The organism is Kocuria oxytropis (assembly GCF_040981195.1).
GTDB lineage: Bacteria > Actinomycetota > Actinomycetes > Actinomycetales > Micrococcaceae > Kocuria > Kocuria oxytropis.
Map to the genome: position 1 here is coordinate 57,178 of NZ_JAVFXA010000001.1, position 112,781 is coordinate 169,958.

Here is a 112,781-nt window from a genome sequence, read left to right on the forward strand (position 1 = left end):
ACCACGCGCTGGTCCCAGTCGTCGCCGCCGAGCCGGTTGTCACCGGCGGTGGCGCGGACCTGAATGGTGGAGAAGTCGTCCTCGTCCTTGCCGACCTCCAGCAGGGAGACGTCGAAGGTGCCGCCGCCGAGGTCGAAGACGAGGATCAGCTCGTCCTCCTTGCCCTTCTCCAGGCCGTAGGCCAGCGCCGCGGCGGTGGGCTCGTTGACGATGCGCAGCACGTTCATGCCGGCGATCTCACCGGCCTCCTTGGTGGCCTGGCGCTCGGCGTCGTTGAAGTACGCCGGGACGGTGATCACGGCGTCGGTGACCTTGTCGCCCAGGTAGGACTCGGCGTCGGTCTTGAGCTTCATGAGGATGCGCGCCGAGATCTCCTGCGGCGTGTACTTCTTGCCGTCGATGTCGGTGGACCACCCGGTGCCCATGTGGCGCTTGACGGAGGCGATGGTGCGCTCCACGTTGGTGACGGCCTGGCGCTTGGCGATGTCGCCCACCAGGGTCTCGCCGTCCTTCGAGAAGGCGACGACGGAGGGCGTGGTCCGGTTGCCCTCGGCGTTGGCGATGACGGTGGGCTCGCCGCCCTCCAGCACCGACACCACGGAGTTGGTGGTGCCGAGGTCGATTCCTACTGCACGGGACATGGAGTGTTCTCCTTCGGGTCGAGCTGAACCGGGCGGGCCGTGCTGGCCCCGTTGGGTCCCGGAGGTCTCAGGTCTTGAGTTTTCCTGACTCAAGTCTGCCACGTGCACCGTCGATGTCAACTTGAGTTGAGTCTTGTCGACTCAAGCTATCTGCCGCACCGGGTGTGAGACACCACTCCCCCTTCGGCCGCCCGGACCCCGTGCCGTAGACTGGACTGTTGCGCCCGGACTGCCGGGTCCTCATCGACACCTCCGGTCCGCCCCGCACGCCCACTCACGCACGCCGACACGACACCGCACACGCACTCGACACCGCAGGAGCCTCCGTGAGCACCACACCGCCCCATTCGCCGCAACCACAGAGCCCGAACGGGTCCTCGCACCGGCCGAGGCCGCGCGAGGTGCTGCGGGAGATCAACTACCCCCACGGCATCCACCCCGCCCTGGTCCCCGGCATCGCCGTGGAGGACCAGAAGCTGCACTACGGCACGGACAAGGTCGTCTTCCTCGTCACCGCCGCGCTGATCGTGGCGTTCATCGCCTGGGGCGTCCTCTCCACCGAGTCCCTGACCGCGGCCTCCACCGCGGCCCTGGGCTGGGTGACCGGCAACGCGGGCTGGTTCTTCACCGCGCTCTCCACCGCCGCCGTGCTGTTCATGCTCGTCGTCGGCTTCAGCCGCACCGGCCGGATCCCGCTGGGCATGGACGACGAGAAGCCCGAGTACTCCTTCTTCTCGTGGCTGGCCATGCTCTTCGCCGCCGGCATGGGCATCGGCCTCATGTTCTACGGCGCCTCCGAGCCCCTGAGCCACTTCGGCGCGGGTGTGCCCGGCTTCGGCGCGGAGCCCGGCTCCGAGGAGATGACCGTCTACGCCCTGGTCCAGACGGCCTTCCACTGGGGTCTGAACCCCTGGGCCATGTACGCCGTGGTCGGCTCCGCCGTCGCCTACGGCGCCTACCGCCGCGGGCGCCCGCCGCTCATCAGCCGGATCTTCGTCCCGCTGATCGGCCAGCAGCGCGCCGAGGGCGGCCTGGGCCGGCTCATCGACGTGTTCGCCATCTTCGCGACCCTGTTCGGCACCGCGGCCTCGCTGGGGATCGGCGCGCTGCAGATCTCCCGGGGCCTCGAGATCGTGGCCGGCTGGGGGCCGCTCGGCAACGGCGGCCTCATCGCCGTCATCGCCGTGCTCACGGCCGCCTTCGTGGTCTCCGCCGTCTCCGGCGTGGCCCGCGGCATCCGCTACCTCTCCAACACGAACCTGCTGCTGGCCTTCCTGCTGGCGCTGTTCGTGTTCGTGGTCGGCCCCACCGTCCTGATCCTGGACCTCGTCCCCGCCGTGTTCAGCACGTACCTGCAGGAGTACCTGTGGATGACCGGGCAGACCGGCGGCTGGGGCGAGGACGCCACCGCCTTCGCGGGCGGCTGGACCGTCTTCTACTGGGCGTGGTGGCTGTCGTGGTCCCCGTTCGTCGGGATGTTCATCGCCAAGATCTCCCGGGGCCGCACGCTGCGCCAGTTCGTCACCGTGGTGCTCGTGGTCCCCTCCTCGATGTGCGTGCTCTGGTTCGTGGTCATCGGCGGCACCGCCATGTACCTGCAGCGCACCGGGACCGACCTCGCGGCCGCCGGCGGCCAGGAGGCCGTGCTGTTCGGCATGCTCGACGCCCTCCCGCTCGGCGCGATCACCTCGGTGCTCGCGATGATTGTCATCGGCATCTTCTTCGTGACCAGTGCGGACTCCGCGTCCATCGTCATGGGCACCCTGTCCCAGCGCGGGCGGCCGGAGCCCAACCGGTCCATCGTGGTGTTCTGGGGCCTGTGCCTCGGCGGCATCGCGGCGGTCATGATGCTCGTGGGCGGGGACGACGCCCTGACCGGCATGCAGAACCTCGTGACCGTCTCGGCCCTGCCGTTCGCGGTGATCGTCGCCTTCCTGATGGTCGCGTTCTACAAGGACCTGCGCAGCGACCCGGCCACCATCCGGCACGCGTTCGCCCTCACCGCCGTGCGCAAGGCCGTGATCCACGGCATCGAGGAGCACGGCGACGACTTCGCCCTGCAGGTGGAGCACGCCCCGGGTGCCCGAGCGGCCGGTGAGACGTTCGACTCGCACGATCCTGCCGTGACCGACTGGTACCGGAGGGTCGACGAGGACGGCGAGGAGATCGACCTCGCCGCGGAGACCGGCTCCCGTGCGGCCCCGGACGGATCGGTCCTGAACCCGGACGGATCGCGTCAGACGCCCGACGGTTCGCATCAGACCCCGGACGACTCGCACCTGGACCCCGACGAGGACCTCGCTCTCCGTCAGGACCACGACCGGGCCTGATCCGACGAGCACGAGTGCGGCCGCCGTCCCCCGGGACGGCGGCCGCACTTCTCGTGCCGGGACCGGACGGCCTAGACTGCCCGCTATGTATTCGATCGTGGCCGTGTGCACCGGCAACATCTGCCGCTCGCCCATGGCCGAGCTCGCGCTGCGCCGCGCCGTCGAGACCGCCGGCCTGGCCGAGCACGTCCGGATCGACTCGGCGGGCGTCAGCGACGAGGAGCTCGGCAATCCCGTGGATCCCCGCGCCGACGAGCTGCTGCGCCGCGAGGGGCTCGACGCCTCCCGGCACGCCGCCCGCGTCTTCGACCCCGTCCGCTTCGACGACCGCGACCTCGTGCTCGCCCTGGACGTCGGCCACTGGCGGCGCCTGCGAGCACTCGCTCCGGACGGGACCACAGCCGCCAAGGTGCGGCTGCTGCGGGAGTTCGACCCGGCCGTCGCGCACCTCGAGCCCGAGGAGCTGGGGATCTACGACCCCTGGTACGGAGGTCCGGAGGATTTCGAGACCACCTACGCCATGATCGCGGCCGCCGTGCCGGGCGTGGTCCGTGCCGTCGCCCGGGAGCTCCGCGCCGGACAGCAGTCCCCGGAGGACACGGCGCAGGACGCCGGGCCGGGATCCGGACAGGGGACCGTGCCCCGACCGGCGCAGGACTCCGGATGGGAGGCCCCGCAGGACGCCGGGCGGGATCCCGCGCAGGACTCGGGACCGGAAGCCCGGCAGGACGCCGGACAGGACGCCGTCCAGGATGCCGGGCGGGAAGCCCCGCAGAACGCCGGGCGGGATGCCGCACAGGACGCCGGACGCACGTGATCGACATCGAGCTCGAGCTGGACCCTGCGCTCGCCGCCGCCAACCCCGCCGGCACCAACCTGGCGCGGCTGCTTCCGTGCCCCACGCGCCGCCCCTACCTCATCGGCGTCGACGGCCGCTCGGGCGCGGGCAAGACCAGCCTCGCCGAGCAGCTGGTGACGGTGCTGCGCCTGGTGCGGGACGTGACGCTGTTCCACCTCGAAGACCTCTACCCGGGCTGGGACGGGCTCGGCCCCGGCCGGCGCACGTACGTGGACGAGGTCCTGACGCCCCTGCGCGAGGGCCGGGACGCGGAGTGGAGCGCCTGGGACTGGGTCACCGACTCCCCGGGCACGCCCCGGCTGACCCGGGTGGCGGAGGTCGTCGTGCTGGAGGGCGTCGGCGCCTGCAGCGCCGAGGCCCGCCGGCTGCTGGACCTCTCCGTGTGGGTCGAGCTGCCCACCGCCCTGCGCTACGACCGCGCCCTGAGCCGCGACGGGTCCTACTACGCCGAGCACTGGGACCGCTGGGCCGCCCAGGAGGACGCCTACCTCGCGGAGGACCACGTGTGGGAACAGGTGGACATCCTGCACCCCGGACCGGTCTGCTGACGCCGGAAGGCACCCGATGGACCGGACGCACCAGAGGACCCGGGCACACCTGAGGAACCGGGCACACCGGAGGACCCGGGGGCGACCGACGCTCCGGACGCACCCGACAGGCCCGGCACACCCGACGTACCCGACGCACCAGTGGAACCGGGTGCGCCCGACGGTCCGGACGCACCCGACGGGCCAGGCACACCTGACGCACCCGCGGAACCGGGCGCACCCGGCGGACCGGACGCGCCGGATGGAGGAGCCGTGACCAGCACCGTCGTCGTCCTCGACGCCGCCCACCCGGAGGGCGTCCTCGCCGATCCCTCCGTCCCGCTCGTGCGCATCGACGACCAGGGGCTCACCCGCGGGGACGGCGTTTTCGAGACGATGCGCGCCGTCGACGGGCGCGTGCAGAAGTTCGAGGCCCACCACCAGCGGCTCTCGGCCTCCGCGCGGCTGGCGCAGCTGCCCGTGCCCTCGGCTCGGGACGTGCGCGGAGCGGTGGAGCTCGCGCTCGCCCACGCCGCGCCCGGCGGGGAGGGCGGCCTGGGTGCCGAGCACAGCGTCAAGGTCGTGATCAGCCGCGGCAGCCCGGAGGGCGGCCCGTGGTCCTGGATCACGGTGAGTCCCGTCCCCGAGTCCACGTTCCGGCAGCGGCGGGAGGGCGTGACCGCGGTGCTGCTGCCGCGCGGCCACGATCCCGCCCAGGACGCCGGCTACCCGTGGCTGCTGCCGGGGGCCAAGACGCTCTCCTACGCGATCAACATGGCGGCCCTGCGTCACGCCCGCTCCCTCGGAGCGGACGAGGCCGTCTTCACCACGGAGGGCCGCAGGGTCCTGGAGGGCGCGACGTCCTCCGTGGTCTGCGCCCGCGTGCGGGCCGGCCGCCGCACCCTCGTGACCCCGGAGCCCTCGCACGGCATCCTGCCCGGCACCACGCAGGCCAAGATCTTCGCTGCCGCCCGCCGGGACGGCTGGGAGCTCGGCTACGGACCGCTGTACCCCGCGGACCTCATGGAGGCGGACGCCGTGTGGCTGGTCTCCAGCGTCCGGCTCGCGGTGCCGGTGCGCCGGCTCGACCACCAGCCGCTGCCGGTGGACCCGGAGCTGACCCGGCTCGTCACCCACTGGGTCCAGCAGGTCTGACCCGGGCTCAGCCCCAGATGAACCGGTGCGTGCCCAGCAGCACGGACACCGCCGGGCCCGCCACGGCCGCCGCCGCGCAGCCCCCGAGCACCACGGCGTCCCGCCACGAGTGGCCGGGGACGCGGGCCCACGTGCGCGGACCCGCCCCGAAGCCGCGCGCCTCCATGGTGACCGACAGCCGGGTGGCCCGGCGCAGGGACTGCACCAGCAGCGTGAAGGCCTGGCCGCCGAACTCCCGCAGCGCGCCCACCGGCCCGTGCCCCGACCCCGCACCGCGGGCTCGACGCGCCATGGCGAGCGTGGCCCATTCGGAGGCCATCACGCCCACGAGCCGCAGCGCGGCCAGCGAGGCGAGCACGAAGCGGGCCGGCAGGCGCAGCGTCTGGGCGAGGCCGTCCGCGAGGTCCGTGGGGTCGGTGGTGAGCACCAGCATCAGCCCGGGCAGGGCCAGGGCCAGCCCGCGCAGGGCGATCGCCGCGCCCGCGGCCAGCGAGCCGACCGAGACGCCGGTGACCCCCAGGTCGAGCAGCACGGGCCCGGAGTCCTCCGCGAGCAGGGCGGTGCCCCACCCGCTCACGAGGGCCGCCACGACCACCGGCCACGCCCTGCGCAGCAGCGCGACCGGGTGCTGGCCCGCGAGCGCCAGGAGGACCACCTCGCCCAGCAGCACGGTCCCCGACGTCACGGGGTCCGCGCTGAGCACGAGCACCACGGTCAGCAGCAGCGCCCCGGCCAGCTTGGCCAGCGCGTTCGTCCGCCCCAGGAGGGAGAGCCGCGCCGACGGCGCGAGGGCGGGGGCGCTCACCGGACCGGCTCCGGGGCCGGCCGCAGCGGGACGCGGGGGCCGGCCGGACCGAGCTCGAGCACCTCGGCGCCGAGGGCGCGCACGAAGTCCTCGTCGTGCGTCACGGCCAGCACCGACGTGCCGGCGTCGAGCAGCTCCACGAGCAGCTCCACGAGCTCCGCCCAGGTCAGCGCGTCCTGGCCGAACGTGGGCTCGTCGAGCACCAGCACGTCGGGGTCCGTGGCGAGCACGGTGGCCACGGACAGCCGCCGCTTCTCGCCGCCGGAGAGGGTGAACGGGTTGGCGTCGGCCAGGTGGGAGAGCCGCAGCCGGCGCAGCAGCTCGTCCGTGCGCCGCTCCCGCTCGGCCGCCGGCGTGCCCGCCACCCGGGGGCCGTGCTCCAGCTCGGCGCGCACGGTGGCGCGCAGGAACTGGTGCTCGGGCTCCTGGAAGACCGTCCCGATCCGGGCCACGAGCTCCCTGCCGCTCCACTCCAGGGGGTCGGGACCCGCGCCGCGGTCGAGGTCCGGGTGGGCGGTCACGGTGCCGCGCACGGGGGCCAGCAGACCCGCGAGCGTCAGGGCGAGCGTGGACTTGCCGGCGCCGTTGGGCCCGGTCAGTGCCAGCGCGCGGCCACGGCGCAGCCCCAGGTCCACGTCGCTCACCGCCGCGGGGAGGTCACGGCCGGCCGCGGCGTCGGACAGGGGCCGGCCGCGGCGGGCCGCCCGGCGGCGGGCGCGCAGCCGGCGCGCCGAGGGCTGGGTGCGCGAGACGGCCAGGCCGGCGGCGGTCAGCAGGCGGTCCGCCGGATCGGCGCTCACGGGGCCGGACGGGCGGGCGGGCGCGCGCGTGGACGGCACCCGGCCGGGGACCCACACCCCCGCCCGGGCGAGCTCGTCGGCTGCCGCGCCGAGCACCTCCCCGGGCGACCCGTCGTGGGTGATCCCGCCGTCGCGGCCGAGCACGACGACACGGTCCACCACCTCGGCCCACACGGCCACGCGGTGCTCCACGACCACGAGCGTGGCGCCGCTGCGGTCGAGGCAGGAGACCACCGCGTCGCGGACCTGCCGCACGCCGGCGGGGTCCAGGTTGGCGGTCGGCTCGTCGAGCAGCAGCAGCCCGGGGCTCATGGCCACGGCACCCGCGAGCGCCAGGCGCTGCTTCTGCCCTCCGGACAGGGCCGAGGTGGAGTGCTCGAGCGGGAGGTCGAGGCCCACGGCCCCGAGGGCCTCGCGCACCCGCGGCCAGATCTGCTCCCGGGGCACGGCGAGGTTCTCGAGGCCGAACGCGGTGTCGTCACCGATCCGGGACAGCACCACCTGGGACTCGGGATCCTGCTGCACGAGGCCGGCGCGGCCGCGGGCGCGGTCCGGCGGGAGTCCGTCGAGCAGCAGCTCGCCGGCGCCGGACCGGCCGTCGTCGTCGTGGAGGACCCCCGCCAGGGCGTGCAGGAGGGTGGACTTGCCGGCCCCGCTGGGACCCAGCAGGAGCACCCGCTCCCCCGGCTCCAGCACGAGGTCGAGACCGTGCAGGGCCGCGGTGTCCCGTCCGGGGTGGTGCCACCCGAACCCGCGGGCCTCCACGCGCGCGCCGCGGGCGGCGGGCACCGCCCGGCGCCGGGTGGTGGGCGCCGTCATCGCCGCACGGCCCGCCCGGAGGCCAGTCCCTGCAGGACGCCGGTGCCCGCGAGGGCCCGCACCACGGCGTGCATCAGCAGACCCGCCAGCACCGCCCCCGAGACGGCGGCGAGGACCACGTAGACCGCCTGGTGGCCGAGGGTCCACTCGTAGTTGTAGACGATGTTCTCGTGGACGCCGAGGAAGATCCCGCTCACGGCGCCCGCGACGGCCGCCGCGAGGGCGTCGAAGCGGCGGTACCGGAAGGCGGCGAAGGCCAGCTCGGCGCCGATGCCCTGGACGAGACCGGACAGGACGACCAGCAGGCCGAAGTGGGTGCCCAGGAAGCTCTCGATCACGGCGGCGAGCAGCTCGCAGAACAGGGCCGCGCCGGGCTTGCGGATGATCAGCCCGCCGAGCACGCCGGCCACGAGCCAGCCGCCGGCGATCAGGCCCACGGCGGGCGGATAGGCCACCGCGGCCGTGCCGACCACGGGATAGAGCAGGTTCGACCACGCCCAGAAGACCACCGCGCACACGGCGGCGAGGACGGCGGCCACGACGATGTCGACCACGCGCCAGGACGGGGCGCGGGACGTGCCGGGGCGGCGGGCGGGACGGTGGGTGGTGCTGTTCACGGTGCGTTCCTCCTGGGCTCAGCGAGCCGTCGGTGCCAGGAGGGGACGGGGTTCTTCCGGGTCCGCGCCGGTGGCGCCCCCGGGGAACACCCCTGAGATGCTCGACTCCCTTCGCCGGTGCTAACCGGAGCAGGTTCGAGGGTCTGCGGCGATCCGCACTCTCAGCGCCACACCGGCGTCACCGGTGGGGCGCTCCCCTGTCGTTCAGTGGCACCGATTCTACCCCGTCGCCCGCCCGTCCGCGCGCACCCGCACGACGAGGGGCCCTTCCCGCCGGCCGCCGGTGCGGTGTGCGGCGGGAGGGGCCCCTGCGCGAGCGTGTTCGCCGGGTCTCAGACCTCGGCCTGGCTCGAGACCTTCGGGCTCTCCCGGGGGCGGTTCTCCAGCTTCGCGACCTGACGGGAGATGCCGACCTTGATGACGGTGCCCACGAGGCCGGTGATGAGCGCCCAGATGATGATCCCGGCCCAGGCCTCGTCCGGGTCCGGGTTCTTGGCCGGGGGCGGGTCGCCGGTGATGCGCGTCCACGCGGCGCCCAGCACCTTGTGCGAGAGCGCCACGCCGCCGAGCGAGAGGCCGGTGCCCACGAGTTCGAGAACCTTGGTGTTCATGGAGTGCTGCTCCTTGTCGTCCGGGGGACGCCGGTGCGCCCCGTCGATCCGGACCAGCCTAACGCGTCCCCGCCGCTCCGTCAGCCTGCTGTCCGTCTGCTTCCCGGCCGTCCGGGCTCGGTGCCGGGAGCACCGCGGCGGCGTCCCCGGCGGAGTCCCTCGCCGTGCTGCCCGCGGTGGTCCCGGCGGCGCTCCCCGCAGCAGGTCCGGCGGCACTCTCCCCGACTCTCCCCCCGGGGGCCCCTGACGCGGTCCTCCCGGCACTTCCTGCGGCATGTTCCCCGGTGCTCTCCGCGGTGTTCCCGGGGCCGCGGCCCCCGCCGCGCTCCGGTGACCGGTCCGCGGCGCGGTCGAGCACCTCCTGCAGGTCGTCCTGCGTCAGCGTGGCCCGGTTCAGGTGCTTGCTCCGGTAGGTCGAGCGCCCCACCATGTGCGCCGAGACGGGCACGGTGAGCAGCTGGAAGACCCATCCGAGGGCGATGAGCGGGATCATGACGGGGTCGCGGTTCTCCAGGGCCACGGCCGTGAGCATGAGGAGCAGCCCGAAGACCTGCGGCTTGGTCCCGGCGTGCATGCGGGTCAGCAGGTCAGGGAAGCGGACCAGCCCGATCGCGGCGGCGAGGGACATGAGCGCACCGACCACGAGGCACACGGCCGCGGCGGCGTCCAGCACGGTGTCGAGCACGGCGCTCACCGCCCGTGCTCGGCGGTCTGGGTGGCGAAGCGGGCCACCGTCACGGATCCGATGAAGCCCACCAGCGAGACGATCACCATGAGGATCAGGTTGTTGAGGTGGCCGTGGTAGGCCATCTCCACCGCCAGGGCGGCCGCCACGATGGCCAGCAGCACGTCGGTGGCCACCACGCGGTCCAGCAGGGACGGGCCCTTGGCGATCCGGTAGAGGGTGCCGGCGGCGGCCGCGCTGAGCAGCACGGCCGCGACGGCCACGGCGATCTCCATCACGGGCGGTCCTCCTCGGGGGTCTCGGACGGGGCGCCGTTCCCGGTCCCGGACGGGGCGTCGTCGCGGCGGCCGCCCACGACCTGCTGGCTCGCGGTGACCGGGGAACCGATCGCGGCGGTGCTCCGGTGGTCCGTGCCGGCCGCTCCCTCCCCGCGCCGCTCGGCCCGCAGCGCGGCGAGGTCCTCCCGCGTGCCCATGATCCTGATCCAGGCGGCCTCCACCCGCAGCGCGGAGCGGCGGAACTGCTCCGCCTCTTCGGCGTCGCGGATGTTGAGGGCGTGGAAGTACAGCGTGCCGGCGGCACGGTCCACCTCCACCACGAGCGAGCCGGGGATCAGGGTCATGGTGTGCCCCGTGGCCGTCAGGAGCAGGTCCGAGCGGGTGCGCAGGCGCACCCCCACCACGGCGTTGCGCGCACGCGGTCCCACGAGGATCGCGATGAGCATCACCTCGACGCTGGCCTTGGCCACCTGCCACACGAACGTCACGGTGAACACCGCGAACTGGAGCACGTTGAACCGGCCGGACAGCTGCACGGCGGGCAGGTAGAGGACCCACGTCACGAGCAGGGCCAGGACCAGGCCGAGCAGCAGGTTGCCGATGCCGAAGTCGCCCCACAGGGCGCCCCACACGACCACGAGCCACACCAGCAGCGGCAGCTCGACGAGGAGGGAGTTCTTGGGCCGGGTCACGGTGCCTCCTCCACGACGGGCCGGGGCGCGGACTCGGGGGCCAGCACCGCCTCGACGTAGCGCTCGGGCCGGACGAGGTTCTCCGCGGCGTTGTCCGCGAGCTGGAAGACCGGCCCGGCGAACACCGTCAGGGCCACGCCCACCGCGACCAGGGCCGAGGCCCCGCCGAGCATGGACGGGGACATCAGGCGCACGTCGCCCTTGCCCGCGAACCTCCCCGCCTGGTCGTCGACGCTGCCCGAGCTGAGCAGGAACCGGGAGCCGGCGGGCACCGGGGCCAGCAGGATCGGATCCGGGTACTCCGCGTCCTCGGGGGCGCGGAGGAACACGCGGTTCCACACCCGCATGAGGGCCAGCAGGGTCAGCAGGGACACCACCACGGACCCTGCGACCAGGGCGTAGGCCAGTCCGTCGCCCCGGTCCACGCCGGCCTGCAGCAGACCGGCCTTGCCCAGGAACCCGGAGAACGGCGGGATCCCGCCGAGGTTGAGCGCCGGGACCAGGTAGAGCAGGCCGAGCAGCGGGGAGATCCGGGCCAGCCCGGCGAGGCGGTCCACGTTGGTCGAGCCGCCGCGGCGCTCGATCAGCCCGGCCACCAGGAACAGGCTCGTCTGGATCACGATGTGGTGGGCCACGTAGTAGACGGTCGCGGAGAGGGCCTCCTGGGTGCCCACGGCCACGCCGAAGATCATGTACCCGATGTGGCTGATCAGCGTGAACGAGAGCATGCGCTTGATGTCGATCTGCGCGAGCGCGCCCAGGATGCCCACCACCATGGTGAGCAGCGCGACCCACATCAGGAGGTCGTCCAGGCGCTCGCCCGGGAACAGCACCGTCTCGGTGCGGATGATCGAGTACACGCCCACCTTGGTCAGCAGGCCGGCGAACACCGCCGTCACCGGCGCCGAGGCCGTCGGGTAGGAGTCCGGCAGCCAGAAGGACAGCGGGAAGACCGCGGCCTTGATGCCGAACGCGATCAGCAGCATCAGGTGCAGCTGCATCTGCGTGCCCACCGGCAGGGACTCGAGCTTGACCGAGAGGTCCGCCATGTTGATGGTGCCCGTGGCCGCGTAGACCATCGCGATGGTGATCAGGAACAGCACGGAGGAGATCACCGAGACCACCACGTACGTCACGCCGGTGCGGATGCGCTGGACGGTCCCGCCCATCGTCATGAGCACGTAGGACGCGGTCAGCAGGATCTCGAAGCCCACGTAGAGGTTGAACAGGTCCCCGGCGAGGAACGCGTTCGAGACCCCCGCCACGAGGATGAGGAACGAGGGGTGGAAGATCGAGATCGGCCCCTCCTCGTCGCCGTCGGCCACCCCCTGACCGCTCGCGTAGACCAGCACGGCGAGCGAGACGATGGTCGAGACCACGAGCATCAGCGACGAGAGCTGGTCCACGACCATGACGATGCCCCAGGGCGCGCGCCACCCCCCGAGCTGGACGGCCTGCGGACCCACGTCCCAGGTGCTCACGAGCACGAGGGCCTCGACCACGAGGGTCAGCACGAGAGAGCCGATGGCCACCGTCCGCTGGAGGGCGTTGCGCCGCAGCAGCAGCAGGCTCAGGGCGGCCCCCAGGAACGGGATGATGACGGCGAGCGGGGCCAGCTGGGCGAGGTTGACGGTCATCGGCGCTCCTCCCCCGCGCGGCCCCGCACGCCCGGGGTCTCGACGGACTCGTCCGGGTCCCGGTACGGGGCTCCGTCGTCGAACTCCGAGGTGTCGGCGGGGACGTCGGCGTCGCTCTCCACGTCGTAGGAGGACTGCCGTGCCACGCGCCGGTCCTCGACGTCGTCCTGGATCTCGTCCCGGCGCCCGAGCACCCAGGAGCGGTAGATCATGCCCAGGAGGAACGCGGTGACGGCGAGGGAGATCACGATGGCGGTCAGGATGAGTGCCTGGGGCAGCGGGTCGCTGTAGTCCTCCGCGGCGATCGACTCCTCGTACAGGGGGGCGAAGCCGGCGACCCCGCCGGCGTGCAGGATCAGCAGGTTCGTGCCGTTGGTCAGCAGCATCAGCCCGAGCAGGACCCGGGTGAGCGAGCGCTCGAGCAGCAGGTACACGCCCACGGCGTAGAGCACGCCCATCACGACCAGCAGCGTCAGGTTCACGGTCATCGGTGCCCTCCGCCCCCGGCCGCGCCGGTCCTCGTGATCGGGGTGGGCGACGTCACGGACGTCGCCGTGGTGGAGCCCGTGGGGGCCCCGGCGCCCACCGCGCGCTGGCGGGTGACGCGGATGCGGGTGCCGCGGCCCGGGGCGCGCCGGCGGCGGCGGACGGCGTCCTCCTCGATCCGCTGGTCGATCCGCCCGCCGAGCGAGCGCAGGATGTCGAGGATCAGCCCCACCACGATGAGGTAGACCGCGACGTCGAAGATCAGGGCGCTCACGAACTTCTCGGCGCCGAAGACCGGCAGCTCGACCTCGACGGTGTAGCTCTGCATCACCGACCCGCCCAGGAACACCGGGGTCACGGCGTAGAGCGCGGCGAGCGCCAGCCCGGCTCCGAGCATCGCGCCCGCGTTGATGGGGGTGGCCAGCTCGAGCTCGTAGCGCCCGCCCGCGAGATAGCGCACCGTCAGGGCGAGGCCCGCCATGAGCCCGCCGGCGAATCCGCCGCCGGGGTCGTTGTGCCCGGCGATCAGCAGGTAGAGCGAGACCATCATGAACGTGTGGAAGAGCAGCCGCGTGACCACCTCGAAGACGATCGAGCGCCGCTCGGGGGCGAGCGTGCGGCCGGCGAGCAGGTAGGGGTCCTCCAGGTCGTCGTCGCGGCGGGCGAGACCGATGTCCAGCCGCTCCCCGCCGGGCGAGACCGCCGCGGCGTTGCGGCGGCGGATGACCCGCAGCTGGTCGGTGGTGGGGTCCTCACCGGAGCGCACGATGCGGTCCCCCCGGCCGGTGACGAAGATCAGCGAGGCCACCCCGGTGGCCGCGAGCACGAGCACCGAGATCTCCCCGAAGGTGTCCCAGGCCCGGATGTCCACGAGGAGGACGTTGACCACGTTCTGTCCGTCGCCGAGCTCGTAGGCCATCCGCGGCAGCTCCAGGGAGATGGGGTCGGCGGTGCGCGAGGAGATGCTGAACGCCGCGAGCGCCATCATGAACAGCCCGAAGGTCACCGCGATGGTGCCGCGCAGGAGGCGGCGCCCGGCCGGGTTGCGGTGCCACAGGGGTGCGGGCAGCGAGCGCAGCGCGAGCACGAAGGCCACCAGCAGCACGGTCTCCACCAGGGTCTGCGTCAGGGCGAGGTCCGGGGCGCCGTGCAGGGCGAAGACGAGGGCCATGCCGTAGCCGGTGACCGACACGAGCAGCACGGCGAGGAAGCGCCTGGTGGCCAGGGGCACCAGCAGCGCCGCCACGACCATGGCCGCACCGGTGATCAGCTGGCCCGGCCCGTCCGAGACCCGCAGCGCGCCCAGGGGCGGGGTCTCCTCCAGGACGAGCGCCACGAGCGGGACCACGATGGCCGTGACGAGGATGACCGAGAGGTAGAACATCAGCGAACCGCGCTGGGTGCGGCCGGTGATCCACACGGCCACGAGGTCGAGGACGTTGATGGTGCGACGGTAGAGGAGCTCGCCGGCGGGCAGGGACGGCAGGGCCCGCTGGAGGTCCGCCACCGGGCGGCGGCCCAGGTACATCAGCAGCCCGCCCGCCACGACGAGCGCGGACAGCCCCAGGGCGGGGGTGAGCCCGTGCCACAGGGCCAGGTAGAACTCGTAGCCCTCCTCGGCCGGGAACGTGTCCACGTAGGGCTGCAGCATCGCCTCGACCGGTCCGGGCCACAGGCCGAGGACCACGGTCAGCACGGAGAGCAGGAGCGGGGCGGCGAGGAAGGCGGGCTCGACCCGCTGCATGTCGCTGATCACGGCCTTGCCGCCCACCCCGGCGTCGAGCTCGGAGAACTCGGCGGACTTCTGCGCGAAGCCGCCCCACACGAAGCGGGCGCTGTAGGCGAAGGTCAGGACGGAGCCCACCACGAGACCGGCGAGCACCGCGGTGCCGGCGGCGTCGTCCGCGTGGTGGACGAATGCGGCGAGCACCGCCTCCTTGGCCACGAACCCGGCCAGGGGCGGCAGGCCGGCCATGGACGCCGCGGCGACGACCGAGACCGCGAACAGCACCGGCACGCGGCGGGAGAGCCCCGACAGGCGGCGGATGTCCCGGGTGCCCGCCCGGTGGTCGATGATGCCGACCACGAGGAACAGCGTGGCCTTGAACAGGCCGTGGGCCAGCAGCATGGCCAGGCCCGCCTGGGCGGTGTCCGCCGAGCCGTGGCCCACGACCACCACGAGGAAGCCGAGCTGGCTGACGGTCCCGTAGGCGAGGATCAGCTTCAGGTCGTACTGCTTGAGGGCCGCCCAGCCCCCGAAGAGCATGGTGCCCAGGCCCAGCAGCACGACGACGGGCTGCCACAGCGCGGTCTCGGCGAAGCCCGGCGCGAAGCGGGCCACCAGGTAGATGCCGGCCTTGACCATCGCCGCGGCGTGCAGGTACGCGGACACGGGGGTGGGTGCGGCCATCGCGGCCGGCAGCCAGAAGTGCAGCGGGATCAGCGCGGACTTCGTCACGGCGCCCACGAGGAGCAGGAGCACCGCCACGTCCACCACGGTTCCCCGCTGGGCCAGCTCCGGCGCCGCGGCGAGCACCTCGGAGATCCGGTAGGTCCCCGCCGTCTGCCCCAGCATCACGATGCCCACCAGCATCGCCAGTCCGCCCGCGGTGGTGAGCACCAGCGCCTGCAGCGCCGCCCGCCGGGCCGACAGGCGGGTGCGGCTGTAGCCGATGAGCAGGAAGGACAGGACGGTGGTGATCTCCCAGAAGACGAACAGCACCAGCATGTCGTCGGCGGTCACCAGGCCGAACATGGCCCCCGCGAAGGCCAGCAGCTGGGCGCCGAAGCCGCCGATGCCGCTCGCGTCGGACTTGAAGTAGCGGGCGCAGTAGAAGAGCACCAGGGAGCCCACCCCGAGCACGAGCAGCGACATCGTCCACGAGAGGGCGTCCATGCGCAGGACGAGGTCCAGGCGCAGCGACGGGATCCACTGCCCGCCCTCGGTCCAGCCGCTCTCGGCCCCGTACACCCGGGGGGCGGAGACCAGCAGCCACAGGAAACCGGCGAGGGGAACCGCCGCGAGGAGGTAGAAGGCACTGCGTCCCATCCGCGCGAACAGCAGGGGCGCGACCGCCGCCACCACTGCGTGGAGCAGGAGCACAGCGGTCATCAGGCGCCTCCGGGGGGTCGGGGAAGGGATCGGCGGTCGGGCGTCGAGGAGCCCGGACGCGGGGCACGGAGGTGCTGTGCGAGCACGGGGTGACCGGGGCGCACCCGGGGAAACCAGCTTATCAAAGGGGATGCGGCGGCCCCGGCCCGCTGCGCGGGCGGAACCTGGCGGTTCCCGGCAGACTCCCTGGACGGAACCGGAACACCCGCGGCGCCCACGGCCGGGCCACCGGCCCCGCGCGACGCCGCGGGCCTAGCATGACTGCCATGGACGCGACACCCCCCGGCCCCCCGGCCCCCTCCCCGGCCCCTCTCGCGGCACCGTTCGCGCCGCGCCGCTCCCACGTGTGGGCGTGGAGCCTGTGGGACGCCGGGTCCGCGGCCTTCAACGCCGTGATGACCACGTTCGTCTTCACGGTCTACCTCACGAGCGCCCCGTTCGGCGGGGAGGACCACGCCTCGCAGGTGCTGGGCTACGGGATCGGCGCCGCCGGCGTGGTGGTCGCCCTGCTGGCCCCGGTGGTGGGGCAGCGCAGCGACGGCGCGGGCCGGCGCAAGCTCTGGCTCGGGGTCAACACGATGCTCACCGCGCTGCTCACGGCCCTGTGCTTCCTGGTCCTGCCCGACCAGCCCTACCTCTACCTCGGCGTGGGCCTGCTGGCCCTGGCCAACGTCTTCGACGAGTTCGCGGTCGTCAACTACAACGCGATGCTGCCGGGGATCGCGGGCCGCGAGCACATCGGGCGGGTCAGCGGCCAGGGCTGGGCGATGGGCTACTTCGGCGGGATCGTGGCCCTGGCCATCGTGCTCTTCGGGTTCATCACCCCGGGGCTGCTCGGCCTCCCGGAGGAGGACGCCCTCAACGTGCGGGCGGTGGCCCTGTTCTCGGGACTGTGGATCGCCCTGTTCTCGATCCCCGTGCTGCTGGTGGTGCCCGAGATCCGCCCGACCCGGCGCGGGCCGCGACCGTCCGTGGTCCGGTCCTACCGCCAGCTCTGGCAGACCCTGCGGGAGCTGTACCGGGACGCCCCGCAGACGCTGTGGTTCCTGCTCTCCTCCGCCGTGTTCCGGGACGGGCTCAACGCGGTGTTCACCTTCGGCGGGGTCATCGCGGCCGGCACCTTCGGCTTCACCCTGAGCGAGGTCATCGTCTTCGCGATCGTCGGCAACGTGGCCGCGGGAGTGGGGGCCCTCGTGGGCGGCCGGCTCGACGACCGCGTGGGGCCCAAGCGCGTCATCGCGGCGTCCCTCGTCGGCATCCTGCTCGCCGGGGCCCCGCTGCTGGTCCTCGAGGGCACGGCCGCGTTCTGGGTGTGCGGCCTGCTGCTGTGCCTGTTCGTGGGCCCGGCGCAGTCGGCCTCCCGCACGTTCCTCGGCCGGCTCACGCGGACCGGGGAGGAGGGGGCCCTGTTCGGCCTCTACGCCACCACCGGCCGGGCCGTGAGCTTCCTGGCGCCCACGCTGTTCGCGGTGTTCGTCTCCGTGCTGGGCGCGCAGCGCTGGGGCATCCTGGGCATCCTCCTCGTCGTCGGCGCCGGCCTGCTCCTGCTGCTGCGCGCACGCGACCCGAGGAGCGAGCCGAGGAGCGAGCCGGCGGCCGCGCCGCCGCCCGCCGACCGGGCGCGGTAGCCGACCGGGGAGCCGACCGGGGCCGTGCCCCTCAGATCCGGGTGCGGGAGAAGCCCAGGTGGCTGCGGGACGCCGTGGGACCGCGCTGCCCCTGGTACCGGTTGGCGTAGGCGCCGTCCCCGTACGGGTGCTCGGCCGGCGAGGAGAGCCGGAAGAAGCACAGCTGCCCCACCTTGGAGCCCGGCCACAGCTTGATGGGCAGCGTGGCCATGTTGGACAGCTCGAGGGTGACGTGCCCCGAGAACCCGGGGTCGATGAATCCCGCCGTCGAGTGGGTCAGCAGCCCCAGGCGTCCCAGCGAGGACTTCCCCTCGAGGCGGGCGGCGATGTCGTCCGGGAGGGTCACCCTCTCGTAGGTGGACCCCAGCACGAACTCCCCCGGGTGGAGCACGAAGGCCTCGTCCGGGTCGACCTCCACGAGCCGCGTGAGCTCGGGCTGCTCCACGGACGGGTCGATGTGCGCGTACTTGTGGTTGTCGAAGAGCCGGAACCAGCGGTCCAGCCGCACGTCGATGCTGGCGGGCTGGATCAGGGCGGGATCGTAGGGCTCGAGGACGACCCGGCCGCCGTCGAGCTCCCGGCGGATGTCGCGGTCAGAGATCAGCACGGTCCCCAAGGTATCGCACGCCCGGCGGCGCGACCCTCCCCCTGGACTGCCCGGTCCGGGTCGGTGGTGTAGAGTGTGGGATGTCCTCGTCCGGTGCACGCGCCGGACGGAGCACGGATGCGCGGCTGTAGCTCAATGGTAGAGCGCACGCTTCCCAAGCCTGATACGCGGGTTCGATTCCCGTCAGCCGCTCTCGCACCGAACGCCCCGAGCCCCTGTGGCCGGGGCGTTCGTCGTGCCCGGGGACCGCGCGGTAGGATGGTCCCGCGCCCCGCCCCCCGGCCCGCACCCGGGCGGCGAGCACCCGGACGGCCTCCGTCGTCCCGCGCGACCGCCCGCACCCCGCTCACGAGGAGCTCCTCTCCCGTCATGCTGCGCACCATGTTCAAGGCCAAGATCCACCGTGCCGTCGTGACCCAGGCCGATCTCCACTACGTCGGCTCGGTCACGGTCGACCAGGACCTGCTCGACGCCGCCGACATCCTCCCCGGCGAGCTCGTCTCGATCGTGGACGTCACCAACGGCGCCCGCCTGGAGACCTACACGATCGCCGGCGAGCGCGGCTCGGGCGTCGTCGGGATCAACGGCGCCGCCGCGCACCTCGTGCACCCCGGGGACCTCGTCATCCTCATCAGCTACGCGCAGATGGACGACGCCGAGGCCCGCGCGCACGTGCCGTCCGTGGTCCACGTGGACGCGGGGAACCGGATCGTCGACCTCGGGTCGGACCCGGCCGAGGCGATGCTCGACGGCGTCGCCCGCCCCCCGCACTCCCGGCCCCTGGCCGAGGCCCGCGCCGACCTGCCCGCCGCCTGAGCCCCGCCGCTCCGGCCGGCCCCGCTCGAGCACGCCTGAGCACGCCCGGGTCCGCGATGGGGTAGAACGGTAGGGGCCCGCGCACGCGGACCCGCAGCAGTGCGAGGGAGGGTCCCGTGGCCGGAGTGTTCTCGGGCTTCTTCATCGTGTGGGCGATCATCGGCACCGGGTACCTGGTGGGCCGGCGCGGCCTGCTGGGTCCGCAGGGCCAGCTGGTGCTGAGCAGGTTCGCGTTCTACGTGGCCAGCCCGCCGCTGCTGTTCCTGACCATCGCCGAGGCCGACATCGCCCGGATCCTCTCCGCCCCGCTGGTGGTCGCGGCCGTCTCGGCGGTCGCCACCGCCCTCGTGCACGCCGGTCTCGCCCGCTGGGTGCTGCACCGGGACGCGGCCACCACGGTGATGGGCGCCCAGGCCGCCTCCCAGGTGAACTCCGCCAACCTCGGCATCCCCATCGCCGTGTTCGTGCTGGGGGACGCGACCATGGTGGTGCCCGTCATCCTCTTCCAGCTGGCCCTGAACACCCCCGTCTACCTGACGATCATGGACACCCTCACGGACGGACGCCGGCCGAGCCCGGCCACCGTCCTGGGCAACGTGGTCACCAATCCCATGATCGTGGGCTCCGGGCTGGGGATCCTCTTCGCCGTCACCGGCTGGCGGCTGCCCGAGGTGCTGCACGAACCCGTGGAGCTGGTGGCCGGGGCCTCGATCCCGGCCATGCTGATGGCCTTCGGGATCTCCCTGGTCGGCGCCGCGCCGCTGCGCCGCGGCGGCACGCCCCGCCGCGACGTGCTGCTGGCCAGCGCGCTGAAGCTGGTGCTGCACCCTGTCCTGGCGTACCTCGTGGCCCGCTTCGCCCTGGGCCTGGACGGGCACCTGCTCTACGCCGTGGTGGTGATGGCCGCCCTGCCCACCGCCCAGAACATCTACGTGGCGGCCGTGCGCTACGGACGCGCCGAGCAGCTGTGCCGCGACACCGTGCTCGTCACCACCGTGGTCGCGATGCTCACCATGGCCGTCGTGGCGCTGCTGCTCTCCTGACCGCGATCCGCGCCGCGGCGCGCCCGGACGCGCCCGCGGGGCGCGGAGCGGCCGCGCCCCGCGGACACGCCCGGACACGCCGGGGCACACCGATGCAAACCGTCAGGTTACTGGTCTGTGAGGTAGCGCACTCATAGACTGAAGGCTCCGCGCAGGGGTGGTCGACCGGCAGCACCCGCCGCCGACCGTCCCGCCGACCGGGTCCCACAGGACCCCTTCGACGTCCCTCGCGGACCGCCACATCGCCGAAGGGGAGGAACAGACCGTTGACCACCATCTCACACCCCCACAGGACCCCCGGGAGGCGACGGCTCAGCGCTGCCGCCGCCCTGGGCACCGTGGGCGCCCTCGTCTTGACGGGATGCGGTGACGCCGACGCCGGCGGCACCCCGACCCTGACCTGGTACATCAACCCCGACGCCGGCGGACAGGAGGCGCTCGCGCAGGAGTGCACCGAGGCGGCCGACGGGCGGTATCGGATCGAGACCTCGCTGCTGCCGCGCGACGCGGCGTCGCAGCGCGAGCAGCTCGCCCGCCGCCTGGCGGCCGGGGACTCCTCGATGGACATCATGAGCATCGACCCGCCGTTCATTCCCGAACTGGCGCAGGCAGGCTTCCTGGCCCCGGTCCCCGCGGAGACCGCGGAGCTCACCACGGACGACGTCCTGGAGGGCCCGCTGGAGGGCGCCAAGTGGGACGGCGAGCTCGTGACCGTCCCGTTCTGGGCCAACACGCAACTGCTCTGGTACCGCGAGTCCGTCGCGGAGGCCGCGGGCCTCAACATGGACGAACCTGTGACATGGGATCAGATCATGGCCGCGGCCGAGGAGCAGGGAAAGTACCTGGGGGTGCAGGGAACGCAGGCCGAGTCGATGACGGTGTGGGTCAACGGCCTCGTCAAGTCGGCCGGGGGCGAGATCATCGAGAACCCCGGCGCCGACGCCGACGAGATCCGGATCGGACTGGACTCCGAGGCAGGCCGAAAGGCCGCGGAGATCGTCGGGACGATCGGCCGTCAGGGGCTCGGCGGCCCGGGGCTGCCGACGGCCAACGAGAACGCCTCGATGATCCAGTTCCAGTCCGACGACGGCTCCTTCATGGTCAACTGGCCGTTCATCTACACCGCCACGCAGGCCGCCGTGGAGGAGGGGTCGGTCGAGCAGTCCATGTTCGAGGACATCGGCTGGGCACTGTGGCCACGGGTGAACGAGAACGATCCGTCCGCTCCCCCGCTGGGCGGGATCAACCTGGGAGTGGGAGCGTCCTCGCAGTACCCGGACCTGGCGTACGACGCCGTCGAGTGCATCGTCAAGCCCGAGAACCAGTCCTGGTACTTCCTCACGAACGGCAACCCGCCCGCCTCGGAGACCGCCTACGAGGACGCGGAGGTCCGGGAGACCTATCCGATGTACGAGACCATCCGCGAGTCCCTCGACCAGGCGGCACCCCGTCCGCAGACCCCGTACTACAACGAGGTCTCCGCCGCCATCCAGCAGGAGTGGACGCCCCCGGCGTCCGTCACCGAGGACACGCCCCGTGAAACCGCCGAGTTCATCGAAGCCGTCCTGAAGGGAGACCAGCTGCTATGAGCACCGTCGTCAACCCCAACGCGCCCGGCACCGGAGGACGTGAGGCCGCGCCGGCCCCGGTCACCGGCCGCCGCAGCGCCAAGCCGGCGATGTCGGACCGCGCCCGGTCCGAGCGCAAGCTCGGCTGGCTGCTCGCCGGGCCGGCATTCGTCATCATGCTGCTGGTCACCATGTACCCGATCCTGCAGGCCCTGTGGGACTCCCTGTTCTCCTTCCGGCTCACCGACCCCGAGAACCGGGAGTTCGTGTTCTTCGGCAACTACGTCACGGTCCTCACCGACTGGGTGTTCTGGCGGGATCTGCTGGTCACGGTGCTCATCACCGTGGTGACCGTCATCGTGGAGCTCGTGCTGGGCTTCGCCCTCGCGCTGGTGATGAACAACGCGATCCGCAGCACCCGCGGGCTGCTGCGCACGGCGATCCTGGTGCCCTACGGCATCATCACCGTGGTCTCGGCCTTCGCGTGGTTCTACGCCTTCAACATCACCACGGGGTACGTCAACAACTGGTTCTCCTGGCTGCCGGTCATCGGCCCCGACTTCAACTGGTTCGCGTCCCAGTGGCCGGCCCTGTTCGTGATCATGGCCTCGGAGATCTGGAAGACCACCCCGTTCATCTCCCTGCTCCTCCTGGCGGGACTGGCGCAGGTGCCCAGCGAGTTCACGGAGGCGGCCAAGGTCGACGGCGCCTCCTGGTGGCAGCGGATGTCCCGGGTCATCCTGCCCAACATGAAGGCCGCGATCATGGTCGCGGTCCTGTTCCGGGCGCTGGACGCGTTCCGCATCTTCGACAACGTCTTCATCATGACGCAGGGCCAGTACGGCACCGAGACGCTGTCCCTGCTGGCCTATCGAACGTCCATCGGCCGCCTCGAGATCGGTCTCGGCTCGGCCATCTCCGTGATCCTGTTCGTCTGCGTCCTCCTGATCGCCCTCGTGGCGATCAAGGTGTTCAAGGTCGATCTCGCCGGATCCGGGAAGGGAAGGTAACAGCCCATGTCCACGAAGCAGAAAGTCGGCTGGGCCGTCGTCTCGGTCCTGGTCCTGATCTACGCCCTGTTCCCCGTCACGTCCATCCTGATGACGTCCTTCAAGACGCCCGCGGACCTGACGTCGGGGAAGTTCCTGCCCACGGACTGGGTCGGAGAGAACTATGCGGCCCTGTTCGTCGGCGACGCCCGGGAGCTGTTCCTCCCCGCTCTGAGGAACTCGATCGGCATCTGCCTGATCGCCACCTTCATCGCCGTGGTCCTGGCCACGCTGTGCGCCTACGCGATCGCCCGGCTCGACTTCCCGGGCAAGAAGGTCATCCTCACGGTCGCCCTGGCCGTGTCCATGTTCCCCGTGGTCTCGATCGTGACCCCGCTGTTCAACCTGTGGCGCCAGATCGGGCTGTACGACACCTGGCCCGGCCTGATCATCCCCTACCTCTCGCTCACCCTGCCGATCTCGATCTGGACGCTGACGGCCTTCTTCCAGCAGATCCCGTGGGACCTCGAGCGGGCGGCGCAGGTGGACGGTGCCACGACGTTCCAGGCGTTCCGCAAGGTCATCGTGCCGCTGGCCCTGCCCGGAGTCTTCACCACCGCGATCATCGCGTTCTTCATCGCGTGGAACGACTTCGTCTACGGCATCGGCCTCACGTCCACCGAGGCGGCCCGGCCCGTCCCGGCGGCCCTGGCGTTCTTCACCGGGGCGTCCCAGTTCCAGGATCCGGCGGGCGCGATCTCCGCTGCCGCGATCATCGTCACGATCCCGGTGGTGCTGCTGGTGCTGCTGTTCCAGCGCCAGATCGTCTCCGGCCTGACCCAGGGCGCGGTCAAGGGCTGAGCCCGCCCACCGCCTCGCATCTTCCGAACCGACCGAAGGACTGAGTCCCAGATGGCATCCATCACCCTCAACCATCTCGTCAAGAAGTACGGCGACGGCTTCCCGGCCGTCAACGACGTGTCGATCGACATCGCCGACGGCGAGTTCCTCATCCTCGTGGGGCCCTCCGGCTGCGGCAAGTCCACGCTGCTCCGGATGATCGTGGGCCTGGAGGACATCACCTCCGGGGACCTGCTCATCAACGGGCAGCGCGTCAACGAGAAGGAGCCGCGCGAGCGCAACCTCTCGATGGTGTTCCAGAACTACGCGCTGTACCCGCACCTGACCGTGTACGAGAACATCGCGTTCCCGCTCCGGCTGTCCAAGGGGAAGTTCTCCGACGAGGAGATCGACCGGAAGGTGCGCCACGCCGCGTCCACCCTGGACCTGGACGAGCACCTCGAGCGCAAGCCGGCCAACCTCTCGGGCGGCCAGCGCCAGCGCGTGGCGATGGGCCGGGCCATCGTGCGGGACGCGGACGCGTTCCTGTTCGACGAGCCCCTGTCCAACCTGGACGCGAAGCTGCGCGGGCAGATGCGCACCGAGATCGCCCAGCTGCAGCGGCGGATGGGCATCACCTCGGTCTACGTCACCCACGACCAGACCGAGGCCATGACCCTCGGCGACCGCGTGGCGGTGCTCAAGAAGGGCATCCTGCAGCAGATCGCCTCGCCCCGGGAGCTCTACGAGCAGCCCGCCAACCTGTTCGTGGCCGGGTTCATCGGCTCGCCGTCCATGAACTTCCTCCCCGCGCACGTCAAGGGCGATGTCTTCCAGACCCCGCTGGGCGACTTCCCCGTGCCGGACCAGGCCCGGGGCAAGCTGCCCGCGGACGGGTCGATCGTGCTGCTGGGGCTGCGCCCGGAGCACTTCGAGGACGCCAAGTTCGTGGACGAGGCCAAGGTCTCCCGCGGAACCGTCTTCGACGCCGAGCTGACGCACACCGAGTGGATGGGCAACGAGCAGTACGGCTACATCAACTACGAGTCGGACCCCGAGGTCAAGGCGAAGCTCGACGAGCTCGCCCAGGACCTGGACGGGGACGAGATGCACGCGCAGATCGTCGTCTCCCTGGACGCCACCTCGCGCATCCGCGGGGGGACCCAGGGCCGGATCTGGATCGACACCCGCCGGATGCACGTCTTCGACCCCGAGACCGGGGAGAACCTGACCCGGGACGCCGAGGCCGGTGCCGAGCTGACCCGCGAGGCCGTCGAGGAGCGCAAGGCCGAGATCGAGCGGGCCCGGCAGGAGCTGGCCTCGGCCGGCTGAGCACGGCCCTCCCGCCCGGAGCTCGCGGAGCCCGCGACCCCCTCCCGGGGGCCGCGGGTTCCGTGCGTGCGGGCCGGGGTCCGCCGGCCGGACCGGAGGCGGGCTCCTGCACGGCCGGACCGCTCCTCCGCCTCCGGACCGGGGGGCGGGGCCTCGCCTCCGGGACGAGGTCTCGCCTCCAGGACGGGGCCACCGCCTCCGGGGCGCGGCGGCAGGGGTGGCTCAGCCCGTGCCCGGCATTCCGAGCGAGAACCAGGCCACGAGGCCGAGGACGGCGAGCAGCCCCGCGGAGGCGGCGGCCGAGCGCAGCCGCGGGTGCCGGAGCCCCCACGGCACGAGCCGCGGCCAGCGGGAGGCCGCCTCCCGGGCCGTCGCCTGCTCGAGATGGGTGCGCGGCGCGCCGAGCGCCCCGGCCACGTCCTCGAGGGAGCGGGCGTCCCACACCGCGCCGTCGAGGCCCAGGACCCGCCGCCCCGTCCGGCCCGCCGCCCACAGGTGGGGCCGGGCCGCGCGGCGCGGGGCCGCGGCCTCCCGGTGCAGCGCCCCGACCGTGACGACGTGCTCGATCTCCGCGAGCGGTGTCGCGGCGAAGCCCACCGTCCGGGAGCGCAGGACGTGGCTGTCCGTGCGGACGACCAGCACGGGACGCAGGCGCACCCAGCACGCGGCGCCGGCCAGGAGCACGAGCGCCAGCACCACCACCGTGACCCCCGGGGCCGGCCGGCGCGCCCAGAGGAACAGCACGAGCACCGCGACCGTCAGCAGCGGCCCCAGGCAGGAGAGCAGGCGGCGGCCGTAGGAGCCCAGCCGGGGACGCAGCACGGCGCGGACGGGGCCGTACTTCTCGGGGACCTGCCGGACGGAGTCGGCCATGGGGAGTCAGCTCCAGAGGGGACGGGAACGGGGAAGGGGGTGCGGCACGTAGCGTACCCGTCCGGGACGGTCCGTGGCGTCCCGGGGAGCCCGTCCGGCCCGGTGGACGCGCGGGCCGGGGGCCGATCGGTTAGCGTGATCGGATGGAGTCCAACGTCCGCGTGCTCAAGGCCCTCGGGGCCTGGCTGTTCCTCGTCCTGCTCGGGGTGGCCGCAGCCGCCGTCACCATCGCCCTGGTGAACAAGTACCTGTACGGCCCCGAGACGGACGTGCGGGCGTACTTCGAGGACCTGCGGGACGGGGACGGGGGCCAGGCCCTGGGGCTGCTCAACGCCCAGGTCCCCGACGCCAACGCGGCGATGCTCGACGGCGACCCGCTGGAGGCCTCGGCCGAGGACCTGGAGGACGTCGAGGTCTCCACCGTCTCGGACGACGGGGAGCGGGCCGTGGTGCGCGCGGACTACACCCTGGCCGGCGAGCGGCACAGCTCCGAGTTCTCCCTGCACCCCGTGGACACGCAGTGGGGCTTCTTCACCGTGTGGGCCTTCGACGAGACCCCGCTGCCCACCGTGACGGTCCGGCTGCCGGGGGCGACCTCGGTGGACGTGAACGGGATGTCCGTGGCCCTGCCGGAGTCCTCCGGGGAGTTCTCCGCGTTCTTCCCGGGCGTCTACACGGCCTCCTACACGTCCGAGCTGGTGGCGGCCGAGCCGGAGAGTGCCGTGCTGACCGACCCGGGCCAGCACGCGGAGATCGTCCTCGAGGCCCGTCCCACCGAGGCCCTCGAGCAGGAGGTGGACCGGCAGCTGAGGGAGCACCTCGACGCCTGCGCCGACCAGACGGGCCTCTTCCCGTCCGGCTGCCCGTTCTCGTTCGAGTTCGACGGCCGGGTCTCCGGGGACGTGGAGTGGACGATCGAGTCCTACCCGGACCCGGAGATCGTGGTGGGCTCGAAGGGCGGCGGGGGCTGGGCCCTGGAACCGGCGCGGGGCACCGCCCGGATCGCCTTCGACTCCCTCGACCTCTTCACCGGGGACGTCGAGCGGCTCGAGCGGACCGTGCCGTTCGAGGTGGCCGCCGACCTCACCATCGACGGCTCCACGGTCCGGGTCGACCCGCGCGGCTGAGGCTCCGGGCCGGGACCCCGGCCGGTCCGAGGCCCGCCCGCCCGGAGGTGGCCGGCGCCGGGAACCGGCCGGGGGCCGGCTCAGTTGACGCCGCGCAGGTCCAGTACCAGTTCGGTCTCCCCCTGGTCGTCGAGCACGAAGGGGATCCCCCAGTCCTGCTGGTAGAGGTGGCACGCCGCGTGGTCCGGGATCTCCCCGCCGGGTTCGCCGTCGCACGCCGCGGCGCGCGCGGTGATGTGCAGGACGCCCTCCGTGACGCCCTCCGCCAGCACGAGCCGGCGGCGCAGGCCCTGGGCCGTGCCCGCGCCCTCGGCGAGCGCCTCCTCGGGCGAGGACGAGATCTTCAGCTGGGTGGGGTCGCCCCACCGGTCGTCGAGCTTCTGGCCGGTCGGGGCCGCGAAGCGCACCTCGATCCCGAGCGCGCCCGGCGCGAGCCGCGTGCGCGCCCGCTGGGTGCTCGAGGCCCCCTCGTCGACCCGCTGGGCGGCGGCGGGGACGGGCACCCGCACCAGGCGGTGGGCGTTGGCCTCGACGACGACGAGCAGCGGCTCCTCCCCCGAGACGTCCAGCAGCACGTCGGAGGGCTCGGCCAGGCCGCGGGCCAGGGTGGCCACCTGACGGGTCCGCGGGTCGTAGTGGCGCACGGCGCCGTTGTAGGTGTCCGCCACGGCCACCGACCCGTCGGGCAGCTGGGCCACGCCGAGGCAGTGCTGCAGGCGCGCCTCGCCGGCGTCGCCGTCGCGGAATCCGAAGTCGAACAGCCCCTCCCCCACGGCGGTCTCCACGGCCACGGCCCCGTCCTCGTCGAACCGGAGCACGCGCAGGGCCGAGGTCTCCGAGTCGGCGACCCACACGTTGCCCTCGTGGTCCTCGGCGAGCCCCGAGGACTGGGCGAACCACGCCTCGGCGGAGGGCCCGTCCTTGAGCCCCTCGTCGCCGGTGCCGGCGAGCACGGCGAGCCGGCCGGTCCGCGGGTCGAACGAGAAGAGCTGGTGGGTCCCCGCCATGGCGACCACGAGCAGGTCGGCGCGGGAGGACCACACCACGTCCCACGGTGAGGACAGGGCCACCTCGAGCGGGTCGGCGCCGGGGTCGATGTGGTCGGGCTGCGCCCCGCGGGCGCGCTCCTCGTCGAGCAGCCGCTGCACGCCGCTGCCGGCCACGGTGCGCACCTGCCCGGTGGCCAGGTCCAGGCCGCGGAGCCGGTGGTTGACGGAGTCGGCCACGACCACGTCGTAGCCGGCCGCCGCGCGCACCGCCTCGGGCAGCAGCGTGAGCCCCTGCGGCTCGGTGAAGCGCGCGGTCGCCGCGTCCCCGTCCGCGTGGCCCTTGCCCGCGCCGATCACCCGCCGGACGGTCTCGAGGTCGTTGTCGAGCTGGACGAGGCGGTGGTGGCCCGTGTCGGAGACGAGGAACGAGCCGTCGGGCAGGGGCAGCACCTTGCCCGGGAACCGCAGGTCCCCCTCGGGGGCGGGCCGCGGCACGTACGGCCCGTCGCCGCGGTGCAGCGTGCCCCGGGCCTCGTGCTCCGCCACGAGCTCCTCCACCAGTGACACCAGGCCCTGCACGTGCCCCTCCCCGGAGAGGTGCGCCACGATGTAGCCCTCCGGGTCCACGACCACGAGCGTGGGCCAGGCCCGGGCCGTGTAGGCGTCCCAGGTGGTCAGCTCGGGGTCGTCGAGCACGGGGTGTTGGACCTCGTAGCGGTCCACCGCGGCCGCGAGGGCCTCCGGGTCGGCCTCGTGCTCGAACTTCGGGGAGTGCACGCCGACCGTGACCAGGACGTCCGAGAAGCGCTCCTCGAGGGGCCGCAGCTCGTCGAGCACGTGCAGGCAGTTGATGCAGCAGAAGGACCAGAAGTCCAGGACCACGACCTTGCCGCGCAGGGCGGCCAGGTCCAGGTCCTGGCCGCCGGTGTTGAGCCAGGCGCGGCCCTGCAGCTCGGAGGCGCGGACGCGGGAGGTGAGGCGCATGGGTGGGGATCCTTTCGGGACGTGCGGGAGGGGGTCAGTGCCGGGCGGCGCGGTCGTCGCGCTCCGCGAGCCCCGCCATCATCTCGTTGTAGGCCTTGAGCTCGGCGTCGTCCGTGCGGTCGGCCCTGCGGTCCGCACGGCGGTTCTCCCTGTTGCCCTCGATCGCCCACATGACGGCGACGACGACGGCGACGACGACGGTGGGGAACTCGCCGATCCCCCACATGAGGGCCCCGCCGAGCTGCTGGTCCTGGATCGCCGTGCGCCCCCAGTCCCGGCCGGTGTTGCCGAACCAGGAGGCCTGCAGCAGGGTGTCGGAGCCCATGAGCGCCACCCCCACGAAGGCGTGGTAGACCATGGTGGCCAGCAGCAGGACGAGCCGCATCATGTGGCCGGGGCGGTACGGGATGGGGTCCACCCCGATCAGCACGAGCATGAACAGGTACCCGGTGATCAGGAAGTGCACCACCATGAACACGTGGCCCACGTGGTAGTGCAGCGTGAAGTGGAACAGCGGGGTGAAGTAGAACACCACGATGGACGCCGCGAAGTTCACGGCCGCGAAGATCGGGTGGGTCACGACCCTGCCGAAGCCGGAGTGCACGAGCCGGAGGATCCACTCGCGGGGGCCGCGGGTGCCGTCCGGGCGGGACTCCAGGGCCTTGAGCAGCAGGGTGACCGGCGCGCCGAGGACCAGGAAGATCGGCACCACCATGGTCAGCGCCATGTGCTCGACCATGTGCGCCGAGAACAGGACCCGGGCGTAGACCGCGACCCCGCCCGAGGTGATGAAGAACAGCACGCCGAGCCCGGTGAGCCACGAGAGGGTGCGCAGCACGGACCAGGAGTCCCGGCGCCGGCGCACGCGCACGAACGCCCACAGGTAGACGGCCGCGAGGAACACGCAGACCGCGAGCCACAGCCAGTCGACCCGCCACGTGGTGAACCACGAGGCCGCGGTGGGCTCCGGCGGCAGCTCGTACCAGGTGAGGATCAGTGCCGGGGACGCGTCCGGGGCCAGTTCCTCGGGCACCGGCGGGGCCGTCCGGGACAGGGCCACGGCGACGCCCATCACGGCGCCCATGACCAGCACCTCCCCCAGCACCAGCTGCCACACGGCACGGCGGGCCGTGAGCCGGCCGGCCTCGAGCGCGGGGACCAGCCACCGGCGGTGGGCCAGGCCCGCCAGGCCCAGCCCCAGCGTGAGGACGAGCTTGACGAGCACGAGCCCCCCGTAGCCGCTCATGAGCTGGTCCCAGGAGCCGATGCGCACGGCCGCGTTGACCGCTCCGGAGAGGAGCACGAGGAAGAAGGCGCCGAAGGCCACCGCGGAGAACCGGCGCAGCACCACGGCCGCGATCGGCACGCGGGGCCGAGCCCCGGCCGCCGCGCGGCCCCGGGCGGCGCCCTCGGGCAGCGTCCCCGTGCCCGCGTCCGGGGCGCTCAGCTGCGGGGACAGCCAGGCGAGCACCACGAGCCCCCCGGTCCACAGCACCACGCCCAGCAGGTGCAGGCCCAGGGAGTTCACGGCGCCCATGTGGTCGTTGCCGCCCGCGGAGTGCCCGTTGAGGGCCATCGCGACGAGGGCCGCGCAGGACAGGGCCAGGGTCAGCAGCAGGCCGAGCAGCGCCCGGACCCCGAAGACCAGGGTGGTCACGACGGCCGCCACCACCACGATGGCCGCCTGGGCCTGGCCCGTGGGGATGTCCGTGGTGTAGTGCAGCAGCTGCTGGGTGTAGGTCCCGTCCCCGCCCACGGGCACGCCCGCGACGTCGGAGTAGGACAGCACGAGCACGGCCACGGCCGCCACCGTCCACACCACCGCCGCGGCCTCGGCGAGGCGCAGCGTGGCCCCGAAGAGCGGGTGCTCGGCCGCCGGGGACCGGTCCCGCTCGCCCCGGCGGTGCTCGTCGCGGGTGGCCGGAACGATCCCCACGGCGAACAGCAGGGCGCCCATGACCACCACGAGCGCGCCGTTGTGCACGAGCTCCGCCGCGGGCAGACCCCAGCGCACCAGCGCGCCCGGGTCGGCGGCGAGCCGGGCCGCGCCCGACCCGGTCCACAGCATGGCCAGGACGAGCGCCGTGAGGGCCACGACGGGCGCGGCCGCGAGCCACCAGGGGTCGATCCCCCGGCCGCCGGGCCGGGCGGCGGTGCCGTGGTCGGCGCGCTCGGCCGTCCTCGAACTCATGGTCAGTCTCCTTCATCCGCCCCACGACGACGGGGCGGCCCGTCTCCATTGTCCCCCCTCGGGGCGCACGGACCCGTGCGCCTGTGCCGGACCCCACACGGGCGGGCCTCAGTCCTCGAACAGCACGTCCCCCACGAACCCGCCCTCGGCGCAGCCCGGCGGTACGGCGAAGACCGCGGACCCGACCGGCGTGGTCCAGGCGTTGAGCATGTCGAGCTCGTCGAGCCGGCGCTGGATCGGGACGAACTGACGGTCCACGTCCGAGCAGTAGGCCGCGAAGAGCATGCCCGCGTCGCTGACCCCTCCGGCGGTCGCGCCCCGGCCCCGTGTGCCCGAGGCGTCCGCGACGGGCACGTCGTAGTTGTAGACCCGCCGGTGGATCCGCTCGAGGGGGTCCGCCGAGCGGGAGCGGCGCACGTGGGCGTGCTCCGCGATGACCGGGAAGCCCAGCGGCCCCCGCGCCTCGAGATCGGGCTCGTCGTGCTCGGTGTCCCCGGTCAGCGGGGCGCCGTCGCGCAGGCGCCGCCCCACCGCGTCCTCGCGGGCGGGGGTGTCCGCCTCGTCCCAGGTGTCCAGGTTCATGGCGATCCGGCGCAGCACCAGGCCCGTGCCGTCCGGGATCCACGGCGCGAAGCCGTCCCGGCCGTGGACCACGCGCTCGTGCTCCTCGGTGCCGCCTCGGGGGTTGACCGTGCCGTCCACCTGGCCGAAGAGGTTGCGCATGCTCGGCCCGCCCGGGACCGAGCCCACGGTGTGCCGGAACCCGTCCTGCACCCAGCACACGGCGGCGAAGGAGCGTGCGGCCTTGAGCAGCACCCGCTGGGCGTGCGAGACGGTCAGCCGGTCGTCGGCGCAGATCTGCAGCAGCAGGTCGCCGTCGTTCCACCGTTCCTCCAGCCGGTCGACCGAGAACGCCGGCAGGGGCCGCAGCCAGGCCGGCGCACGGTCCGGGGCGACCAGTCCGAGCAGCCGCGGCCCGAAGCCGAAGGTGACCGTGAGCCGAGCCGGGTGCGCGGCGAGCCAGGGCTCCTGGTCGGTGAGCGGCGCCCGGCCGGCGGCCAGGGCCGCGGCGTCCGCGGAGAGCACCCGCAGCAGACGCCGCACCGCGTCCCGGGTGCCGCCCGGGTGCAGCTCCAGCGCCACGAACGCGGCGAACGCCTGGGGGTCGGTGGCCACCCCGGCCTGCCGGGGGCCGTGGAAGGGTTCCGTGGCCCGCCCGTGCCCCTGCGCCTCCTGCCCGGCGACCGGCTGCGGTGCCGGGGCCGGGACCCCGGCCCGGCGTGCCGACTCCAGGCCCAGGGCCGTGGCGGCCCCGACGCCGGCGGCGCCGCCGGCCGCGAGCAGGCGCCGCCGCCCCACGCCGCGGGGCTCACCCACGGCAGACCGGTCCGGCCGCCGCAGGCGTGGCGCCGTTGGACGGGCCCGCCGCGCTCCCGCCCGAGCTGCCCGCGGGGTGACCCCCGCCGTGCTCCGCGCCACCGCTCGGGCCGCCGTTCTCACCCCCGGGCGCGTACTCCTCCTGCGCGCCGGCGTAGTCGCGGACGGCCGCCGTGACCGTCTGACCGGCCCCGTCCTCGAAGCCCAGGACGAGCTCGATCTCGTCCCCGGCGCGGAGGTCGCAGCGCAGGTCCAGGAGCATGAGGTGGTCCGCCCCGGGCTCGAGGGCGTAGGAGTCCCCCGGGGCGACGACGACCGGCTCCTGCCGCGGCTGCATGACCGTGCTGCCGGTCGCGGGGTCGAGCACCGTCCCGTGCAGCTCGACCCTCCCGGCGACGCCCTCGGCCGTCGCGCCGGTGAGCACGACCGGGCTGTCGCCCTCGTTGACGAGGGTGCCGAAGACCCCGGTCATGCCCCCGGCAGGGCCCGCCTTCGCCCAGGCCTGCTCCACGGTGAGCGGTTCGGCCGCGGCGGCGTGCCCGGCGTCGTGCGGGGACGAGCCGACGGAGGCGGGGGTGTCGGAGGTGGACGCGGCGGAGGTGGACGCGGCGGAGGGGACGGCGGCAGCCGGCGCCGTCCCCGGGGCGGAGGGGGCGCATCCCGTGAGCGCGACGGCCCCGAGGGCCAGGACGGCGGTGGTGCGCAGGAGGGCCGCAGGCACGGGGCCGGAGGCGCAGGAGGGTCGGCGGGCGGGTACGGACGTGGACATGGGTGCTCCTGGACGGTGCGGAGATCGGTGGGGTGCGCGCGGCGGCCGCAGCACGGCAGCCGGCGTGGGCCGCCCGGCGGACCGGGCGGGGAGGAGGCGCTGCGGCAGGGCGCCGGGGACGCCCGGAGGACCGGGCGGGCCGGAGACACCGCGGCAGGGCGCAGGGGACGTTGTGGGGCAGTGCGTCCCGGGCGGTCACGCGACAGGATGCGGAGGGCCCGCCCCGGCAGGGGTGCCGGGGCCCGCGGCAGGGGTGCCACTCACCCCCTGGCGCGGGGCACAGCGGACACCCCGCGGGCCGGGAGCCCGCGGCAGGGCGTCCTGGGGCCCCGCGGCAGGGTGCCAGGGCTCCGGCAGGGTGCCTCTCACCCCCTGGCGCGGGGCACAGTGGACACCCCGCGGGCCGGGACCCCGCGGCAGGGCGCAACGGCAGAGCCCAACGGGAGAGCGCAGCGGAGACCGGGTCGACCGGGCGGGCCGGGGCCCGCAACGGGGCCTGTCGGACGCCGTCGGCCCGGGCGGGCCGGGACCCGGCCGGTTCAGCGCGTGCGGCGCCTGCGGGAGAGGAGGGCCACCAGGCCGAGCACGCCCAGGGCGACGACCGCCCCGCCGACGGCGACAGCCCAGAGCGGCACGTCCCCGGACGTCGCGTCGTCCGCGGCCGCCTGGGCGCGCTCGGCGGAGTCCTCCGCCGGGGCGCTCGGGCCCGCCGTGGGCTCCTCCCCGGACCCGACGTCGTACGTGAAGGTCCCCTCGATGGGGTGCCCGTCGCTGGAGACGACCCGCCAGACGACGCGGTAGGTCTCGTCCTCGGTCCCCGCCGCGGTCAGGGGCTGGACCACGCGGTTGCCCTCCGGCTCGAGCGGGCCGTCCGTCACGGAGCGTCCCTCGGAGTCGGTCACCTGGACCTGGTGGCCGATGTCCATGACCTCCCCGGAGAAGGTGAGCTCGAGCTCCTCGGGCGCGGTGGTCAGGACGGCGCCGGGCTCCGGCGAGACGGCGGTGAGCTCGTCGTGCGCGGAGGCGGGCAGGGCGGTCAGGACGGTGAGGGCGCCCGCGGCCAGCAGGGCTGCGGTGCGTCGGGTGGTGGGCGTGGGCATGGGAACTCCTCGGGGCCGGGGTGGGGCGTGGGCGGGGCCGCCGGACCGGCACGGCCGGACGGCGGGCACGGACCGTCGGTCACCCCGCCGGGGACCCGGCCCGGGCGGCGCCGCGGCCGGCCGGCTCAGCCGGTGGGCAGCGCGGCGGGTCCCGGGAGGAGGACCGGCAGCAGGGGGCGACGGCGGGGACGCGGCGGCCCCCGGTGGGAGCGCACCGGGCGCAGCAGCGCCTGGTCGGTGAGCGCGTGCGGGCGCCCCGCGCGCACTGCCGGCGGGCGGACGACCACGACGGGTGCCGCCGGGACGTCCCGCCGCCGGCGCACGCGCAGCCGGACCGCCTCCAGCAGGACGACGGCCGCGACCTCGCCGTGGCGCATGAGCACGTAGGCCGCCAGCGCCGCCAGCACGTGGGAGACGACCATGGCGGCCCCGCCGTGCTCGGCGTGGGTCTGGACCTCCAGCACGAGGGCGGGTCCTGCGGCGGCGCCGTGGAGCGCGGGCCCGTGGGCGGTGTGGGACACCGTGCTCACCCCGCCGGAGCCGGCGAAGAGGGCGTGCAGCACGGACTGGCTGAGCAGCACGCCGAGCAGCAGGCAGGACCGGGAGAGCACCCGCTCGGCCAGGGCCATGCACAACGGTCCGGACAGGGCCAGGGACAGGAGCACGAGCAGCAGGGGCGGGGCCTGCCCGCCGGCGACCGCGTGGGAGAGGGCGGCCGCGGAGGTCGCGACGACCGCACCGGCCCAGCCGCGGACGAGGCGCCGTGCACGTGGTCCCACGCCGCCACCTCCCATCCTCTCGCGGGCCGCTCGGCCCGGTGCCCCCATTATGCGTGCCGCCCTCGGCGCGCTGCCAATCGCGGCGCCCGTGCCGTCAGGGCGCGGGACCGGGAACGCCGAAGGGGCGGCCCCGTGCGGGGCCGCCCCTTCGGACGAAGCGGGAGGAGGGGTCCGGAGCGGACCGCCGGTGTCCTTACTTCTTGGACACGGCCGCCTTGAGCTTGGAACCAGCGGTCAGCTTGACGCCGTGGCCGGCGGGGATCTCGATGGTCTCGCCGGTCTGCGGGTTGCGACCCGTGCGGGCGGCACGGTCGGTGCGCTCGACGGCCAGCCAGCCCGGGATGGTGATCTTCTCACCGGCGGAGACGGACTCCTCGAAGACCTGGAACATCGCGTCCAGGACGCCGTTGACGGCCGCGTTGGTGGTGCCGGCCTTCTCGGCGACCTCTGCGACGAGTTCGCTGCGGTTCTTAGCCATGTTCATGTCCTCCTGGACTTGGGGTCGTGGGGAAGCGCGGCGCGGGGACCGCTCGCGCTCCTGCGTCAGAAATTACCAGCTGGACTTGGAGATGCCGGGCAGTTCGCCGCGGTGTGCCATGTCGCGGAAGCGGACGCGGGAGATGCCGAACTTCTGGAGGGTGCCGCGGGGACGGCCGTCGATCTGGTCCCGGTTGCGCAGCCGGACCGGGGAGGCGTCGCGGGGCAGCTTCTGCAGGCCCAGGCGAGCCTCCTCGCGGGCCTCGTCGGTGGCGTTCTCGTCGACGAGGGTCTTCTTGAGCTCGGCACGCTTCGCGGCGTAGCGCTCGACGACGACCTTGCGCTGCTCGTTCTTGGCGATCTTGGACTTCTTGGCCATGGATTCAGCGCTCCTCGCGGAAATCGACGTGCTTGCGGACGACCGGGTCGTACTTCTTGAGCACCATGCGGTCCGGGTCGTTGCGGCGGTTCTTGCGGGTCACGTAGGTGAAACCGGTGCCGGCGGTGGACTTGAGCTTGATGATGGGACGAACGTCCTTGTCCTTGGCCATGCTAGATCTTCTCCCCACGTGCGATCATGTCGGTCACGACGGCGTCGATACCGCGCGCGTCGATGACCTTGATGCCCTTGGCGCTGACGTTGAGCGTCACGCTGCGGCGCAGCGACGGCACCCAGTACCGCTTCTTCTGGATGTTCGGGTCGAACCGGCGCTTGGTACGGCGGTGCGAGTGCGAAATGCTGTGCCCAAAGCCCGGCTGAGCTCCGGTCACCTGGCAGTGCGCTGCCATAGTGTTCTCCTCCAATGTTGACGAAATGACGGCACGCAGTGGGTGCCGCAGATGATCACTCAGCTGCGGCAACGGGCGTCCCGCCACCTTCAGAATTGCCACCGTTCGCCAACCGGGCCCTCTCGTAAGGCCCGCGGCCGGAACCGGCGAAGGCCTCGCCACGATGAAGACGGTGAAGATCAAGGTGCCGGAAGGTGGACTCCACCACACGACAGCCTTGAAGTCTAGGCCCGGACGGACTTCCCCGCAACCTGACGTCAGGTGTGACCAGCTTCGGGTCAGTCTACCGGCTCCCCGGAACCCCGCAAACCTGGGGACGGCCCCGGCGGCTCAGGGGCGGGCCTGCTCGGCGGGGGCCGTGCTCCCGTCCTGGGGCGCGGGCCCGGCGGGCAGCACGGGACGCGGGCGCAGGGTCGTCCACTCGGGGTGCCGGGCGGTGACCGTGTCCCCGGAGGAGGTCCCCCGCAGCCGCCGTCCGAGCCAGGGCAGCAGGTACTCGCGGGCCCAGCGGAGGTCCTCGGCCGGCACTCCCGGGGTCGCCGTGACCGGCAGCTCCTCCGTGGACGGCAGCTCCAGGGCGTGCTGCACGCCCAGCAGCTCGAGCATCCGGGCGGCCACGTGGGTGTGACCCGCCGGGGACATGTGCAGGCGGTCCACCGCCCAGTAGCGCCAGTCCTGCAGGGTGCGCATCCGCCAGTAGTCGAGGAGCATGCACCCGTGCCGGTCGGCGATCTCCCGGACGTGCTCGTTGTAGAGGGCCTGACGGGGGCGGGTCCAGGACGTGGGGGCGTCCCGGCCGGGGTCGAAGGCCGTGAGCAGCACCACCTGGGCGCCCGAGTCTCGGAGCCGGGCGACCGCCGGCTCGTAGACCTCCATGAGTGCGTCCACGTCCGCCCGGGGGCGCAGCAGGTCGTTGCCGCCGGCGTAGAGGCTCACCAGGGTCGGCTCCAGGGCCAGGCACGCGTCCAGCTGCTCCGCGACGATCCCGCGGAGCAGCCGCCCCCGGACCGCCAGGTTCGCGTAGCGGGTGTCCGGGTGGGCCGCGGTCAGCTGCTCGGCCACGAGGTCTGCCCAGCCGCGCACCCCGTTGGGGCGCGCGGGGTCGGGGTCCCCCACGCCCTCGGTCATGGAGTCGCCGAGCGCCGCGTAGCGCACGGGCGGGGCCAGGGGCGCGGCGGCCGGGCGGGGCACGGTGGGCTCCGTCATGCGGGGTGCTCTCCGTTCGGGGACAGGCGACCGGGCGGGGACCGGGCGGGTCCCGCGCCGGATCAGGGGGCGGTGCGGTCGGTGTGCTGCGGCTGCTCGGGCTCCCCGACCGGCCGGAGGCGGGAGCGGTTGCCGAGCGCCTCGTTGACCGCGCGCACCAGGGAGTTCGCCCGGGCGTTGTCCGGCAGCTGTTCGATGAGCACCGGGTTGCCCGCCTGGTCGGCCAGGGGGACGCGCCAGTTGGGGTACTCGTCCCCCGTGCCCGGCTGGTTCTGCATCCGGCGCTCGCCGACCGCGTCCACGAGGGAGACGTTGAACAGCAGGGCCGGGGACTGCGCCAGGTAGCGGTGCAGCGCCTCGACCAGGCCCTGCTCGTCCGTGGCGTCCCCGTCGGGGAGCAGCCCGTCCGCGGCGACGGCCGCGAGGAACGTCTCGAGCTGCCGGCGCGCCTCGGCCCGCTCCTCCTCCACGGGGCGGGCCAGCAGGCCGAGCTCCTGGCGCACATCCACCTGGACGCCCTCCAGGAAGCCCGCGGTGGGCGGGAAGTCGTGGGTGTTCACGGAGGCCATGCTCAGCTCCCGGTACCGCGCCGGCGGCAGGGGCTCGTCGCCGTCCACCTCGAACCACAGGATCGACGTGCCCAGCACGCCGCGCTCCGCCAGGTACTCGCGCACCCACGGCTCGAGGGTGCCGAGGTCCTCCCCGACCACCACCGCCCCGGCCAGCTCGGCCTCGAGCGCGAGGATGCCCACCATCGCCTCGTGGTCGTAGTAGACGTAGGCGCCCTCGGAGGCCTCCTGGCCGTCCGGGATCCACCACAGCCGGAACAGGCCCAGGACGTGGTCCACGCGGATGCCCCCGGCGTGCCGGAAGATCGTGCGCAGCATGTCCCGCCAGGGCAGGTAGCCCGCCTCGGCCAGGCGCTCGGGGTGCCACGGGGGCTGGGACCAGTTCTGCCCCTTCTGGTTGTACATGTCCGCCGGCGCGCCCACGCTGACACCGGGGGCCAGCACGCCCTGGAGCGTCCAGGCGTCGGCGCCCTGCTTGTGCACCCCCACGGCGAGGTCGTGGATCACTCCGATGTCCATCCCGGCCAGGTGCGCGGCCCGCTGGGCGGCCTCGAGCTGCTCGTCCAGCAGCCACTGCATCCACACGTGGAAGTCGATCCGGTGGGACAGGCGGGTCCGCGCCTCCACCGCGTAGGGGGCCTCCGGGCCCGCCGCCACGTCGTCCCACTCGGGGGCGTCGTCGCCGAGCTCCTCCCGCAGCGCGCACCACAGGCCGAAGTCCTGCAGGCCCTGCCCGCCCTCGGCCACGAAGCGGCGCAGCTGCTGCTGACGCTGCGGGGAGCGGCGGACGGTGAACAGCAGCTCGAGGCTCTTCAGCTTGGCCGCGTAGGCCTTGTCCCGGTCGATGGTGCTGGTGTCGAGGTTGTCCTTGCGCTGGATCGCGGCCAGCGTGTTGACCACCTCGAGGTCGGCCGGGCGCAGGTAGGCGTACTCGGGGACCTCGGCGATGCGCAGGTAGAGGGGGTTGAAGAACCGGCGGCTGGTCGGCAGGTACGGCGAGGGCTCCACCGGCGGGACGGGCTCGGCGGCGTGCAGGGGGTTGACCAGCAGGTAGTCGGCCCCCTGCTCCCCCGAGATCGCGGCGAGGCTCGCGAGGTCCGAGATGTCGCCGACGCCCCACGACCGCCCGGAGGTGACCGAGTAGATCTGGGCCATGTAGCCCCAGCGGTGCCGCCCGTGCAGCCGGTCGGTGCTGGACAGGTGCCGCGGGGTGACGGCCAGCGGCGTCGTGACCGGGCGTCCGCCGTCGACCTCGGGGCACTCCGCGCGCACCTCGTACCAGCCCACGGGGAGGCCCTCGGGCACCTCGAAGGTGGCCTGGCCGGTGAGCACGCCGTCCACGTCCCTCGGGGAGCGCCAGTTGTCGACCTGGGGCGCCGTCGTCCGCGCGCCGTCCTCCGCCACGAGGCTCACCCGCACCATGGCACCGTGCGGGACGTGCGCCGCGAAGCGGGTGCGCTCGCCCGCGACGGCGACGACCACGGGCGGCAGCACCCGCCGCCAGGGAACCAGCTCCCGGTCGGCGAGGCACGCCTCGACCGCGGCGTCGTCGGCGGCGTCCGCGCCCAGCGCGGCGAGCACGGCGCGCAGGGTCGGCTCCGGGACCTCGCGCTCCTGTCCGTCGAACCCGGAGTAGGTCGTGGAGACCCGGTAGGACTCGGCGAGCCGGCGCAGCGCGCCGTCGGTGGTGGTGGTGTCGGCCATGGCCCCCACTCTATCCATGGGCACGGGACGAGCCGCAGACTGCTGACGGTCCGGGCGGCTACGCCAGGGTGCGGGCGACGTCGATGACGAAGCGGTAGCGCACGTCCGAGGCGACCACCCGGTCGTAGGCGGCGTCGACGTCGTCGGCGCCGATCAGCTCGATCTCGGACTCCACGCCGTGCTCGGCGCAGAAGTCCAGCATCTCCTGGGTCTGCGGGATCCCTCCGACCATCGACCCGGTGAGCACGCGCTGGCGCGCCGCGAGCGCCATGGCCCGCACGCTGTACGGCTCGGTGGGCAGTCCCACGGAGCACAGCACGCCGTCGACCCGCAGCAGGGAGAGGTACTGCTCGATGGGCAGGTCCGCGGAGACGGTGTTGAGGATCAGGTCGAAGCGGCCCTTGTTGCGCTCGAAGGTCTCCGGGTCCTTCGTGGCCCAGTAGTCGCCGGCCCCGAACGCCAGCCCGTCCTCCTGCTTGGACAGGCTCTGGCTGAGCACGGTGACCTCCGCGCCCATGGCGGCGGCGATCTTCACGGCGACGTGGCCCAGACCGCCCATGCCGAGGACGGCGACCCGCCGGCCGGGGCCGGCGCCCCAGCGCCGGAGCGGGGCGTAGGTGGTGATCCCGGCGCACAGCAGCGGGGCGGCCCGGGCGGGGTCCAGGGCCTCGGGCACGCGCAGCACGAAGCGCTCGTCGACCACGACCGCGCCGCTGTAGCCGCCCCGGGTGACGGCGCCGTCGGGCTGGGGCGTGTTGTAGGTGGCCGTCACGCCCTCGGTGCAGAACTGCTCCTGCCCGTCGGTGCAGTACTCGCACCGGCCGCAGGAGTCGACGAAGCAGCCGACGCCCACGGTGTCACCGGGGACGAAGCCGGTCACGGCCTCCCCGACGGCGCTGACGCGGCCGACGATCTCGTGCCCGGGGGTGACGGGGTAGTGCGTGCCGCCCCACTCGTCGCGGGCCACGTGGATGTCGGAGTGGCAGATGCCGGCGAAGAGGATCTCGATCGCGACGTCGCTCGGTCCCACCGGGCGGCGCTCGATCGTGGTGCGGTGGAAGCCGGAGTCGGCGGAGACGGCCTCGAGGGCGGGGACGGTGGTCATGGAGTGCTCCTGTCGTGGTGCGGATGTCGTGCTGCGGACGTCGTGGAGGGGTGCCGGGGCGCGGTGCTCGTGGTGCCGGCGCCGTGGACCGGCGACCGCCGGGCGGTGCCCGTGCGCGGGAGGGACGCCGGGGGCGCGCCCCCGGGGATCGGCGACGCCCTACGGGGCGGGCCGGCCGGGTGCGCTCACCAGGCGCCGGCGACGAGCTCGTAGGACCTGGCGCGCACCTCGGGGTCGTGTGCGTAGCTGTTGAGGATCAGTTCGTCGGCCCGGGTGAGCTCGACGACCTGCTCGAGGTCCTCGACCACCCGCTCGGGCGTGCCCACCGCCGAGACGGCGAGGTGCTCCTGCACCATGCCGGCCTCCGCGGCGGTGAGCTCGACCCGCTCGACCGGGGGCTGGAGCGGGCGCCGGTCGTTGCGGGCGATCCCGCGCACCAGCAGCTGGTGGGTGGTGAACTGGTGCCGCGCCTCCTCGTCGGTGTCGGCCGCGAGGACGTTGGCGGCCACCATCACGTGCGGGCGCTCGACCGTGGCGGTCGGGGCGTGCGCGTCGAAGCGCTGCCGGTACAGGGCGATGGCGTCCATGATCCTGGCCGGGGCGAAGTGGGAGGCGAACGCGTAGGGCAGGCCGAGGCGGGCGGCGACCTCCGCGCCGCCCGTCGAGGAGCCGAGGATCCACAGGGGAACGTCCGTCCCCCGGGCCACGGGCGCCCGGACGGCCTCCTGCTCCTGGCCGCCGAACAGGCGCAGCAGCCGGCGCACGTCGGTCTCGAAGGTGTCGTGCCCGGCCTGGCCGCGCCGCAGCTCGAGGGCGGTGCGCATGTCGGTGCCGGGGGCCCGGCCCAGGCCGAGCTCCACCCGGCCCGGGTGGAAGTTGGCGAGCGTGCCGAAGGCCTCGGCCACGGTCAGCGGCACGTGGTTGGGCAGCATGATCCCGCCGGAGCCCACGCGCAGGTGCTCCGTGGCGGCGAGGGCCTGGCCGATGAGCACCGCCGTGGCGGAGGACGCGAACGCCTCCGTGTTGTGGTGCTCGGCGTACCACAGGCGCCGGTATCCGGCGGTGTCGAGGCGGCGGGCGAGGTCGACCGCCTCACGGAGGGCGTCCGCGGTGGAACGGCCCTCGGACAGGGGCACGAGGTCGAGGGCGGACAGCGGGACGTGGGACGTGGTGGGCAAGGGCGGTGCTTCTTCCGTCGGGGATGGCACGAAGGGGTCCGGTGGCGGCAACACCCCGGGGCGGACCGGTTATTCCGGGAGTTGTCCTGCTCACACGCCCGCCGCGGGCGGGCGCGGGTGGGGCACCATGGGAGCATGACGTCCTTCCCCGCCCCCACGCCGTCGCTGCCCACGCCCTCCTCCGAGCTGCCGGCCCCCGCCCCCGGGTGGGTCCCGTCGTGCGTCGTGTTCGACTGCGACGGCATCCTCATGGACACGGAGGCGAACTGGGCGCGGGTCCAGCGGAGCGTCTGCGAGAGCCACGGGCTGGAGTTCACCGAGGACCTGGAGCGCCGGATGATGGGCTGGTCCGCGGCGGACGTCGCCACGGCGATCGCCGACGCCGCGCAGGCCGACCGCGCCGCGGTCCACGCCGAGGTGCTGCGCACGGAGGAGCGCACGCTGAGCGGTCACATCGTCCCGCTGCCGGGTGCGCTCGAGACGGTGCGCGCGTTCGCCGAACGGCTGCCCGTGGCCGTGGCCAGCAACTCCACGAGCAAGATCCTCGGCGTGAAACTGGAGGAGGCCGGTTTCGCCCCCCACCTGCGCACGTGGGTCTCCTCCGAGGACGTGCCCCGCGGCAAGCCGGCCCCGGACATCTACGCCGAGGCCGTCCGGCGGCTGGGCTTCGCCCCGGGCGAGGCCCTGGCGGTGGAGGACTCCGTGGTCGGCGCGACCTCGGCCGTGGCGGCGGGACTGGTGGTCGTCGCCGTGCCGTCGGTCCCCGGCGGCGATCCGGTGCCCGCCCACCACCGGGCGACCGCACTGACCGACCCGGCCTTCCGGGAGCTCGTGTCCCGCTGGCTGGGCTGACGGCGGGCGCCCGGGGCGCTCAGCGGTTCCAGAGACCGTAGGTCTGCGCGAGCTCGGAGACCTTGCGGGCCCGGGCCAGGCGCGGCAGGTAGCTGCCGTCGCCCACGACGTGCCCGGAGTCGTGCTGGGTGATGAGCTCGCGCGCCCACGTGATCTCCTGCTCGCTCGGGGCGAGGTTGCGGTTGATCCCGTCCGTCTGCTGCGGGTCGAGGCACAGCTTGCCGGTCATGCCCATGGACTGCGTCACGGCGCACGCCTCGGCGAGCTCCTGGTCCGAGGCGCCCAGGGTGGGGCCGTCGATCGGTCCGGGCAGCTCGCCCACCCGGGACGCCACCACGAGGCTCGAGCGCGCGAACGCCAGCGCCAGGGGGTCCGCGCTGACCCCCGTGTCCCGGCGGAAGTCACCGACCCCGAACGCGAGCCGGAACACCCCGGGGGCCCGGGCGATGTCGTTGGCGTTCATGATCCCCACGGCCGACTCGATGAGGGCGACCACCGGGGTGCCGGCCGGAGCCATCATGGCCGTCTTGGTGATGTGGTCGGGGTGCTCCGTCTTGGCCAGCATGATCCCGCGCAGGTGGCCGACCCGGCTCAGGGCGGCCAGGTCCTGCTCCCAGTAGGGGGTCGTGATGTCGTTGATCCGCACCCAGGCGCTCGCCCCGGCCTCGAAGGCCTCCACCACGTTGCGGCGGGCCTCGTCCTTGCCCTCGGCGGGGATGGCGTCCTCGATGTCGAAGACGACGGAGTCCGCCTCCGAGGCGAGCGCCGCCGGGAAGACGGAGGGGTCGGCGGCCGACGTCAGCAGCCACGAACGGGACAGGCGGGCGGGCAGCGCGGCGGCGCGCTGATTGCGGTAGGGGGCCACGGAGGGGTCCTTTCCGGGTGGGGAGCGGCGGGGACGGCGGCCCCGGGGACACCCGCCCCCGCGGTCCGGCCCGGGCCGTAGGAGCTGTCCAGTCTAGGCGTCCCGCCGGGCCGGCGGGACGCTCAGACGTCCAGGGGCGTGTGACGTCGGTCTACCCGTTCCCCGGCCACGACGGGGCCCGGGGCCGTGCCGGCCCCGAAGGGAGACCCGCCGAGGGCCTCCCGGCCGTGCGCGGACGTCCAGTTGCCCAGGTCGGGCCCCACCGGCACGATCCGGGACGGGTTGATGTCCTCGTGGACCACGAAGTAGTGCTGCTTGATCTGCTCGAAGTCCACGGTGTCGCCGAAGCCGGGGGTCTGGAAGAGGTCCCGCGCGTAGCCCCAGAGGTGGGGCATCTCGGTGAGCTTGTTGCGCGAGCACTTGAAGTGCGAGTGGTAGACGGGGTCGAAGCGCACCAGGGTGGTGAACAGCCGCACGTCCGCCTCGGTGATGTGCTCGCCCATGAGGTAGCGGCGGGTGGCGAGACGGTCCTCGAGCCAGTCCATGGCGGCCCACAGCCGCTCGTAAGCCTTCTCATGGGCCTGCTGGGAACCGGCGAAGCCGCACCGGTAGACCCCGTTGTTGACCTCGGTGTAGACCCGCTGCATGACCTCGCGCATCTCGTCCTCCAGCTCGGCCGGCCACAGGTCGGGGGCGCCCTCGCGGTGGTGGTCGACCCACTCCTTGGCGAGGTCCTCCGTGATCCGGGGGAAGTCGTTGGTCACGACCCTTCCGCTCGCGATCTCCACGACGGCGGGCACGGTGATCCCCCGCGGGTAGTCGGGGTAGCGGGCGAAGTACGCCTCCTGGAGGCGCTCGATGCCCAGCACCGGGTCCCGCCCGTCCGGGTCGAGGTCGAAGGTCCACGAGCGCACGTCGTGGACGGGGCCGGGCAGCCCCACGGACAGGACGTCCTCGAGCCCCAGGAGCCGCCGCACGATCAGGGTGCGGTTGGCCCACGGGCACGCGCGCGCCGCCACGAGGCGGTAGCGCCCGGGTTCGACGGGCCAGGCCTGCGCCCCCTCCGGGACGGCGGCGGTGGCCGGGTCGCGGACGATCCGGTCCTCGATGTAGGTGGTGTCCCGGGTGAACTCCTCGCCGGGGTGCACGTAGGCACCGGCGGTGCTGTGCTCGGACCGCTGGGCGCTGCGCTGTGACATGGTGGCTCCTCGCTGGGCGGAGGTCGGGGTGCGGTGCTCCGGGGGCAGGCGCTCGGGGCGCCGCCGCCCGGGAGGGCGTCCGGCGCGACGTCCGCACCGCCCGCCCTGCTTTTTGATGATATGTCCATCACAGCGGCGGCGCCAGGCGCGGCACGACGTCGGGGGGCGAGGTCTACAGTGGAGGCGTCCAGCACCCTTCCAGCACGGAAACAGTCCGCCCATGAGCACCCACGGCAACGAGCCCGAGTTCGGGCAGCGCCTCCCCCCGGAGCACGTCCCGCCCCGGACGGCACCCCGCGCGGCACACCGGCCGGCGACCTCCCCGCGGGCGGCCCGGCGGATGGCGCGCGGACTCTCCTTCACCCTCGTGATGCTGGGCCTGCTGATCGGCGGCGGGCTCGCCGCCCTGGGCAGCGCCTGGGGATGGGCCATCGGAGCACTCCTCGTCCTGCCCGGCCTCGTGGGCTTCACCGTCGTCCAGGCGCAGCTGCACCCGGCCCTCCGGGACGCCTCGGTCCCACCGCTGCGGAGCCGCTCGAGGCTGTGGCTCGTCCCCGCCGGCCTGCTGGTGCTGGGCGCCCTGCTGCTGGCCGGGGCGCTCGGGGCCCAGCCGCTGCTGGCGGGCACCGACCGCGCCCACCAGGTGGAGGAGTACGTCAGCGTCCTGGTCGTCTCGGGGATGACCCTGGTGGTCGCCGCCGGCCTGGGGTTCGGCCTCGTGGCCATGGCCTCGTTCACCCCGGTCGACGACGACGACTCCCCGCTGCGCCCCACGGGGTACGCCGAGCGCCTCCGGCGGCCGGCACGCGGCCCCGTGGACCACTACGACTCGGAGTGGATCCGCGGCCGCCGGACGCGGTACGGCCGCGGCGCCGGGGACGACCCGGGGAACGAACCGCCGGCCGATTGACATTTGTTGATATGTCAATCTAAACTGGGCTCTTTCCCGATCCACGAGAGGACCGCCGCATGAGCCACCCGGAGCCCGACGAGGTCAACTGGCTGACGGAGGAGGAGCAGCGGGTCTGGCGCGGCTTCCTGGCCCTGAGCCGCGGCATGCAGACCGCGGTGGACCGCCAGCTGTCGCGGGACAGCGCCCTGTCCGGCTCCGAGTACGAGGTCCTCGTCCTGCTCTCGGAGAGCAGCACCGGCGTGATCCGCTCCCGCGACCTCCTGCACGAGCTCGGCTGGGAGCGCAGCCGCCTGTCCCACCTGCTCTCCCGCATGGCCCGGCGCGGGCTGCTCGAGCGGCTGCCGTGCGACAGCGACGCGCGCGGCCTCGACGTGCGGATCACCCCGGAGGGGCTGCAGGCGATCCAGGCCTCGGCTCCCGGTCATCTCGAACTGGTGCGGGCCGCGCTCATCGACCACCTGACGCAGGAGGAGATGGACGCGCTGCTCTCCGTCTCGAACAAGGTGCTCCCCCGGCTCGAGGAGCTCGGACTGTGCTGACCCGGGGCCTGCTCGCCGGCCTCTCCTGACGCGACGGACTCCCGGCCTGCCCCCGGACAGGGGACAGGCCCTGCCGCATGGGGGGATCGGCAGGGCCTGTCAGGCATCCCGATCGGGGGAATGGGACGCCGGTCGCCGGCAGGAACCGTCCGGAGGCAGATGGGGGGATCACCTCCGGGCCATCGCCGACGACAGATTTACCTTAGACCCAGTGATCTGCATGAGCAAGCCGACTGTGCGTTTTGTGGCCGTGCCGCCGCCGCGCGCGGCGATTCCCGCCGGACGTGCACCGACGGACGGGCACCGACGGACGGGCACGGGCGGACAGGCGCCGACGGGCGGACACCCGTCACCGGGCCCGCCGGGCACGAGAGAACCCCCTGACACGAGGGAACCCGGACACGCGAGCGCCCGGACATGGGAGCGCCCGGACATGGGAGCGCCCGGACATGGGAGCGCCCGGACATGGGAGCGCCCCCGCCGGCCTGAGCCGGCGGGGGCGCTCCCCGCGCACCACGGGCGTGGCGCGCGGGGCCGGACCTACTTGGTCTGGCCCTCCTTGGCGAGGACGTAGTCGTAGACGACCTCCTCGCCCTCGCCGCCGTCGGTGCGCGGCTTGGGGTCGAGCATCAGCTCGGGCTTGACGGCCGAGGCGATGTCGTCCTCGTTGTGCGGGTCCCCCGGGAAGTACAGCTGCTGGGTGACCAGCTGGTAGCCCGGCGCGGAGACCTTGATGTGGATGTGCGCCGGGCGCCAGGCGTGCCAGCCGGCCGCACTGATGAGCTGCCCGCAGGCCCCGTCGGTGGGGATCTGGTACGGGGCCGGGCGCTTGGTGTTGATCTCGAAGTACCCGTTCTCGTCGGCCTTCACCGTGCCGCGGAACAGCCACTCGGGCAGCTCAGGGGCGTACTGGGAGTAGAAGCCGTTGGCGTCGGCGTGCCAGATCTCCACCTGGGCGCCCTGCAGCGGGTTGCCGTCGGTGTCGGTGAACCGGCCTTTGAACAGCAGCGGAGTGCCGGGCTCGTCCTCGCGCATCTCCAGCGTGGCCGGGGTGGGCAGCACCGGGGAGTCGGGCACGTAGTAGGGGCCCTCGATGGTGCCGACGGCACCGGGGCGCTCCTGGGAGTTGACGTCCTCGATGGTGTGCTCCAGCCACACGTCCAGGAACAGCGGCCACTCCCCGTCGGTGCCGACCTTGATCAGCCACGCCTTCAGCGCGTTGTACTCCTCGTAGGTGACCTGGTGCTCGACCGCGATGTCGTTGATCGCCTTGATCGCCGCACCGGCCAGCAGGGACACCCGCTCCTTCGGCACGTCCAGCTTCGCCAGCTTGCCCGAGGCGGCGAACCGCTCGGTCGCCTTGGACCCGGCCTCGACCGCGGTGCCCTCGTTCTCCTTGCGCGTCGCCGCGCCGGTCTCCGTCATGGTGTTCTCCACATTCCTCGTTGAAGGGTCGTCGGGGACACGCCGCGTCCAGGGCTTTCGGCCCGGGACCGGCGCCCCGGCCCGGGGCGTTCTGCTGTGACTCCGGACACGTCGACGTCCCCCTCAGCCTAGGCGGACGATCAGGACGCTACAAATATCGATTAGGCCACTTCTTTGCACCCAATGTGGCATAAAGACACCCTGGGTTACTCCTAGGGTTTTGCCTGATGTGATCGGAGTCACGGACCACCAGACTGGTCTGCATACCCTCCGGCACGAGCCGGTCGCGGCGGGGCCCCGGGTCCCCGCGTCCCGGTCGGACGTCCTGCCCGGCCGTCCCGCGCCGGCGTCCCACCCGGACATCCCGATCAGAAGGAGCACGTCATGACCGAGAACCTGACCCACGTCCGCGAGGTCCTCTCCGACGCCGTGGTGGACGACCGCGAGAACGGCGTCATCCGTGCCAAGCGGGAGATCTTCACCGACGAGGAGATCTTCGAGCTGGAGATGAAGTACATCTTCGAGGGCAACTGGGTGTACCTCGCTCACGAGTCGCAGATCCCGAACGTGGGCGACTACTTCACCACCTACATCGGTCGCACCCCGGTCGTGATCACCCGCGACAAGGAGGAGAAGCTCAACTGCATCGTCAACGCGTGCTCCCACCGCGGCGCGATGCTGTGCCGGCGCAAGACGGACAACCGCACCACCTTCACCTGCCCCTTCCACGGCTGGACGTTCAAGAACTCCGGCGAGCTGCTCAAGGTCAAGGACGGCCGCAACGGCGGCTACCCGGAGAACTTCAACAAGGAGGGCTCGCACGACCTCACCAAGGTGGCCCGCTTCGAGTCCTACCGCGGCTTCCTGTTCGGCTCCCTGAACCCCGACGTGCTGCCCCTCGAGGAGCACCTGGGCGACGCCACCACGGTGATCGACTCGATCGTGGACCAGTCCCCCGAGGGCCTCGAGGTCCTCCGCGGCGCCTCGACCTACACCTACGACGGCAACTGGAAGGTCCAGGCGGAGAACGGCGCCGACGGCTACCACGTGACCTCCGTGCACTGGAACTACGCCGCCACCACCGCCCGCCGCACCGCCGGGGACTCCGCCAACAAGACCAAGGCCATGGACGCCGGCAAGTGGGGCAAGGTCAAGGGCGGGTTCTACTCCTACGAGCACGGCCACCTGCTGCTGTGGCAGGAGTGGACCAACCCGCAGGACCGCCCGCTGTGGGACCGCCGCGAGGAGCTCGTCGACAAGTACGGCGAGGAGATGGCGAACTTCATGATCAACATCTCGCGCAACCTCTGCCTGTACCCGAACGTGTACATCATGGACCAGTTCTCCTCGCAGATCCGGCACTTCCGCCCGATCTCCGCGGACCAGACGGAGGTCACCATCTACTGCATCGCCCCCAAGGGCGAGTCGCAGGAGAACCGCTCCAAGCGGATCCGCCAGTACGAGGACTTCTTCAACGCGACCGGCATGGCGACCCCGGACGACCTCGAGGAGTTCCGCTCCTGCAACAAGACCTACTGGGCCACCTCCGCGCCGTGGAACGACATGTCCCGCGGGGCCGCGCACGAGATCCAGGGCCCGGACGAGCAGGCCCAGGCCCTCGGCATGACCCGCGTCATCGCCTCCGGGGTGCGCACCGAGGACGAGGGCCTGTACCCGATCCAGCACAGCTTCTGGAAGGACGTCATGGACAAGGGTCTGGCCGCGGAGGAGCGCGCCGCCGAGCAGTCCGCCCCCGTGACCGCCTGAGCCCGACTCCTCCGAACCACAGAAAGAGTGCAGAACACCATGGCCAACCTGCTGAACCCCGTGACGGCGCTGAAGACCGCCGAGGAGATCGCGACCCTCGAGACCGTGCGCGCCTTCCTCTACAAGGAGGCGCGCCTGCTGGACGACCGCCAGTTCGACGAGTGGCTCGAGTGCTACCACCCGGACTCCGAGTTCTGGATGCCCTCCTGGGGCGACGACGACCAGCTGACCGAGGACCCCCAGAACGAGATCTCCCTGATCTACTACGACAACCGCGGCGGCATCGAGGACCGCGTGTTCCGCATCAAGACGGACCGCTCCTCCGCCACGTCCCTGCCGGACCCCCGCACCGGGCACAACATCACCGATGTGGAGGTCCTCGCCCAGGACGGCGACCAAGTGCAGGTCCGCTTCAACTGGTTCACGCTGTACTTCCGCTACAACACGACGGACACGTACTTCGGCACCAGCTTCTACACGATCGACCTCTCGGGCGAGAAGCCCGTCATCCTGAAGAAGAAGGTCGTCCTGAAGAACGACTACATCCACCACGTCGTGGACGTCTACATGATCTGACGCCGGCCGCGGCCGGCCCTGCCCCGGGGCCGGCCGCGCACGGACCGTCAGCACCCCCGTGCTCGGCGAGCACCCCCACAGACTTTTCCGGGCCGCGCGGACGCGGCCCCCCACCCAGGAGGAAATCATGGGCCACCAGGTAGCCCTCAGCTTCGAGGACGGCGTCACGAAGGTCGTCAAGGTCGGCGACTACGAGACCGTCCTGGACGCCGCCTACAAGGCGCGCATCAACATCCCCGCGGACTGCCGGGACGGCGCCTGCGGCACCTGCAAGGCCTTCTGCGACTCCGGCACCTTCGACCCCGGGGACTTCATCGACGACGCCATGACCGAGGACGAGCTCGAGAAGGGCTACCTGCTCACCTGCCAGGCGGTCCCCGAGTCCGACATGGCCATCCAGATCCCGGCGACCGCCGAGTCCGCGAAGACCTCCGCGGCCACGTTCAGCTCCACGCTCCAGGAGCTCGAGAAGCACTCCGAGTCGACGATCTCCTTCACCCTCGACGTCGAGCAGCGGGAGGAGCTCGCGTTCCTGCCGGGGCAGTACGTCAACATCAAGGTCCCCGGCACCGACGCCGAGCGCTCCTACTCCTTCAGCAGCGGCCCCGACGTCGAGGGCGCGGGCTTCATGGTGCGCATCACCCCGCAGGGGGCGATGTCCGAGTACCTGCGCGACCGCGCCCAGGTCGGCGACAGCATCGAGTTCACCGGCCCCTACGGTTCGTTCTTCCTGCGCGAGCCGAAGCGCCCGCTGCTGCTGCTGGCCGGGGGCACCGGCCTGGCGCCGCTGCTGTCGATCCTGGAGAAGCTCGCCGAGAACCCGCCCGCCACCCCGGTGCACCTGATCTACGGCGTGACCCGGGAGGCCGACATCGTGGGCCTCGACCGGATCCGTGCGTACGAGTCCAGGCTGCCGGCGTTCACCTGGGACTACATCGCCTCCGAGGAGGGCACCTCCGCCCCCCACACCGGCTACGTCACCCAGATCATCGAGCCGTCCCACCTCAACGACGGGGACGTCGACGTCTACCTCTGCGGGCCGCCGCCCATGGTCAACGCCGTCTCCTCGTGGCTGGACCGCGAGGGGATCGAGCCCGCGAACTTCTACTTCGAGCGGTTCGCGCCGAAGGAGACCACCGGAGGCGACGCCGAGACCGGCGCCCCTCCGTCCCCGGAGAAGGTGGCCGCCGAGGGCGACACCATGACCCGCACCGAGGCGGTCTCCTCGATGGAGACCGGCCGCCTGGAGTTCCGCAAGGAGGACAGCTTCGCCCACCTCGACGCCCGGATGGGTCTCGAGCTCGCCGTCACCGAGCTCATGATGGGCCGGCTGAGCGAGGAGCAGCTGCACCAGTTCCGCCGTCTCGCCGAGGCCACCACCCACTCCGTGGGCGCCGGCACGGTCTCGGACCCCGAGGAGTACGTGCGGACCAACGAGGAGTTCCACGAGTACCTCTTCGTGGTCAGCGACAACCCGGCGCTGCTGGAGTCCTACCGCCGGCTCGACGTGCGCGAGCAGATGGCCGCGACCTTCCAGAAGGGCACCGAGATCTTCGCCCGGGTCGCCCAGGACCACCTCGACGTCGTCGCGGCCTTCGAGTCGGGCGACAAGGAGCGGGCCCGCGAGGTCATCATGGCCCACGCCCGCGACGCCAAGGAGACCATGTCCACGGCGATCGACGTCAAGGAGGCCGGCAACTGATGGGCGCGCCGTACGCGGGACAGTTCGTCACCCCGGGCCGCTTCGCCGGCAAGGTCGCGGTCGTGACCGGCGCCGCACAGGGGATCGGGCAGAAGGTCGCCGAACGGATCGGCGCCGAGGGCGGCACGGTCGTGCTCGTGGACCGCTCCGAGCTCGTGCACGAGGTCGCGCAGGGCATCGCCGAGGCGGCGGAGGCGTCCGGCTCGGGCGGTGCCGCCACCGCGGTCACCGCGGACCTGGAGACCTTCGCGGGGGCCCAGCAGGCCGTCGAGGCCGCGCTCACGGCCCACGGCCGGGTGGACGTGCTCGTGAACAACGTGGGCGGCACCATCTGGGCCCGGCCCTACGAGGAGTACGACGAGGAGAAGATCGAGAAGGAGATCCGCCGTTCGCTCTTCCCCACCCTGTGGACCTGCCGCGCCGTGCTCCCGGCCATGCTGGAGCAGGGCGCGGGCACGATCGTCAACGTCTCCTCGGTGGCCACCCGGGGGCTGCACCGCGTGCCCTACGCCGCGGCCAAGGGCGGGGTCAACGCCCTGACCCAGTCCCTGGCCATGGAGGTCGCCGGCCGGGGCGTGCGCGTGGTCGCCACCGCCCCCGGCGGCACGGAGGCCCCGCCCCGGAAGGTCAGGCGCGGACCCGAGGCCGAGAGCGCCACCGAGAAGGACTGGTACCAGGTGATCGTGGACCAGACCGTGGACTCCTCGTTCCTGAAGCGCTACGGCACCCTCGACGAGCAGGCCGCGCCCATCGTGTTCCTCGCCTCCGACGAGGCGTCCTACGTCACCGGCAGCGTCCTCCCGGTCGCCGGCGGTGACCTCGGCTGAGCGGTCCCCGGCGCGACGCCCGCCGGCGTGGCCGCGGCCCGGCCGCGGGTAGACTCGCGGCCATGACGGAGGGGCTGCGCCACGGGGACTCCGGGGAGGAGCTCCCCCTGGTGGGGCGGGCCGGCGCGCTCGAGGAGCTCGTCGAGGTCCTGCGCACCGTGCGCAGGGGCCACGTCCGCACGGTGGTGCTCGACGGCCCCACGGGCTCGGGCAAGACCGCGCTGCTCGAGCTGTTCCTGGAGCACTGCCGTTCCTCGGCCCGGGGCGTCCGGGTGCTGAGCGCCACCGGCGACGAGTGGGAGTCCCAGCTGGCCCTGGCCGGCTACAGCCAGCTCATGCTCGCCACGCCGCTGCGCTCGTCCCGGGGCTTCGACGGCCGCCCCGCCCCGTCCTCGGCCCCGGTCGCGGAGCTGAGCCCGGCGCAGGCGGTGAACCACGCCGCGACCCTGAGCACCCACCTGGAGAGCCTGCAGACCCGCGGGAGCGTGGTGGTCGCCGTCGACGACGCCCACCGGCTGGACGAGCAGAGCCTGCGGATCCTGGTCTTCGTGATGCGCCGGCTGCACGGCAAGCGGGTCATGTTCGTCGTGGCCCTGGACTCCTCGCAGGCCCGGCGCGTCCCGGCGGGGGTGCTCGACTTCCTCACCGGCCACCAGGTGCAGCGCCTGCCCCTCGAGCCGTTCGGGGTGGACGAGGTGCGCACCGCGGCCCGCCGCTACTTCGACCTCGACCTCAGCGCCTCCGCCGCGCACCGGCTCGTGCGGCACACCGGAGGGCTCCCGCAGCAGGTGCTCGAGCTGCTGCGGGAGCTGCCCGAGGAGACCTGGCACACCTGGTTCGCGGACCTGCCGGCGAGCTCCCGGGTGCGCGCCCGCGTGCGCAGCGTCCTCTCCGCGGCCTCCCCCGACCTGGTCAGCACGGCCGAGGCGGTCTCCGTGCTGGGCCGCAGCGCGGGCCTGGCGGAGGTGGGCCACGTGAGCGGGGTGGAGGCCCTGATGGCGGCCCTCGACGAGGGCCACCGCGCCGGGCTGCTGGACCTGGCCGTGGACCAGGCCCGCTCGGTCGTGCAGTTCCTCGAACCCGGTGCGGCGGAGGCCGTCTACGGGCTGGTCGTGCCCAGCCGGCGGATCGAGCTGCACCGGCGGTCCTCGGCGGTCGTGCAGGACGAGGGCGACCGGCTCGGTCACCGCGTCTCCGCCACCCCGGGCCCGGACGAGGAGCTGGCCGCCGAGCTCGAGGCCTTCGCGGCGCGTCAGGCGATGGTGGGCGCCTGGCAGGACGTCGCCACGGCGCTGTTCTCGGCGTCCCGGCTCTCGGCGGACCCGCGGGCCCGCAACGACCGCCTGCTCCGGGCCGTGGACGCCCTGGTCGGCTCGGGCAACATCGCCCAGGCCGACATCTGGACGGCCGCCGTGGACGCGATGCCGTCCTCCCCCCTGCGCTCGTCGGTGCTCGGCTACCTCTCCACGGTGTCCGGGCAGAACCGCAGCGCGCAGGCCCAGCTCGAGATGGCGTGGCGCACGAGCAACCGGCAGCGGGACCCCGCGGCCGCTGCGCAGATCGCCCAGCGCTTCGTGCTGCACGGCGTGGCCTCCTGGGACGGACCCGTCATCACTCGGTGGGCGGAGACCGCGATGTCCCTCACCGCTCCCGGCGCCCCGGCCCACATCGAGTCCGAGGCCATCTACGGCCTGGGCCTGTTCGCCCAGGGACGGCTGCAGGACGCCGAGGCCTCCTACGAGCGGGCGTTCGAGCACGCCGCGGAGAACGCCCAGAAGCAGCGCGTCCAGATGGGCGCCGGGTGGCTCGCCCTGCGCGCCGACGACGTCGAGATCGCGCTCGTGAACTTCCAGGCGGCCGCCCCCACGGAGTACCGGGGCGGGTCGCTGCGGATCTCCCTCTGGGCGGAGGCGTGGCTGGCGCGCACCCAGCTGGTGCTGGGCGACTGGGACGCGGCGGCGGCCACGGTCTCCCGGGCCGCGGTGCGCCTCGAGACCTCCCAGATGCCGCTCATCCGCCCGCTGCTGTACTGGACCGCCGCGGAGCTGTGGTCCATGCGCGGGGACTGGGACCGGGCCCGCCACTACGTCTCCCAGGCGGCCGTGCAGCCGGGCACCTACCCGGCCATGCAGGTCCCGGCCAGCCTCGCGCGGGCGCGCTTCCACGAGGCCCGCGCCGACTACGAGAGCGCCCTGGGGGTGCTGGAGCCGCTCACGGAGCTCGATCCGTGGACCGACGAGCGGGTCTCCTTCTGGCCGTGGCAGGACACCTACGTCAACGCCCTCGTCATGACCGACCGGGTCGAGGACGCGGACGCCTTCCTCGGCGCGTTCGAGCGGGTGCGCCGCGAGCGCCGGATCCCCTCCGACGAGGCCCGCACGGCGTGGGCCCGGGGCCGGATCCTCGCCGCCCAGGGCGACCCGGACGCCGCCCGGGAGCACTTCGAGGCGGCCCTCGGGCAGCTGCGCGGGCTGAACCGCCCGTACCTGCGCGCCAGGATCAGCTTCGCCTTCGGGCAGAGCATGCGCCGGGCGGGCAAACGGCGGCTGGCCTCCACGGTGCTGCGGACCGCCCGGGACCTCTACGACTCCCTCGGGGCGGCGACCTACGTGGACCGCTGCGACCGTGAGCTCAAGGCGACCGGCCTCGACGTCGGGAACCTGCCCGACCCCTCCGACCCGGTGCTCGCCGCCGTGGGGCGGACCACGGTGCAGCTCACCGCCCAGGAGCAGGCTGTGGCCGAGCTCGTCTCGGGCGGGGCGACCAACAAGGAGACCGCCCGGGCCCTGTTCCTCGCGGAGAAGACCGTGCAGTACCACCTGACCCGGATCTACGGGAAGCTCGGGATCCGCTCCCGCAGCGAGCTCGCCGCCCGCTACCGCTCTCCCGAATGACCGCGAGGTGGCAGCCGACGGCCACGCCCGGTGCCCGGGTCGCCGTCGGCCGCCACCTCGCGGGGCGGGGCCGTGCTGCGGGAGGCCGCTACTTCACGTCGGAGGGGTGCTTGGCCAGCGGCACCACGGTGATGTCCATGTAGGGGAACAGCGGCAGGTGCTGCAGGACGTCGTGCAGCTCGTCGTGGGACTCCACGTCTAAGACCGAGTAGTTCGCGTACTCGCCGACCACGCGCCAGATCTCGGGCCACTTCCCGGAGCGCTGGAGCTCCTGGGAGTAGGCCTTCTCGGTGGCCTTGAGCTCCGCGGCCTCCTCGGCGGGCATGTCGGTGGGGAGGTTGACGTCCATGTGGACCAGGTACTTCACGGTGCGTCCTTCCGTCGGAGGGGTTGGGGTGCTGGAACAGGGGCTCCGGTGGTCCCGGAGCCGGGGACCGGTGCTACCGGTCCGTGCGGTACCGCGTGAGCTTGTCCTCGTCCACGGCGGTGCCCGTCCCGGGCACCTCCGGGACGCGGATCCGGCCGTCGGCGATGACCACGGGCTCGGCGAGGAGGTCGTCGGACATGTCCAGGAAGTTGGACAGCTCCCCGGCCCGCTTCGAGGTGTGGGCGAAGGCCGCGCCGAAGACCACGGAGGCGATCGTGCCGACCTGGGTGTCGATCTGGTTGCCCACGTAGACGTCCACGCCCATGCCCTCGGCCATGCCCACGATCTTGGCGGCCTCGGTGAACCCGGAGCGCGCCGTCTTCACCGCCAGCAGGTTCGCCCCGCCGGTGAGGATCTCCTTGGCGGCCTCCCCCAGGTTCGGGGCGGACTCGTCCGCGGCGATCGGGATCGGCGAGCGCTCCACCAGCCGGCGGCGGCCGAGCACCTCGCGGGCGTCGTCGGGCTCCTCGAGGAACTGCAGGCCCAGGTCGGCGGTGCGGCGCAGCACCTCCATGGCCTCGTTGGCGGACCAGCCGCGGTTGGCGTCCATGTAGAGCTCGGCGTCGTCGCCCAGGCCTTCGCGCAGCACGGCCGCGGCCTCGACGTCGAGGCCGATCGGGTGGCGGCCGGTCTTGAGCTTGAAGGTGGTGATGCCGTAGGTCTCGCGGAACTCCAGGGCCAGGTCCAGCAGCTCCTGGGCCGGCTTGAAGCCGAGCATGTGGGAGACCCGCATGGAGTCGGTGAACCCGCCCAGCAGCTTGCTCACCGGCCGGCCGAGGGCCTGGCCGATGACGTCCCACAGGGCGATGTCCACCGCGCCCTTGGCGGTCTGGTTGTGGATGGTGCGGGACAGCACGGCCTGGACCTTCTCGCGGTCCAGCACGTCGAGGCCGATCAGCTGCGGGGCGAAGACGTCCTCGACCACGGCCACGATGGACTTCTGGGTCTCGCCGTAGGTGTAGGGCCGCGGCGGGGTGTCGGCGGTGCCCACGATCCCGTCCTCGGTGCGGATCCGCACCAGCACGTGGTCCGCCTCGTGGACGGCGCCCGAGGCGAAGTGCAGCGGGTGGACGTAGGGGATCGAGTAGGGGATCGCCTCGATGGTCGCGATCTTCATGGGCGGGCGGGCCTTTCGTGAGCGGCTGGGTCGGGATCGCCGCCGGGGGCGCCGGGGACGCCGGCGGCGCCCTGGACGTCGACGACGAGGTCGATGAAGTTGTGCAGCAGGGCGGCGCGGTCCTCGCGCCGCCACGCGACGGCGAGCTCGATCTGCGGCGAGTGCTCGATGTCGCGGTAGACCACGCCCTCGAGCTGGAAGGCGCGCACCCCGGCGGGCACCACGGCCACCCCGCCGCCGGCGGCCACGAAGGACAGCAGCGTGGACGTCTCCCCCGCCACCTGGGCGATCCGGGGCTGGAACCCGGCCTGGCGGCAGAGGTCCGCGGCCGTGCGGTAGAGCACGGAGTCGGGCGGGTAGGTGATGAACTCCTGGTCCTGCAGCTCGTGCACGGCCACGGGCAGGTCCACGGCGAGGGCGCTGAAGGAGGGCAGCGCCACGACGAGCGGCTCCCGGGCGACCACCCGGTACTCGACGTCCGGGGAGGCCACGGGCGGGCGCAGCAGGGCGGCGTCCAGGGTGTGGTCCCGCAGCCCCTCCTCCATGGCCGGGGTCAGCATCTCGCCGTGCAGCGACAGCGACAGCCCCGGCATGGCCTCCTTCGCCCGCCGGACCACGCCCGGCATCACGCCGTAGGTGGCGGAGCCGGAGAAGCCGACGCGCAGCACCCCCGTGGCGCCCTGGCCCACCTGGTAGACGTCGGCCTTGAGGGCCTCGATCTCGTTGATGATCCGCCGTCCGCGGTCCAGGAGCACCTGGCCGGCGGCGGTGAGGTCCACCCGGCGGGTGGTCCGGTCCAGCAGTCGCACCCCCAGCTGCTCCTCGAACTGGCGGATCTGCTGGGACAGCGGCGGCTGGGCCATGTGCAGGCGCTTGGCGGCGCGGCCGAAGTGGCGCTCCTCGGCCACGGCGATGAAGTAGGTGAGCTGCCGGATCTCCATCGTGGGCTGCCGTCCTTCCGCTCGGTCCGGGGGACCGTACTCGACCGCCACCCCTGTATTGATTGCCAGAGTACACCGAAACAAGCGGATTAGGACACCCAGACATTTCAATCCCGACGTGGTGCGCCGCTGCGCCCGGCAACCGCGGTCCGTGACCGGGACGCGCCGAGGTGGTGCAATGGGGCCATGCGCACCGACATCACCGCCGACCGGCACGGCTCCTTCGCCCGGGCGGTCAAGTCCCTCGTGGTCCCCCGCCCCATCGCGTGGGTCAGCACGCGCTCGGCCGCCGGGATCGACAACCTCGCCCCGCACTCGTTCTTCACGGTGGCCTCCGAGAACCCCACGATCGTCCAGTTCGTCTCGGTCGGGGAGAAGGACAGCCTTCGCAACATCCGGCACAACGGGCAGTTCGTGGTCAACTTCGCGCCCGCCGGGCTGTTCGAACAGATCAACGCGACCGGCACCGACTACCCGCCCGAGCTCAGCGAGTTCGACGCCGTGGGTCTGACCCGGGAGCCCTCCCGCACCGTGGACGTCCCCCGGGTGGCCGAGTCCCCCGCCGCCATCGAGTGCCGGCTGCACGCCGAGCCCGTCCCCGTGGGCGACAGCTTCCTGGTCCTCGGCGCGGTGACCCACGTGGTGGTGGACGAGCGGGCCCTGGACGAACGGGGTCCGGTGGTCTCGGCGCTGGGGCCGATCGCCCGGCTCGGGCGCGACGAGTGGGGCGAGCTGGGGCGGATCCGCTCGATCCGCAGGACCCCCTACCGGGACCTCGCCCCGGAGGCGGACCTGCCCTGAGGCGCCGGTCTCAGGGCTGCACGCCCACGCTCCGCAGCTGCTCGCGGACCTCCCGGCGCTGGATCTTGCCGAGCGCCGTGCGCGGCAGCTCCTCGACGGCCACGATCCGCCGGGGCACCTTGTAGCGGGCGAGACCCGCGGAGCAGTGCTCGCGCAGCGCCGCCTCGTCGAGCTCGGCGCCGGGCGCCAGTGTCACGGCGGCGACGACCGCCTCGCCGCTGCGGGGGTGCGGCAGGCCCACGACCGCGGCGTCCTCGACGGAGCCGTGCCGCCGCAGCACGTCCTCGACCTCGGTCGGGGCCACGTTGAACCCGCCCGTGATCACGAGCTCCTTGAGCCGGTCGACCACGTGCAGGAACCCGGCGTCGTCGACCGTGACGACGTCCCCGGTGCGCAGCCACCCGTCCTCCGTCAGCGTGCGGGCGGTCTCGTCGGGGCGCCGCCAGTACCCCTGGAAGACCTGCGGACCCCGCACCCACAGCTCCCCCGGACGGTCCCGGAGGACGTCCTCGAGGGTCTCCGGGTCCACGAGGCGGATCTCGGTGGAGGGGAAGGGGATCCCGATCGAGCCCGCTCGCCGGGAGTCGTTGAGCGGGTTGCAGGCGACGAGCGGGGAGCACTCCGTGAGGCCGTAGCCCTCGATCAGGATCCCCCCGGTGGCCCGCTCCCAGCGCTCCACGAGCGGGACCGGCAGGCCCATGGCCCCGGAGACCGCCACGGGGATGCCGCCCAGGTCGGCGCCCTGCTCCTGCGCGGTGTCGAGGAGCTTCTCGTACACCGGGGGCACGGCGGGCAGCACCGTGGGGCGGGAGCGCCCCAGCGCGCCGAGGACCAGGTCCGCGCGCACGGTCGGGAAGAGCACGAGCCGCGCCCCGAGGGACAGGGCGAACGTCACGCCGAGGGTCAGGCCGAAGGCGTGGAACAGGGGCAGCACGCCGTGCACCACCTCGTGCTCGCCGGAGCCCAGCCAGTGGCGTCCCATGAGCGCGTTGGACTCCAGGTTGCGGTGCGTGAGCATCGCGCCCTTCGGCCGTCCGGTGGTGCCGGAGGTGTACTGCAGCAGCGCGAGGTCGTGGGCGGTGGGCCGGGGGTGCTCCACGGCGATCGGGCCGGCGGCCAGCAGCCGCCGCCACGGGATCGTCCCCGGGGCGGGACCGGTGAGCTGGGTCCGGGAGGCCCGGGCGGCGGGCAGCGGCAGCCGCAGGCCCAGCCGCTGCGCGGGCCGCATCGCGGCCGTGACGTCCACGGACACGACCGCGTCGATCCCCAGGTCGGCCGGCACCCGCTCCGCGGCCCGGTCCCAGACCACCGCCACGCGCGCCCCGTGGTCCTCGAACTGGTGGCGCAGCTCCTGGGCGGTGTAGAGCGGGTTGTGCTCGACGACGACGGCCCCCAGGCGCAGCACCGCGTAGAACGCCACGACGTGCTGCGGGCAGTTGGGCAGGACGAGCGCGACGCGGTCGCCGCGGCGCACCCCCAGCCGGCGCAGGCCCTCGGCCGCGCGCTCGACCTGCCCGCCCAGGGCGGCGTAGGAGGTCCTGGCCCCGAAGAACTCCAGGGCGGTGCGCGGACCGTGCCGGGCGACGGAGCGCTCCAGCATGTGCACGAGGGAGGTCTCCGGCAGCTCCAGGTCGGCGGGCACGCCCGGGTCGTAGCTGGCGGTCCAGGGACGGGCGCGCAGGAACTCGCGCACGGTGTCGACAGGCATGGCTCCGACCCTACTCGGTGGCGCCGCCCGCGGGCCGGGCCCGGCCGGCGGGCGAGGACCCGGGGACTGTCCGTAGACTCCGATGCCATGACCCCCTCCTCGACACCCGGCTCGCCCTCCCCCGACGACCCGATGCCCTGGTCGGACACCGGCCCGCAGGACGCCTCGGAGGCCACCCGTCCCCTGCCCCCCGTCAGCCGGTTCGCCGCGGCCGGCCCGCCGCACGACGCCCCCGACGGGGACGGCGGCCGCGACACGGCGGGCGGTGGCGGGGCCGAGGACTGGTCCTGGTACGACGACGAGGACGACCAGCACACCCGGCCGCTGCCGGCGGTGACCGCCCAGCGCCCGGTGCAGGAGGATCCCGGCCCGCGCCCGGCCCCGGTGGCCGGGCCGCCCGCCGCCGCCCCCGGACGCGGCGACGGCGCCGGACCGGCCGCCTGGGCCCACGGCGCGGGGCCCGCCGGCCCCGCGGGAGCGGCGGCCGGGCTCCCCGTCGACGCCGCGACCCGGCACGCCCGGCAGCGCGAGGAGTTCGGGGGCCTGCAGCTGGTCCCCGGCTTCTTCGGCTGGCTGAGCGCGATGGCCCTGACCTGGCTGCTGCTGGCGCTCGCCGGCCTCGCCGCCGCCGCGCTCGGGCTGCGGCTCGTGGACGGGGTGGGCGGCGTGGTCGACGACCTCGCCGCCGGGTCCGTGACGGCGTGGACGGGAGCGGCGGCCCTGGGCCTCGTCGAGTTCCTGGCCTTCCTGGGCGGCGGGTACGCCGCGGGCCGGATGGCGCGCTTCTCCGGTGCCCGGCAGGGCGTGTCCGTGTGGCTGTGGTCCCTCTTCGGCCGTTCCGTGGCCACCGTCGCCGGCCTGGTGTGGGCCGACACCGTGGGCCTGGCCCCCGTGGGCGTCTCGGCCCAGGCGCTGATCGGCGACCTGCTCCTCCCCGGGCTGCTCGCGGTCGTGTCGGTGCTCGTCCTCGACCTCCTCGCGGCCGTGCTCGGCGGACTGTGGGGCGTGCGCTACCACCGCAGGGTCGACCGGTGGGGCGAGGGCTGGGGGGATCCCGCTCGGTAACTTTGTGTCCCGGCACCGTGTCGGTTTCCCATCCCACCACCGGAAGGGGGACAATCGGAGCACCTCGGTGAGATCCGTCACCCCCACGCGGAAATCTGCGGACCGGCCCACCGAGCAGCACCCGGAGGAAACACCCATGCCGTCCACCCTTGTCGCCGTCGTCGATGACCACGAGGTCGTCCGGGAGGGCGTCCGCCTCGTCTCCATGACCTCGCAGGCGGACGTGAAGCTCGTCGGATCGGCCTCCAGCGTGCCCGCCCTCCTCGACCAGCTGGGCCGGGACCCCGAGAACCCCGCCCTCACCGCCCAGGGCGCCAAGCGGATCGAGTGCGAGGTCGTGCTCCTGGACCTGTCCCTCGACGACCGCTCCCGGCCCGCGACCAACGTGGAGCTGCTGCGCGCCGCCGGGATGAAGGTGCTGATCTTCAGCATCGGCGAGAACGCCGCCCTGATCCGCGAGGCGCTGCGGGCCGGCGCGCTGGGCCTCGTGCGCAAGTCGGACCCGCTCGAGCACGCGATCGAGGAGGCCCGCAACATCGCCGAGGGCAAGCCCGTGATCACCAAGGAGCTCGCCGCCGCGATCGACGGGGACGTCGAGTTCTCGCGGGCCAGCCTCTCCCCCCGGGAGCAGGAGACCCTGCGGCTCTACGCCTCCGGCTTCGCGCAGGTCCAGGTGGCCCGGCGGATGGGGATCAAGCAGAGCGCGGTGAAGACCAACATCGACCGCATCCGCGAGAAGTACGCCCGCGTCGGACGCCCGGCGCCCACCAAGATCGACCTGCGCATCCGGGCGATCGAGGACGGCCTCGTGGAGCCCACGGCGGACATCACCACGGCGGAGAAGCACCTGTGAGCCGCCCCCTGCCCCGGTGAGGACGCCCGCTCCGTGAGCCACGCCGCGTCCCGGCCCCCGCTCGCCTACCGCAAGGTCCCCGCGCGGCGGCGCCGCAGCAGCCTCCTGGTGCCGACCTCGCCGCAGGAGCTGGGGATGAACTCCTACCGCATCCACCTGCTCGCGAACATCTGCCACGGGCTGGTCGTCGTCGCCCTCTTCCTGGAGGCTCTCACCGTCCTGGGGGACCAGGCGCCCGCCTTCGCCCCCTGGCACCAGCTGTTCCTCGTGGCGCTCCTGCTCAACGGCTGCGCCATGCTCCTGCAGGGCGCCCGGCGGCAGGTGCGGATGTGGCCGGTGCTCGCGGCCCCGGTGCTCGTGGCGCTCGCCGTCCTGACCCTCCCGCTCGCCTGGACGGGCACCGCCCCGGAGCAGGACCCGTGGGTGGAGCCGTTCATCCTGCTCGCGGCCGCGGCCACCGTGGTCGCCTGGAGCGTCGAACTGGCGGTGGCGTACCTGGCGTCCGTCACGGTCTTCTACGTCCTGGTCATGGTGCGCACCACGGAGTCGGCGGACGTGATGGGCGTGCTGTTCGACGCCACGAGCCGGATCGCGTTCGGCGTGGTCCTCGTGGTGCTCATCAGCCTGGTCCACAAGGGCGGGCAGAACGCGGACCAGGTCTACGCGGCCGCCATCGCGCAGGAGCTGCAGCTCACCCGCTCGCGCTCCCAGGCCGAGGAGCAGGAGCGGCTGGACCGGCTGATCCACGACAACGTCATGGCCGCTCTGCTGGACGCCGGCCGTACCCCGGGCCCCGTCCAGCGGCGCACCCGGGAACTGGCGCAGCGCGCCCTCGGGGTGCTCGCCTTCGAGGAGCACCGGGCCGAGGGCAAGGGCACCACCATGGTGCACACCCTGCTGGACGACCTGCTCGAGTCCCTCTCCCCGTGGCGCAACCGGGTGCGCTTCAACAGCATCACCCCCTACATCAGGCCGCCCGGCGAGCCGCGTCCCCTCATCCCCGTGGAGACGGCCCAGGCGCTCGTCCAGGCGGTGACCGAGGCGGTGTCCAACAGCGCCCGCCACGCCGGCACGGAGATCACCTTCGTGACCATGGACGGCGGCGTCTGCCCGCCCACCCCGATCAACCCCGAGGGCTTCTTCCTGCGCTTCCAGGTGGTGGACCGCGGCCGGGGCTTCCAGGTCCGCAGCATCGACTCCCGGCGGCTCGGGGTGCGCGTGTCCATCCTGGGCAACGTGCGCCACGTGGGCGGCGCCGTGGACGTGGACAGCGCCCCGGGACGCGGCACCCGCGTCACCGTCCTCTGGCCCCGGGACGCGCAGCCGTGATCTCCCGCACGCTCTTCCATCCCTTCAGCCTCGTGGCCGCCGCGGTGTTCTTCCTGATCCCCGTGGTGCTCGGGGTGCTGCAGACGCCCAGCATGGACAAGCCGGACCTCATGCAGGCCGCGCTGGTGACCTACGTGGTGGCGGTGGCGCTGGTCGTGTACCCCTACGGGCAGCGCCGGCTGCCCGACCTGCCCGCGGCCCTGGGCGTGCTGCTGATGCTGGTCTCGATCCAACGCTCCTACGACGCCCTGAACCCGCAGGCCGAGCTGTTCGGCGGGCAGTGGTTCACCCTGGGCTTCGACGGCTTCCTCGTGGCCCTGGGCATCCGGCGCCGCGCCGGATGGGGCTGGGCCACCCTCGTCATCGCGATCGCCGTGTCGATGACCTGGGGCGCCCGCTCCGCCCTCGGCCTCTGGGACGCGGCCCTGACGAACGCCGCGGCCGCGGCCCTGCTGCTCGCCAGCCAGCTCATCGCCCGCGAGTACGACCGGGCCTCCGCGGCGTTCGCCGAGGCCCGGGACATGGTGATCTCGGCACGCTCCCACGACGAGGCCGAGAAGGACACGGTCAACGCCTCGGTGCAGCGCGTGCACGAGGTGCGCCGGCTCGCGGGCGGGCTGCTCGAGCGGATCGCGAACGACCCCTCCCCGGTCTCCGAGTACGAGATCGAGCAGTTCCGGCTCACCGAGGCCCAGCTGAGGGACTCGATCCGCGGCCGCTCGATCGCCACCCCCTACCTGCTCGAGGTCACGCGGGCGGCCCGGGCCCGGGGCGTGCGGGTGGACATCCTGGACGAGCGCGGCAAGCCCCTGCCCACGGCGGTGCTGCGCTCGGCCACCCGCCAGGCCATGGAGGTGCTCAACTGCGCGACCTCGGGGTCCGTCACGATCCGGGCCTTTCCGGAGGGGGAGCCGGCCGCGGTGTTCATCGTCCACGACGGCAACGCCGGGGACGAGGAGCCCGTGGCCATCGAGATCGCCGACGGCACCGGCGAGGTCTCACGCTTCTGACCGCGCCGTCCCGGCGGCCCGCCCGCCGGAACGGTGGCTCCGTCCGGTGCCGTGGTGCCGGGTGTCGGCGTACACAGGCTGGCGCGCGGGTGCCTGCGGACACGGGCCAGTGCGTCCGCGCCCGGGTGCCGGTGCCGGTGCCCGTCGGCCGGAGTGCGGGGCCCGCACTGCACCGCGGCGCCCCGGACCCGTACCCGGACGCCGCCGTCCCCAGGAGGCCGCCCGGGCCCCGGCGCGCCGCCGCGGTCCTCCTACCGTGAGCGCATGGACACCGCCTCCGCCCCGAACGACCTGCCCTCTGCCGGCCACGACGCCTTCCGCGCCGTGCTGTGCGGCGACGGCCTGCGCCGCTGCCCGTGGGCGCCCACGGGCCCGGCCGCCCTCGAGGAGCACGACCGGCGGTGGGGCTCACGGCCCGGGGACTCCCCCGGCTGGTTCGAGGCGCTGATCCTGGAGATCTTCCAGGCGGGCCTGGCCCGGTGGAGCATCGCCCAGCGCCGGGAGGGGCTGCGCCGCGGGCTGCGGGACTTCGTGCCCGAGGAGGTCGCCCGCCTCACGGAGGACGACGTCGACGAGCTTCTGCTGGACCCGGCGGTCATCCGCAACCGCGTCAAGATCGAGGCCGTGGTGCGCAACGCGCGCGCCTGCCGGGGACTCGGGCCCGACGACTGGGCGGCCCAGGTCGCGGACCTGCGGCCCGCCGCGGCCCGGCCGCCTGTGACCGTGCTGGAGGAGTCCCGCCGCTCGCCGGAGGGGGACCGCCTGGCCGCCCGGCTGAAGGAGCAGGGACTCGTGTTCGTGGGGCGGACCACCGCCCACCGGTTCCTGCTGCGCACCGGGGTGCTCCCCGGGCACCTCGCGGAATGCTTCAGGAGCGGGACTGGAACCGGAGGATCCGGCTGACGGCCTCCGCCACCCGCTCGGGTCCCGCGGCGAAGGACAGCCGGACCGTGCGGTGGCCGCGCGCGGGGTCGAAGTCCAGCCCCGGCACGACCGCGACGGCCTCGGCCTCCAGCAGCCGCCGGCACCACTGCAGGGAGCTGCCGTGCCGCTCGAGCTGCTCCCCGAGGTCGGCGTAGAGGTAGAACGCCCCGTCCGCCGGTGCGACCTCCCCCCACCGCAGCGCGGGCAGCGCGTCCAGGAGCAGGCTCCGGGAGCGCGCGAACTGCTCGACCTCCCGGTCCGCCTCGGCGTAGGACTCCGGGGTGAAGGCCTCCACGGCCGCGTGCTGCGCGGCGGCCGGCGGGCAGAGGCTCAGGTTGCCGGCCAGCGCGTCCACGGCGGCCGCCAGGTCCCGGGGCAGCAGGGCCCAGCCCAGCCGCCACCCGGTCATCCCCCAGTACTTCGAGAACGAGGAGATCACCATGGCGCCGCGGTCGTGCTCCCACGCGCTCGTGCCCCGGTAGGGCTCGCCGCTCCGGGCGCCCCCGTCCTGCGGGGCGGTGTGCACGATCCCGTGGTAGATCTCGTCGCTGATCAGGCGCGTCCCGTGCTCGGCGCACCACCGGGCCAGCCCAGCCAGCTCCGCGGGCTCCAGGACGGTCCCGGTCGGGTTCGCGGGCCCCGCCACGACCAGGCCCTGCAGCGGCCCGTGCGCGGCGACCTCGGCGTCGAGCATCCCGGGAGTGGGCTGGAAGCGGGTCGCGGCCCCGCAGTCGAGCTCCACCACCTCCGCGCCCAGGGCGGCCAGGGTGTTGCGGTAGGCCGGATAGCCCGGTCGGCACACCGCCACCCGGTCCCCCGCGTCGAACGCCGCCAGGAAGCAGAGCACGAGCGCCCCGGAGGCCCCCGTGGTGATCGCGACCTCCTCCGGCCGCACGTCCAGGCCGTACCAGCGGGCGTAGTGGCCGGCCACCGCCCGGCGCAGCGGCTCGATGCCGAGGGCGGGCGTGTACCCCAGCCCCTCGTTGCGGGCGTGCACGCGGGCGGCCGCCCGCGCCACGGGCCCGGGTGCGCCGCCGGAGGGCTCCCCCGCGCAGAGGGAGACCACGTCGCGGCCGGCCGCCCGCAGGCGCTCGACGTCGGCGAGGATCTCCATGACGCGGAAGGGCGGCACCGCCGAGCGTGCGGAGGGCCGGGGCGGTGGGGTCGCAGGCATGGGCCCAGCCTACGGCCGTCGCCCGGCCCGGGGACACGGTCCCGGCCGGTCATGTGCACTTCGGGGGACAGACTTTTGTCCAGGCCTCCGCAATACTGGTCCCAGTCCTGGACGTCAGGAGGTCGCGCTGAGGCGGCCCCGGGCGTGGGGGGACAGGCCGCCGGCAGCAGTGCCGGGGGCCGGCGGGCAGGTTGCCACCGCGGCCGGCGTCGCACGAGTGATCCATCGTGAATGAGATGTGTGATTGTGTCTGGGGGGATTTCAATCACGGGTCCACGGAGATGGGACGCCGGGCGCGGGAAGCCACCGCCCAGCTCCACGTCGGTGCGGCGCCGGGCCTCGGCCCGGCGGGGAGAGCACCGCGGGACGTGGCGGCACGCGCGTCGACGACGCAGCACACGGCCCCGCACCGATCGGTGCGGGGCCGTTGCCGTGCCCTCGCCGCGCGGGCGGGGCGGGCTCACTCCAGCAGCAGCGCCGGCTCCTCGAGGATCCGGGCGACGTCCGCGGTGAACCGGGCGGCGAGGTCCCCGTCGACCACGCGGTGGTCGAAGGACCCGCCCAGCGTGGTCACCCATCGGGGCACCACGGCGCCGTCCACGACCCACGGCTTCTGCTTGATGCTGCCGAACGCGACGATCGCCACCTCGCCGGGGTTGATGATGGGCGTGCCGGTGTCGAGGCCGAGGGCCCCGATGTTGGTCACGGTCAGGGTCCCGCCCTGCATGTCCGCCGGCTGGGTCCGGCCCGCGCGGGCGGTGCGCGAGAGGTCGTCGAGGGCCACCGCCAGCTCGCGCAGCGACAGGTCCTGGGCGTCCTTGACGTTCGGCACCATGAGCCCGCGCGGCGTGGCGGCCGCGATGCCGAGGTTCACGAAGCGCTTGACGAGGATCTCCTCGTCCGTCCACGTCGCGTTGACCATCGGGTTGCGGGCTGCGGCCCACAGGACGGCCTTCGCGAGCACCAGCAGGGGCGTGACCTTGACGCCCTCGTAGTCCGGGGCGGCCTTGAGCCGCTGGACGAACTCCATGGTCCGCGTGGCGTCGACCTCCACGAAGACCGAGGCGTGCGGGGCGCTGAACGCGCTGCGCACCATGTTCTGCGCCGTGGCCTTGCGCACGCCCTTGACCGGGATCCGCTCGATCCGCTCCTCGGGGACCGCGGGGCGGCGCCGGTCCCCGGGCTCGCCCAGCCGCGCCACGTGGGCCAGCAGGTCCTGCTTGGTGATCTGCCCGGCCGCTCCCGTGGCGGGGACGTCGGCGAGGTCCACGCCCAGGTCCCGCGCGGCCTTCCGGACGGGGGGCTTCGCGAGGGCCGGACGGCGCGGGACGCTCTCGGGCGCCGGCGCCCCGTCCCCGCGGCCGGGCCGGCGCCAGACCCCGCTGTCCCCCGCGAGCCGGGCGGCGCGCCCGGCGATGCCCTGGGCCGCGGTGCCGATCCCGCCGCCGATCCCGGAGCCCAGCGGGACCCGGGACAGCTTCTCCGACCAGCCCGCGGGACGGGCGGGCTCGGGCTCGGGCGCCTGCGGCGGGGCCACCCGGCGGCGCCGGCGCACGGGGTCGGCCTTGGGGCCGGAGCCCACGAGCGGGCGGTCGGCGGCGGGCTCCCCGCCCTCGCCCGGCACGCCCGGGACGCCGGAGGCCGGCGCGGGCCCGGCCGACTCGCCCGGGGAGCCCACGGCGATGATCGGGGTGCCCACCGCCACCGTGCTGCCCTCCCCGACCAGCAGGTCCAGGACGGTCCCGGCGTACGGGGACGGCAGCTCGACCACGGACTTCGCGGTCTCGATCTCGACGAGCACCTGGTTGACCGTCACGGTCTCTCCCGGCGCCACCTTCCACGCGAGGATCTCGGCCTCGGTCAGGCCCTCGCCGACGTCGGGCAGGTTGAAGATCTGGGGCATGTCAGTACTTCCTCTCTCGCGCGGCTCCCGGGCCGGCAGCGGTGCCGCCGGCCCGCGGTCCGGCGGCCGGGTCGGCGGGCTCAGTAGGCGAAGGACCGGTCCAGGGCCTCGAGGATCCGGTCGAGGTCCGGCACGTACCGGTCCTCGACCGCGGCCACCGGGTACGGCAGGTGGAAGGCGCCCACCCGCAGCACCGGCGCCTCGAGGGCGTAGAACGCCCGCTCGGTGAGGCGGGCGGCGATCTCCCCGCCGAGGCCGCCGAACGTCGGGGCCTCGTGCGCGACGACGAGGCGGCCGGTCCGGCGCACGGAGTCCTCGAGGGTGTCGAAGTCGATCGGCGAGAGCGAGCGCAGGTCGATGACCTCGACGCTGCGACCGTCCTCCTCCGCGGCCTGCGCCGCGGCGAGCGCGACGGGCACGAGGGGGCCCCAGGCGACCACGGTGGCGTCCTCGCCCGGCCGGACGACCTGGGCGGAGAACGGGTCGGCCGTCGGGCGCTCGACGTCCACGGCGCCCTTGAGCCAGTACCGCCGCTTCGGCTCGAAGACGATGACGGGGTCCTCGCACGCGATGGCCTGCTGGGTCATCCAGTAGGCGTCCTGGGCGTTGGACGGCGTGATGATCCGCAGCCCCGCCGTGTGCGCGAACAGGGCCTCGGGGGACTCCGAGTGGTGCTCGACCGAGCCGATCACCCCGCCGTACGGGATCCGGATCGTCACGGGGACGGTGACGTCCCCGTTGGTGCGGTTGCGCATCTTCGCCAGCTGGGTGGTGATCTGGTTGAACGCCGGGAAGGAGAAGCCGTCGAACTGGATCTCGCACACGGGCCGGTAGCCGCGCAGGGCGAGCCCGATGGCGGTGCCCACGATCCCGGCCTCCCCCAGCGGGGTGTCCATCACCCGGTGCGCGCCGAAGTCCGCCTTGAGGCCCTCCGTGACGCGGTAGACGCCGCCCAGGGAGCCGATGTCCTCGCCCATGAGCAGCACCCGGGGGTCTTCCTCCATGCAGCGGCGCAGGCCCGCGTTGACCGCCTTCGCGATCGTCAGGTCGGGGGCGGTGCTCATGCGAGGTCCTCCTGGGTGCCGGCGGTCCGGGGGTCGGGGACGCCGGTCACGGGGTCGGCGGCCACGGTCAGCCCCGAGGCCTGCGTGCCCCGGTCCGCTCCGGCGCCGTCGGTGCTGTCGGGGGTGCTGCGGGCGGTGCCGTCGTTGCCGGTGCCGGTGTCGTCCGTGTCGGCGAAGCCGGCCTGGTAGGCCGCGTACCAGGCCCGCTCCTCCTCCACGAGGGGGTGGCGCTCGGCGTAGGGCCGGTCGAAGAAGTCCTCGAGGACGGGGGGTTCCATGGCCAGGACGAGGGTGCGGGCCTGCTCGGCGAACGCCTGGGCGTCGGCCGCGACGTCGGCGAAGAACTCGTCGCCGGTGCCGTGGGCCTCGCGCAGGTGCGCCTCCAGCCGGAGCAGCGGATCGAGCTCGCTCCAGCGGCTCTCGTCCTCCCGCAGTCGGTACTTGGTGGGGTCGTCGGCGGTGGTGTGGGCCCCGAGCCGGTAGGTCTCGGCCTCGACGAGCACGGGTCCCTGACCGGTCCGGGCCTTCTCGAGCGCGTACCGGGAGGCGGCCAGGACCGCGAGCACGTCGTTGCCGTCCACGCGGATCCCCTCGAAGCCGTACCCGGCGGCGCGCTCGGCCAGGGGCACGCGGGACTGGGTGCTGAACGGCACGGAGATGGCCCACTGGTTGTTCTGCACGAAGAAGACCACGGGGGCGTCGTAGGACGCGGCGAAGACCATGCCCTCGTGCACCTCCCCCTGGGTCGAGGTCCCGTCCCCGAAGTAGACGACCGCGGCCGCCGGCTCGGCCTCCCGCCCCTCGGCCTCGGCGGCCCGCCGGTCCAGGTCGATGCCCATGGCGTAGCCCACGGCGTGCGGCACCTGGCAGCCGAGTACGATCGAGAAGACGTTCATGTGGTGCTCGCTCGGCTTCCAGCCGCCGGCGCTGTGCCCGCGGAACACGGCGAGCAGCTCGGCGGGCTCGACGCCCCGCTCGATGGCCACGGCGTGCTCGCGGTAGGTCGGGAACACGTGGTCGGCCGGGCGCAGCGCCCGGGCGGAGCCCACCTGGGCGGCCTCCTGCCCGCGCATGGGGGCCCACAGCACCAGCTCGCCCTGCCGCTGGAGGTGGGTCGCCTCCTCGTCGAAGCGGCGGGCCAGCGCCATCGAGCGGTACAGCTCGCGCAGCTGCTCGGCGCCGACGTCCTGCACGTACGGGGACAGCACGGGGTCCTCGCTCCGGCGGCCGTCCCGGTCGAGGAGCCACACGAGGCGCGTGCGCACCTCCGGTGTCGGCGCAGTGCGGGCCGGCACGCGGGCGGCCGGGGACGATGGAGCGGCATCCATGGGCAGGACGTCCTTTCGGGTTGCTCGGGAGGGCGCCGGGCAGGCGGGACCGCGGGTCAGAGCACGGGCGGGTGGGGGAACTGCGCGCACAGCTCCAGGAACCGGGTGTTGGCCTCCGGCTCGCCGATGGTCACGCGCACGCCCTCGGCGCCGAAGGGCCGCACCGACAGCGCGTGGGTCTCGCACAGTTCGGCGAAGCCGCCGCTGTGCTCCCCCAGGTTGAGCCACACGAAGTTGGCCTGCGTCTCCGGGTAGGGCCAGCCGAGCGCGTCGAGCCCGGCCAGGACCCGCTGCCGCTCGTCGACGACGCGCTGGACGCGCTCGGCCACCTGGTCGTAGTGGCGCACGGACGCGATCGCCGCGCGCTGGGCCAGGTCGGTGACGGAGAAGGCGGGGGACGCCTGACGCAGGTACGGGGTGATCCCCTGGCCCGCCACGGAGTAGCCGATCCGGAGGCCGGCGAGACCGTGGGCCTTGGAGAAGGTCCGGAGCACGACGACGTTGGGGTGCCGCCGGTAGAGCTCGATGCCGTTCACGAGGTCGTCACGGCGCTGGAACTCCTGGTAGGCCTCGTCGATCACCACGACGACGTCGCGCGGCACGGCGGCGAGGAACTCCTCGACCTGCGCGGTGGTGAGGCTGGGGCCGGTCGGGTTGTTCGGCGTGCACAGCAGCACGACCTTCGTCCGGTCGGTGACGGCGGCGGCCATGGCCGCGAGGTCGTGGGAGCCGTCCCGGCGGTTCGGGACCGGCACACCCAGCCCGCCGGAGAGCCCGATGCTGATCGGGTACGCCTCGAAGGAGCGCCAGGCGTGCACCACCTCGTCCGGGGTGCCGTCCTCGCCGGCGCCCACGAAGGCGCCGAGCAGCTGGTTGAGCGCGCCGAGGCTCCCGGCGCCGGTGACGATGTCCTCGGCGGGCACGCCGAGGAACTCGCCGAGCACCTCCCGAAGCTCCGCGGAGGTCGTCTCGGGATAGCGGTGCACCGCCTCCCAGTCGGCGAGGACCTTCCGGACCGCCGGCACGGGACCGAACGGGTTCTCGTTGGAGGACAGCTTGTAGGAGACGAGCCCGTCCACGACGACCGGCGGCTTGCCGGCCGCGTAGCGGGGAAGTCGGGACAGCGCGGGGCGCGGACGGACCGCCGGGGTGGTGGCGGTGTCCGGGCCCGCGGCCGGTGCGGTGCCGGCCAGGGTGCGGGTAGCGTCGCTGGTACTCATGGAGGTCATGCTATCCCCCGCTCCCGGGGGGCTCCCGGCGGATGACGCCCCTCCGGACGACCCGGCGGTTTTCGGCGCGAAAGCTACAACGGGGTCCCGGGAAAGTTGGCGTCGGACGACAAATCGTCCGCCCGGCCGGGCCGGCGCGCCGTGGGAGAATGTGCCCATGCCCAACACCGATCGCATCCTGTCCTCAGGGCGCGCGGCGCTCGCCGCCGCCGTCCCGCCCGTCGCGCTGGGGCCCCTCGACGGCCGCTACCAGCCGGTGGTCGCCCCGCTGGTGGACCACCTCTCCGAGGCCGCCCTCAACCGCAACCGCGTGCACGTGGAGGTGGAGTGGTTCATCCACCTCGCCGAGCGGTCGGTGCTGCCGGGTCTGGCGCCCCTGAGCGGCGAGCAGACCGCGGGGCTGCGCCGGATCGTCACGGACTTCGACACCGCCGCGGTCACGGAGCTCGCGGAGATCGAGGCCGTGACGGTCCACGACGTCAAGGCCGTGGAGTACTACATCGGCCGCCGGCTGCCCGCCCTGGGGCTGGAGCACCTCGTGCCCCTCGTGCACTTCGGCTGCACCTCCGAGGACATCAACAACCTCGCCTGGGCCCTGGGCGTCAAGGACGCCACCACCGACGTGTGGCTGCCGGCGGCCCGGGCGCTCGTGGCCGACGTCGCGGCGCTGGCGGAGTCCGCGGCCGGGACCCCCATGCTCTCCCGGACCCACGGCCAGCCCGCCACGCCGACCACCCTGGGCAAGGAGATGGCGGTGGTCGCCCACCGGCTGGGCCGCCAGCTGTCCCGGATCGAGCGCACGGAGTACCTGGGGAAGATCAACGGCGCCACGGGCACCTACGCCGCCCACTACGCGTCCGTGCCGGACGCGGACTGGACGGAGGTCTCGCGCAGCTTCGTGGAGGGCCTGGGCCTGTCCTGGAACCCGCTGACCACCCAGATCGAGTCCCACGACTGGCAGGCCGAGCTCTACGCGGACCTGGCGCGGTTCAACCGGATCCTGCACAACTTCTGCACCGACGTCTGGTCCTACATCTCGATCGGCTACTTCCAGCAGATCCCGGTGGAGGGCGCCACGGGCTCGTCCACCATGCCCCACAAGGTCAACCCCATCCGGTTCGAGAACGCCGAGGCGAACCTCGAGCTCTCGAACGCCCTGCTCGACTCCCTCGGCGCCACGCTCGTGACGTCCCGGTGGCAGCGCGACCTCACGGACTCCTCGTCCCAGCGCAACATCGGCGTGGCCTTCGGGCACTCCCTGCTCGCGGTCTCCAACGTGAGCAAGGGCCTCGCCCGCCTGGACGTGGCGGAGCCGGTGCTCGCGGCCGACCTGGACGCGAACTGGGAGGTGCTCGCGGAGGCGATCCAGATGGTCATGCGGGCCGAGGCGATCGCCGGCGTCGAGGGCATGGACAACCCCTACGAGCGGCTCAAGGACCTGACCCGCGGCCGGCGGGTGGACGCCGAGCGGCTCCAGGAGTTCGTGGCGGGACTGGGCCTGTCCCCGGCCGCGGAGCAGCGGCTGTCGGGGCTGACCCCGGCCACCTACACGGGCATCGCGGCCGAGCTGGTCCGCTTCCTGTGAGCCCGTGCCCCGTCCGCGGACGGGGCACGGGTCCGGCCCACCGGACGGAGGCACGGGTCCGGCCCACCGGGCAGGGGCGCCCGGGCCGGTCCCGCACCGGGCCCGGCCCGAGGGGCCGAGCCCCGACCCGGACGGCGCTCCGGGGCGGGGCCGGCTCAGACGGACGGGAGGTCGTGCAGGTTGTTGCAGACGGTGTCCTCCGGGGCGGCCCACAGCCGCTTCTCGCACCCGGCGGAGATCACGCGGACCCGCAGCTGCCCGGACGACCCCGGGACGTAGTAGTGGTGGACCCCGCTCTCGATGTCCCGGATGATCCGGGTGGTCGACCGCGGGGACCACACCTCGGCGGGATTGCACAGGGCGACGATGTTCCCGAGGGGGTCCGTGCGGACACCCGTGACGGGTCGCTGGTCGGTCATCGGAAGAACTCCTGAGCTCGTGCCCCCGGCCGGCGGCGACGGCGGCCGGGATCTGGCTTGTACCACGGGCCGGTCCGGCGCGCCACCCGTGCCCCGGGTCCTGCGCCGGCCGGTACGAATTCTGTTTGCTTTTGACGTCCACGGGACGTTCGCTTTTGACTCACGGGGCTCGGCCCGGGATCATCGGTTCCTGAACCCTCTCTCGTGGCGGTCCCGGATCCGGGTCCGCGGGACCGGAGAGGACGGTGCGCGGACCACGGCCTTCGGGGGAAGGCGGGCTCCGGCCGCACCGGGACACGAGATCATGACATCGGGGGATCATGACAATGGATGGGGAACACTCGATCAGGCTGCGGCTGCTCGGCAACGTCGAGGTGGAGCTCGACGGCACCGTGCTGGCCCTGGGCCACCGGCAGCAGCGGCTGCTGGCCGCGCTCGCCGTCCTCGGCCCCAAGCCGCGCCGCTTCCTCGGCGAGCTGCTGTGGCCCGACCGGACCGCCGAGCGCGCCATGGGCAGCCTGCGCACCACCGTCTTCAACATCTCGCGCCAGGTGCCCGGTGCCGTCGGCACCCGCGGCAACAACATCGCCCTGACGGATCCGGTCACCGTGGACCTGCACGAGCTGCGCGCGTCCCTGCACCGGGCGGCCGCCGCCACGGCGCCCGTGACGGAGGACCCCTGGTTCCTCTCCCCGGACGGCGCCCAGCTGCTGCCCGGCTGGTACGACGCGTGGATCATGGCCGAGCAGGACCGGCTGCGGACGCTCTACGTCAACGCCGTGGAGCACCTGGCCCGGCTGTCCCTGGAGCACGGGGACTTCTACCGGGCGCACGTGCTCGCCGACAACGTGCGGGCCCTCGACCCCCTGCGGGAGAGCGCGGTCCGCGTGTCGATCGAGGCGGACCTGGGCCTGGGCAACAACGCGCCGGCCCTGCAGACCTTCCGCAGCTTCTGCACCACGATGGCCGACGAGCTCGGCGCGCCGCCCTCCCCCCAGATCACCCAGCTGATGGGCCACATGCGCAGCGCCTGACCCGCGGCCGGCCGGGGCGCTCCCGGGGGCGCGGCCGTCGGAGCCCCGGTCGCGGACGGCCGGGTCGGCGGAGGGACGGTGTCCCCGCGATCCGGCACCGGATCGCGGGGACACCCTCGTGCGCGTCATGGCCGGGTCATCGTCCCGAGGTCACCGCGGGCGCCGCCGAGCGCACCGGGATCCCGCGCCAGGCGGTGTGGGGCAGCAGCTGCTCGCCCTTCATCACCAGCGACAGCGCGTCCACGGAGGCACCCGCGCCGACGGTCGTGTCGTAGAGCACGATCGAGCGCGCGCCCACGCTGGCCCCGGGGAGGATCTCCACGTGGGACATCTTCATCACGCGGTCCTCGAAGAGGTGCGTCTGCAGGGACACGTCCGTGGAGACGGCGGCGTCGTCGCCGATGTGCACGAGGTCGAACTCGGTCAGGTACGTGGTGCCGATGTAGGTCCGCTTCCCGATCTGCGCGCCGAACAGGCGCAGGACCGGCCCGATGAGGGGTGTGCCCACGAGACCGCCGATGAGGGCGGGGACCGCCGCGGACTCGTACACGCCGGTCACGAACTCGCTGCGCCGGACGAAGTTGTCCCACAGCGGCTCGATGCGCTGACGGTACCGTCCCACGATCGCCCACTTCAGGACGACGACGGCGAGGACCACGGCCAGCCCGGTGGCCAGCGCGATGAACGGCATCACGGCGACGAAGCCGAGCAGCGTGAGCTCGGGGACCAGGGCCACCGAGGCGAGCAGGCCCAGGTAGCCGATGAGCCCGATCAGCGCCGGCGGGACCGTGATCCGCAGCGCCTCGATGACGAGGCGGGCCGCCACCTTGCTGCGCGAGGGCCGGAAGGTGAGGCTCTCGTCGAAGTTGCCGCTGTCCTGCCGTCGCGGCAGGAACATGGCGGGCGAGCCCAGCCAGGAGGTCCCGTCCGGCACCTCGGCCGGCGGCACGGAGGCGACGCCCACGAGGGAGCCCTCGCCCATCCGCGTGCCCGAGGGCACGAACGCGGCGTTGCCCACGAACGAGCGGTCGCCCACCACGGTGCGCTCCATGTACAGGTGGCCGTGGTGGTAGACGGCGCTGCCCACGCTGGCCATGTCCGCCACGAAGCTGCCCTCGCCGAGGGTGAGCAGGTCCGGGTCGATGTGCCCGACCGTGGAGACCTCGGAGCGGGGGCCGACCTTGGCGCCCAGGGCGCGCAGCCAGGGCACGGTGTACAGCGTGGCGTACAGGGCGTTGGTGCTCTCCAGGCTCGTGGAGAGCAGCTGGTCGGCCATCCACTTGCGCACGCCCAGACCGCTGCGCACGGGGTGGATGCCGGTGGGCGTGCGGCGCAGGACGATCTTCCGGCCGAGCGCCACCACGGTGCAGACCGTGAGCACGTAGACGATGCCGACCGCGGGGGTGAGGGCGAGCCCCACCGGCAGGCCGAACTCCAGGGCCGCGACCCAGATCAGGAGGAAGGACGGGAGCACCAGCACGAAGGGCATGAGCTCCAGGACCATCCAGCCCAGCAGCAGTCCGGCGGCGAGCGGGGCCGGCCAGCGGCCGCTGGGCAGCGGGCGCCGCTCCATCCGCTCGAGCAGCTCGTCGTCGCCGTCACCGGGCCGGGCCGGGGAGCCCAGCCAGTGCTCGCCCGCCGGGATCGACTGGTTCCGGGAGACCAGGGACTGCTCGCCCAGGCGGGCGCCGTCCTCGAGCCGGGCGCCCGGCTGCAGGAGGGCGTTGGCGCCCACGAACGCGTCGTCGCCGACGTGCACGGGAGCGATGGTGACCCACCCCTCCTCGACCTGGGCGGTCTGCACGGAGGCGTTGTAGCCGATGCTGGCGCGGGAGCCGACGCTGACGAGCGAGGGGAGGCCGATCGCGGCGGTGCCCACGTGGGCGTCCGGGCCGATCCTGGCGCCCAGCAGGCGCAGGTAGACGGCGGCCAGCGGGGTGCCCGTCAGGAGGCTGAGCGGCGAGAGCCGGGTCAGGCCGTCGATGCACCACAGCAGGTAGTACTGCCGGCCCCAGAGGGCGTGGTGGCCGGGTCTGACGAACCGGCCCAGCACGCGGGAGCCCACGAACGGGAGCAGGACGCGGGCGAGCACGGAGACCAGCACGCCCACGAGGAGCAGGTCCCACATCAGGGCGTAGCTGAACTGCCCGCCGTAGGAGTACAGGACCGCGGCGAGCGGGGAGCCCACGAGCATGGCCGCGAGGACCAGGGTCGTCACCTGGGCGAGTCCGCACAGCGCCACGCGGCCGCTGGTGTGGTGCAGCGGCGCGGGCCGGTCGTCCGGGGCGGCCACGGCGGGGACGGCCGCCGGGGCGGAGTCCAGGTGGCGTGCCAGGTCCCGGACGGTCGGGTAGGTGTAGATGTCCGCGATGGACAGGTCCTGCTCGGGATGCGCCCGGCGCAGCTCGGACGTGGCGGTCGCGGCGAGCAGCGAGTGCCCGCCGAGCTCCATGAAGAAGTCCGCCTCCACGGAGAGCTGGTCCTCGGGGATGCGGAAGACCGTGGACCACACCTCCGTGATCCCCCACTCGGTGTCCGTCTCCGGCGGGACGAGGCCCATCGTGGTCACGAAGCGGGGGGTGCTGGGCTCCGGCAGGTTCTTCCGGTCCACCTTGCCGCTGACCATCATCGGCATGGCGGGCAGGATCTCGTAGAAGGACGGCACCATGTACGGCGGCAGGGCCGCCACCACGGAGTCGTGGAGCAGCTCGAAGAGGGCGCGCTCGTCGCGCACCGGGGCGCGCAGGGTGAGGAACGCCGCGACGTCGTCGCCGCCGGCCACGAGCTTCACGGCGGCGTCCGACACCGCGTCCTCCCGGCGGAGCACGTTCTCGATCTCCTGCAGGTCCGCGCGGTGGCCGCGGATCTTCACCTCGCTGTCGGCGCGGCCGAGGTACTCGATCTCGCCGTCGGCCATGATCCGGCCCAGGTCGCCGGTGCGGTAGATCCGTCCGGCCCGGGGGCCGTCGGGGTGCGGGCGGAAGCGCTCCTCGGTGACGTGCGGGAGGTTGACGTAGCCGCGGGCCACGCCCGGGCCGGCGATGCAGATCTCGCCCGGCTCGCCGTCGGGGACCTCGTTCATCTCCTCGTCGAGGATCCGCACCTCGTAGGTGGGCAGGGGCTTGCCGATGGTCACGGGCCGGCCGGGGGCCAGTTCGCCCCACGTGGCCGTCACGGTGCCCTCGGTGGGGCCGTAGGTGTTGAGCATCCGGCGCTCGGGGGTGGACCACCGCTCCACGAGCTCGGCGGGGCACGCCTCGCCGCCCACCAGGATGCTGCGCACGCGGGGCAGGTCGTGCTCCAGGGTGGCCAGCACGGTCGGCACGCAGTACAGCACGGAGATCTCCATACGCTGCAGGAACTCGGCGAGGCCCTGTCCGAGGCGGGCGTCGTCGGTGGGGCCCGCCACGAGGGAGGCGCCCACGGCCCAGGTCGGCCAGATCTCCTCGATGGAGAAGTCGAAGGCGATGGTCATCCCCTGGTAGACGCGGTCCTCGGGACGCACGTCGTAGACCTCGGGGACGATCTCGATGAAGTTGCAGATGCTCGAGTGGGCGACCTCGACGCCCTTGGGGCGGCCGGTCGAGCCCGAGGTGTAGATGATGTAGCACGTGGGGTCGCCCTCGTGGCGGACCGCCGGGCGGTGCGCGGGGGCCTCGTCGAGCCGCTCGCCGATCCGGCCGACGTCCACGACGTCCGCGGGGGCGTCCTCGACCACGGCCACGAACTCGGCGGAGGTCAGCAGGAGGGCCAGGTCGGAGTCCTCGGCGATGAACTGCACGCGGTCCGCGGGCAGGTTCGGGTCGATCGGGACGAAGGTGGCGCCCGTCTTGAGGATCGCGAGGAGGGACGCGTAGAGCATCGTGGAGCGCTGCAGCAGGATCCCCACGCGGTCCCCCGCGCTGAGGCCGTAGCCGGTGATCAGGTGGGCCAGCCGGTTGGCGAGCTCGTCGAGCTCCGCGTAGGTGTAGGCCCGGCCGTCGGCGTGCAGGGCCTGGGCGTCCGGGGTGAGGTCGCAGCTGCGCTCGAAGAAGTGGTGCAGCCGGGTGGGCTTCGTCTCCGTGCTCCGGAGACCTCGGGTCGCGGGCTCCGACCTGGGGAGCGCTGCGGCGGGGTTCCCCGTCGCCGCGGCCTCGTCCCACAGCACGCGCTCCGCCGCCGCGGCCTTGTCGCGGCGGGAAGAGCGATGTGGCACTGAGGTCATGTCCTACTCCTTTCGATGCACGAACACCGGTGTCACCGGCACGTCCGTTCTACGGAGCGGAGTGTTATGCCCCCCTCACAGATCCGTCACCGGGGCGTTATTCCTGCGTTATCGATGCGTTCGCCACCCGAGTTGCCAGGGGCGATGCCGTTCGCCCCGGCGTTCTCGGTGGTGAAGATCACAGCTCCCCATCTCGCTCAACGAGACGTTTTCGACTGCAACGGCGGGGTTCCCGGGCCGGCGGGGGCCGCAGGCGGCGGTGCCGCCGGGCGCCGCGGACGAGGGCGACGGGGCGCTCCGGGCTCGCCCCGGCCACGGATGCGGGGACAGGAGGATCCGCCGTGTTACTTTTCGTGAACGACGGTCGGGGCGGCCCGGGGCCCGGAGGCCTTGTCCGGAGGCCTCGTCCGGAGGCCCCGTCCGGTGGTGCGGTCGCGGGCGCGGACGCCCGCCGACGGCTCCGCTCAGGCGGCCCCGGCGCCCGGGCGCCCCGGCCAGCCCGGGGTCCGGAGCCGGCGCCGGAGGTTGCTGCCGGGGCGGGATCCGGTGAGCTCCGCCTCGGCGCCGCACGCCGCGAGCCAGCCGGGGGCGTCCCGCCCCAGCACGTGCGCGGCGCGGGCGTAGGCCTGCGCCTCCACCGCTCCGGCCGCCGCGACCACGACCCGGTCCCACGGGCTCGCCACCGGGGCGCCGCTCACCGGGTCCACCACGGCGTCCCCGGGGTGCTCCAGCACGGCGAGGCCCCGCAGGCCGCGGCCCACGAGGGCCGCGCGGACCGTGGGAACCACCTCGGCGCACGGCCCCGCGCCCGGTGCCGTGCGTGCCGCGGGACCCGCGGCGACGAGGGCCGCGGCCGCGGCGGGCGGCCCGCCCACCGCGCACGCCCCGCCGACCTCGGCGACCAGCGCGTGACCGGGGTGCTCGTGGGCGAAGAGCCGGACCGTGCGGTCCGCCGCCCACGCCCCGGCCACCGGCGCGAGGTCCAGGACCGTGCCGCGGCCCATGCGCAGCCGCCGGGTGGACGGGTCCAGCTCCACGCGCCCGATGCCCGGCGCGGGGTCCGGGTCGAGCCCGTCCAGGGCCCGCCAGGCCGAGACCCCCGTGGTCGGGTCGACGAGTCCGCTGGTGAGCCGGGCGGAGAGCAGGGCCGCGGCGACGAGCTCGGCCAGGACGGGTCCCACGACCACGTCGACGTCCTCGTGCTCGGCGAACCGGTTCAGCAGGGACAGCTCCGAGTCGATGCGCCCGGGGTCGGCGGCGCGGGCGACCTGGCGCCGCACGCGCGCGGCGATCCGCAGCGCCTCCGCCTGGAGGTCCGGGGCGGGGGCGCGCACGGCGCCGGCGTCCGGGGCGCGGTGCGGGGTCGGGGTGGACATGACCGTCTCCTGGCGGTGGGGGGGGGAGCGGGACGCGCGGCGGGGTCCGGGGAGCGTGCGGGCAGGTGCTGACGAGCATACGTGGGCCGGGTCACGGCGGACGGTGACGTGCCCGGCCGTTATCCGACCGTCATCGGCGCGGGGCGGCCCCCGTGCGCTGCGGCTGGGGCCGCCGGGCCGTCGGCCGTGGCGCCGCCGGCGGCCCCGGCCGACGCCGCGGCCCAGCGCAGCACGTCGGCGGGCCGGTTCGTGGTCAGCTGCTGGACGCCCAGGGCACGGCACAGGTCCACGTCCCGCGCCGTGTCGACCGTCCAGACCCGCAGCACGCGGCCCTCGGCGCGCCACTGCCGCACCAGGTCGGGGCGGGCCCGGACGAAGTCCAGGCCCGGGCCCACCAGGTCCACGAGGCCCGCCGAGATCACGGGCAGGGCCGGTGGCACCACGAGGCGCATGCCGGCGTGGAGGACCGCGGCGGTCGTGCGGCCCACGCGCAGGCTGTCCCGGACCGTGCGGCGGGTGGTCGTCTCCACCAGCTGGCACACGTGCCGGGCGGGCACCGTCTCCAGGAAGTGCCGGACCGCGTCGGGGTGGAAGCTCATGAGCGAGACGGTGACGTTCTCCAGCCGCCCGGTCTCGGGGTCCCAGCCCTCCCGCATCAGCAGGTTCAGGACCTCCTCCTCGAGCCGGTGCCCGTAGGGGCTGGGGTGCTTGGTCTCCACGGCGAGGCGCACGGGCCGGCCCGCCCCGCGCAGCAGGTCCAGGAGCTCGGGCAGCGTCAGCAGCTGGCGGTCCGGGGCCCCGTGGCCGGGCGGGATGGGCGCGCCCTTCCAGGAGGTCCAGTCGAGCCGCCGGAGCTCGGCCAGGGTGCGCGAGGACACGGGGCCCCGGCCGTCGCTCGTGCGGCCCAGCTGGGCGTCGTGGTGCAGGACCAGGTGGCCGTCGCGGCTGAGGTGGACGTCGCACTCCACGCCGTCGGCGCCGTCCAGCAGCGCCTGCACGTACGCGGCCCGGGTGTGCTCGGGGAAGGCCGCACTGGCCCCCCGGTGGGCGAAGACGATCGGCCGCACGGCGCTCCCTCGGCTGTCGGTCGGGGCGCGGTGCGCCCCGCTCGCGCACCACGCTAGGCCGACGCGGTGAACGCGGGGCCACGGCCCGGCGGAGCTGTCGTGAACGACGACGACGCCCCGCGGGACCGCGGGGCGTCGTGCTGGTGGGGTGCGGACAGGGCGGGACGGAGCGGGTCTAGCCCTCGCCGGTGATCTCGCCGTGGGCCGTGGCGACCGGGGCCGCCTGCTCGCCGCGGCTGCCCCGCCGGGTCCGCCGCTCGCCGAAGCGCGGGGCGCGCTCCTCGAGCCCGAGCTCCGCGGGGAAGGTGGTGGGCAGCGGGCCGAACGCCTCGTGTGTCGCCGCGATGACCTGCTTCGACATCGCCAGGTTCGCTCCTCCGCCGACGACCGCGCCCACGCCGAAGGGCAGGGCCCGGCCGAACACGGCCCCGGTCTGCTTGAGCAGGAAGCGCTTGACGAACATGTTGCGGATGATCCGGCCGACGTCGAAGGTCTTGGAGTCGTCCTTGCCCATCATGAGCCCCCACGAGGACATCATGCCCTTGCCCCGGGTGCCGCTGGCCAGGATCTGGTTCATGACCTGGCGGCCGTCCTCGCCGAGCATGAGGGCCATGACCATGGTGCGGGTCCGCTCGGGGTCCTCGGTGTGCACCCCGTGCAGCTCGGCGATCGCCTGCGCGTACAGGGCGGTGGCCTCGAGGTAGCCGGCCACCGCGACGGAGGACAGGCCCAGGGAGGCGACGGTGCCGATGCCGGGGACCACCGCGGTGGCGCCGACCGCGCCGCCGCCCAAGGTCACGGAGCGGACGTAGAACTTCTCGAGCCGCTTGGCGATCTGCTCGGGCGTCTCGTCCGGGTGGTCGGCGCGCTCCTTCCGGACGAAGTTCAGGACCACCGGCCGCTGCACGCGCAGCACGGTGTCGAGGAGCTTGTTCACGGCGGGCTTGGGCTTGCCCTCGTCGTCGAACGCGTTGTTCAGGGGGTTCAGGTCCATGGCGTGCTCTCCTTGTGGGGTGCCGGGACGGCGGCTCTCGGCCCACTATATGCACAGCAGGCTGATCGGGTCCCGGGGATTCGCCGACGGCGGAGGGCGGCCACCCGTCAGCTGCCGGGGAGCCGGGAGACGGAGGGGTCGACCTGCTGGAAGGAGTCCGGGAACTCGGCGCGCAGCCGCACCAGCTCGCGGGCGAAGGCGTCCAGGTCCCGGTCCTCCTGGCTGACCGGCTGCCACTGCCGGGCCGGCAGCGCGTGCCCCTGGTCGTCGAGGGCGACCATCACCATCAGGCAGTTGGTGGTCAGCTCCAGCTCGCCGGTGGCGGGGTCCCCGGACCAGCAGTTCACGGAGATGTGCAGGCCGCGGGCCGCCGTGTGGATGAGCCGTGCCCGGACCTCCACGAGGTGGCCGATGTGCATGGGCCGGTAGAACCGCACGCCTCCGGCGTACACGGCGATGACCGGGCGCCCCGCCCACCGGGCCCCGCACACGTAGGCGGCCTCGTCGATCCAGCGCATGGCCGTGCCGCCGTGCACCTTCCCGCCCCAGTTGATGTCGGTCGGGGCGGCGAGGAAGCGCAGCACGGTCTCCTCGGCCGTGCCCTCGTCCGTGTACCGCTGCTCGGACATCAGCTCCTCGATGCTGTTGCGCAGCGCGATCCGCCGCTGCGTGACCGCCGACTGCCGGCGCTCGTACTCGGTCTCGGGCGCCCACTGCGGGACGGGGGTGGGCCGGCCGTCCCCGTCCACGGCGACCATGATGATCAGGCACGTGTCCTTGAGCGTCACCCCGTGCTCGCGGGGGTCCGCGGAGGCCACCTCCACCCGGATGTGCATCGAGCTCCGGCCGGTGTGCACGATCTTGGCGGAGACCTCGACCATGTCGCCCACGCACACCGGGCGGTCGAAGTGGATGTTGCCGACGTACGCCGTGACGCAGTAGGCCCGGGACCAGCCCACGGCGCACGCGTACGCGGCCTTGTCGATCCATTCGAGGACCGCCCGCCGTCCACGGTGCCGGTGCGCCCGGCGTCGGTGGGGGCGGCGAGGAAGCGGAGAACGGCGGTGTCGCGTGCGGCCATGCCCCCAGTGTGGCACGGCCCACGGCGCCGGACCCCGGTGACGGGCCGTGCGGCGCCGGACCGTGCGGCGGCGGACCGTGCGGCGCCGGGCCGTGCGACGCCGGATCCAGCGGCGCCCGCCGGCGCCGGCCACCGCGGGGCTCACCCCACCAGCGGCGCCCACGCGTTGAGCCGGCGGAGCATGTCCGACTTCTTCCGGGCGTGGCCCTCCATCCGGACCAGGATGTCGTCGAGGGCCTCGATCGCGTCCACCACGAACGGGCCCTTGTTGAGCATGACGCACTCGGCACGCTGGCCCATCGCGGCGTCCGTGACCTCGGCCCGGGAGGGCAGGCCCTTCTTGGCGAGGGACTCCAGGACCTGGGTGGCCCAGACGACGGGCACGTGCCCCGCCTCGCACAGCCACAGGATCTCCTCCTGCACCTCGGCGAGCCGTTCGAAGCCGGCCTCCACGGCCAGGTCCCCGCGGGCGATCATCACGCCCACGTCCTGCCACCGCATGGCCTCCAGCAGCATGGGCGGCAGCGACTCGAAACCGCCCACGGTCTCGATCTTCAGGGTGATGTCCAGGGCGGTGGTGCCGATCCCCTCGAGCTCCTGCAGCAGGTCCGTCACGTCCTCCCGCGAGCGCACGAAGGACATGTTGACGATGTCGGCGTGCTCGGCGACGAAGGGCAGGTGGGACCGGTCCTCGTCGGTGAGCGCGCGGATGCGCAGGTCCGTCTCGGGGAGGTTGATGCCCTTCCCGGCCTTGAGCTTGGTGCCGCCGGGGCCGGCCTGCAGCACCTCCAGCGTGATCTCGTGCGGGTCCACGGCGGTGATCCGGCAGCGGATCCTCCCGTCGTCGATCCAGGCGGGCTGGCCCTCCCGGGCGTCCGTGAAGACCTCGGGCAGGGAGCAGCCGATCCGGTACGGTCCCTCGCCGCGGACGGGGACGGGCGTGAGGTCCCGGGTCAGGACCACGGTGTCCCCCGCGCGCACGCGCAGGGACTGCTCGACGGCGGGCAGCTCGCCGAGCACGCCCTCCGTGCCGTCCTCGGCGGCGACGGCCAGGCCCGTGGCGAAGTACACGGTCTTGGAGCACTCGACCAGCACGCCGGGTCCGGTGGCCTCGACCACCCGCAGCGTCCGCCCGGAGCCGCGCGCGTCCTTGAGCCGCAGCCGCTCCCCCGGGATGCGGGCCGCGGTCCAGGCGGCGTCGGCCACGGGAACGGCCGGGGCGTCGTCGTCCACCGCGGGATCCGCCTCGCCCAGCCACAGGCGGGCGGGGGTGGTGACCCGGCCGCTGCTGTCCCGGACGGGCTTGATCTTCTCGACCTGCGGTCCGGGCTCGATCGGCCCGGTGCGCAGCTTGGGCCCGGCGAGGTCCATGGCCACGCGGACCTCCCGGTCCGCGGTGCGCTCGGCGGCGCGGACGTGCCCCACCATGGCCGCCCACTGCTCGGGGCCGTCGTGCGCGCAGTTGATCCGGGCCACGTCCATGCCGGCGCGGACCATGTCCTCGACCAGCCGGGGGTCGGCGGCGGCCTCCGACGGGAGGGTGACCATGATCCGGGTGCTGCGCCCGTCCCGGCCGGGGCCGAGCAGCGCGGCGGTGTTGCGGCGCAGGATCTCGGCGCCGGGCGGGCCGGTCTCCCCGGGCGCCGTGGCGGCCTCGGGCAGCTCCACGTCCTCCTCGGACCGGCCGGCGAGCACCCGCAGGGTCTCCAGCACCGCGCCCAGGTGGCTCAGCACGCCCGCCTCCATCCGCCCGAGGGAGGACAGGCCCAGAGCGCTCAGGTCCCGCTGCAGGTCCCGCACGTCCTGGCTGCGCACGGCCACGTAGTCCACGAGGTTCAGCGCGGAGCGGCGGTGGCGGGAGTTCACGCGCTCCAGCTGCGGCACGGCCGCGCCGCGGGCCCGCACCACCACGTCGACCAGGGCGAGGACGCGGTCGAGCAGCTCCGAGGCCCGCTGCTGCCGGTCGGTGGTGGTCGCCACGGCCTGCTCCTCCCCGCGGCCGCGGGCGGAGCCCGCCCGGCCGCCGTCGATCCGCTGACTCCCCATGATCCTCCTCGTCCGCGCCGCTGTCAGCGCCGCTGTCAGCGCCGACCGTAGCGGGTCCGGGCGAACGGCGGCTGAACGCGAGGAGACCGGGCCCCGGACGGAGAGGACAGGACTCCTCGGCGGCCGTCCCCTCGGCGGGCTAGGCTCGTGCGGACGCCACCGACCCGTCCGCCCCACGGCGGGCGGGCGGCCCCGCCACCGGAAGGAACCACCGTGATCAGCTCGGAGAACGTCAGGGCCTACGTGGAGCGCATGGCCTCGGGAGAGCCCGCCCCCGGCGGCGGGGCTGCGGGGGCGCTGCAGGCGGCCCTGGGCGCGGCCCTGCTCGCGATGTCCGCCCGCTACTCCACCGGCTCCGAGCACGCCGCCGATGCGGCGGCCCGCGCCGAGGCGCTGATCCCGCGCGCGCTGGGCCTGGCGGACGCCGACGCCGAGGCCTTCGGCGCGCTCTCGGAGGCCTACGCCCTGCCCCACGACAGCGACGAGGAGAAGGCGGAGCGCTCGCGGGCGGTGCAGGAGGCCACGGCCGGTGCCGCGCGGCCGCCGCGGGAGCTGATCGGGGTGGGCGCCGAGGTCGTCGGGCTCGCGCGCGAGCTGACCGGCTGGTGCAACCCCAACGTCCTCAGCGACGTGGCGGCGGCCTCCGAGGCGGCCCGGGCCGCCGTGGCGACGGCCCTGGTCACCCTCGAGATCAACGTCCGGTCGCTGAAGGACGCCGCGACCCGGGAGGAGCTGCGCGCGGGCCTCGCCGAGGGCGAGCAGGCCGTCGAGGACGCCGCGGAGCTCACGCGGCGGATCCGCGAGCGCGTCCGGGGCTGACGGGCGGGGCCGACGGGCGGGCCTCCGCTCAGGGATCCCCGGCGGTCCGGGGCGTGGCGGACGGGGGCGCGGCGGGGCGGCGCACCCAGAACGAGCCGACGACGGCGAGCAGCGAGATGGCCGCGCCGCACCGGAAGGCCGTCCGGACCCCGGCGGCGGCGGCCTCGGCCCCGGCCGCGTCCGAGGCCGCCGTGCCGAGGGTCATGACGGTGATGAACAGCGCGGCGCCGGCGGCGCCGGCGACCTGCTGGACGGTGCCGACCACGGCGGAGCCGTGGGCGTGCAGGGACTGCGGCAGCGCACCGAGGCCGGCGGTGAACAGGGGGGTGAAGACGAGGGCGAGGCCTGCGCTCAGCACCACGTGGGCGAGCAGCACGGCCGGGACCGGGGTGGTCCCCGAGACGAGGGTGAGGCCCCACAGGGCGCCGCTGACCACCACCGTGCCGGGCACGAGCAGCACGGCCGGGCCGGAGCGGTCGTACACCCGCCCCACTCCCGGCGCGAGCAGGCCCATGACCAATCCGCCCGGCAGCAGCAGGAGCCCGGTGGCCAGCGGGTCGAGGCCCTGCACGTTCTGCAGGTACAGGGGCAGCACCAGGAGCGTGCCGAACAGGGCGGTGACGCTGAGGCCGAGCACCACGGTCGCCACGGTGAAGGTCCGCGAGCCGAAGGTCCGCAGGTCCAGCAGGGCCCGGTCCGTGCGCTGGAGCCGGAGCTGACGGCGCACGAAGAGGGTGAGCGCGGCGGCGCCCACGCCCAGCGGTGCCCACGCCGGGACGGCCGCCGCCGCCCCCTCCCCGAGGGTGCTCAGGCCGTGGACGAGCCCGCCGAAGCCGAGGGCGGAGAGCACCACGGACGCGACGTCGAGGGAGGCCGCCCGGGGCTCCGTCACGTCCGGCATCCGCAGCGCCCCGAGCGCCAGCGCCGCCAGGGCCACCGGCAGCACGGCGAGGAACATCCAGCGCCAGTCCAGCACGCTGAGGATGACCCCGGAGATCGACGGGCCCACGGCCGGGGCCACGGAGATGACGATCGAGATGTTGCCCATGACGCGGCCCTGCCGGGTGGGCGCCACGAGCGTCAGCACCGTGGTCATCAGCAGCGGCAGCATGATGGCCGTGCCGCCGGCCTGGACGACCCTCCCCGCGAGCAGGACGCCGAAGCCCGGCGCCGCGGCGCAGATCAGCGTGCCGGAGCTGAACAGGCCCATCGCCGCGAGGAACACCGTCCGGGTGCGCAGGCGCTGGAGGAGGTACCCGGTGACCGGGATGACCACGGCCATCGTGAGCATGAAGGCCGTGGTCAGCCACTGGCCGGCGACCGCGGTGATCGACAGGCTCTGCATCAGGCTCGGCAGCGCGACGCCCATGATCGTCTCGTTGAGGATCACGACGAAGGTGGAGGCGAGCAGCAGGCCGATGACCAGGCGGTCGCGGGCCGCCGTCTCCGTCCCGGGGGCCGCCGCAAACCCCTGGGGCCCCGGCGCGGCGGGCGGGGCCGGCCGGCGGGGCACGGGAGCGGGCGCACCCGGGGGCGCGGGCGCACCCGTCGGGGCGGGCAGGGGGACGTCGTGGGCCATGGGCAGGTTCCTTCGGGCGAGGGGAGGGTGCCGCCCGCACGGCGGGGAGGACGACACCGACAGATCCTAGCCCCGGGGAGAATGGTGGGCATGCGCAGATACCTCAAGGACGCCGGCGTGCACGCCGAGATCGGCCCGGACGGCCTCACCGAGGGCGGGTTCGTGCTGTCCATCGGCGGTGCCGAGCAGTCCCACGTGGACCTCGTCCGCCCCCGGGAGCTCTTCTACGAGTACCTGCGGCGGATCGGCAACGTCGTCGACGTCGTGGCGGCACCGGGCGCACCGGTCACCGCGGTCCATCTCGGGGCCGGGGCCCTGACGCTCGCCCGGTACGTGGCCGTGACCCGGCCCGGGTCCGCCCAGGTCGCCGTGGAGCTCGAGCGGGAGCTGCCCGCGTTCGTGCTCGAGGCGCTGCCCCTGCCCGCGGGAGCGGACGTGCGGATCGTCGTCGACGACGCCCGGGCGGCCCTACCGGACGTCGTCGCCCCCGGGACCGCGGACCTCGTGGTCCTCGACGTCTTCTCGGGCCGGGACGCCCCGGCCCATCTCACGGAGGCCTCCTTCTACGCCGAGGCCGCCGGGCTGCTGGCGCCCGGCGGGGTGCTGGTCGTCAACGTGGGCGACGACCCCGGGCTGGCGTTCTTCGCCGGCCAGGCGCGGGCGATGCGGGAGGCCCTCGCCGACGTGTGGTGCCTCGCCGAGGAGCGGCTGCTCACAGGACGCTACCCGGGCAACCTCGTCCTCGTGGGCGGTCGCCGGGCCCTCCCCCGGGAGTGGGCGGACGCCTTCGCCGCAGCCGGGCCGCACCCGGCGGGCGTGCTGGACGGGCTCGGCCTGGAGGAACTGCTCGGGCGGCTGTAGCGTGGGTCACACCGCCGAGCCGAGGAGCACGCCGTGAGCACCGCCGAGCACACCACCGGGACCGTCCCCGGCAGCAGCACCGTCCTGGAGTCCGTTCCCGCGATCGCGGGCGAGACGACCTCCCGCGTGGCCCTGACGCCGGCCGCGGTGGAGCTGCTCGGCAGGCTGCGGGAGGTCCACGGCCGGCTGATGTTCCACCAGTCCGGCGGGTGCTGCGACGGCTCGGCGCCGATGTGCTATCCGGCCGGGGACTTCCTGACGGGTCCCGCGGACGTGCTGCTGGGCGTGTTCACGCTGCCCGGTGACCCGGACACGGCCGAGCTCGAGTTCTGGATCTCGCGCGAGCAGTTCGAGTACTGGAAGCACACCCAGCTCACGGTGGACGTGGTGGAGGGGCGTGGTTCCGGGTTCTCGGTGGAGGCGCCGGAGGGCAAGCGGTTCCTGATCCGCTCGGCGCTCAGGCAGGATCCGGCCGGCTCCTGAGCCGGCCCTGCTCGTCGAAGGACGGGCCCCGGGCGTGGACCGGGAAGGTCGTGAAGGCCGGGACCTCGTAGGGGTGGGCCCCGGCCATGGCCCGCAGCACGCGCTCGCGCTCGGCCGCCGGGTACAGCGTCTCGATGCGGACCTCCTCGACCTCCTGGGGCGTCCCGACGGTTCCCACGGCCGGGTGCGCGCCGGGCAGCGGCGTGAACCGCCCGGTGCCGCGGCTCACGAACGCGGTGTGGGAGTAGTGGCCGGAGCGGCCGGCGCCGGCGTCGCCGAGGGCCTGCAGGACCTGCTCGGCGTGGGTGGCGGGGACGAACACGACCAGGCAGTGCTGCTCGGGCTCCGCGGGCTCAGGGGTCATGGGGCGCGCACACCTCCCGCTCCTGGTGGTCGGCGGGCTCCAGCTGGATCGTGGAGTGCTGGACGGACACGGGGAAGTGCTCGGCCACGCACCGCTGGATCCGGCCCAGCGCCTCCGCGGAGCCGCCCGAGTAGAAGTACTCCTCCTCGAGCACCACGTGGGCGGTGAGCACGGGCAGGTCGGAGGAGATCCGGGACGCGTGCAGGTCGTGGACCTCCACCACGTGCGGCAGCTCGAGGATGTGCCCGCGGACGTCGTCGACGTCGAGCCCGGGGGGCACGCTCTCCATCAGCACGGACAGGGACTCCACGAGCAGCCGGATGGTGCGGGGCACGATGAGCGCGCCGATGAGCAGCGCGACCACGGCGTCCGCCTGCATCCAGCCCGTGAGGGTGATGACGACGGCCGCGACGATCACGGCGACCGAGCCCAGGGCGTCGTTGCGCACCTCGAGCATCGCCGCGCGGAGGTTGAGGTTGCTGCGCCGGCCCCCGAAGAGCACGAGCATCGCCACGAGGTTGCCGACCAGCCCCAGGACGCCGAAGACCAGCAGCTCGGCCGAGGCCACCGGGTGCGGCTCCAGGAACCGGCGCACGCCCTCCACCAGCACGAACAGTCCCACGGCCAGCAGCACCCCGGCTTGGAGGGCCGCGGCCACGATCTCCGCGCGCCGCCAGCCCCACGTGCGCCGGGCGCTCGGCGGGCGCAGGGTCAGCTGCGCGGCGACCAGCGCGAGCAGCAGCCCGCCGGCGTCGGTGAGCACGTGGGCGGTGTCGATGAGCAGCGCCAGGGAGCCCGTCCACAGGGCGCCGACGAGCTGGACGACGAACAGCCCCACGGTGATCCCGAAGGCGGTGGCGATCCGCCACCGGTCGGTGCCGGGACCGGCGTGGGCGTGGCCGGCCCCGTGGTCGTGCCCGTCCCCCGCGCGACCGCGGTCCCGGGTGTGCTCGTGCGCCATGGCTCCATCGTAGGACGGCGGCGCGGTGCCGCGCGGGTCAGGCGGTGTCGAACCCGCGGAACTCCCCGGTGGCGGGACCGTAGTGGGAGTCCACCTTCATGACGGCCCCGGGCGTGCCGCCGCCGTTGAGGGACTTGAGCAGGTCCCGCACGGCGTGCCGGGGGCCCTCGGCGATCACCCCCACGGTGCCGTCCGAGTTGTTGACGGCCGAACCGCTCAGGCCCAGCTCCCCGGCGCGGCGGGCGGTCCAGAAGCGGAAGCCGACGCCCTGCACGGAGCCGTGCACCACGGCGGTCAGGCGCAGGTCCTCCTCGGGGTCCAGGGGCTCGGGGTCGCGGCCGGCGGAGGCGCCCGAGTGGATCGGCGGCAGGCTCACAGGTCCACCACCGTGGACTCGCCGGCGTCGACCTGCTCGCCCGTGGCCCGGGCCTTCGCCCAGCGCAGCGCGGTGGCCACCGTCCCCGGGCTGCGCCAGTGCTCGGCGGTCTCCGTGCGCACGCGCAGCACCACCAGACCGGGGGTCGCGGGACCGTCCGGGTAGTAGGCCGTCAGCGCGTCGGACCACAGCCCGTCGAGCACCGCCCGGTCCTCGACCACCTCGGCGGCCCCGGAGACGGAGACCCACTCGTGGTCGCCCACGAAGGCGACGTTGACGGCGTCGTGGGCCGCCACGTCCCGGACCGCGGAGGTGTCGCTGCTGGTGACGAAGGCGAGGTCCTCCCCCGGGGCGACGTCGACCACGGTCATCGGACGGCTGACGAGCTTACCGGTCGGCTCCGTGGTGCTGAGCATGCCGACCCGGGTGCGGTTCACGAACTCGACGATGTGCTGGATGTCATCCTGGTGCGTGTTCATGTGGTCAGACTAGGGAACGACCGGGCCCCGTGGCAGGGTCCGGTCGAGGAATTCATCGTGGGCGGAACCGTGCGCCGGGGTGCGCCGGGGTGCGACCGGCGCGCCGTCGAGGCCGTCGCCCCCTCCCGCCCCCGCGCACACGGGGCGGCCGCCGCACCCGGGATCCGGGTCCGCGGCGGCCGCCCCGTGCGCGCGGCGCGCTCAGCCGGTCACGGCTGCACCTCGAGCGCGGCCGAGATGAGCGTGCCGCCGTCGGAGAACTCGATGGTCTTCCCGATGGTCGAGGGGTCGTCCAGCACGGCGGAGACCACGAGCGCCACGTTCGCCCGGGAGGTCTGGTGATCGCCGTCCCGCTCGCCCGTGGACACGTCGATCATGCCGGTGGCGTCGCCCTCCGTGAGGGCGCCGGGGCCCACGATGGTCCAGTCCAGCGAGGAGGCGCGCAGGTGGTCGTCGGCGTCGGCCTTGGCCTGGGCGTAGGCGTGGAAGGGGTCGTCCTCGGGGACGCCGTGGTCCTGGCCGGCCCCGAAGTAGGAGACCATGACGAAGCGCTTGGCGCCGGCCATCACGGCGGCGTCCATCGCGCGGATCGCCGCGTCCCGGTCCACGGCGTAGGTGCGCTCGGGGCTGCCGCCGCCCGCGCCGGCGCTCCACACGACGGCGTCCTGGCCCTCGAGCAGGTCGGCGAGCTGGGCGACCGACAGCTGCTCCACGTCGGCCACCACGGGGGTCGCCCCGGTGTTCTCGACGTCGTCCGTGTGGTCGGGGTTGCGGAAGATGCTCGTGACGTCGTTGCCGCCGGTCTTGAGCAGCTGGGCCAGGATGAGGGCGACCTTGCCGTGGCCGCCGATGATCGCAGTGCGGGTCATGTGATGTGCTCCTTGGGATGCTGAGGGGACGTTCTGTGCTCCCCCCGACGCTAGCCGTCTCCCGGCCGCCACGACACAGCTCACGCGGAGGGCGAAACCGGGAATGCGCCCGGAGCCCGCGCCCCTGGTCCTGCGACCCGGCCCTGCGACCCGGAGCGGCAGGGCCCGGCCTCGGGTAGCCTCGGGGTGATCTGATCCCTGTCCCCGACCGGAGGCCGCCCCGTGCTGATCTTCCAGCTCATGCTGTCCGCGATCGCCCTCGTCCTGCTGGTCGTCGCGCTGATCGACGGCGCGTGGACGCTCGCGCTCATCGCCGCCATGATGCTGATGGTTGCGCTGTCCGGCGTGTTCATCGCCCACCGCCGGGAGAAGCACCTGGGCCGGCGCTGAGGCCGGTCCAGCCCCTGCGCCACCGCCCGGCTGGGCTCCCGCGGAGCCCGGCCGGCTACTCCGCGGCCTCCTGGATGCCGGTCACCGCGGTGAGGATGAACACCGCGTCCTCCAGGGCCTCCACGGAGTGCCGCTCCGCGGGGATCACGTGCAGCTGCCCGGCGTCGAGCACCAGGTCCTCGCTCGAGGAGACCCGGATCCGCCCGTGGAGCACCTGCAGGCTGCCGGCGTACGGGGCGCTGTGCTCGGCCAGCACCGCGCCCTCCTTCAGCGCCAGGAGGGTCTGGCGCAGCACCTTCTGGTGCAGCAGTCGCTCCGAGCTGCGGCCGTGGCCGTTGTGCCGGGCCTCGTTGAGGTGCTGCAGGGCGATCTCGTTCAGGTGCTGCATGGTTCTCCTCCTGGGTAGGTGATCCGGTCCCCGTCGACCACGGCGAAGTCCCGCAGCGTCGCGGGGGTGAGCTTGCCGGGGCCCATGATGTGCTGCACGTCGTGCCCGCGCACCAGCAGCGCCTCGGCCACGAGCGAGCGGTGGCAGCGCCACCACACCGCCTCCGCGCACATGATCGCGACCGCACGGTCCTCGGCCAGCCGCTCGAGCTCGGCCAGGGCGGTCCGGAACTCGTCCGTCTGCATGTGGTCGGCGTAGCCGCGGAAGGACGCGTTGCGCCAGGCGGTGTTCACCGAGTCCTTCGAGGTGGGGCGCAGCCCGCCCAGTCCCTTGCAGTAGCCGTGCTCGATGCCGGCCGCCGCGAGCGTGCCGGGCAGCGTGTCGAGGTCGAACTGGGGGTTCGTGCGCGAGCGCGGCACCGTGCGGATGTCAACGAGGCGCCGCACACCGGACTCCCTCAGCAGCTCCACGAACTCCTCGGCGGAGCGGGTGGAGTGGCCCACGGTGTAGACGGTGTGCGCTCTCATGCTCCCCACCCTACTGACCGGGCCCGGGCGCGTCCCCGGCCCGACACGGTCCGCTCTGCGGGAGCCGGGCCCGGGACGTCACGCGCCGCCGGGGCCGGCCTCGGTCCAGCGGGCGGAGCCCCCGGGGGTCCTCCGGCCCGCGGCCGCCGAGGAGTTCCACGCCTCCCGGTCGGCCATGGTGAAGCGGCGGCCCGTCACCGTGGTCGGCACGACGCGGACGAACCGGTCCTTCAGTCCCTCCTGCCACGGGAACAGCGGCAGCTGCAGGGCCTCCATCAGGGCGTGGCCCGGCCGGACGCCCTCGGCGTGGCCCTTGAGGACCACGCTCCAGGCCGTGGCGGCCGCGGCGTCGTGCCCGTCGATCTCGAGGGCCACGGAACGGCCCTCGAGGGCGCCGCTCAGCTTCGTGCCGAGGCCCGAGCGGAAGACGATCGTGTCGCGGTCGACCACGTAGTTCACGGGGAAGATCTCCGGCGCCCCGTCCACCACCACGGCCAGCCGGGCGACGCCGTCCGCCCGCAGCAGCTCCCAGCAGTCCCCGGGCGCGAGCTCCTCCACGTCCTTGCGGTACCACTCCACCGTCGTCCCCTTCCCGTGCGCCTCGGCGGCCCGCCCGTGCCCGGCCACCACCTCCAACCTACGGTGCCGCCCCCGCCCAGGGAACAGCACCCGGGCCCCGGGACGTCCGCGACGGTGCCGGCGGCCCGGGCGTGGGAGAATCGGGCGCATGAGCGTGGTGATCGCGGGATGCGGAGACCTGGGCACGGAGATCGGGCTGCGGCTGGCCGAGCAGGGGCAGGAGGTGCTGGGCCTGCGCCGTCGCGCGGAACTGGTGCCGCCGCCCCTGACCGGGCTGCCGGTGGACCTGAGCACGGAGGTGCCCGAGCTGCCGGGCGACGTCGAGCTCCTCGTCGTCGCGACCGCCGCGGACGGGCGGACGCCCGAGGCCTACCGCGCGGCCTACCTCGACGGGCTGCGGCACGTGGCCGACGGTCTGCGCGCCGCCGGGGCCCTCCCGCGGCGCGCCGTGCTGATCTCCTCGACCGCCGTCTGCGGGGACGCCGACGGCGAGGAGGTCACCGAGGACACCCCGCCGGACCCCCGGACCCCCACCGCGCGGATCCTGCTGGAGACCGAGGAGCTGTTCCACGAGCAGTTCCCGCACGGCACGGTCCTGCGGCTGTCCGGCATCTACGGACCGGGCAGGACGCGGCTGATCGACAAGGTGCGCTCCGGGGACGGCGCGGCCGGGGCGGCCTGGACCAACCGGATCCACCGGGACGACGCCGCGGCCGCGGCCGTGCACCTGCTCACCATGGACGCCCAGCCGCTCACGCTGTACCTCGGCACGGACGACGAGCCCGTGCCCGAGCTCGAGGTGCTCGAGTTCCTGGCGCAGGAGCTGGACGTCCCCCGCCCCGAGGACGTCCCGGAGGCGGACGCACCGCCACGGGGCTCGAAGCGGCTGTCCAACGCCCGGCTGCGGGCGTCCGGGCTGCGGCTGCGCTACCCCACCTACCGGGAGGGCTACCGCGCGGTGCTCGCCGGGGAGGGCGTGCGCCACCCCTGACCGGTCCCCACCCGCAGGACGACGTCGCGCACCTCGTAGGCGGCGATCAGCTCCACCCACGAGACCCGCGGCGGGTGCTCGAGCTCCAGGGGCAGCCGCAGCAGGCGCTGCAGGAAGACGTCGGTCTCCTGGATCGCCAGGAACCCGCCCGGGCACCGGTGGGCGCCGTCCCCGAAGGACATGACCTCGGGCCTGATCCCCCGCGGCCGGGACCGCTCCGGGCACAGCTGCCGGGCGTCCTCCCCGAACGCCTGCTCGTCGCTGTTCGCCTGGCGGACGTAGAGGTCGAGCAGCGCCCCGGCGGGCACCTCGTGGCGCTCGGCACCGTCCTCCAGGACCAGCGCCCGGGTGGTGCGGCGGTAGAGGTGGCCCACCACCGGCTCCAGGCGCAGGATCTCGTGCAGGATGCCGTGCCGGGCCGGCTCCTCGGCGGCGAGGTACTCCTCCCGCAGCCGGTCGTCCTCCAGCAGGTGCCAGATGGCCACCGAGATGAACTCCCGGGTGGTGGCCATGCCGGCGGCGGCGTAGGTGACGCACTCCACGAGGATCTCCCGGTCCGTGCAGCCCTCGGCGAGCAGGTGCGAGACCACGTCCTCCCGGGGCTGCTCGCGCCGCGCCGTGATGGCCGGGCGCACGTCCCGGAGCCGGAAGGCGTTCATCGCCCAGATCGGCCGCAGGGATCCGAGGACGGTCCCCGCCCGGTCCCGGAGCCGGCCCAGCGGGCCGCCGGCGGGCCCGCCGGCCGGACCGGTGGCGGGGCCGCTGAAGAAGCGCTCCAGACGCCGTGACATCCCGTCGATGTCCGAGTTCGTCAGCCCCACGACCTGCGCGGCGACCTCCACGGAGTAGCGCAGGGTGACCGCGGACAGCTCCGCCCGCCCCTCCTGCCGGATCCGCTCGACCAGCTCGTCGGCCCGCTCCTCCATCAGGTCGCGGTAGCGGCGGCTCACCGCCGCCGGGGTGAAGAACCGTGCGGTGGCGGTGCGCTGACGCCGGTGCTCGGGGCCGTCCGCGTAGAGCACGGGCGGGTGGTCGCCGGTGAGCCCCTTGCGGGCCGTCTCCGCGCTGAACCCGGCCTGGACCGTGGCGTCGGCCTCCCGCAGCACCTGGCGGACCAGCGGCAGGGACCGCACGTGCCACGTCCCGTCGAGGACCTCGACCCCCGGCGTGCCGGACTCTCCGGGCGGGGCGGTCCGGCGCCGGTCGCCGTGCGGGACGGGGCAGCGGGTCTCGGGACGGGCACGGTCGCTCATGGGCTCATGCTAGTCGCGCGGGGCGACGGCGGGCCGGTGCGCGGCCCCCGCCGTGTTCTCCCGGCCGGAGTGCCGCCGCGGCTCTGCCGCCGGGGCGGGCGGGGTCTCAGATCCGGTCCGCCCGGTCGTTCTCGATCTGCGCCGTGGCGGGGAGGACCAGGGAGGAGGAGGGCCCGTCCAGCACGATCAGCAGCACCCGCAGGTCCGCCCCGGAGAGGTACGCCCCCACCAGGCGGTGGTTGGAGTCGAGCACCACGAGCGAGTCCTCGGTCCGGTAGGCCGGGACGGTCAGCTGGATCGGTCCCGACTCCTGCGCGAACTCCTCCCGCATGTGCTCGATCTTCTCCTGCCGGTCCCCCGGCCACTGCTTCCCGGCGGCCTGGGCGAGGGTCTGCGGCCGGTGCTGGGGGTGCGACCACTCCCCCGGGTTGCCCTCCGGGTCCACGTGCCAGACGGTGTAGAGCTCACCGAGCTCCTGCCGGGAGGCGACCACGAGGTCCTCGACCCGGGTGTTCCCGTCGTCCAGCGCGTCCCAGTCGAGCCAGGCCCGGATGTCGTCGCCGAACAGGGTCCTGAAATCCGCAACGTCCATGAGGACATCTCAGCAGACCGGCGCGCCCGGCGCCACGGCTCCCGGCCACCGGGACGGGCGCCGTCGCCGGCCCTCAGGAGTCCTCGGCGCCGCGGCCGGCCGGGTGCCGCGCCGTCCCGGGGCGGACGCCGAACGCGGAGGCCGAGCGGTCGGCCGGCTCGGTCGGGAAGACCGTGCGCCCCTCCGTCCACTGGTGCCGCACGTAGGCGTGCAGCCGGCCGGCGAAGGGCCCCTCCCGCCACTCCAGATAGGGCATGTCCTGGCTCGCGTCCAGCAGGAAGTAGCTGCTGTACGCCCGGAGCAGCTCCGGGGCCGCCCCGGGATCCTCCTCCGCGGCGGCCCCGCCCAGGACCAGGTAGACCGGGGCTCCGGGCAGGCCGTCGTGGACCCGCACCTCGAGCCGGTCGGCGACCACGGGGTCGAGCTCCCCCAGGGCCCGCAGCTGGTGGACGAGCGTGTCGAAGCTGCGCCGCAGGTCCATGGGCGAGAGCCCGTAGTGGTGGCGGATCTCCCGGAGCCGGGCCGCGAGCGCGGGGGACCTCGGATCGAGGAGCAGCAGCCGGACACGGACCCCGGTGGCGAGCGCCTTGTGGATCGCGTCGAGGTCCCCGGCCAGCGTCAGGGGGAAGGTGTCCGTCCACCACAGCTCCTGCCCCGGCCGGACGCTCCGGAGCACGTCGACCACGTCGAGCTCCTCGCGGACCCCGACCAGCCCCAGCCGGTCCTCGCGGGACGCGGGAGGGACCGGGAGCGCGGCGGGGACCGGGACGGGCGCCGCCTCCACGGGCGCGGAGCCGCGCCGGCGGGAGCGCCCGGCGTCCAGGAGCAGCCCCACGCCGCCCACGGTGAGCAGGACGGCCCCGGCCTCGAGCAGCAGCTCCGGCCACGCGCGCCCGGCGGCCAGGGCGACGACGACCACCGCCGCACCGAGGCCGATCAGCACGGCCGGGGCCGTGCCGGGACGTCGCGGCGGGACGGTGCGCGGGCCGCCGCGGCGCCCGTCCCCCGCGGGCCGGTCCTGGGCGGTGGTGCGGGTCTCCAGCACGGGACTCCCCTTCCTCGAGCGGATCTGCTCACAGCCTGACACGCGGCCTGACCTGGGCGTGAGCGCCGAGGGCACCGGGTCGCTGTGTGACGAGCGCGGCGGTGCTGCCGGAGCCGTCCGGGGCGTCCCCTCTTGTGCGGCGGAGGCCCTGAACATGCGTTTGCATAACTAAACTCGGCCTCGGGAGTGCGGCAGTCCGGCGTCGTGACGGCTCTCGCGCCGGGAACCGGCCCACGCCCTGCAGCGGACCGCACCGGCCGCACTGCCCACCACGTCCGGAAGGCACCTCCCGTGGCCATGACACTGCACCAGCGCCTGGGCGACCGCCACAACCGCCTCAACGCCCTGCGTCTGCTCCTGGCGCTGCTGGTGATCCTGGGCCACGCCTGGCCGCTCACCGGCGCGGACGGCCCGAGCCTCGAGCTGGTGTCCGACGTGGCCGTCAACGGCTTCTTCGTGCTCAGCGGCTACCTCATCGCCGAGAGCCGGGCGCGCACCCGCCTGGTGCCCTACCTGTGGCGCCGGTTCCTGCGCATCTATCCGGGGTTCCTGGTGAGCCTGCTCGTCGTGGCGGCCGTCTTCGCGCCGGTCGCGGCCGTGCTCGAGGGGTCGTCGTTCGACCCGGGCTCCGCGGCCGGGTTCGTGCTGAGCAACGCCGACCTGCGGATGTCCCAGTGGGGCATCGACGGCACACTGCTCGCGGTGCCCGCTCCTGACTCCTGGAACGGCTCGCTCTGGACGCTGTTCCACGAGGCCGTCGCCTACGTGCTCATCGGGCTGGTCCTCAGCACCGCCCTGGCGGCACGGCACGCCCGCTGGGTGCTCCCGGGGATGTTCCTCCTCGTCCTGGTCCTGCGCCCCCTGCTCGAGGGGCCGCTGGACGTCACGAGCCACCTCTACCTCGGCGGCGCCCGGCTGGTGGGCTACTTCCTGGCGGGCGCGGCGGTCTGGGCCTGGGCGAGGACCTGGCGCCCCTCCTGGACCCACGTCGCGGCGGCCGGGGTCGTCTACGCCGTCCTGACCGACCAGGGCTGGGCCGACCTGTACGGGCAGCTGCCCCTCGCCGTGCTGCTCCTGGGCCTCGGCGCCACGCGCTCCGAGAACTGGACCACGCGCACCGACCTCTCCTACGGCGTCTACATCTACGCGTATCCGGTGCAGCAGCTGCTCGTGCTGCTCGGCACCGCGTCCTGGGGGGTCGCCGCGAACACCGTGCTGGTCGTCCTGCTGACGCTGCCCCTGGCCCTGCTGTCCTGGACGGTCGTCGAGAAGCCCGCCCTCCGGGCGAAGGCGTGGCTCGACCCCCGCGACCGGCCCGACCGGAGGGTCGCCGCCCCGGGCCCGGCGGCCCCTGCGGCCACGGCCCCCGAGGGTCACCGCGACGGCTGACGGCCACGCCCCCGGCGCCCCGGGGACCGGCGGGACCGCCCTCGCGGTCCCTGCCGCGTCCCGCCCGCGGCCGCGGTGGCATGCTCGTCCGCCGCGACCTGCCGGGCGGTGCGGGGCCGCCCCGCCCGGGTGGCGCACACCACGATTGCCCGTAGACTGACACCTCAGGTGAGCCGGGAAGTCTGGTCGGCACGAGAGAACTGCCGCCAAAAATCGGAGGAACCCCGTGTCCACCCACGACCCCACCGCCCGCCCCGAGGACCAGCCGGGGAACCGCCCCCCGCAGCGCCCCGAGGACCACAGCCACGACACGCTGCGCCGCGGCAGCTACCGCGAGGTGCTGCGCGTCGGCGAGATCCTCCGCAAGGAGACCATCGGCGGCCTGCTGCTCGTGGCGGCCGCGCTCGTCGCCATCGTCTGGGCCAACTCCCCGTTCGCGGACAGCTACTTCGCCCTGCGCGACTTCGAGGTCGGCTACGAGCCGTGGCACCTGAGGCTCAGCCTCGGCACGTGGGCCGCCGACGGCCTGCTGGCGATCTTCTTCTTCCTGGTGGGCCTCGAGCTCAAGCGCGAGTTCGTGGCCGGCGACCTGCGCGAGTTCCGCCAGTCCGTCGTGCCCATCACCGCGGCCGTGGGCGGTGTCATCGTCCCGGCCGCGATCTACGCGGCCATCAACGTCTCCGACCCCGACACCGCCGACGGCTGGGCCATCCCCACCGCCACCGACATCGCCTTCGCCGTGGCGGTGCTCGCCATCATCGGCTCGCACCTGCCCGCCGCGCTGCGGCTCTTCCTGCTGACCCTGGCCGTGGTCGACGACCTGCTGGCGATCACGATCATCGCCGTCTTCTACTCGGAGGACGTCGCGGTCCAGCCGCTGCTGCTGGCGCTGATCCCCTTCGCCCTCTACCTCTTCCTCGCCCAGAAGTACCGCCGGTTCTTCGGCTTGAAGGCTCCGGCCGCCTGGCTGATCCTGCTGCCGATCGGCATCGTGGTCTGGGCCCTGGTCCACGAGGCCGGCATCCACGCGACCGTGGCCGGCGTGCTCCTCGGCTTCGCCGTGCCCGTGATCCGCAGCCGGGCCGGCGGCGGATCCGAGGCGGGCCCCGGTCTCGCCGAGATCTTCGAGCACCGCTTCCGCCCCCTCTCGGCCGGCTTCGCCGTGCCGGTCTTCGCCTTCTTCTCCGCCGGCGTGGCCGTGGGCGGCTGGGAGGGCCTGACGTCCGCGCTCTCCGCGCCGGTGACGCTCGGCATCGTCGCCGGCCTGGTGCTGGGCAAGCCGATCGGCATCGTGGGCGCCACGTGGCTGATCACCAAGGTCACCCGCGCCCGGCTCGACCCCTCCTTCCAGTGGATCGACCTGGTGGGCGTCGCGCTCCTGGCCGGCATCGGCTTCACCGTCTCGCTGCTCATCGCGGAGCTCAGCTTCGCCCCGGGCAGCCTTCCGGGGGACCAGGCCAAGGTCGCGATCCTCACGGCGTCCGTGCTGGCGGCGGCCCTGGCCTCGGTGCTGCTGCGGGCCCGCAACAAGCGCTACCGGGCGATCGAGAAGCTCGAGTCCGTCGACGCCGACCACGACGGCATCCCGGACGTCTACGAGGAGGACGAGGAGGTCCGGGGAGAAGGCCGCCGCTGACCGGCGCCGTGCCCACGAACCGCAGGACCCCCGCCCGGAGCACCGGACGGGGGTCCTCTCGCGCGCCGGGGCGCCGTCAGCCGGCGAACAGCTTCAGGGCCTCCCGGTTGAACGCCTCGAGGTCACCGGGGTTGCGCGAGGTGACGAGCCGGCCGTCGACGACGACCTCCTCGTCCACCCAGTCCGCCCCGGCGTTCTTCAGGTCGGTGGCCAGCGAGGAGTAGGACGTGAGCCGCCTGCCCTGCGCGAGCCCGGCCTCGATGAGGATCCACGGGGCGTGGCAGATCGCGGCGATCGGCTTGCCCGCGGCGTCGAACTCCCGGACCAGGCGCAGCGCGTCCTGGTCCACGCGCACGGCGTCCGCGTTGAGGGTGCCCCCGGGCAGGACCAGCGCGTCGAAGTCCTCGGCCTTCGCCTCGGCGAGGGTGCCGTCGACGTCGTAGCTGCCGGCACGGTCCCAGTCCCCCTGCATCGCGGTGATGCTGCCCTGCTCCGCGGACAGCAGCACGGGGGTGCCGCCGGCCTCCTGGACCGCCTTCCAGGGCTCGGTGAGCTCGGGCTCCTCCACGCCGTTCGTGGCGACGAACGCGATCTTCTTGCCGGTGATGTCGGTGGTCATGAACTTCCTCCTGGGTCGGTGGATCGGTGCTGGGATGCTGTCTGCTCGAGCGGCTGAGCGCCGGAGTCGGCGCCGCGGCGGCTACTGCGCCCGGATGCCGCCGAGGACGTCGAGTGCGGCCCGGAGCCGGGTGTCGGCGTCGTCGGCGACCTCCTGCACGGCGGGGCTGCCGCTGAGCCGGACCATGGTCTGCGGGTCGATCGCCTCGACCGTGGAGCTGCCGGGATCCGTGCCGCGGCGCACCACCACGTTGCAGGGCAGGAGCGCGCCGAGCTGGGGCTCCGCGGCGAGGGCCCTGCTGGCCAGCGACGGGTTGCAGGCGCCGAGGATCACGTAGTCACCCACCTCCTCGGCGGCCTCGGCACCGAGCTTCTGCTCGAACGTGGCGCGCACGTCGATCTCGGTGAGGATGCCGAAGCCCTGCTCCGAGAGGGCGGCCCGCGTCCGCTCGAGCGCCTCCGCGTAGGGCAGCGGGACGACGACGGCGTGGGTGTAGCTCATGCTGGCACTCCTTCTCGGTCCGGGTTCCTGGCTCACGGTCCCACTCTTGGCACGCGGGGGGACGAAAGGGAAGAGCAGGACGTCCGGGTTCTCGCTGAGCGATACGGGACGGGCGAGGCGATACCCCAGGGGGTACTTGAATACCCCCTGGGGTATCTGCCATACTCGGGACCGACGCCCGGCACGACGACCGGCCCCCTGCACCACCCGATCCCGCCCCGGCCGGCGGGAAGCAAAGGACCTCCACCATGACCGTCACCCTCGTGCTGACCCTCCTGCTGTCGGTGCTGATCGGGCTCTCGCTCGGTCTGCTCGGCGGCGGCGGGTCCATCCTCACCGTCCCGATCCTCACCTACGTGGCGGGCCTGGACCCGAAGGAGGCCATCGCGGCCTCCCTGTTCGTCGTGGGAGTGACCTCCGCCGTCAGCGCCGTCACCCACGCCCGCAACGGGCGCGTGAAGTGGCGCACCGGCCTCGTCTTCGGTCTCGCCGGCATGGCCGGGGCCTTCCTCGGCGGCCTGGCCGGGGGCCACATCCCCGGCACCGTGCTGATGATCGCCTTCGCCCTGATGATGGTCGCGACCTCCCTGGCCATGATCCGCGGCCGCAGGGTCGGGTCCGCCACGGCCCACGACGGCGAGCTGCCGGTGCTGAAGGTCGTCGCCGAGGGCCTGGTCGTGGGTCTGGTCACCGGCCTGGTGGGAGCCGGCGGCGGATTCCTCGTCGTCCCGGCCCTGGCCCTGCTGGGCGGGCTGTCCATGCCCGTGGCCGTGGGCACCTCCCTGGTGGTCATCGCCATGAAGTCCTTCGCCGGGCTCGCCGGCTACCTCACCACGGTCTCCCTGGACTGGGCCCTGATCGGGGCCGTGACCGTCGCCGCGGTCGCCGGCTCGTTCGCCGGGGCGCGGCTGGCCGGCCGCATCCCCGAGACCGCCCTGCGCCAGGGCTTCGGCATCTTCGTCCTCGTCATGGGCGTGTTCGTCCTGGTCCAGGAGCTGCCCGGCCTGGCCGGCACCGCCGTCGGGATCACCGCCGCCGCGGCCGGTGCGGCCGCGGCCGTCTGCTGGTTCGCGGTCCCGAAGTGCCCGCTGCGCACCCCCCTCACCGCCTGACCACCCGTCGTCCGCCGGGCACGACCACGACCGGCCGCCACCGTCGAGCACCACGACAGGGCACCCCGGCCGAGCACCCCAGCCCGGTCCCCCGACCAGCACCACGACCCGGCACCACGATCCAGCACCACGACCCAGCACCGAGCACCACCCAGCACCGAGAAGGAGATCCCCATGGCCACCGTCGACCTCACCGAGCAGGCCTTCGCCGAGACCGTCCAGAACCACGACATCGTCCTCGTGGACTTCTGGGCGTCCTGGTGCGGCCCCTGCCGCATGTTCGCCCCGGCCTACGAGGCCGCCTCCGCCGAGCACCCGGACGTGGTGTTCGCGAAGGTCGACACCGAGGCCGAGCAGCGGCTGGCCGCCGCCGCCGGCATCAGCTCCATCCCCACCCTGATGGCCTTCCGCGAGGGCGTGCTCGTGTTCTCCCAGCCGGGCGCCCTGCCCGCGACCGGCCTCGAGCAGGTCATCACCGCGGTCAAGGACCTCGACATGACCGAGGTCCACGCCGAGCTCGCCCGGCGGCAGGCCGGACGGAGCACCGCCCAGCAGGCCTGAGCCGCGGCACGGGTCACCGGCACGTCGCTTCCGCCGTGGCCCCGCCCCTGGAACACTCCCGTAACACCTCGCCGATACCGTCAAGACGCCCCGCGGTGCGCCCCGGGGCACCACCAGGAGGAACCCACCATGGACGTCACCGTCATCGACACCCCCCAGCTCGGGGACCGCAGCTACCTCGTGCACGACGGCGCGACAGCCCTCGTCATCGACGCCCAGCGCGACATCGACCGCCTCGAGGCCGCGGTGGCCGAGGCCGGGGTGAAGGTCACGCACGTGGCGGAGACCCACATCCACAACGACTACCTGACCGGAGGCTGCCTCTACGCCCGCAAGCACGGCGCGGCCTACCTCGTCAACGCCGCCGACGACGTCTCCTTCGAGCGCACCCCGATCGCCGACGGGCAGACCGTCCGCGTCGGCGAGCTGACCGTGAAGGCCGTGGCCACCCCCGGCCACACCCACCACCACCTCTCCTTCGTGGTGGAGCACGGCGAGGAGCAGGCCGTGTTCTCCGGCGGCAGCGTCCTGTACGGCTCCGTGGGCCGCACCGACCTGCTGGGCCGTGAGCACATGGTGGGCCTGACCCACGACCAGTACGCCTCCGCCCGCCGCCTCGCGGCCGAGGCCCAGGAGAAGGCCGCCCTGTACCCGACCCACGGCTTCGGCTCCTTCTGCTCCTCCGGCCCCGCCACCGGCGCGGACGAGTCCACCCTGGGCGAGCAGATCAGGACGAACCACGTCTACACCGATCCGGACGAGGAGCACTTCGTCACCGAGCTGATCAGCAACCTCACGGCCTACCCGAACTACTACGTGCACATGGGCCCGGCCAACGCCGCCGGCCCCACCGAGCCGGACCTGTCCGTGCCCGACTCCCTCGACCCGGACGAGCTCCGGGCCCGGCTGGATGCCGGCGAGTGGGTGGTGGACCTGCGCCACCGCGTGGCCTACGCCTCCGACCACCTGAAGGGCACCATCAGCTTCGAGTACGGCGACGGCTCCAGCTTCACCGCGTTCCTGGGCTGGATCTTCCCCTACGACCGGCAGCTGACCCTCGTCGGCTCCCGCGAGGACGTCGAGAACGCGATCCGCGACCTCTCCCGCATCGGCATCGACTCCCCCGACGCCGCCCTGGGCGAGGACCCGGCGCAGCTCGCCCCCGGGGCGGCCCGCTCCTCCTACCCGAGGGTCGGCTGGAAGGGCATGCTCGACCAGCGCCCCGAGGACGAGACCGTCCTGGACGTCCGCCGGGTGGACGAGTACGAGGACTCCTACATCCCCGGGGCGGTCAACATCCCGCTGCACGAGCTGCTGACCCGCCTCGACGAGGTCCCCGCCGGCCGGCTGTGGGTGCACTGCGGCTCCGGCTACCGCTCGGGCGTGGCCGCCAGCCTGCTCGAGCGGGAGGACAGGGAGGCGGTCCACGTCGACGCCCTCTTCGCCGACGCGGAGGAGGCCGGCGTCCCGCTCGAGAGCTGAGTCCCCTGCGGGGCCGGGTGCGCGCGCCCGGCCCCGCGGCACCCGTTCGCAGGCCGGTCCTCCCCGGCAGCCCGTCCCTCCCAGCGAAAGGTCCGCCGTGCGCACCTCCCGCACCGTCCCCCCGTCCGCCGCCGCCCGCCGCAGCGTCACCGCGATCGGCGCCGCGGTCGTCCTCCTGCACCTCGTGGGCTGGGGCGCGCTGCTCGCCCTCGTCCTGGGCGCCGACACCCCTCAGGGCGGTACGGGGCTGTTCGTGGGCCTGGCCCTCAGCGCCTACGCCCTGGGCGTCCGGCACGCCTTCGACGCCGACCACATCGCCGCGATCGACAACGCGACGCGCTCGCTGACAGCGCGCGGCAGGGAGTCCACGGCCACCGGCTTCTGGTTCGCCCTGGGGCACTCCTCGGTGGTCCTCGTCTCCGTGCTGCTGCTGGGCCTGGGCCTCGAGACCTTCGCCGGCGGCCTCGCGGACGAGGGGTCCGGGCTGCGCCAGGCCGCCGGGATCTGGGGCGGCACGGTCTCCGGGCTGTTCCTCGTCACCGCCGGGGTGCTCAACCTCGCGGTGCTGCTCCGGCTGCGCCGGGCCCGCCGCGCCGCGCGCACCGGCACCCTGGACCCCGGCGCGCTGGAGGCCCACCTCGCCGGCCGGGGAGTGCTGCACCGTGTGCTGCACCCCGTGACCCGCGCGGTGGACCGCCCGGCCGGGATGTACCCCGTCGGCGTCCTCTTCGGCCTCGGCCTCGACACGGCGGCCTCGATCGGGCTGTTCGTGATGGCGGGCGGGCTCGCCCCCGAACTGCCCGGGTACGCGGTGCTCGTGCTGCCCGTGCTCTTCACCGCCGGCATGACGCTGTTCGACAGCGCCGACGGCGTCCTGATGCACCGGGTGTACGGGTGGGCCTCGGCCGACGCCCGTCGCAAGCTGGACTACGACGTCACGGTGACGTCCGTCTCGGTCCTCATCGCCTTCGTGATCGGCGGGACGAGCCTGTTGTCCGTGCTCGCCGAGCTCGTGCAGCCCACCGGCGGCGCGCTCGCCCTCGTGGCCGCGGTCGACCTGAACTTCCTCGGGGTGGCCCTGATCGTGCTCTTCGGCCTCGTCCTGCTGGGCTCGCAGGGCCTGGACCGGGTCCGCCGCGACGGACGGCGGGTTCCTGTGCGAGGCTGAGACCGTGGTCCGACTCCTCCTGCTCGCCGACACCCACGTCCCCCGGCGCGCCCGCGACCTGCCCCGCGCGGTGTGGCAGGCCGTCGACGACGCCGACGTGGTCCTGCACGCGGGCGACTGGATGGACCTCGCGACGCTCGACCGGCTCGAGCAGCGGGCCGCCCGCCTGGTGGGGGTGTGGGGCAACAACGACGGACCGGAGCTGCGCGAACGGCTGCCCGAGGTGGCCCGTGAGACGCTCGGGGGCGTGCGCTTCGGCATGGTCCACGAGACCGGGGCCGCCGCCGGGCGGGAGGCGCGGATGGACCGGGCGTTCCCGGGTCTCGACGTCCTGGTCTTCGGCCACAGCCACATCCCGTGGGACAGCACCACCCTGGCAGGGATGCGGCTGCTGAACCCCGGTTCCCCCACGGACCGGCGGCGCCAGCCGCACTGCACCTACCTGACGGCCGTCGCCGCGGACGGGCGGCTCACCGACGTGGAGCTGGTGCGCCTCCCGCGGCGCTGACGCCGCACGGTCCGCCCTGGCGGGTGCCGGAGGGCCTCCCGTTCAGAGCAGGCCCCGCAGCCTGTAGTAGCGCCGGCCCACCACGGTCCCGTTGACCCGGATCACCGCCCACACCAGCACGAGCAGCAGCGCCACCAGCACGGCGGGGACGGGCACGAACACCGCCCAGACCACCAGCGCCATGCCGGGCACGGTCAGCAGGATCGGCCAGGCGTACTGCACCATCTCCACCGCCATGTAGTCCTGCATCTCCCGCAGGGCGGGGTCCCGCGGGACGGCGCCGCGGCGCACCGAGGTCCGCAGCCCCTTGCTCGCGCGGGCCCGGGCGTCCATGAGGTCGTTGCGGGGAGCGTTGTCCGCGCGGGTCAGCGAGAGGATGATGCCGCTGAGCAGCAGCGCCGCCCCGCCCACCACGAGCCCCCACCGGGCGGGGCTCAGCGGCCCGCGCTCGCCCAGCAGGAGCGCGGCCGCGATGCCGCCCAGCAGCCCCACGACCAGGCTCGCCACCAGGGCGAGCACGATCCGGCGGGCCCAGATCGCATCGAGCTCCCCGAGCCGCGGGATCTGCACGTGCGGGTGGTCGGCCCCGCTGAGCCGGATCTCCTCGTCCATGGCGTGCCGTCCTCTCGTCGCTCCGGTCCGCTGCTCCGTCCCCTCCATTGTCCCGCGCCGTGCACGGCGGGGCACGCCCGGCCGCGGGCACCGCCCCCGGCACTTGACGGGCCACCGCCGGGGGTATTCGCTGGAGGAACGGCGGGGCCGCCCAGCGGGTCCGCGACGACCACGAGGAGGCCCCATGACCGCCAGCGACCGCTTCTACCTCGACAAGGCGGACCCCGGCAGCTGGCGGGCGCTCAACGGCCTGGCGCGCAAGGTCGCCACCGCCGCGGAGGACGCGGGCCTGTCCCGGGCGCTGGTGGAGCTGCTCAACGTCCGTGTCTCCCAGCTCAACGGGTGCGCCTTCTGCCTGGAGCTGCACACCGGCTACGCCGTGGAGGCCGGGGTGAGCGCGCAGAAGCTGGCCGTGCTCCCGGCCTGGCGCGAGACGGAGCTCTTCGACGAGCTGGAACGGGCCGCGCTGGCCATCGGGGAGGCAGCGGCGCTGCTGCCCGACGAGGAGACCCGGCTGGCGGAGCTGGCGGTGGCCCGGGCGGAGCTGACGGACGAGCAGTACTCCGCGCTGCAGTGGTCCGCGGTGGCGATCACCGCCTTCAACCGCGTCTCGGTGCTCTCCCGGCACCGGATCCGCCCCGCGGCGTCCGATCCGGGGGACCGGGCGCCCGCGGAGCAGGCAGCGGCGGAGCAGGCCGCGGACCCGTCCCGCACCCCGTCGACCGTCTCGGGAGGCACCGCGTGACCAATCTGGACGTGGACCCCCAGGAGCTCCTGTGCACCGAGGCCGCAGGGGCCGGTGCGCAGCTGCTCGCCCCGCGGGAGGTGCCCCTCGGCGGACCGCGGGCCATGACCGTGCGACGCACCCTGCCCCAGCGCCGGCGCAGTCTCATCGGGGCGTGGTGCTTCGCCGACCACTACGGCCCCGACCCGGTCTCGGAGTCCGGGGGCATGACCGTGGCCCGCCACCCGCACACCGGGCTGGCCACCGTGAGCCTGCTGTTCACCGGCGGGATCGCCCACCGCGACTCCGCCGGCTACGACGCGATCGTCCGGCCCGGGGAGGTCAACCTCATGATCGCCGGGCGCGGGATCTCCCACCAGGAGTTCTCGACCCCCGGCACCACCGTCCTGCACGGTGTCCAACTGTGGTACGCCCTGCCCGAGGCCACCCGCCACATGGCTCCGGCCTTCGAGCACCACGCCCCGGAGCCGGTGCTCGGCGAGGGTTCCGAGCTGCGCGTGTTCCTCGGCTCGCTGGCCGGGTCCACCTCCCCGGTGGAGACCTTCACCCCGCCGCTGCTCGCCGCCGAGGTGCTCCTGCGCCCCGGGGCCCGGCTGGAGCTCGAGCTGGGCCCGGCCCTCGAGCACGGCGTGCTGCTCGACTCGGGGGACCTGACCCTCAACGGCGCGCCCGTGCCGGTGGACCACCTGGCCTATCTCCCGGCCGGGCAGCGCTCCGTGGTGCTCGAGGCCGGCCTGCACCCGGTCCGGCTGCTGCTCATCGGCGGGGAGCCGCTGGGCGAGCAGATCGTGATGTGGTGGAACTTCGTGGGCCGCACCCACGAGGAGGTCGTGGCCTACCGCGCCGCCTGGCAGGCCGAGATCGAGGCCGAGCCGGCCCCCGCACCGGAGGACGGGAGGTACGCCGACGGCGCACCGTACCCGCGCTTCGGCCCCTACCCGGACGGGCAGCCGGCGCCCCTGCCGGCGCCCGCCCTGCCCACCGTCCAGCTGCGCCCGCGCGGCTGACCCGGACCCCAGGAGACCACCGTGGCCGAGACGTCCACGATCACCGTCCGCAACAACCCGGACCGGCACCGCTACGAGCTCCTGGACGGGGAGACCGTGATCGGCCGGGCCCACTGGACGCCCTTCGAGGGCCCGGACGGACCGCAGCGGATCTTCTACCACACCACCGTGGACGACGCCTACGGCGGGCAGGGCCTGGCCACGCGGCTGGCGCGGGAGGCCCTGGACGACACCATCGCGGCAGGCCTGCCCGTGGTCCCGGTGTGCCCCTACATCAAGAAGTGGCTGGGCAGGCACCCCGATCACCAGCAGCACGCCGTGCCCGTGCGTCCCGAGCACCTCGCCGCCGTCCCCCGGGGGCAGGGGCAGTGATCCGGTGCCGGGGCGCACGGCGGCACCCCGGGAGCGACGGAGCACCCGGGAGCGACGCAGCGCCGCGGCACTTCGGGAGCGACGCGGCGCGACGGTGCCCCGGGAGGGGCGGAGAGGGCGCACGGCGGCGCCCCGGGCGGGCGCTCAGTGCCGCTGGGCGGCGACGAGCTCGAGGAAGTGCGCGCGCATCCGGGCGCGATCGGGCTCCACACCGGTGATGAGGCGGAACGCGTCCACCGCCTGACCCACGGCCATGTGGCCGCCGTCGAGCACCTGGCAGCCCGTGGCCCGTGCCGCGGCGACGAGCTCGGTCTCCACCGGCAGGTAGACGACGTCCGCCACCCACTGCCGGGCCGAGAGCAGCCCGGGGTCCACCGGGGTGCCGGGGTGGTGGTGCATGCCCACCGGGGTGGCGTTCACCAGCCCGTCGGCCGCGCGCACCAGCTCCGGCAGGGTCTCGGCGGTGGCCGCCTCGACCTGCTGCCCGGGGAACAGCGGGGCCAGGGCCGCCGCCCGCTCGGCCGCCCGCGCGGGGTCCACATCGAACAGGTGCAGGGTGCGCACACCGGCGCTGAGCAGGGCCGAGGCCACGGCCGAGCCGGCGCCGCCGGTGCCGACCTGGACCACCCGGTCCTTGGCCGCGCCGGGGAGCACCGCGAGGAACCCCGCCGCGAAGCCGGTGACGTCGGTGTTGTGGCCCACGAACCGCCCGTCGCGGATCACCACCGTGTTGACGGCCCCCAGGGCGGCCGCGTCCGGGGCGATCTCGTCGAGGTGCTCCAGGACCAGCTGCTTGCACGGGTGGGTGATGTTGAAGGCGTTGAACCCGAGGTCGCGGCCGGCCCGCAGCAGCTCCCCCACGTCCTCGCCGGGACGGCCGATCACCTCGAGGTCCACCGGACGGTACAGGTAGTGCAGCCCGTGGTTCCGGGCCTCGGTCTCGTGCATCGGCGGGGTGAGGCTGCGGGTGATGCCGTCGCCGATCAGGCCCACCAGATAGGACTCGGCAGTGGTGCTCATGGAGGACTCCTTGCGGGTTGCGGGCAGGACGCGACGGCGCCGAGCACCCTCCGCGCAGCGCCGGTGCCGGGGACGGGGCGGGTGCTCGTGAGCCGATGGGACGCCCATCACAGTACACCGGGAACGCGCCCGGAACCGGATATGTGCTCATGATGTGAACACAGGTTCCACAAAATGGGAGTCAGGCGGGGACGCGCCGGGCACGCGTCCCCGCGGGAACCCCGGGGGACGCCGGGCGGACCGCCGCCCGGTTCCGCACCGGCACCCCCCTCTCCGGGGGGACGCCGGACGGACCGCCGCCCGGTGCCGCACCGGTATCTCCTCCCCGCGGGGCCGCGGCGCCGGGCCCGTTCCGGGGCACAATGGGCGACGAGGCACCGGCCCGGCCTCCGCCGACGGGCCGCACAAACAACGGAGGGAGACGTCATGAGCGTGCTGGACGACCTGGGGTCGGCGCTGGCCGCCGGGACCGTGGAGGTCGTGGACCTCACCACTCCCCTGGGCCGGGACACCCCGATCCTGCGGCTGCCCGAACCGTTCGCCAACACGGTGGGCCTGACCATGACCCCGGTGAGCGCCTACGACGAGGCAGGGCCCGGCTGGGCGTGGAACGACCTGACGCTGGGCGAGCACGCCGGCACCCACCTGGACGCGCCCGTGCACTGGATCACGGGCCGGGACGGGAGGTCCGTTGACCGGATCGAGCCCGCGCGGCTCGTCGGGCCGGCCGCCGTCCTCGACCTCACCGCCGAGGCGGAGGCGGACGCCGACGTCCTGCTGGAGCCCGAGCACCTCGAGCGGTGGGAGGCGGAGCACGGGCGCTTCCCCGAGAACTGCTGGGTGCTCCTGCGCACCGGCTGGTCCGTCCGCGGGGACGACCCCGAGCGCTTCCTCAACGCCGACGAGCACGGCCTGCACGCCCCGGGCCCGTCGGTGGCCGCCGCCGAGTGGCTCGCCGCCCACCCGCACATCAGCGGCTTCGGCGTGGAGACCGTCGGCATCGACGCGGGCATCGCCGGCGGCTTCGACCCGCCCTTCCCCGCCCACCACCACCTCCTGGGGCACGACAAGTACGGGCTCACGTCGTTGCGCCGCCTCGACCGGCTGCCGGTCCTCGGGGCGCAGCTCGTGGTCGCGCCCCTTCCGGTCGTGGGCGGCACG

106 protein-coding genes, 1 tRNA gene and 1 riboswitch (2 of these 108 only partly in view) are annotated in these 112,781 nt (G+C 73.9%); of the genes, 45 read left to right on the top strand and 62 right to left on the bottom strand.

Features of this window, described 5'->3' with window-relative positions:
- Positions 1-641, bottom strand: partial view of a molecular chaperone DnaK gene (gene dnaK / locus QYM41_RS00255; protein ID WP_368797733.1) — the start only. Its footprint begins 1,216 nt before the window's first position; only the first 641 of its 1,857 coding nucleotides appear in the window; it begins with the start codon at positions 639-641; its stop codon lies beyond the left edge, outside the window.
- A 326-nt stretch (positions 642-967) separates the two neighbouring features.
- On the opposite strand from dnaK, the gene QYM41_RS00260 reads away from it, so the two are divergent.
- The 4 genes from QYM41_RS00260 (at position 968) to QYM41_RS00275 (ending at position 5,512) form a co-directional block, all read left to right on the top strand.
- Positions 968-2,971, top strand: a complete 2,004-nt coding sequence (locus QYM41_RS00260) for a BCCT family transporter (RefSeq protein WP_368797734.1) — start codon at positions 968-970, stop codon at positions 2,969-2,971.
- Between the two features lie 85 nt (positions 2,972-3,056).
- Positions 3,057-3,788: a low molecular weight protein-tyrosine-phosphatase gene (locus QYM41_RS00265; RefSeq protein WP_368797735.1), complete on the top strand. Its 732-nt coding sequence runs from the start codon at positions 3,057-3,059 to the stop codon at positions 3,786-3,788.
- Positions 3,785-4,378 (top strand): uridine kinase family protein, encoded by a 594-nt coding sequence (locus QYM41_RS00270; protein ID WP_368797736.1) that lies wholly within the window; start codon positions 3,785-3,787, stop codon positions 4,376-4,378. The genes QYM41_RS00265 and QYM41_RS00270 overlap by 4 nt, the downstream gene beginning before the upstream one ends.
- 252 nt (positions 4,379-4,630) lie before the next feature.
- Positions 4,631-5,512, top strand: a complete 882-nt coding sequence (locus tag QYM41_RS00275) for an aminodeoxychorismate lyase (RefSeq protein WP_368797737.1) — start codon at positions 4,631-4,633, stop codon at positions 5,510-5,512.
- A gap of 7 nt (positions 5,513-5,519) precedes the next feature.
- On the opposite strand, the gene QYM41_RS00280 is transcribed toward QYM41_RS00275, so the two are convergent.
- The 10 genes from QYM41_RS00280 to QYM41_RS00325 form a co-directional block, all read right to left on the bottom strand.
- Positions 5,520-6,317, bottom strand: coding sequence for an energy-coupling factor transporter transmembrane component T family protein (locus tag QYM41_RS00280; RefSeq protein ID WP_368797738.1), 798 nt, complete (start codon positions 6,315-6,317; stop codon positions 5,520-5,522).
- Entirely contained in the window at positions 6,314-7,936 is a 1,623-nt protein-coding gene (locus tag QYM41_RS00285) for an ABC transporter ATP-binding protein (protein WP_368797739.1), read from the bottom strand. The genes QYM41_RS00280 and QYM41_RS00285 overlap by 4 nt, the downstream gene beginning before the upstream one ends.
- On the bottom strand, positions 7,933-8,553 hold the full coding sequence (locus tag QYM41_RS00290) for an ECF transporter S component (RefSeq protein ID WP_368797740.1): 621 nt from the start codon (positions 8,551-8,553) through the stop codon (positions 7,933-7,935). The genes QYM41_RS00285 and QYM41_RS00290 overlap by 4 nt, the downstream gene beginning before the upstream one ends.
- Before the next feature lie 89 nt (positions 8,554-8,642).
- Positions 8,643-8,762, bottom strand: a riboswitch (TPP riboswitch).
- A gap of 123 nt (positions 8,763-8,885) precedes the next feature.
- The gene (locus QYM41_RS00295) at positions 8,886-9,164 is read right to left on the bottom strand and encodes a DUF4235 domain-containing protein (RefSeq protein WP_368797741.1); all 279 of its coding nucleotides are present in this window, start codon (positions 9,162-9,164) and stop codon (positions 8,886-8,888) included.
- A gap of 58 nt (positions 9,165-9,222) precedes the next feature.
- Positions 9,223-9,858, bottom strand: a complete 636-nt coding sequence (gene mnhG, locus QYM41_RS00300; protein WP_368797742.1) for a monovalent cation/H(+) antiporter subunit G — start codon at positions 9,856-9,858, stop codon at positions 9,223-9,225.
- Positions 9,855-10,127, bottom strand: a complete 273-nt coding sequence (locus tag QYM41_RS00305) for an MrpF/PhaF family protein (protein WP_368797743.1) — start codon at positions 10,125-10,127, stop codon at positions 9,855-9,857. The genes mnhG and QYM41_RS00305 overlap by 4 nt, the downstream gene beginning before the upstream one ends.
- Positions 10,124-10,819, bottom strand: a complete 696-nt coding sequence (locus QYM41_RS00310) for a Na+/H+ antiporter subunit E (RefSeq protein ID WP_368797744.1) — start codon at positions 10,817-10,819, stop codon at positions 10,124-10,126. Before QYM41_RS00310 ends, QYM41_RS00305 begins: the two co-directional genes overlap by 4 nt.
- Complete coding sequence (locus QYM41_RS00315) at positions 10,816-12,456, bottom strand: Na+/H+ antiporter subunit D (protein WP_368797745.1); 1,641 nt, start codon at positions 12,454-12,456, stop codon at positions 10,816-10,818. Before QYM41_RS00315 ends, QYM41_RS00310 begins: the two co-directional genes overlap by 4 nt.
- On the bottom strand, positions 12,453-12,944 hold the full coding sequence (locus QYM41_RS00320; RefSeq protein WP_368797746.1) for a Na(+)/H(+) antiporter subunit C: 492 nt from the start codon (positions 12,942-12,944) through the stop codon (positions 12,453-12,455). The genes QYM41_RS00315 and QYM41_RS00320 overlap by 4 nt, the downstream gene beginning before the upstream one ends.
- Complete coding sequence (locus tag QYM41_RS00325) at positions 12,941-16,054, bottom strand: Na+/H+ antiporter subunit A (protein ID WP_368797747.1); 3,114 nt, start codon at positions 16,052-16,054, stop codon at positions 12,941-12,943. The genes QYM41_RS00320 and QYM41_RS00325 overlap by 4 nt, the downstream gene beginning before the upstream one ends.
- Positions 16,055-16,320: 266 nt before the next feature.
- Between QYM41_RS00325 and QYM41_RS00330 the strand changes: the two genes are divergently transcribed.
- Entirely contained in the window at positions 16,321-17,682 is a 1,362-nt protein-coding gene (locus QYM41_RS00330) for an MFS transporter (protein ID WP_368797748.1), read from the top strand.
- 31 nt (positions 17,683-17,713) lie between these two features.
- Here QYM41_RS00330 and dcd read toward each other — a convergent pair whose 3' ends face one another.
- The gene (dcd, locus tag QYM41_RS00335) at positions 17,714-18,289 is read right to left on the bottom strand and encodes a dCTP deaminase (protein ID WP_368797749.1); all 576 of its coding nucleotides are present in this window, start codon (positions 18,287-18,289) and stop codon (positions 17,714-17,716) included.
- 121 nt (positions 18,290-18,410) lie between these two features.
- On the opposite strand from dcd, the gene QYM41_RS00340 reads away from it, so the two are divergent.
- From QYM41_RS00340 to QYM41_RS00370, 7 genes are all read left to right on the top strand, one after another.
- Positions 18,411-18,481 (top strand) — tRNA-Gly (locus tag QYM41_RS00340).
- A gap of 177 nt (positions 18,482-18,658) precedes the next feature.
- Positions 18,659-19,105 carry an aspartate 1-decarboxylase gene (panD, locus tag QYM41_RS00345; RefSeq protein WP_368797750.1) on the top strand — a complete coding sequence of 149 codons (447 nt, stop codon included), beginning with the start codon at positions 18,659-18,661 and terminating at the stop codon, positions 19,103-19,105.
- A 116-nt stretch (positions 19,106-19,221) separates the two neighbouring features.
- Entirely contained in the window at positions 19,222-20,148 is a 927-nt protein-coding gene (locus QYM41_RS00350; protein ID WP_368797751.1) for an AEC family transporter, read from the top strand.
- Positions 20,149-20,414: 266 nt separating this feature from the next.
- Entirely contained in the window at positions 20,415-21,737 is a 1,323-nt protein-coding gene (locus tag QYM41_RS00355) for an extracellular solute-binding protein (RefSeq protein ID WP_368797752.1), read from the top strand.
- Entirely contained in the window at positions 21,734-22,726 is a 993-nt protein-coding gene (locus QYM41_RS00360) for a carbohydrate ABC transporter permease (RefSeq protein WP_368797753.1), read from the top strand. The genes QYM41_RS00355 and QYM41_RS00360 overlap by 4 nt, the downstream gene beginning before the upstream one ends.
- Positions 22,727-22,732: 6 nt before the next feature.
- A complete protein-coding gene (locus QYM41_RS00365) occupies positions 22,733-23,566 on the top strand; it encodes a carbohydrate ABC transporter permease (RefSeq protein ID WP_368797754.1) in 834 nt (277 codons plus the stop codon).
- A gap of 51 nt (positions 23,567-23,617) precedes the next feature.
- Positions 23,618-24,877, top strand: a complete 1,260-nt coding sequence (locus QYM41_RS00370) for an ABC transporter ATP-binding protein (protein ID WP_368797755.1) — start codon at positions 23,618-23,620, stop codon at positions 24,875-24,877.
- Positions 24,878-25,099: 222 nt separating this feature from the next.
- Here QYM41_RS00370 and QYM41_RS00375 read toward each other — a convergent pair whose 3' ends face one another.
- On the bottom strand, positions 25,100-25,750 hold the full coding sequence (locus QYM41_RS00375) for a hypothetical protein (protein WP_368797756.1): 651 nt from the start codon (positions 25,748-25,750) through the stop codon (positions 25,100-25,102).
- Positions 25,751-25,893: 143 nt separating this feature from the next.
- On the opposite strand from QYM41_RS00375, the gene QYM41_RS00380 reads away from it, so the two are divergent.
- Entirely contained in the window at positions 25,894-26,877 is a 984-nt protein-coding gene (locus QYM41_RS00380; protein WP_368797757.1) for a hypothetical protein, read from the top strand.
- An 80-nt stretch (positions 26,878-26,957) separates the two neighbouring features.
- On the opposite strand, the gene QYM41_RS00385 is transcribed toward QYM41_RS00380, so the two are convergent.
- The 14 genes from QYM41_RS00385 to QYM41_RS00450 form a co-directional block, all read right to left on the bottom strand.
- Positions 26,958-28,850: an NHL domain-containing thioredoxin family protein gene (locus tag QYM41_RS00385; RefSeq protein ID WP_368797758.1), complete on the bottom strand. Its 1,893-nt coding sequence runs from the start codon at positions 28,848-28,850 to the stop codon at positions 26,958-26,960.
- A gap of 34 nt (positions 28,851-28,884) precedes the next feature.
- Positions 28,885-31,041, bottom strand: coding sequence for a bifunctional copper resistance protein CopD/cytochrome c oxidase assembly protein (locus QYM41_RS00390; protein ID WP_368797759.1), 2,157 nt, complete (start codon positions 31,039-31,041; stop codon positions 28,885-28,887).
- A gap of 108 nt (positions 31,042-31,149) precedes the next feature.
- On the bottom strand, positions 31,150-32,418 hold the full coding sequence (locus QYM41_RS00395) for a Dyp-type peroxidase (RefSeq protein WP_368797760.1): 1,269 nt from the start codon (positions 32,416-32,418) through the stop codon (positions 31,150-31,152).
- Positions 32,411-33,187, bottom strand: coding sequence for a copper chaperone PCu(A)C (locus QYM41_RS00400; RefSeq protein WP_368797761.1), 777 nt, complete (start codon positions 33,185-33,187; stop codon positions 32,411-32,413). Before QYM41_RS00400 ends, QYM41_RS00395 begins: the two co-directional genes overlap by 8 nt.
- Before the next feature lie 539 nt (positions 33,188-33,726).
- Positions 33,727-34,287: a copper resistance CopC family protein gene (locus QYM41_RS00405; protein WP_368797762.1), complete on the bottom strand. Its 561-nt coding sequence runs from the start codon at positions 34,285-34,287 to the stop codon at positions 33,727-33,729.
- Between the two features lie 125 nt (positions 34,288-34,412).
- Positions 34,413-35,066, bottom strand: a complete 654-nt coding sequence (locus tag QYM41_RS00410; RefSeq protein ID WP_368797763.1) for a hypothetical protein — start codon at positions 35,064-35,066, stop codon at positions 34,413-34,415.
- 193 nt (positions 35,067-35,259) lie between these two features.
- Positions 35,260-35,544 carry an HU family DNA-binding protein gene (locus QYM41_RS00415; protein ID WP_031282576.1) on the bottom strand — a complete coding sequence of 95 codons (285 nt, stop codon included), beginning with the start codon at positions 35,542-35,544 and terminating at the stop codon, positions 35,260-35,262.
- 72 nt (positions 35,545-35,616) lie between these two features.
- Complete coding sequence (gene rpsN / locus QYM41_RS00420; RefSeq protein ID WP_058873832.1) at positions 35,617-35,922, bottom strand: 30S ribosomal protein S14; 306 nt, start codon at positions 35,920-35,922, stop codon at positions 35,617-35,619.
- Positions 35,923-35,926: 4 nt separating this feature from the next.
- Positions 35,927-36,094 (bottom strand): 50S ribosomal protein L33, encoded by a 168-nt coding sequence (gene rpmG, locus QYM41_RS00425; protein ID WP_017832642.1) that lies wholly within the window; start codon positions 36,092-36,094, stop codon positions 35,927-35,929.
- Position 36,095: 1 nt separating this feature from the next.
- Positions 36,096-36,332: a 50S ribosomal protein L28 gene (rpmB, locus tag QYM41_RS00430; RefSeq protein WP_047804470.1), complete on the bottom strand. Its 237-nt coding sequence runs from the start codon at positions 36,330-36,332 to the stop codon at positions 36,096-36,098.
- A gap of 330 nt (positions 36,333-36,662) precedes the next feature.
- Positions 36,663-37,538 (bottom strand): SGNH/GDSL hydrolase family protein, encoded by an 876-nt coding sequence (locus QYM41_RS00435; protein WP_368797764.1) that lies wholly within the window; start codon positions 37,536-37,538, stop codon positions 36,663-36,665.
- Between the two features lie 62 nt (positions 37,539-37,600).
- Positions 37,601-39,811, bottom strand: coding sequence for a 4-alpha-glucanotransferase (gene malQ, locus QYM41_RS00440; protein WP_368797765.1), 2,211 nt, complete (start codon positions 39,809-39,811; stop codon positions 37,601-37,603).
- Positions 39,812-39,869: 58 nt separating this feature from the next.
- Positions 39,870-40,916 carry an NAD(P)-dependent alcohol dehydrogenase gene (locus QYM41_RS00445; RefSeq protein ID WP_368797766.1) on the bottom strand — a complete coding sequence of 349 codons (1,047 nt, stop codon included), beginning with the start codon at positions 40,914-40,916 and terminating at the stop codon, positions 39,870-39,872.
- 185 nt (positions 40,917-41,101) lie between these two features.
- Positions 41,102-42,094, bottom strand: a complete 993-nt coding sequence (locus tag QYM41_RS00450; RefSeq protein WP_368797767.1) for an LLM class flavin-dependent oxidoreductase — start codon at positions 42,092-42,094, stop codon at positions 41,102-41,104.
- A 135-nt stretch (positions 42,095-42,229) separates the two neighbouring features.
- Between QYM41_RS00450 and QYM41_RS00455 the strand changes: the two genes are divergently transcribed.
- Positions 42,230-42,946, top strand: coding sequence for an HAD family hydrolase (locus QYM41_RS00455; protein ID WP_368797768.1), 717 nt, complete (start codon positions 42,230-42,232; stop codon positions 42,944-42,946).
- A gap of 19 nt (positions 42,947-42,965) precedes the next feature.
- Here QYM41_RS00455 and QYM41_RS00460 read toward each other — a convergent pair whose 3' ends face one another.
- A complete protein-coding gene (locus QYM41_RS00460) occupies positions 42,966-43,811 on the bottom strand; it encodes an HpcH/HpaI aldolase/citrate lyase family protein (protein ID WP_368797769.1) in 846 nt (281 codons plus the stop codon).
- 122 nt (positions 43,812-43,933) lie between these two features.
- Complete coding sequence (locus tag QYM41_RS00465) at positions 43,934-45,010, bottom strand: glutathione S-transferase family protein (protein WP_368797770.1); 1,077 nt, start codon at positions 45,008-45,010, stop codon at positions 43,934-43,936.
- 220 nt (positions 45,011-45,230) lie between these two features.
- Between QYM41_RS00465 and QYM41_RS00470 the strand changes: the two genes are divergently transcribed.
- On the top strand, positions 45,231-45,920 hold the full coding sequence (locus tag QYM41_RS00470; protein ID WP_368797771.1) for a hypothetical protein: 690 nt from the start codon (positions 45,231-45,233) through the stop codon (positions 45,918-45,920).
- Between the two features lie 59 nt (positions 45,921-45,979).
- Positions 45,980-46,462 (top strand): MarR family winged helix-turn-helix transcriptional regulator, encoded by a 483-nt coding sequence (locus tag QYM41_RS00475; protein WP_368797772.1) that lies wholly within the window; start codon positions 45,980-45,982, stop codon positions 46,460-46,462.
- A 540-nt stretch (positions 46,463-47,002) separates the two neighbouring features.
- On the opposite strand, the gene catA is transcribed toward QYM41_RS00475, so the two are convergent.
- Positions 47,003-47,887 carry a catechol 1,2-dioxygenase gene (gene catA / locus QYM41_RS00480; protein WP_368797773.1) on the bottom strand — a complete coding sequence of 295 codons (885 nt, stop codon included), beginning with the start codon at positions 47,885-47,887 and terminating at the stop codon, positions 47,003-47,005.
- A 384-nt stretch (positions 47,888-48,271) separates the two neighbouring features.
- Between catA and benA the strand changes: the two genes are divergently transcribed.
- From benA to QYM41_RS00505, 5 genes are all read left to right on the top strand, one after another.
- The gene (gene benA, locus QYM41_RS00485; RefSeq protein ID WP_368797774.1) at positions 48,272-49,654 is read left to right on the top strand and encodes a benzoate 1,2-dioxygenase large subunit; all 1,383 of its coding nucleotides are present in this window, start codon (positions 48,272-48,274) and stop codon (positions 49,652-49,654) included.
- A gap of 39 nt (positions 49,655-49,693) precedes the next feature.
- On the top strand, positions 49,694-50,230 hold the full coding sequence (gene benB, locus QYM41_RS00490) for a benzoate 1,2-dioxygenase small subunit (protein WP_368797775.1): 537 nt from the start codon (positions 49,694-49,696) through the stop codon (positions 50,228-50,230).
- A 127-nt stretch (positions 50,231-50,357) separates the two neighbouring features.
- Positions 50,358-51,932: a benzoate 1,2-dioxygenase electron transfer component BenC gene (benC, locus tag QYM41_RS00495; RefSeq protein ID WP_368797776.1), complete on the top strand. Its 1,575-nt coding sequence runs from the start codon at positions 50,358-50,360 to the stop codon at positions 51,930-51,932.
- Positions 51,932-52,759, top strand: a complete 828-nt coding sequence (locus tag QYM41_RS00500; RefSeq protein ID WP_368797777.1) for a 1,6-dihydroxycyclohexa-2,4-diene-1-carboxylate dehydrogenase — start codon at positions 51,932-51,934, stop codon at positions 52,757-52,759. Before benC ends, QYM41_RS00500 begins: the two co-directional genes overlap by 1 nt.
- Before the next feature lie 62 nt (positions 52,760-52,821).
- The gene (locus tag QYM41_RS00505) at positions 52,822-55,653 is read left to right on the top strand and encodes a helix-turn-helix transcriptional regulator (RefSeq protein WP_368797778.1); all 2,832 of its coding nucleotides are present in this window, start codon (positions 52,822-52,824) and stop codon (positions 55,651-55,653) included.
- Positions 55,654-55,741: 88 nt separating this feature from the next.
- Here QYM41_RS00505 and catC read toward each other — a convergent pair whose 3' ends face one another.
- The 3 genes from catC to QYM41_RS00520 all read right to left on the bottom strand — a co-directional run bounded on the left by catC (position 55,742) and on the right by QYM41_RS00520 (position 58,138).
- Entirely contained in the window at positions 55,742-56,020 is a 279-nt protein-coding gene (catC, locus tag QYM41_RS00510; protein ID WP_368797779.1) for a muconolactone Delta-isomerase, read from the bottom strand.
- 73 nt (positions 56,021-56,093) lie between these two features.
- Complete coding sequence (locus QYM41_RS00515) at positions 56,094-57,197, bottom strand: mandelate racemase/muconate lactonizing enzyme family protein (RefSeq protein WP_368797780.1); 1,104 nt, start codon at positions 57,195-57,197, stop codon at positions 56,094-56,096.
- On the bottom strand, positions 57,194-58,138 hold the full coding sequence (locus tag QYM41_RS00520) for a LysR substrate-binding domain-containing protein (protein ID WP_368797781.1): 945 nt from the start codon (positions 58,136-58,138) through the stop codon (positions 57,194-57,196). The genes QYM41_RS00515 and QYM41_RS00520 overlap by 4 nt, the downstream gene beginning before the upstream one ends.
- 186 nt (positions 58,139-58,324) lie before the next feature.
- Between QYM41_RS00520 and QYM41_RS00525 the strand changes: the two genes are divergently transcribed.
- The gene (locus QYM41_RS00525; protein ID WP_368797782.1) at positions 58,325-58,939 is read left to right on the top strand and encodes a flavin reductase family protein; all 615 of its coding nucleotides are present in this window, start codon (positions 58,325-58,327) and stop codon (positions 58,937-58,939) included.
- 10 nt (positions 58,940-58,949) lie between these two features.
- Here QYM41_RS00525 and QYM41_RS00530 read toward each other — a convergent pair whose 3' ends face one another.
- Complete coding sequence (locus tag QYM41_RS00530) at positions 58,950-60,647, bottom strand: long-chain-fatty-acid--CoA ligase (RefSeq protein ID WP_368797783.1); 1,698 nt, start codon at positions 60,645-60,647, stop codon at positions 58,950-58,952.
- A gap of 87 nt (positions 60,648-60,734) precedes the next feature.
- Here QYM41_RS00530 and QYM41_RS00535 point away from each other — a divergent pair, with 87 nt between their 5' ends.
- From QYM41_RS00535 to QYM41_RS00555, 5 genes are all read left to right on the top strand, one after another.
- Positions 60,735-61,712 carry a hypothetical protein gene (locus QYM41_RS00535; RefSeq protein ID WP_368797784.1) on the top strand — a complete coding sequence of 326 codons (978 nt, stop codon included), beginning with the start codon at positions 60,735-60,737 and terminating at the stop codon, positions 61,710-61,712.
- Between the two features lie 136 nt (positions 61,713-61,848).
- Positions 61,849-62,565 (top strand): LuxR C-terminal-related transcriptional regulator, encoded by a 717-nt coding sequence (locus QYM41_RS00540; protein ID WP_368797785.1) that lies wholly within the window; start codon positions 61,849-61,851, stop codon positions 62,563-62,565.
- A gap of 33 nt (positions 62,566-62,598) precedes the next feature.
- Entirely contained in the window at positions 62,599-63,894 is a 1,296-nt protein-coding gene (locus QYM41_RS00545; RefSeq protein ID WP_368797786.1) for a sensor histidine kinase, read from the top strand.
- Entirely contained in the window at positions 63,891-64,904 is a 1,014-nt protein-coding gene (locus QYM41_RS00550; protein WP_368797787.1) for a DUF8320 family protein, read from the top strand. The genes QYM41_RS00545 and QYM41_RS00550 overlap by 4 nt, the downstream gene beginning before the upstream one ends.
- Before the next feature lie 264 nt (positions 64,905-65,168).
- The gene (locus QYM41_RS00555) at positions 65,169-65,807 is read left to right on the top strand and encodes a DNA-3-methyladenine glycosylase I (protein WP_368797788.1); all 639 of its coding nucleotides are present in this window, start codon (positions 65,169-65,171) and stop codon (positions 65,805-65,807) included.
- Here QYM41_RS00555 and QYM41_RS00560 read toward each other — a convergent pair.
- The 5 genes from QYM41_RS00560 to QYM41_RS00580 form a co-directional block, all read right to left on the bottom strand.
- Positions 65,773-67,002: a pyridoxal phosphate-dependent aminotransferase gene (locus tag QYM41_RS00560; protein ID WP_368797789.1), complete on the bottom strand. Its 1,230-nt coding sequence runs from the start codon at positions 67,000-67,002 to the stop codon at positions 65,773-65,775. The two genes, QYM41_RS00555 and QYM41_RS00560, sit on opposite strands and share 35 nt — an antisense overlap.
- 460 nt (positions 67,003-67,462) lie before the next feature.
- The gene (locus QYM41_RS00565; RefSeq protein ID WP_368797790.1) at positions 67,463-68,905 is read right to left on the bottom strand and encodes a dihydrolipoamide acetyltransferase family protein; all 1,443 of its coding nucleotides are present in this window, start codon (positions 68,903-68,905) and stop codon (positions 67,463-67,465) included.
- An 80-nt stretch (positions 68,906-68,985) separates the two neighbouring features.
- A complete protein-coding gene (locus QYM41_RS00570) occupies positions 68,986-69,969 on the bottom strand; it encodes an alpha-ketoacid dehydrogenase subunit beta (RefSeq protein ID WP_368797791.1) in 984 nt (327 codons plus the stop codon).
- Positions 69,966-71,297 (bottom strand): thiamine pyrophosphate-dependent enzyme, encoded by a 1,332-nt coding sequence (locus tag QYM41_RS00575; protein ID WP_368797792.1) that lies wholly within the window; start codon positions 71,295-71,297, stop codon positions 69,966-69,968. The genes QYM41_RS00570 and QYM41_RS00575 overlap by 4 nt, the downstream gene beginning before the upstream one ends.
- A gap of 56 nt (positions 71,298-71,353) precedes the next feature.
- On the bottom strand, positions 71,354-72,517 hold the full coding sequence (locus tag QYM41_RS00580) for a histidinol-phosphate transaminase (RefSeq protein WP_368797793.1): 1,164 nt from the start codon (positions 72,515-72,517) through the stop codon (positions 71,354-71,356).
- A gap of 166 nt (positions 72,518-72,683) precedes the next feature.
- On the opposite strand from QYM41_RS00580, the gene purB reads away from it, so the two are divergent.
- Positions 72,684-74,111, top strand: coding sequence for an adenylosuccinate lyase (gene purB / locus QYM41_RS00585; protein WP_368797794.1), 1,428 nt, complete (start codon positions 72,684-72,686; stop codon positions 74,109-74,111).
- 155 nt (positions 74,112-74,266) lie between these two features.
- Here purB and QYM41_RS00590 read toward each other — a convergent pair whose 3' ends face one another.
- Complete coding sequence (locus QYM41_RS00590; protein WP_368797795.1) at positions 74,267-74,530, bottom strand: hypothetical protein; 264 nt, start codon at positions 74,528-74,530, stop codon at positions 74,267-74,269.
- A gap of 326 nt (positions 74,531-74,856) precedes the next feature.
- On the opposite strand from QYM41_RS00590, the gene QYM41_RS00595 reads away from it, so the two are divergent.
- Positions 74,857-75,564 carry an AfsR/SARP family transcriptional regulator gene (locus QYM41_RS00595; protein ID WP_368797796.1) on the top strand — a complete coding sequence of 236 codons (708 nt, stop codon included), beginning with the start codon at positions 74,857-74,859 and terminating at the stop codon, positions 75,562-75,564.
- Positions 75,565-75,700: 136 nt separating this feature from the next.
- On the opposite strand, the gene QYM41_RS00600 is transcribed toward QYM41_RS00595, so the two are convergent.
- The 6 genes from QYM41_RS00600 to QYM41_RS00625 all read right to left on the bottom strand — a co-directional run bounded on the left by QYM41_RS00600 (position 75,701) and on the right by QYM41_RS00625 (position 86,332).
- Positions 75,701-79,768 (bottom strand): Pls/PosA family non-ribosomal peptide synthetase, encoded by a 4,068-nt coding sequence (locus QYM41_RS00600; RefSeq protein WP_368797797.1) that lies wholly within the window; start codon positions 79,766-79,768, stop codon positions 75,701-75,703.
- Positions 79,769-80,232: 464 nt separating this feature from the next.
- Entirely contained in the window at positions 80,233-81,144 is a 912-nt protein-coding gene (locus tag QYM41_RS00605; RefSeq protein WP_368797798.1) for an FAD:protein FMN transferase, read from the bottom strand.
- 119 nt (positions 81,145-81,263) lie between these two features.
- Positions 81,264-82,211, bottom strand: a complete 948-nt coding sequence (locus QYM41_RS00610) for a glycerophosphodiester phosphodiesterase (protein WP_368797799.1) — start codon at positions 82,209-82,211, stop codon at positions 81,264-81,266.
- Between the two features lie 175 nt (positions 82,212-82,386).
- Positions 82,387-83,205: a di- and tripeptidase gene (locus tag QYM41_RS00615; protein ID WP_368797800.1), complete on the bottom strand. Its 819-nt coding sequence runs from the start codon at positions 83,203-83,205 to the stop codon at positions 82,387-82,389.
- A gap of 107 nt (positions 83,206-83,312) precedes the next feature.
- Complete coding sequence (locus tag QYM41_RS00620; protein ID WP_368797801.1) at positions 83,313-84,164, bottom strand: acyl-CoA thioesterase; 852 nt, start codon at positions 84,162-84,164, stop codon at positions 83,313-83,315.
- A gap of 263 nt (positions 84,165-84,427) precedes the next feature.
- The gene (locus tag QYM41_RS00625) at positions 84,428-86,332 is read right to left on the bottom strand and encodes a pyruvate kinase (protein ID WP_368797802.1); all 1,905 of its coding nucleotides are present in this window, start codon (positions 86,330-86,332) and stop codon (positions 84,428-84,430) included.
- Positions 86,333-86,545: 213 nt separating this feature from the next.
- Between QYM41_RS00625 and QYM41_RS00630 the strand changes: the two genes are divergently transcribed.
- Entirely contained in the window at positions 86,546-87,151 is a 606-nt protein-coding gene (locus tag QYM41_RS00630) for a cyclodeaminase/cyclohydrolase family protein (RefSeq protein WP_368797803.1), read from the top strand.
- A gap of 28 nt (positions 87,152-87,179) precedes the next feature.
- Here the strand turns inward: QYM41_RS00630 and QYM41_RS00635 are convergent, their stop codons facing one another.
- Positions 87,180-88,730 (bottom strand): DHA2 family efflux MFS transporter permease subunit, encoded by a 1,551-nt coding sequence (locus QYM41_RS00635; RefSeq protein ID WP_368797804.1) that lies wholly within the window; start codon positions 88,728-88,730, stop codon positions 87,180-87,182.
- Positions 88,731-88,820: 90 nt separating this feature from the next.
- Between QYM41_RS00635 and QYM41_RS00640 the strand changes: the two genes are divergently transcribed.
- Positions 88,821-89,591, top strand: a complete 771-nt coding sequence (locus QYM41_RS00640) for a spermidine synthase (protein WP_368797805.1) — start codon at positions 88,821-88,823, stop codon at positions 89,589-89,591.
- Positions 89,592-89,624: 33 nt separating this feature from the next.
- Positions 89,625-90,074 (top strand): DUF779 domain-containing protein, encoded by a 450-nt coding sequence (locus QYM41_RS00645; protein WP_368797806.1) that lies wholly within the window; start codon positions 89,625-89,627, stop codon positions 90,072-90,074.
- On the opposite strand, the gene QYM41_RS00650 is transcribed toward QYM41_RS00645, so the two are convergent.
- From QYM41_RS00650 to QYM41_RS00670, 5 genes are all read right to left on the bottom strand, one after another.
- A complete protein-coding gene (locus QYM41_RS00650) occupies positions 90,049-90,438 on the bottom strand; it encodes a YqfO family protein (RefSeq protein ID WP_368797807.1) in 390 nt (129 codons plus the stop codon). The genes QYM41_RS00645 and QYM41_RS00650 overlap by 26 nt on opposite strands.
- A complete protein-coding gene (locus QYM41_RS00655) occupies positions 90,428-91,399 on the bottom strand; it encodes a cation diffusion facilitator family transporter (RefSeq protein WP_368797808.1) in 972 nt (323 codons plus the stop codon). The genes QYM41_RS00650 and QYM41_RS00655 overlap by 11 nt, the downstream gene beginning before the upstream one ends.
- A gap of 37 nt (positions 91,400-91,436) precedes the next feature.
- Positions 91,437-91,775 carry an acylphosphatase gene (locus QYM41_RS00660; protein ID WP_368797809.1) on the bottom strand — a complete coding sequence of 113 codons (339 nt, stop codon included), beginning with the start codon at positions 91,773-91,775 and terminating at the stop codon, positions 91,437-91,439.
- Entirely contained in the window at positions 91,772-92,254 is a 483-nt protein-coding gene (locus QYM41_RS00665) for a pyridoxamine 5'-phosphate oxidase family protein (protein ID WP_368797810.1), read from the bottom strand. Before QYM41_RS00665 ends, QYM41_RS00660 begins: the two co-directional genes overlap by 4 nt.
- 209 nt (positions 92,255-92,463) lie before the next feature.
- The gene (locus tag QYM41_RS00670) at positions 92,464-93,123 is read right to left on the bottom strand and encodes an SDR family oxidoreductase (protein WP_368797811.1); all 660 of its coding nucleotides are present in this window, start codon (positions 93,121-93,123) and stop codon (positions 92,464-92,466) included.
- 222 nt (positions 93,124-93,345) lie between these two features.
- On the opposite strand from QYM41_RS00670, the gene QYM41_RS00675 reads away from it, so the two are divergent.
- Positions 93,346-93,513: a hypothetical protein gene (locus QYM41_RS00675; protein ID WP_368797812.1), complete on the top strand. Its 168-nt coding sequence runs from the start codon at positions 93,346-93,348 to the stop codon at positions 93,511-93,513.
- 55 nt (positions 93,514-93,568) lie between these two features.
- On the opposite strand, the gene QYM41_RS00680 is transcribed toward QYM41_RS00675, so the two are convergent.
- The 3 genes from QYM41_RS00680 to QYM41_RS00690 all read right to left on the bottom strand — a co-directional run bounded on the left by QYM41_RS00680 (position 93,569) and on the right by QYM41_RS00690 (position 95,007).
- Positions 93,569-93,901 (bottom strand): cupin domain-containing protein, encoded by a 333-nt coding sequence (locus tag QYM41_RS00680; RefSeq protein ID WP_368797813.1) that lies wholly within the window; start codon positions 93,899-93,901, stop codon positions 93,569-93,571.
- On the bottom strand, positions 93,889-94,428 hold the full coding sequence (locus QYM41_RS00685) for a DUF488 domain-containing protein (RefSeq protein ID WP_368797814.1): 540 nt from the start codon (positions 94,426-94,428) through the stop codon (positions 93,889-93,891). The genes QYM41_RS00680 and QYM41_RS00685 overlap by 13 nt, the downstream gene beginning before the upstream one ends.
- Before the next feature lie 78 nt (positions 94,429-94,506).
- Complete coding sequence (locus QYM41_RS00690; protein ID WP_368797815.1) at positions 94,507-95,007, bottom strand: pyridoxamine 5'-phosphate oxidase family protein; 501 nt, start codon at positions 95,005-95,007, stop codon at positions 94,507-94,509.
- A gap of 148 nt (positions 95,008-95,155) precedes the next feature.
- Here QYM41_RS00690 and QYM41_RS00695 point away from each other — a divergent pair, with 148 nt between their 5' ends.
- On the top strand, positions 95,156-95,998 hold the full coding sequence (locus tag QYM41_RS00695) for an NAD-dependent epimerase/dehydratase family protein (protein WP_368797816.1): 843 nt from the start codon (positions 95,156-95,158) through the stop codon (positions 95,996-95,998).
- Here QYM41_RS00695 and QYM41_RS00700 read toward each other — a convergent pair.
- From QYM41_RS00700 to QYM41_RS00710, 3 genes are all read right to left on the bottom strand, one after another.
- The gene (locus QYM41_RS00700) at positions 95,956-97,251 is read right to left on the bottom strand and encodes a cytochrome P450 (RefSeq protein WP_368797817.1); all 1,296 of its coding nucleotides are present in this window, start codon (positions 97,249-97,251) and stop codon (positions 95,956-95,958) included. The two genes, QYM41_RS00695 and QYM41_RS00700, sit on opposite strands and share 43 nt — an antisense overlap.
- A 106-nt stretch (positions 97,252-97,357) precedes the next feature.
- On the bottom strand, positions 97,358-97,843 hold the full coding sequence (locus QYM41_RS00705; RefSeq protein WP_368797818.1) for a hypothetical protein: 486 nt from the start codon (positions 97,841-97,843) through the stop codon (positions 97,358-97,360).
- Positions 97,844-97,916: 73 nt separating this feature from the next.
- Positions 97,917-98,888, bottom strand: coding sequence for a DUF5919 domain-containing protein (locus QYM41_RS00710; RefSeq protein ID WP_368797819.1), 972 nt, complete (start codon positions 98,886-98,888; stop codon positions 97,917-97,919).
- Positions 98,889-99,185: 297 nt separating this feature from the next.
- Between QYM41_RS00710 and QYM41_RS00715 the strand changes: the two genes are divergently transcribed.
- On the top strand, positions 99,186-100,277 hold the full coding sequence (locus tag QYM41_RS00715; RefSeq protein ID WP_368798134.1) for an acyltransferase family protein: 1,092 nt from the start codon (positions 99,186-99,188) through the stop codon (positions 100,275-100,277).
- A gap of 226 nt (positions 100,278-100,503) precedes the next feature.
- On the top strand, positions 100,504-101,913 hold the full coding sequence (gene nhaA, locus QYM41_RS00720) for a Na+/H+ antiporter NhaA (RefSeq protein WP_438612528.1): 1,410 nt from the start codon (positions 100,504-100,506) through the stop codon (positions 101,911-101,913).
- A 76-nt stretch (positions 101,914-101,989) separates the two neighbouring features.
- Here the strand turns inward: nhaA and QYM41_RS00725 are convergent, their stop codons facing one another.
- Positions 101,990-102,532, bottom strand: a complete 543-nt coding sequence (locus tag QYM41_RS00725) for a type 1 glutamine amidotransferase domain-containing protein (protein WP_368797820.1) — start codon at positions 102,530-102,532, stop codon at positions 101,990-101,992.
- 81 nt (positions 102,533-102,613) lie between these two features.
- Positions 102,614-103,033, bottom strand: a complete 420-nt coding sequence (locus QYM41_RS00730) for a DUF302 domain-containing protein (protein WP_368797821.1) — start codon at positions 103,031-103,033, stop codon at positions 102,614-102,616.
- Positions 103,034-103,281: 248 nt separating this feature from the next.
- Here QYM41_RS00730 and QYM41_RS00735 point away from each other — a divergent pair, with 248 nt between their 5' ends.
- From QYM41_RS00735 to QYM41_RS00755, 5 genes are all read left to right on the top strand, one after another.
- On the top strand, positions 103,282-104,145 hold the full coding sequence (locus tag QYM41_RS00735; protein ID WP_368797822.1) for a sulfite exporter TauE/SafE family protein: 864 nt from the start codon (positions 103,282-103,284) through the stop codon (positions 104,143-104,145).
- 174 nt (positions 104,146-104,319) lie between these two features.
- The gene (gene trxA, locus QYM41_RS00740) at positions 104,320-104,706 is read left to right on the top strand and encodes a thioredoxin (RefSeq protein ID WP_368797823.1); all 387 of its coding nucleotides are present in this window, start codon (positions 104,320-104,322) and stop codon (positions 104,704-104,706) included.
- Positions 104,707-104,835: 129 nt separating this feature from the next.
- Positions 104,836-106,188: an MBL fold metallo-hydrolase gene (locus tag QYM41_RS00745; protein WP_368797824.1), complete on the top strand. Its 1,353-nt coding sequence runs from the start codon at positions 104,836-104,838 to the stop codon at positions 106,186-106,188.
- 97 nt (positions 106,189-106,285) lie between these two features.
- Complete coding sequence (locus QYM41_RS00750) at positions 106,286-107,356, top strand: HoxN/HupN/NixA family nickel/cobalt transporter (RefSeq protein ID WP_368797825.1); 1,071 nt, start codon at positions 106,286-106,288, stop codon at positions 107,354-107,356.
- A gap of 4 nt (positions 107,357-107,360) precedes the next feature.
- A complete protein-coding gene (locus QYM41_RS00755; protein WP_368797826.1) occupies positions 107,361-107,864 on the top strand; it encodes a metallophosphoesterase family protein in 504 nt (167 codons plus the stop codon).
- 42 nt (positions 107,865-107,906) lie between these two features.
- Here the strand turns inward: QYM41_RS00755 and QYM41_RS00760 are convergent, their stop codons facing one another.
- Positions 107,907-108,476, bottom strand: coding sequence for a hypothetical protein (locus QYM41_RS00760; protein ID WP_368797827.1), 570 nt, complete (start codon positions 108,474-108,476; stop codon positions 107,907-107,909).
- Between the two features lie 184 nt (positions 108,477-108,660).
- Here QYM41_RS00760 and QYM41_RS00765 point away from each other — a divergent pair, with 184 nt between their 5' ends.
- From QYM41_RS00765 to QYM41_RS00775, 3 genes are read left to right on the top strand one after another with little or no spacing between them, the layout of a single operon-like run.
- Entirely contained in the window at positions 108,661-109,221 is a 561-nt protein-coding gene (locus QYM41_RS00765) for a carboxymuconolactone decarboxylase family protein (protein ID WP_368797828.1), read from the top strand.
- Complete coding sequence (locus tag QYM41_RS00770) at positions 109,218-110,228, top strand: pirin family protein (protein ID WP_368797829.1); 1,011 nt, start codon at positions 109,218-109,220, stop codon at positions 110,226-110,228. The genes QYM41_RS00765 and QYM41_RS00770 overlap by 4 nt, the downstream gene beginning before the upstream one ends.
- 21 nt (positions 110,229-110,249) lie before the next feature.
- On the top strand, positions 110,250-110,600 hold the full coding sequence (locus QYM41_RS00775) for a GNAT family N-acetyltransferase (protein ID WP_368797830.1): 351 nt from the start codon (positions 110,250-110,252) through the stop codon (positions 110,598-110,600).
- Between the two features lie 144 nt (positions 110,601-110,744).
- Here the strand turns inward: QYM41_RS00775 and QYM41_RS00780 are convergent, their stop codons facing one another.
- Positions 110,745-111,620 carry a shikimate dehydrogenase gene (locus tag QYM41_RS00780; RefSeq protein ID WP_368797831.1) on the bottom strand — a complete coding sequence of 292 codons (876 nt, stop codon included), beginning with the start codon at positions 111,618-111,620 and terminating at the stop codon, positions 110,745-110,747.
- Between the two features lie 426 nt (positions 111,621-112,046).
- Between QYM41_RS00780 and QYM41_RS00785 the strand changes: the two genes are divergently transcribed.
- Positions 112,047-112,781, top strand: the 5' portion of a protein-coding gene (locus QYM41_RS00785; protein ID WP_368797832.1) for a cyclase family protein. 48 nt of this gene lie beyond the right edge of the window; 735 of the gene's 783 nt are visible here — the first part of the coding sequence; the start codon lies at positions 112,047-112,049; its stop codon lies beyond the right edge, outside the window.

Coding starts and splice junctions, on each gene's coding strand:
- QYM41_RS00530 (WP_368797783.1), bottom strand. CDS start 60,647: ATGCCTGTCGACACCGTGCGCGAGTTCCTGCGCGCCCGTCCCTGGACC.
- QYM41_RS00360 (WP_368797753.1), top strand. CDS start 21,734: ATGAGCACCGTCGTCAACCCCAACGCGCCCGGCACCGGAGGACGTGAG.
- benC (WP_368797776.1), top strand. CDS start 50,358: ATGGGCCACCAGGTAGCCCTCAGCTTCGAGGACGGCGTCACGAAGGTC.
- QYM41_RS00405 (WP_368797762.1), bottom strand. CDS start 34,287: ATGCCCACGCCCACCACCCGACGCACCGCAGCCCTGCTGGCCGCGGGC.
- QYM41_RS00760 (WP_368797827.1), bottom strand. CDS start 108,476: ATGGACGAGGAGATCCGGCTCAGCGGGGCCGACCACCCGCACGTGCAG.
- QYM41_RS00455 (WP_368797768.1), top strand. CDS start 42,230: ATGACGTCCTTCCCCGCCCCCACGCCGTCGCTGCCCACGCCCTCCTCC.
- QYM41_RS00730 (WP_368797821.1), bottom strand. CDS start 103,033: ATGAGCTACACCCACGCCGTCGTCGTCCCGCTGCCCTACGCGGAGGCG.
- QYM41_RS00370 (WP_368797755.1), top strand. CDS start 23,618: ATGGCATCCATCACCCTCAACCATCTCGTCAAGAAGTACGGCGACGGC.
- QYM41_RS00615 (WP_368797800.1), bottom strand. CDS start 83,205: ATGGACCTGAACCCCCTGAACAACGCGTTCGACGACGAGGGCAAGCCC.
- QYM41_RS00465 (WP_368797770.1), bottom strand. CDS start 45,010: ATGTCACAGCGCAGCGCCCAGCGGTCCGAGCACAGCACCGCCGGTGCC.
- QYM41_RS00415 (WP_031282576.1), bottom strand. CDS start 35,544: ATGGCTAAGAACCGCAGCGAACTCGTCGCAGAGGTCGCCGAGAAGGCC.
- QYM41_RS00475 (WP_368797772.1), top strand. CDS start 45,980: ATGAGCCACCCGGAGCCCGACGAGGTCAACTGGCTGACGGAGGAGGAG.
- QYM41_RS00515 (WP_368797780.1), bottom strand. CDS start 57,197: ATGAAGATCGCGACCATCGAGGCGATCCCCTACTCGATCCCCTACGTC.
- QYM41_RS00375 (WP_368797756.1), bottom strand. CDS start 25,750: ATGGCCGACTCCGTCCGGCAGGTCCCCGAGAAGTACGGCCCCGTCCGC.
- QYM41_RS00635 (WP_368797804.1), bottom strand. CDS start 88,730: ATGGCCCACGACGTCCCCCTGCCCGCCCCGACGGGTGCGCCCGCGCCC.
- QYM41_RS00605 (WP_368797798.1), bottom strand. CDS start 81,144: ATGTCCACCCCGACCCCGCACCGCGCCCCGGACGCCGGCGCCGTGCGC.
- QYM41_RS00535 (WP_368797784.1), top strand. CDS start 60,735: ATGACCCCCTCCTCGACACCCGGCTCGCCCTCCCCCGACGACCCGATG.
- QYM41_RS00680 (WP_368797813.1), bottom strand. CDS start 93,901: ATGCAGCACCTGAACGAGATCGCCCTGCAGCACCTCAACGAGGCCCGG.
- purB (WP_368797794.1), top strand. CDS start 72,684: ATGCCCAACACCGATCGCATCCTGTCCTCAGGGCGCGCGGCGCTCGCC.
- QYM41_RS00520 (WP_368797781.1), bottom strand. CDS start 58,138: ATGGAGATCCGGCAGCTCACCTACTTCATCGCCGTGGCCGAGGAGCGC.
- QYM41_RS00295 (WP_368797741.1), bottom strand. CDS start 9,164: ATGAACACCAAGGTTCTCGAACTCGTGGGCACCGGCCTCTCGCTCGGC.
- QYM41_RS00705 (WP_368797818.1), bottom strand. CDS start 97,843: ATGGACGTTGCGGATTTCAGGACCCTGTTCGGCGACGACATCCGGGCC.
- QYM41_RS00655 (WP_368797808.1), bottom strand. CDS start 91,399: ATGGCGCACGAGCACACCCGGGACCGCGGTCGCGCGGGGGACGGGCAC.
- QYM41_RS00695 (WP_368797816.1), top strand. CDS start 95,156: ATGAGCGTGGTGATCGCGGGATGCGGAGACCTGGGCACGGAGATCGGG.
- QYM41_RS00365 (WP_368797754.1), top strand. CDS start 22,733: ATGTCCACGAAGCAGAAAGTCGGCTGGGCCGTCGTCTCGGTCCTGGTC.
- QYM41_RS00725 (WP_368797820.1), bottom strand. CDS start 102,532: ATGACCACCGACATCACCGGCAAGAAGATCGCGTTCGTCGCCACGAAC.
- rpmB (WP_047804470.1), bottom strand. CDS start 36,332: ATGGCAGCGCACTGCCAGGTGACCGGAGCTCAGCCGGGCTTTGGGCAC.
- QYM41_RS00525 (WP_368797782.1), top strand. CDS start 58,325: ATGCGCACCGACATCACCGCCGACCGGCACGGCTCCTTCGCCCGGGCG.
- QYM41_RS00500 (WP_368797777.1), top strand. CDS start 51,932: ATGGGCGCGCCGTACGCGGGACAGTTCGTCACCCCGGGCCGCTTCGCC.
- QYM41_RS00780 (WP_368797831.1), bottom strand. CDS start 111,620: ATGAGCACCACTGCCGAGTCCTATCTGGTGGGCCTGATCGGCGACGGC.
- benB (WP_368797775.1), top strand. CDS start 49,694: ATGGCCAACCTGCTGAACCCCGTGACGGCGCTGAAGACCGCCGAGGAG.
- QYM41_RS00590 (WP_368797795.1), bottom strand. CDS start 74,530: ATGACCGACCAGCGACCCGTCACGGGTGTCCGCACGGACCCCCTCGGG.
- QYM41_RS00330 (WP_368797748.1), top strand. CDS start 16,321: ATGGACGCGACACCCCCCGGCCCCCCGGCCCCCTCCCCGGCCCCTCTC.
- QYM41_RS00745 (WP_368797824.1), top strand. CDS start 104,836: ATGGACGTCACCGTCATCGACACCCCCCAGCTCGGGGACCGCAGCTAC.
- QYM41_RS00320 (WP_368797746.1), bottom strand. CDS start 12,944: ATGACCGTGAACCTGACGCTGCTGGTCGTGATGGGCGTGCTCTACGCC.
- QYM41_RS00575 (WP_368797792.1), bottom strand. CDS start 71,297: ATGGATGCCGCTCCATCGTCCCCGGCCGCCCGCGTGCCGGCCCGCACT.
- QYM41_RS00505 (WP_368797778.1), top strand. CDS start 52,822: ATGACGGAGGGGCTGCGCCACGGGGACTCCGGGGAGGAGCTCCCCCTG.
- QYM41_RS00580 (WP_368797793.1), bottom strand. CDS start 72,517: ATGAGTACCAGCGACGCTACCCGCACCCTGGCCGGCACCGCACCGGCC.
- QYM41_RS00565 (WP_368797790.1), bottom strand. CDS start 68,905: ATGCCCCAGATCTTCAACCTGCCCGACGTCGGCGAGGGCCTGACCGAG.
- catA (WP_368797773.1), bottom strand. CDS start 47,887: ATGACGGAGACCGGCGCGGCGACGCGCAAGGAGAACGAGGGCACCGCG.
- QYM41_RS00765 (WP_368797828.1), top strand. CDS start 108,661: ATGACCGCCAGCGACCGCTTCTACCTCGACAAGGCGGACCCCGGCAGC.
- rpmG (WP_017832642.1), bottom strand. CDS start 36,094: ATGGCCAAGGACAAGGACGTTCGTCCCATCATCAAGCTCAAGTCCACC.
- QYM41_RS00540 (WP_368797785.1), top strand. CDS start 61,849: ATGCCGTCCACCCTTGTCGCCGTCGTCGATGACCACGAGGTCGTCCGG.
- QYM41_RS00285 (WP_368797739.1), bottom strand. CDS start 7,936: ATGACGGCGCCCACCACCCGGCGCCGGGCGGTGCCCGCCGCCCGCGGC.
- QYM41_RS00670 (WP_368797811.1), bottom strand. CDS start 93,123: ATGACCCGCACTGCGATCATCGGCGGCCACGGCAAGGTCGCCCTCATC.
- malQ (WP_368797765.1), bottom strand. CDS start 39,811: ATGGCCGACACCACCACCACCGACGGCGCGCTGCGCCGGCTCGCCGAG.
- QYM41_RS00560 (WP_368797789.1), bottom strand. CDS start 67,002: ATGCCTGCGACCCCACCGCCCCGGCCCTCCGCACGCTCGGCGGTGCCG.
- QYM41_RS00640 (WP_368797805.1), top strand. CDS start 88,821: ATGCGCAGATACCTCAAGGACGCCGGCGTGCACGCCGAGATCGGCCCG.
- QYM41_RS00445 (WP_368797766.1), bottom strand. CDS start 40,916: ATGACCACCGTCCCCGCCCTCGAGGCCGTCTCCGCCGACTCCGGCTTC.
- QYM41_RS00380 (WP_368797757.1), top strand. CDS start 25,894: ATGGAGTCCAACGTCCGCGTGCTCAAGGCCCTCGGGGCCTGGCTGTTC.
- QYM41_RS00735 (WP_368797822.1), top strand. CDS start 103,282: ATGACCGTCACCCTCGTGCTGACCCTCCTGCTGTCGGTGCTGATCGGG.
- QYM41_RS00435 (WP_368797764.1), bottom strand. CDS start 37,538: ATGACGGAGCCCACCGTGCCCCGCCCGGCCGCCGCGCCCCTGGCCCCG.
- QYM41_RS00665 (WP_368797810.1), bottom strand. CDS start 92,254: ATGAACACGCACCAGGATGACATCCAGCACATCGTCGAGTTCGTGAAC.
- QYM41_RS00600 (WP_368797797.1), bottom strand. CDS start 79,768: ATGACCTCAGTGCCACATCGCTCTTCCCGCCGCGACAAGGCCGCGGCG.
- QYM41_RS00265 (WP_368797735.1), top strand. CDS start 3,057: ATGTATTCGATCGTGGCCGTGTGCACCGGCAACATCTGCCGCTCGCCC.
- QYM41_RS00470 (WP_368797771.1), top strand. CDS start 45,231: ATGAGCACCCACGGCAACGAGCCCGAGTTCGGGCAGCGCCTCCCCCCG.
- panD (WP_368797750.1), top strand. CDS start 18,659: ATGCTGCGCACCATGTTCAAGGCCAAGATCCACCGTGCCGTCGTGACC.
- QYM41_RS00650 (WP_368797807.1), bottom strand. CDS start 90,438: ATGACCCCTGAGCCCGCGGAGCCCGAGCAGCACTGCCTGGTCGTGTTC.
- benA (WP_368797774.1), top strand. CDS start 48,272: ATGACCGAGAACCTGACCCACGTCCGCGAGGTCCTCTCCGACGCCGTG.
- QYM41_RS00685 (WP_368797814.1), bottom strand. CDS start 94,428: ATGAGAGCGCACACCGTCTACACCGTGGGCCACTCCACCCGCTCCGCC.
- QYM41_RS00700 (WP_368797817.1), bottom strand. CDS start 97,251: ATGAGCGACCGTGCCCGTCCCGAGACCCGCTGCCCCGTCCCGCACGGC.
- rpsN (WP_058873832.1), bottom strand. CDS start 35,922: ATGGCCAAGAAGTCCAAGATCGCCAAGAACGAGCAGCGCAAGGTCGTC.
- QYM41_RS00715 (WP_368798134.1), top strand. CDS start 99,186: ATGACACTGCACCAGCGCCTGGGCGACCGCCACAACCGCCTCAACGCC.
- QYM41_RS00385 (WP_368797758.1), bottom strand. CDS start 28,850: ATGCGCCTCACCTCCCGCGTCCGCGCCTCCGAGCTGCAGGGCCGCGCC.
- QYM41_RS00595 (WP_368797796.1), top strand. CDS start 74,857: ATGGATGGGGAACACTCGATCAGGCTGCGGCTGCTCGGCAACGTCGAG.
- QYM41_RS00625 (WP_368797802.1), bottom strand. CDS start 86,332: ATGGGGAGTCAGCGGATCGACGGCGGCCGGGCGGGCTCCGCCCGCGGC.
- trxA (WP_368797823.1), top strand. CDS start 104,320: ATGGCCACCGTCGACCTCACCGAGCAGGCCTTCGCCGAGACCGTCCAG.
- QYM41_RS00325 (WP_368797747.1), bottom strand. CDS start 16,054: ATGACCGCTGTGCTCCTGCTCCACGCAGTGGTGGCGGCGGTCGCGCCC.
- QYM41_RS00400 (WP_368797761.1), bottom strand. CDS start 33,187: ATGTCCACGTCCGTACCCGCCCGCCGACCCTCCTGCGCCTCCGGCCCC.
- QYM41_RS00555 (WP_368797788.1), top strand. CDS start 65,169: ATGGACACCGCCTCCGCCCCGAACGACCTGCCCTCTGCCGGCCACGAC.
- QYM41_RS00390 (WP_368797759.1), bottom strand. CDS start 31,041: ATGAGTTCGAGGACGGCCGAGCGCGCCGACCACGGCACCGCCGCCCGG.
- QYM41_RS00315 (WP_368797745.1), bottom strand. CDS start 12,456: ATGACCGTCAACCTCGCCCAGCTGGCCCCGCTCGCCGTCATCATCCCG.
- QYM41_RS00570 (WP_368797791.1), bottom strand. CDS start 69,969: ATGAGCACCGCCCCCGACCTGACGATCGCGAAGGCGGTCAACGCGGGC.